The 83,914-nt window shown below is 65.4% G+C and carries 77 protein-coding genes, 1 tRNA gene and 1 pseudogene; 39 read left to right on the top strand and 40 right to left on the bottom strand.

The features are described from left to right. Together AWB92_RS17750 and AWB92_RS17755 are read right to left on the bottom strand one after the other, a co-directional pair. A partial coding sequence (locus AWB92_RS17750; RefSeq protein ID WP_346962954.1) for an FHA domain-containing protein occupies positions 1-375 on the bottom strand: 375 nt, incomplete at its 3' end. Positions 376-455: 80 nt separating this feature from the next. Next, positions 456-953 carry a MarR family transcriptional regulator gene (locus AWB92_RS17755; protein WP_085187960.1) on the bottom strand — a complete coding sequence of 166 codons (498 nt, stop codon included), beginning with the start codon at positions 951-953 and terminating at the stop codon, positions 456-458. Between the two features lie 88 nt (positions 954-1,041). Here AWB92_RS17755 and AWB92_RS17760 point away from each other — a divergent pair, with 88 nt between their 5' ends. Genes AWB92_RS17760 through AWB92_RS17775 form a run of 4 tightly spaced genes read left to right on the top strand, consistent with a single transcriptional unit; the run spans position 1,042 to position 6,245 of the window. Next, on the top strand, positions 1,042-3,129 hold the full coding sequence (locus tag AWB92_RS17760; protein WP_085188105.1) for an ATP-binding cassette domain-containing protein: 2,088 nt from the start codon (positions 1,042-1,044) through the stop codon (positions 3,127-3,129). Beyond that, a complete protein-coding gene (locus AWB92_RS17765; RefSeq protein ID WP_085187963.1) occupies positions 3,126-3,977 on the top strand; it encodes an energy-coupling factor transporter transmembrane protein EcfT in 852 nt (283 codons plus the stop codon). Before AWB92_RS17760 ends, AWB92_RS17765 begins: the two co-directional genes overlap by 4 nt. A gap of 2 nt (positions 3,978-3,979) precedes the next feature. Beyond that, a complete protein-coding gene (locus tag AWB92_RS17770) occupies positions 3,980-4,432 on the top strand; it encodes an SRPBCC family protein (protein ID WP_085187968.1) in 453 nt (150 codons plus the stop codon). Then, positions 4,425-6,245 carry a sulfatase-like hydrolase/transferase gene (locus AWB92_RS17775; protein WP_085187971.1) on the top strand — a complete coding sequence of 607 codons (1,821 nt, stop codon included), beginning with the start codon at positions 4,425-4,427 and terminating at the stop codon, positions 6,243-6,245. Before AWB92_RS17770 ends, AWB92_RS17775 begins: the two co-directional genes overlap by 8 nt. A gap of 37 nt (positions 6,246-6,282) precedes the next feature. Here AWB92_RS17775 and AWB92_RS17780 read toward each other — a convergent pair whose 3' ends face one another. Next, complete coding sequence (locus AWB92_RS17780; protein ID WP_241523502.1) at positions 6,283-6,915, bottom strand: TetR/AcrR family transcriptional regulator; 633 nt, start codon at positions 6,913-6,915, stop codon at positions 6,283-6,285. Between the two features lie 58 nt (positions 6,916-6,973). Between AWB92_RS17780 and AWB92_RS17785 the strand changes: the two genes are divergently transcribed. Then, positions 6,974-8,038 (top strand): saccharopine dehydrogenase NADP-binding domain-containing protein, encoded by a 1,065-nt coding sequence (locus tag AWB92_RS17785; protein WP_085187974.1) that lies wholly within the window; start codon positions 6,974-6,976, stop codon positions 8,036-8,038. After that, positions 8,035-8,982: an alpha/beta hydrolase gene (locus AWB92_RS17790; protein WP_085187976.1), complete on the top strand. Its 948-nt coding sequence runs from the start codon at positions 8,035-8,037 to the stop codon at positions 8,980-8,982. Before AWB92_RS17785 ends, AWB92_RS17790 begins: the two co-directional genes overlap by 4 nt. Here AWB92_RS17790 and AWB92_RS17795 read toward each other — a convergent pair. Continuing rightward, positions 8,960-9,406 carry an Lrp/AsnC family transcriptional regulator gene (locus tag AWB92_RS17795; RefSeq protein ID WP_067156435.1) on the bottom strand — a complete coding sequence of 149 codons (447 nt, stop codon included), beginning with the start codon at positions 9,404-9,406 and terminating at the stop codon, positions 8,960-8,962. The two genes, AWB92_RS17790 and AWB92_RS17795, sit on opposite strands and share 23 nt — an antisense overlap. 111 nt (positions 9,407-9,517) lie before the next feature. On the opposite strand from AWB92_RS17795, the gene ddaH reads away from it, so the two are divergent. Genes ddaH through AWB92_RS17815 form a run of 4 tightly spaced genes read left to right on the top strand, consistent with a single transcriptional unit; the run spans position 9,518 to position 13,927 of the window. After that, positions 9,518-10,360 (top strand): dimethylargininase, encoded by an 843-nt coding sequence (ddaH, locus tag AWB92_RS17800; RefSeq protein WP_085187978.1) that lies wholly within the window; start codon positions 9,518-9,520, stop codon positions 10,358-10,360. After that, positions 10,357-11,592 carry an ornithine--oxo-acid transaminase gene (rocD, locus tag AWB92_RS17805; protein ID WP_085187981.1) on the top strand — a complete coding sequence of 412 codons (1,236 nt, stop codon included), beginning with the start codon at positions 10,357-10,359 and terminating at the stop codon, positions 11,590-11,592. The genes ddaH and rocD overlap by 4 nt, the downstream gene beginning before the upstream one ends. Before the next feature lie 29 nt (positions 11,593-11,621). After that, positions 11,622-13,052 (top strand): amino acid permease, encoded by a 1,431-nt coding sequence (locus AWB92_RS17810; RefSeq protein ID WP_085187983.1) that lies wholly within the window; start codon positions 11,622-11,624, stop codon positions 13,050-13,052. Beyond that, entirely contained in the window at positions 13,049-13,927 is an 879-nt protein-coding gene (locus AWB92_RS17815; protein ID WP_085187985.1) for a universal stress protein, read from the top strand. The genes AWB92_RS17810 and AWB92_RS17815 overlap by 4 nt, the downstream gene beginning before the upstream one ends. A gap of 97 nt (positions 13,928-14,024) precedes the next feature. Here AWB92_RS17815 and AWB92_RS17820 read toward each other — a convergent pair whose 3' ends face one another. From AWB92_RS17820 to AWB92_RS17870, 11 genes are all read right to left on the bottom strand, one after another. Continuing rightward, positions 14,025-14,984 carry an SPFH domain-containing protein gene (locus AWB92_RS17820; RefSeq protein WP_085187987.1) on the bottom strand — a complete coding sequence of 320 codons (960 nt, stop codon included), beginning with the start codon at positions 14,982-14,984 and terminating at the stop codon, positions 14,025-14,027. 89 nt (positions 14,985-15,073) lie between these two features. Further along, positions 15,074-16,414, bottom strand: coding sequence for a sugar ABC transporter substrate-binding protein (locus tag AWB92_RS17825; protein ID WP_085188109.1), 1,341 nt, complete (start codon positions 16,412-16,414; stop codon positions 15,074-15,076). A 79-nt stretch (positions 16,415-16,493) separates the two neighbouring features. Then, positions 16,494-17,318: a carbohydrate ABC transporter permease gene (locus AWB92_RS17830; RefSeq protein ID WP_085187989.1), complete on the bottom strand. Its 825-nt coding sequence runs from the start codon at positions 17,316-17,318 to the stop codon at positions 16,494-16,496. Beyond that, positions 17,305-18,174 carry a sugar ABC transporter permease gene (locus AWB92_RS17835; protein ID WP_142282154.1) on the bottom strand — a complete coding sequence of 290 codons (870 nt, stop codon included), beginning with the start codon at positions 18,172-18,174 and terminating at the stop codon, positions 17,305-17,307. Before AWB92_RS17835 ends, AWB92_RS17830 begins: the two co-directional genes overlap by 14 nt. A 196-nt stretch (positions 18,175-18,370) precedes the next feature. Continuing rightward, complete coding sequence (locus AWB92_RS17840) at positions 18,371-19,105, bottom strand: hypothetical protein (RefSeq protein WP_085187993.1); 735 nt, start codon at positions 19,103-19,105, stop codon at positions 18,371-18,373. 115 nt (positions 19,106-19,220) lie between these two features. Next, entirely contained in the window at positions 19,221-20,213 is a 993-nt protein-coding gene (locus AWB92_RS17845) for an ATP-binding cassette domain-containing protein (protein WP_085187995.1), read from the bottom strand. 2 nt (positions 20,214-20,215) lie between these two features. Then, positions 20,216-21,265, bottom strand: a complete 1,050-nt coding sequence (locus AWB92_RS17850) for an ABC transporter permease (protein ID WP_085187997.1) — start codon at positions 21,263-21,265, stop codon at positions 20,216-20,218. 2 nt (positions 21,266-21,267) lie between these two features. Further along, positions 21,268-21,600: a hypothetical protein gene (locus tag AWB92_RS17855; protein ID WP_085187999.1), complete on the bottom strand. Its 333-nt coding sequence runs from the start codon at positions 21,598-21,600 to the stop codon at positions 21,268-21,270. A 361-nt stretch (positions 21,601-21,961) separates the two neighbouring features. Beyond that, positions 21,962-22,777, bottom strand: coding sequence for a helix-turn-helix transcriptional regulator (locus tag AWB92_RS17860; protein WP_085188001.1), 816 nt, complete (start codon positions 22,775-22,777; stop codon positions 21,962-21,964). Positions 22,778-22,859: 82 nt separating this feature from the next. Next, complete coding sequence (locus tag AWB92_RS17865) at positions 22,860-24,389, bottom strand: wax ester/triacylglycerol synthase family O-acyltransferase (RefSeq protein WP_085188003.1); 1,530 nt, start codon at positions 24,387-24,389, stop codon at positions 22,860-22,862. A 10-nt stretch (positions 24,390-24,399) separates the two neighbouring features. Next, complete coding sequence (locus AWB92_RS17870; protein ID WP_085188005.1) at positions 24,400-25,164, bottom strand: glucose 1-dehydrogenase; 765 nt, start codon at positions 25,162-25,164, stop codon at positions 24,400-24,402. 295 nt (positions 25,165-25,459) lie between these two features. Here AWB92_RS17870 and AWB92_RS17875 point away from each other — a divergent pair, with 295 nt between their 5' ends. The 15 genes from AWB92_RS17875 (at position 25,460) to AWB92_RS17940 (ending at position 40,417) form a co-directional block, all read left to right on the top strand. Beyond that, positions 25,460-26,047 (top strand): QsdR family transcriptional regulator, encoded by a 588-nt coding sequence (locus AWB92_RS17875; protein ID WP_085188007.1) that lies wholly within the window; start codon positions 25,460-25,462, stop codon positions 26,045-26,047. A gap of 256 nt (positions 26,048-26,303) precedes the next feature. Next, positions 26,304-27,524, top strand: a complete 1,221-nt coding sequence (locus AWB92_RS17880) for an acyl-CoA dehydrogenase family protein (protein WP_173817442.1) — start codon at positions 26,304-26,306, stop codon at positions 27,522-27,524. A 13-nt stretch (positions 27,525-27,537) separates the two neighbouring features. Beyond that, positions 27,538-28,779 (top strand): CaiB/BaiF CoA-transferase family protein, encoded by a 1,242-nt coding sequence (locus tag AWB92_RS17885; protein WP_085188009.1) that lies wholly within the window; start codon positions 27,538-27,540, stop codon positions 28,777-28,779. Continuing rightward, positions 28,776-29,558: a crotonase/enoyl-CoA hydratase family protein gene (locus AWB92_RS17890; protein WP_085188010.1), complete on the top strand. Its 783-nt coding sequence runs from the start codon at positions 28,776-28,778 to the stop codon at positions 29,556-29,558. The genes AWB92_RS17885 and AWB92_RS17890 overlap by 4 nt, the downstream gene beginning before the upstream one ends. A gap of 32 nt (positions 29,559-29,590) precedes the next feature. Next, complete coding sequence (locus AWB92_RS17895; protein WP_085188012.1) at positions 29,591-30,550, top strand: 3-hydroxyacyl-CoA dehydrogenase NAD-binding domain-containing protein; 960 nt, start codon at positions 29,591-29,593, stop codon at positions 30,548-30,550. Positions 30,551-30,719: 169 nt separating this feature from the next. Further along, positions 30,720-31,619, top strand: a complete 900-nt coding sequence (locus AWB92_RS17900; protein ID WP_085188013.1) for a 3-hydroxyacyl-CoA dehydrogenase — start codon at positions 30,720-30,722, stop codon at positions 31,617-31,619. Further along, entirely contained in the window at positions 31,616-33,007 is a 1,392-nt protein-coding gene (locus AWB92_RS17905) for an NAD(P)/FAD-dependent oxidoreductase (protein ID WP_085188015.1), read from the top strand. The genes AWB92_RS17900 and AWB92_RS17905 overlap by 4 nt, the downstream gene beginning before the upstream one ends. Before the next feature lie 56 nt (positions 33,008-33,063). Beyond that, entirely contained in the window at positions 33,064-33,912 is an 849-nt protein-coding gene (locus tag AWB92_RS17910) for a 3-hydroxyacyl-CoA dehydrogenase family protein (RefSeq protein ID WP_346962955.1), read from the top strand. Beyond that, positions 33,912-34,655: a hypothetical protein gene (locus AWB92_RS17915; RefSeq protein ID WP_085188019.1), complete on the top strand. Its 744-nt coding sequence runs from the start codon at positions 33,912-33,914 to the stop codon at positions 34,653-34,655. The genes AWB92_RS17910 and AWB92_RS17915 overlap by 1 nt, the downstream gene beginning before the upstream one ends. Before the next feature lie 201 nt (positions 34,656-34,856). Next, the gene (locus tag AWB92_RS31090; RefSeq protein WP_277622308.1) at positions 34,857-34,988 is read left to right on the top strand and encodes a hypothetical protein; all 132 of its coding nucleotides are present in this window, start codon (positions 34,857-34,859) and stop codon (positions 34,986-34,988) included. Beyond that, positions 34,985-35,833, top strand: coding sequence for a TIGR02206 family membrane protein (locus AWB92_RS17920; protein WP_085188021.1), 849 nt, complete (start codon positions 34,985-34,987; stop codon positions 35,831-35,833). Before AWB92_RS31090 ends, AWB92_RS17920 begins: the two co-directional genes overlap by 4 nt. Positions 35,834-35,845: 12 nt before the next feature. Beyond that, positions 35,846-36,352 carry a hypothetical protein gene (locus AWB92_RS17925; protein ID WP_085188023.1) on the top strand — a complete coding sequence of 169 codons (507 nt, stop codon included), beginning with the start codon at positions 35,846-35,848 and terminating at the stop codon, positions 36,350-36,352. A gap of 339 nt (positions 36,353-36,691) precedes the next feature. After that, positions 36,692-38,209: a TldD/PmbA family protein gene (locus AWB92_RS17930; protein ID WP_085188026.1), complete on the top strand. Its 1,518-nt coding sequence runs from the start codon at positions 36,692-36,694 to the stop codon at positions 38,207-38,209. Next, positions 38,206-39,579 carry a TldD/PmbA family protein gene (locus AWB92_RS17935; RefSeq protein WP_085188028.1) on the top strand — a complete coding sequence of 458 codons (1,374 nt, stop codon included), beginning with the start codon at positions 38,206-38,208 and terminating at the stop codon, positions 39,577-39,579. The genes AWB92_RS17930 and AWB92_RS17935 overlap by 4 nt, the downstream gene beginning before the upstream one ends. Before the next feature lie 10 nt (positions 39,580-39,589). Beyond that, positions 39,590-40,417, top strand: coding sequence for a carboxymuconolactone decarboxylase family protein (locus AWB92_RS17940; RefSeq protein ID WP_085188031.1), 828 nt, complete (start codon positions 39,590-39,592; stop codon positions 40,415-40,417). 61 nt (positions 40,418-40,478) lie between these two features. Here the strand turns inward: AWB92_RS17940 and AWB92_RS31095 are convergent, their stop codons facing one another. Further along, positions 40,479-40,613: a hypothetical protein gene (locus AWB92_RS31095; RefSeq protein WP_277622309.1), complete on the bottom strand. Its 135-nt coding sequence runs from the start codon at positions 40,611-40,613 to the stop codon at positions 40,479-40,481. A 904-nt stretch (positions 40,614-41,517) separates the two neighbouring features. On the opposite strand from AWB92_RS31095, the gene AWB92_RS17945 reads away from it, so the two are divergent. Beyond that, positions 41,518-41,591, top strand: a tRNA-Ile gene (locus AWB92_RS17945). Positions 41,592-41,750: 159 nt separating this feature from the next. Here the strand turns inward: AWB92_RS17945 and AWB92_RS17950 are convergent. From AWB92_RS17950 to AWB92_RS17975, 6 genes are all read right to left on the bottom strand, one after another. Then, positions 41,751-42,146 carry a nitroreductase family deazaflavin-dependent oxidoreductase gene (locus AWB92_RS17950; RefSeq protein ID WP_085188033.1) on the bottom strand — a complete coding sequence of 132 codons (396 nt, stop codon included), beginning with the start codon at positions 42,144-42,146 and terminating at the stop codon, positions 41,751-41,753. 43 nt (positions 42,147-42,189) lie between these two features. Further along, positions 42,190-42,603 (bottom strand): limonene-1,2-epoxide hydrolase family protein, encoded by a 414-nt coding sequence (locus tag AWB92_RS17955; RefSeq protein ID WP_085188035.1) that lies wholly within the window; start codon positions 42,601-42,603, stop codon positions 42,190-42,192. Between the two features lie 77 nt (positions 42,604-42,680). Continuing rightward, positions 42,681-43,796, bottom strand: a complete 1,116-nt coding sequence (locus AWB92_RS17960; protein ID WP_085188037.1) for an NDMA-dependent alcohol dehydrogenase — start codon at positions 43,794-43,796, stop codon at positions 42,681-42,683. Then, the gene (locus tag AWB92_RS17965) at positions 43,793-43,993 is read right to left on the bottom strand and encodes a ferredoxin (protein WP_085188040.1); all 201 of its coding nucleotides are present in this window, start codon (positions 43,991-43,993) and stop codon (positions 43,793-43,795) included. The genes AWB92_RS17960 and AWB92_RS17965 overlap by 4 nt, the downstream gene beginning before the upstream one ends. A gap of 3 nt (positions 43,994-43,996) precedes the next feature. Next, positions 43,997-46,345: a CoA transferase gene (locus AWB92_RS17970; protein ID WP_085188042.1), complete on the bottom strand. Its 2,349-nt coding sequence runs from the start codon at positions 46,343-46,345 to the stop codon at positions 43,997-43,999. A gap of 214 nt (positions 46,346-46,559) precedes the next feature. Continuing rightward, the gene (locus tag AWB92_RS17975) at positions 46,560-47,249 is read right to left on the bottom strand and encodes a TetR/AcrR family transcriptional regulator (protein WP_085188045.1); all 690 of its coding nucleotides are present in this window, start codon (positions 47,247-47,249) and stop codon (positions 46,560-46,562) included. A 282-nt stretch (positions 47,250-47,531) separates the two neighbouring features. Here AWB92_RS17975 and AWB92_RS17980 point away from each other — a divergent pair, with 282 nt between their 5' ends. The 4 genes from AWB92_RS17980 (at position 47,532) to AWB92_RS17995 (ending at position 52,765) form a co-directional block, all read left to right on the top strand. Then, a complete protein-coding gene (locus AWB92_RS17980) occupies positions 47,532-48,758 on the top strand; it encodes a cytochrome P450 (protein ID WP_173817443.1) in 1,227 nt (408 codons plus the stop codon). Between the two features lie 63 nt (positions 48,759-48,821). After that, a complete protein-coding gene (locus AWB92_RS17985; RefSeq protein WP_085188047.1) occupies positions 48,822-50,027 on the top strand; it encodes an amidohydrolase family protein in 1,206 nt (401 codons plus the stop codon). Between the two features lie 60 nt (positions 50,028-50,087). After that, the gene (locus AWB92_RS17990; protein ID WP_241523503.1) at positions 50,088-51,575 is read left to right on the top strand and encodes an aldehyde dehydrogenase family protein; all 1,488 of its coding nucleotides are present in this window, start codon (positions 50,088-50,090) and stop codon (positions 51,573-51,575) included. Between the two features lie 17 nt (positions 51,576-51,592). Beyond that, positions 51,593-52,765, top strand: a complete 1,173-nt coding sequence (locus tag AWB92_RS17995) for a CaiB/BaiF CoA-transferase family protein (RefSeq protein ID WP_085188051.1) — start codon at positions 51,593-51,595, stop codon at positions 52,763-52,765. Between the two features lie 83 nt (positions 52,766-52,848). On the opposite strand, the gene AWB92_RS18000 is transcribed toward AWB92_RS17995, so the two are convergent. The 4 genes from AWB92_RS18000 to AWB92_RS18015 form a co-directional block, all read right to left on the bottom strand. Next, positions 52,849-53,115 (bottom strand): UBP-type zinc finger domain-containing protein, encoded by a 267-nt coding sequence (locus AWB92_RS18000; RefSeq protein WP_085188053.1) that lies wholly within the window; start codon positions 53,113-53,115, stop codon positions 52,849-52,851. Positions 53,116-53,245: 130 nt separating this feature from the next. Next, a complete protein-coding gene (locus AWB92_RS18005) occupies positions 53,246-53,758 on the bottom strand; it encodes a general stress protein (RefSeq protein WP_085188055.1) in 513 nt (170 codons plus the stop codon). A gap of 8 nt (positions 53,759-53,766) precedes the next feature. Continuing rightward, positions 53,767-54,216 carry an Hsp20/alpha crystallin family protein gene (locus AWB92_RS18010; RefSeq protein WP_346962956.1) on the bottom strand — a complete coding sequence of 150 codons (450 nt, stop codon included), beginning with the start codon at positions 54,214-54,216 and terminating at the stop codon, positions 53,767-53,769. Between the two features lie 445 nt (positions 54,217-54,661). Further along, positions 54,662-55,297: a DJ-1/PfpI family protein gene (locus AWB92_RS18015; RefSeq protein ID WP_085188059.1), complete on the bottom strand. Its 636-nt coding sequence runs from the start codon at positions 55,295-55,297 to the stop codon at positions 54,662-54,664. 810 nt (positions 55,298-56,107) lie between these two features. Here AWB92_RS18015 and AWB92_RS18020 point away from each other — a divergent pair. The 4 genes from AWB92_RS18020 to AWB92_RS18035 all read left to right on the top strand — a co-directional run bounded on the left by AWB92_RS18020 (position 56,108) and on the right by AWB92_RS18035 (position 61,221). Further along, positions 56,108-57,331, top strand: a complete 1,224-nt coding sequence (locus AWB92_RS18020) for an MFS transporter (RefSeq protein ID WP_085188061.1) — start codon at positions 56,108-56,110, stop codon at positions 57,329-57,331. 273 nt (positions 57,332-57,604) lie between these two features. After that, a complete protein-coding gene (locus tag AWB92_RS18025) occupies positions 57,605-59,266 on the top strand; it encodes a PucR family transcriptional regulator (RefSeq protein WP_085188063.1) in 1,662 nt (553 codons plus the stop codon). Positions 59,267-59,443: 177 nt separating this feature from the next. Continuing rightward, complete coding sequence (locus tag AWB92_RS18030) at positions 59,444-60,592, top strand: zinc-dependent alcohol dehydrogenase (protein ID WP_085188065.1); 1,149 nt, start codon at positions 59,444-59,446, stop codon at positions 60,590-60,592. 17 nt (positions 60,593-60,609) lie between these two features. Continuing rightward, positions 60,610-61,221, top strand: coding sequence for a hypothetical protein (locus AWB92_RS18035; RefSeq protein WP_085188067.1), 612 nt, complete (start codon positions 60,610-60,612; stop codon positions 61,219-61,221). Between the two features lie 188 nt (positions 61,222-61,409). Here the strand turns inward: AWB92_RS18035 and AWB92_RS18040 are convergent, their stop codons facing one another. The 10 genes from AWB92_RS18040 to AWB92_RS18085 all read right to left on the bottom strand — a co-directional run bounded on the left by AWB92_RS18040 (position 61,410) and on the right by AWB92_RS18085 (position 72,395). Next, complete coding sequence (locus AWB92_RS18040) at positions 61,410-62,579, bottom strand: AI-2E family transporter (protein ID WP_085188069.1); 1,170 nt, start codon at positions 62,577-62,579, stop codon at positions 61,410-61,412. 362 nt (positions 62,580-62,941) lie between these two features. Then, a complete protein-coding gene (locus AWB92_RS18045) occupies positions 62,942-64,639 on the bottom strand; it encodes a cyclic nucleotide-binding domain-containing thioredoxin-disulfide reductase (protein WP_085188071.1) in 1,698 nt (565 codons plus the stop codon). Between the two features lie 8 nt (positions 64,640-64,647). Continuing rightward, the gene (locus AWB92_RS18050; RefSeq protein ID WP_085188073.1) at positions 64,648-64,914 is read right to left on the bottom strand and encodes a UBP-type zinc finger domain-containing protein; all 267 of its coding nucleotides are present in this window, start codon (positions 64,912-64,914) and stop codon (positions 64,648-64,650) included. After that, positions 64,911-65,360 (bottom strand): thioredoxin, encoded by a 450-nt coding sequence (gene trxA / locus AWB92_RS18055; protein ID WP_085188075.1) that lies wholly within the window; start codon positions 65,358-65,360, stop codon positions 64,911-64,913. Before trxA ends, AWB92_RS18050 begins: the two co-directional genes overlap by 4 nt. 9 nt (positions 65,361-65,369) lie before the next feature. Continuing rightward, positions 65,370-67,994 (bottom strand): ATP-dependent chaperone ClpB, encoded by a 2,625-nt coding sequence (gene clpB, locus AWB92_RS18060; RefSeq protein ID WP_085188077.1) that lies wholly within the window; start codon positions 67,992-67,994, stop codon positions 65,370-65,372. Next, entirely contained in the window at positions 67,976-68,293 is a 318-nt protein-coding gene (locus AWB92_RS18065) for a chaperone modulator CbpM (RefSeq protein ID WP_085188079.1), read from the bottom strand. The genes clpB and AWB92_RS18065 overlap by 19 nt, the downstream gene beginning before the upstream one ends. Next, a complete protein-coding gene (locus tag AWB92_RS18070; protein WP_085188081.1) occupies positions 68,290-69,219 on the bottom strand; it encodes a DnaJ C-terminal domain-containing protein in 930 nt (309 codons plus the stop codon). The genes AWB92_RS18065 and AWB92_RS18070 overlap by 4 nt, the downstream gene beginning before the upstream one ends. Positions 69,220-69,225: 6 nt before the next feature. Beyond that, complete coding sequence (locus tag AWB92_RS18075; protein ID WP_085188083.1) at positions 69,226-69,750, bottom strand: nucleotide exchange factor GrpE; 525 nt, start codon at positions 69,748-69,750, stop codon at positions 69,226-69,228. 6 nt (positions 69,751-69,756) lie between these two features. After that, positions 69,757-71,640, bottom strand: a complete 1,884-nt coding sequence (gene dnaK, locus AWB92_RS18080) for a molecular chaperone DnaK (protein WP_085188085.1) — start codon at positions 71,638-71,640, stop codon at positions 69,757-69,759. 302 nt (positions 71,641-71,942) lie between these two features. Continuing rightward, positions 71,943-72,395, bottom strand: a complete 453-nt coding sequence (locus AWB92_RS18085; protein ID WP_085188087.1) for a DUF1931 family protein — start codon at positions 72,393-72,395, stop codon at positions 71,943-71,945. 342 nt (positions 72,396-72,737) lie between these two features. Between AWB92_RS18085 and AWB92_RS18090 the strand changes: the two genes are divergently transcribed. From AWB92_RS18090 to AWB92_RS18100, 3 genes and pseudogenes are all read left to right on the top strand, one after another. Further along, a complete protein-coding gene (locus tag AWB92_RS18090; RefSeq protein WP_085188089.1) occupies positions 72,738-73,895 on the top strand; it encodes a low temperature requirement protein A in 1,158 nt (385 codons plus the stop codon). Between the two features lie 102 nt (positions 73,896-73,997). After that, positions 73,998-74,543, top strand: a pseudogene (locus AWB92_RS18095) (type 1 glutamine amidotransferase domain-containing protein); the annotation flags it as partial. Positions 74,544-74,801: 258 nt separating this feature from the next. Further along, positions 74,802-77,348 carry an excinuclease ABC subunit UvrA gene (locus AWB92_RS18100; RefSeq protein WP_085188093.1) on the top strand — a complete coding sequence of 849 codons (2,547 nt, stop codon included), beginning with the start codon at positions 74,802-74,804 and terminating at the stop codon, positions 77,346-77,348. Positions 77,349-77,357: 9 nt separating this feature from the next. On the opposite strand, the gene AWB92_RS18105 is transcribed toward AWB92_RS18100, so the two are convergent. Further along, on the bottom strand, positions 77,358-78,407 hold the full coding sequence (locus tag AWB92_RS18105; RefSeq protein ID WP_085188095.1) for a hypothetical protein: 1,050 nt from the start codon (positions 78,405-78,407) through the stop codon (positions 77,358-77,360). 104 nt (positions 78,408-78,511) lie between these two features. Then, positions 78,512-79,051, bottom strand: a complete 540-nt coding sequence (locus tag AWB92_RS18110; RefSeq protein WP_241523506.1) for an adenylate/guanylate cyclase domain-containing protein — start codon at positions 79,049-79,051, stop codon at positions 78,512-78,514. A 427-nt stretch (positions 79,052-79,478) separates the two neighbouring features. On the opposite strand from AWB92_RS18110, the gene AWB92_RS18115 reads away from it, so the two are divergent. Next, a complete protein-coding gene (locus AWB92_RS18115) occupies positions 79,479-79,877 on the top strand; it encodes a YchJ family metal-binding protein (protein ID WP_085188099.1) in 399 nt (132 codons plus the stop codon). Positions 79,878-79,934: 57 nt separating this feature from the next. Then, positions 79,935-81,080, top strand: a complete 1,146-nt coding sequence (locus AWB92_RS18120) for a zinc-binding dehydrogenase (RefSeq protein ID WP_085188101.1) — start codon at positions 79,935-79,937, stop codon at positions 81,078-81,080. Between the two features lie 5 nt (positions 81,081-81,085). Here AWB92_RS18120 and AWB92_RS18125 read toward each other — a convergent pair whose 3' ends face one another. Together AWB92_RS18125 and AWB92_RS31100 are read right to left on the bottom strand one after the other, a co-directional pair. Then, a complete protein-coding gene (locus AWB92_RS18125; RefSeq protein WP_158090385.1) occupies positions 81,086-81,970 on the bottom strand; it encodes a cutinase family protein in 885 nt (294 codons plus the stop codon). A gap of 123 nt (positions 81,971-82,093) precedes the next feature. Beyond that, positions 82,094-83,914, bottom strand: a 1,821-nt coding sequence (locus AWB92_RS31100; RefSeq protein ID WP_142282153.1) for an alkaline phosphatase family protein, incomplete at its 5' end; no start/stop codon positions are given.

Raw genomic sequence — 83,914 nt, forward strand, 5'->3', positions numbered from 1 at the left:
GGCCGGGCGTGGCGGCGGAGCCGGGGGACGCCGGGGCGGCGGAGCGGGGGGACCGATCTGGAAAACCAGCCGCGGGCCGCGCTGCGGATCGCCGATTGTGATCGCCTGGCCGGAGTGGATGTCGACGGTCGGCAGCCGCGAGCCGTTGACGAACATCCCGCGGGGGCTGTTGTCGATGGCCACCCAGTGGCGGCCGGTGAATCGCAGCACCACGTCGGGGTGGGGCGGCGCCGGGTGGCCGGGTGGCCCCAATGGGATGTCGACTCCCGGGCCGTAGCCCACCAGCACGTCGCGACCGGGCGCGAAGACGTACCTCGTCGGTCCGACCCATACGGTCAACGGGGGGGCCGGGAGGGCGGAAGCCTCGGGCCGCATCACCGCCACCTTTCCATCGCTGGTTAGTCGGAACTTTCAGTGTTTACCCGCCCACGCGGTGCAGCCACCGGACGGCGCCGTCACAGCGTGTGGCGGCGCGGCGTCGCCGACGCGTTCTCGAGCAGCCGCCGCAGGACCTCGACCGCCTGCGTGAGCACCTCGCGGTCGGCCGGCTCGAGCAGGGCCAACTGCGGTTCGATCGCGGCGGCCCGGTCGGCCCGAACGGCGTCGAGCGTGCGTATCCCGTCGGCCGTGATGCGGATGCGTACCGCCCGGGCGTCGCCGGGGTCGACGGTCCGCGTCACCAGGCCGGCGTCCTCCAGGCGGCGCACCTGGGTGGTCATCGTCGGTTGAGAACAGTGGTCGACGCCCGCCAGGTCGCCGATCCGAGCCTCCCCGTGCGCCTCGATGGTGGCCAGCAGCCGGGCCTGCGCCGCGGGCAGCGGCATCTGGATGCGCTGGGTGGCCAGCCGGTTGAGCCGGGCGACCACGGCGAGGAGGTCGGCCCCAAGGCCGGACTGGGGTTCGGTGTTTGCGGCGTCAACGACATCAGTGTGGTTGGCGGCGGATGCGTTCATACATCCATGGTTGCATAGCTTTGCTAAGCGAGACGAGCGCCACACGCGTCGCCGCAAAAACCCAGCTTGCGGGGTGTGGCGCGGGAACATGCCGCCGCGGCCTGGCAGAATCGGTGAGGTGACCGTCCCCCGACCATCCCGATCACGCCACCGGGGTGGACCGCTGCGACCGGTCGAATTGGCGCAGGCCGCCGTCATGGGCGCGCTGTGTGCGGTCATCGCCATCCTCTCGGTGGTCGTCCCGTTCGCCGCGGGACTGGCGTTGCTGGGCACCGTGCCCACCGGGTTGCTCGCCTACCGCTACCGGTTCCGCGTCCTGATGGCCGCGACGGTCGCGGCCGGGATGATCGCCTTCCTGATCGCCGGGTTGGGCGGCCTCATGACCGTCATCCATTGCGTCTACATCGGCGGTCTGACCGGAATCATCAAACGCAAGGGCCGTGGCTTGCCGACGGTGATCGTCTGGTCATTGGTCGCCGGCCTGGCGTTCGGCGCCGCTGACGTCATCGGCCTGACCGTGATGAGCCGACTGCGTCACCTGATCTTCGACGTCATCACCGCGGACGTGAACGGCGTCGCGGCCTTCCTGACGCGCGTGCACATGCACGGCGTTGGCGAGGACCTGAAGCGGTATTTCGCTCTCGGCGTGCAGCATTGGCAGTTGCTGGTGCTGATCTATTACCTCATCGGGATCCTGGTCGTGTCGCTGATCGGCTGGTGGGCGCTGTCTCGTCTGCTGGATCGGATGCGCGGCATCCCCGATGTGCACCAGCTGGACGCGTCGGAGGGAAGCGGCGCCGAGCAGGGCCCCGTCGGGCCGGTGCCGGTCCGGCTGGACAAGGTGCGCTTCCGTTACCCCGGTGCCCGCCAGGACGCGTTGCGTGAGCTCAGCCTGGATCTCCGGGTCGGCGAACACGTCGCGATCACCGGACCCAACGGCTCCGGGAAGACCACGCTGATGCTGATTCTGGCCGGCCGCGAACCGACGTCGGGCACCGTGGAGCGCCCGGGCGCGGTGGGTCTGGGCAAGCTTGGCGGCACCGCGGTGGTGCTGCAGCACCCCGAAAGCCAGGTGCTCGGCACGCGGGTCGCCGACGACGTGGTGTGGGGTCTGCCGCCCGGCACCAAGATTGACGTGGACCGGCTGCTGAGCGAGGTCGGCCTCGACGGGCTCGCGCAACGCGAGACGGGAGGCCTCTCCGGGGGCGAGCTGCAACGCCTCGCGCTCGCCGCGGCGATGGCCCGGGAGCCGGCGTTGCTCATCGCCGACGAGGTGACCACCATGGTCGACCAGCAGGGACGGGATACGTTGCTGCGCGTGCTGTCCGGTCTGACCAAGCGCCACCGCACCGCCCTGGTGCACATCACGCACTACAACAACGAGGCCGATTCCGCCGACCGCACAATCGATCTCAGCGACTCCCCGGATAACGCGGTCATGGTCGAGACGGTGCCCGCGCCGGCCGGAACCCATGGGGCCGCCCCGCTGAACCACCGCACGCAGGCGCCGGTGATCGAACTTGTCGGCGTCGGCCACGAATACGGCAGCGGCACCCCGTGGGCCAAAAGCGCATTGCGCGACGTCAGTTTCACCGTGGAGCAGGGAGACGGGGTGCTGATCCACGGCGGCAACGGCTCGGGCAAGTCGACGCTGGCCTGGATCATGGCCGGGCTCACGGTGCCGACGACCGGTGCCTGCCTCATGGATGGCCGGCCCACCCACGAGCAGGTCGGCGCGGTGGCGTTGTCGTTCCAGGCGGCCCGGCTGCAGCTGATGCGCAGCCGCGTCGAACTGGAAGTGGCCTCGGCAGCGGGCTTTTCGCCGCGAGAGACGGATCGCGTCGCCGAGGCGCTGGCCGTCGTCGGACTCGATCCCGCCTTGGCCAAGCGGCCCATCGACCAGCTCAGCGGCGGTCAGATGCGCCGCGTGGTGCTGGCCGGATTGCTGGCCCGTTCGCCGCGGGCCCTGATCCTCGACGAGCCGCTGGCCGGGTTGGACGCTGCCAGCCAGCGCGGCCTGCTGCGGCTGCTGGAAGACCTGCGCCGCGAGCAGGAACTGACGGTCGTCGTCATCTCGCACGACTTTGTGGGACTGGAGGAGTTGTGCCCGCGCACCCTGCACCTGCGCAACGGCACCCTGGAGCCCGTGTCCGCCACGGCGGGGGGGATGGCATGACCGCAACCTCTGCCCCGGCGCGCGGCTCGACCCGACGCACCCCGCGTCCCGTCGTGCTGCTCGTCCCCGTGCCCGGAACCTCCACCATCCACGAACTGTGGGCAGGCACCAAATTGCTCGTCGTCTTTGGTGTTTCGGCGTTGCTTACGTTCTACCCGGGCTGGGTGACGATCGGGTTGGTGGCGGCGCTGGTCCTGGCGGCGGCCCGGATCGCGCGCATTCCGCGCGGTGCGGTGCCGTCGGTCCCGCGGTGGCTGTGGATCGTCATCGCCCTGGGCGGCATCACCGCCGTGCTCGGCGGCGGCACCCCGAAGTTCTCGATCGGCGGCCTTGAGATCGGACTCGGGGGAGGCTTGCACTTCCTGCGGATCACCGCGCTGTCGATCGTGCTGCTCGCGCTCGGCGCGATGGTGTCCTGGACCACCAATGTCGCCGACATAGGGCCCGCGCTGGCCACTTTGGGCCGACCTTTCAAGCTGCTGCGGATCCCGGTTGACGAATGGGCGGCAGCCCTGGCCCTGGCGCTGCGCGCCTTCCCGATGCTGATCGACGAATTCCAAGTGCTCTACGCGGCCCGCCGGCTGCGGCCCAAACGAATACCGCGGAGCCGCAAGGCCCGTCGCCGCCGCCACGCCCTGGAGCTGATCGACCTGCTGGCCGCCGCCACGACCGTCACCCTGCGGCGCGCCGACGAGATGGGCGACGCGATCACCGCCCGCGGCGGCGCCGGTCAGCTCTCGGCCAACCCGGCGCGGCCCAAGCTGGCCGACTGGGTGACCATCGCGATCACCGTCGCGGTCAGTGCCCTGGCGGTGGTGCTCGAGACGATTTTCCACACGATGCCCTAGGCATGGCCGACGTTCGCCGCAGTCGTAGCATCGCGGCCCGCCCCCAACAGATCTGGGACGTGCTTGCGGACTTCGGTGCGATCAGTTCGTGGGCCGGCAACGTCGACCACTCGTGCATCCTGTTCGCCGGAGCCGACGGGGCGGCCGTCGGCACCGCCCGGCGAGTCCAGGTCAAACGCGATGCCCTCGTCGAACGCATCACCGAGTTCGACCCGCCGCGCGCCCTGGCCTACGACGTCGAGGGCCTGCCCAGCCGCGTGCGCAGGATGACCAACCGCTGGACGCTCGACGCGGCCCCCTCGGGCTCGACCGTCGTGACGCTGACGAGCACGGTCGAAATCGGCGCTCGCCCAGTCCAGAAACTCACCGAAGGTGTCCTGTGTCGGTTTCTCGCGCGACAGTCCGACGTGATGCTGGCCGGGCTCGCGAATCGGTTGGAGAAAGCCCGTGTCTGATCGCCCCGACGGCCGTCCCGATGTCGTCATACTGACGACTGACGAGGAGCGCGCCGTTCCGCCGTACGAGACCCCCGAGGTGTTGGCCTGGCGCGACCGAATACTGAGCGGGCGCAAGTGGTTCGACGATCATGGCGTCAGCTTCGGCCGGCACTACACCGGATCGCTGGCCTGCGTGCCCAGCCGCCCAACCATTTTCACCGGGCACTACCCCGACGTGCACGGGGTCACGCAGACCGATGGTATTGGCAAGACGGCCGACGATTCCCGCATGCGGTGGCTCCCCCAGGGCGAGGTGCCCACCCTGGGCAACTGGTTTCGGGTGGCGGGTTACGACACCCACTACGACGGCAAGTGGCACATCTCGCACGCCGACCTTGTCGATCCCTCGACCGGGCGTTCACTGCTGACCAACGACGACGACGGCGTCGTCGATGCCGCGGCCGTCCAGCGCTACCTCGACGCCGATCCGCTTGGACCGTTTGGCTTTTCGGGATGGGTGGGTCCCGAACCGCATGGCGCGCTGCTGGCCAACGCGGGCATTCGCCGGGATCCGTTGATCGCCGACCGCGTCGTAGCCTGGCTCACCGACCGCTACGCCCGCCGCCGCGCCGGCGACCCCGACGCCCTGCGCCCGTTCCTGTTGGTCGCCAGCTTCGTCAACCCCCACGACATCGTGCTGTTCCCCACCTGGTCGCGCCGAGGCCCGGTCAAGCCGTCACCGCTGGACCCGCCGCCGGTGCCCCCGGCGCCCACCGCCGACGAGGACCTTTCGACCAAGCCGGCCGCCCAAATCGCCTTCCGCGAGGCGTATTACTCCGGCTACGGCCCGGCACCGGCGATCAGCCGAACCTACGAGCGCAACGCCCAGCGCTACCGCGACCTCTATTACCGCCTGCACGCCGAGGTGGACGGGCCCATCGACCGCGTGAGGCGGGCGGTCACCGAGGGTGGTTCGGCCAACGCGGTGCTGGTGCGCACCGCCGATCACGGGGACCTGCTGGGCGCCCACGGCGGGCTGCACCAAAAATGGTTCAACCTGTACGACGAGGCGACCCGCGTTCCGTTCGTGATCGCCCGGATCGGCGAGCGGCCGACCGGACCACGCGTGGTGACCGCGCCCACGTCGCACGTCGACCTTGTGCCGACGCTGCTTTCGGCCGCCGGCATCGACGTGGCCGCCGCCGCGTCCGCTCTCGCCGAGTCGTTCTCGGAAGTCCACGAGCTGCCCGGCCGCGACCTCATGCCGGTCGTCGACGGGGCGCCCGCCGATGACGCGCGGGCCGTCTACCTGATGACCCGCGACAACATGCTCGAGGGCGACACCGGCGCCTCGGGGCTCGCTCGCCGCCTGAAGCGGACCGTCAATCCGCCTGCGCCGCTGCGGATTCGGGTGCCTGCCCACACCGCGTCAAATTTCGAGGGACTCGTGGTGCGCGTCGACGACGCGACGGCGACCGGGGGCGCCGGGCACCTGTGGAAGCTGGTCCGCACCTTCGACGACCCGGCCACCTGGACCGAACCCGGGGTGCGCCACCTCGCGGCCAACGGCCTCGGCGGCGAGGCGTACCGGACATCGCCGGTGGACGACCAGTGGGAGCTGTACGACCTGACCGCCGACCCGATCGAAGCCGACAACCGCTGGACGGGTGCCGACCTGCACGACCTGCGCCAGCACCTGCGCACCCAGCTCAAGCATGTCCGGGCCGCCTCCGTGCCGGAGCGAAACCGCCCGTGGCCCTATGTATCTCGGCGGCCACCGACGCCGTCACCGTCGAGGCTGAGGCGCCTGATTCAGGCCGTGCGAGCCTAACCCCCTGCGAAAAATCGACCGGCATTTCGCAGTGCGGTCAGGCTCGCGCAGCGCGACGATTCGCGGTTTTCCGCGCGGGTCGCGGGCGATGCTCCGGATCGCACGCGTTCAAGGCGGCCTCGACGGTGGCGTCGAGCAGAATGTCGTCGATCGGCCCGATGGCTGGAATCACCGCCCGAAGCAACAACGGGCCGGTCAAAAGGTCGGAAACGACGCTGGGCTGCGCCGGTAGCGGGATCTCACCCCGCTCGGCTGCCCGGCCCAGCATTGCGGCCACGGAGTCGCGCCGCGGCGCCATGAACCGCTCGAACACCACGTCGCTCAGATCGGAGTCGGCGTGCGCGTCGGCGAGCAGACCGGGCAGCGCGATCCGAATGACCGGGTCGTTGAAGAACGCGCGCTGAAGCTCCTGAACGAGCCGCAGATCCTCCTTCAGGTTTCCGCTGTCGGGGGCCGGGTCGACCCCGAAGCGGTTGACCAGTAACCCGACTACGAGCTCGCCGCGCGTCTTTGCCCGGCGGTAAATGGCGGCCCGGGTGGTTCCGGCAACCTTAGCGACACGATCGATGTTTATGGCCGCGTACCCATGCGAAAGCAGCACCGCCTCAGCCGCATTCGCGATTGCGGTGTCCAGGCTGGTGTCGCGCGGGCGACCTCGAAGGACCGACATGTGAACTCCAGCACCATAGCGGTTGACATATTAACGATACACAGTGCATCATAAATCAATGCAAACAGTTTGGGTTGTCGGCGCGACCGGCAAGGGCGGTCGCGCAATCGCTCGTGAACTCGTCGCCAGCGGGGCCGATGTAGTTCGGGTCGGCCGTGATCACAGCAGGTTGACCGTTGTCGCCGACTCAGTGGGCGGGCCGGTGCGCACCCAGGTGGCCTCTGGGCTCGCCGAGTTGATCGAGCTGATCGGCGCCGAAAAGCCGGCGGTGGTGGTGAACACCGTTGGCCCGTTTAGCGTGACCGCCATGCCGGTGGCGCGCGCGAGCATGGCCGCCGGAAGTCACTACGTGGATCTGGCCAATGAGTTGGAGCCGGTGCGGGAGCTACTGGATCTGGATGGCGACGCGCGAACCCAAGGAGTCACGTTGGTTACCGGCGCCGGTTTCGGGGTGCTGGCCACTGAGACGCTGGTCATCGAGCTGCGCGGCGATCGGCCCGCGGAGCGCGCCACGGTCGCCGCGCTGCCCGCCGTGGACGGGATGGGATCGGCCGTTCTGGCCAGTGTGATCGATGGTGTCGCCGACGGCGGGCGGCGCTACCGGGACGGGCAACTGGTGCGTCGACGGCTCGGGGCCGACCACGCACGGATTCCGTTGCCCGACTTGCCCGCAGCGGATGCGCTCGCGGTGCCGACGGGCGAATTGGAGGCGGCACACCGGGCGTCCGGCGCGGGCGATGTGCTCGCGTACTCCAGCGAGGTCCCAAGCGGACGAATGGTGCGGACGCTGCTGCCGGCGGCGTCGGCGCTGCTGGCGGTGCGCCCGATCCGGTCCGGGTTACAGCGGCTCGTCAGCCGAATGCGGCTGAGTCCACCAGTGAAGCCCGGCGACGTGTCCTGGGCGTACGCACGGCTGGAGTGGCCCGACGGCACCCACCGTGAGGCCTGGCTGCGCACCGGCGAGGGCTACCGGTTCACCGCGAAAGTGGCCGCGCACACCGCCGTACGGATCGCCAACGGGGCTGCACGGGCCGGCGCGTTCACACCGGGCGCGTTGTTCGGCACCGAGTTGGCCCGGGACGCGGGTGCAGAGATCATCGCACCGGAGGGGGTGACCCGATGATCGGCCGCGCCGTGCAGCGCCGCGAGCTACGGATCTCGGCCGGCGCCGGCGAGCAGCTTGACGCCTGGGCGTATATGCCCGAGGGGCCCGGTCCGTTCCCGGTCGTAGTGATGGCGCATGGCATCGGCGGTATCAAGGCGGCAGGCTTGGCGCCGTTCGCTGAGCGGTTCGCCTGCAATGGATTCGCGGCGGTCGTGTTCGATTACCGGCACTGGGGGCGTTCCACGAGTCAGCCGCGGGAGTTCCTGTCGATCCGTCGCCAGCTCGAGGACTACCGCACCGCGCTGGGCTGGACGCGCGCGCAGGATGAGGTCGATAGTGCGCGAATCTTCGTGTGGGGCACTTCGTTTGCCGGCATGCACATTGTCGAGCTGGCCGCCAGCGAATACGACCTGGCCGGCGCCATCGCGCAGTGTCCCCTGGTGGACGGGTTGGCGGGGCTGGCCAACGTCCCGCCGACGCGGGGGCTGCGGCTGACTGCTCACGCGGTAGCCGATCTGGCCGGATCGGTACTTGGCCGGGGGCCGCGCTACCTGCCAATCAGCGTGCCGCCCGGGCAATTTGGCGTTATTTCCACGGACGACGCAATGATCGGGTACACCCGGCTCCACCCCGCCGACGAGTCCTGGCCCAACAAGATCACCGCTCGGTCGCTGCTCGACGTGACTGTCCACCGGCCGGTGCGCCGCGCGCGTAAGGCTCGGTGCCCATTGCTGATGGTCGTGGCCGAACATGACACCATGGCTCCTGTCGGACCGGCTTTGACGGTGGCCACCAAGGCACCGTACGGAGAGCTCTACCGAAGTCGCGGTGGACATTACGATGTCTACGCCGGCGGGCTTGATCACGAGAACGTGCTGCGGGTCGAGGTGTCTTTCTTGCGCCGGCATGCCGGAATGTCCGCCGACGAAGGCCGGACCGCTACGTCCGCATCCGGTCGATGAGGTTCGACAGCACGACGATGCTTTCACTGCGTTCGATGTCCGCGCTCGAGCGGATGCGTTCCAGGGCCGCCTCCAGGTGCCGCATGTCGCGGGCCAGCACGTGCAGGATCGCATCCGACGTGCCGGTGACCGTCGCCGCGCTGACCACCTCGGGCATGTCCACCCACGCCGCCCGCAGCCGATCGGGCTCGATCGTGCCGTGGCAGAAAACCTGTACATAGGCCTCCGTCTTCCAGCCGAGCGCGTTGGGGTCGACGACCGTCGTGAAGCCCCTGATCGCCCCGTCGTCGAGCATTCGGTCGACGCGGCGCTTGACCGCCGGGGCCGAAAGATTCACCGTCTGGCCGATCTCCGCGAAGGTGGCCCGCGCATTCCTGGTCAGCTCGGCGAGGATCCGTTCGTCCGTCTCGTCCAGGCGGTCCATCCGTCGCTCCTTAACGAATCGCCGTGACACGCGCTTTGGCGCAACAAATCAATTATAGACACGCAAGAAACGTCATTTGCTTGTTTTGGGCGCCGCAAATACCGTTGATTTATGACGGATTCGTACCTCGCCGCACCCTCGTCCGCGACACGGCGCGAGTCCCGGACCCGCCGCTACGCGATGACCCGGCCCGACTTCTTCGCCGTGGAATACGCGATCAACCCCTGGATGGACGTCGGCACACCCGTCGACGCTCACCTCGCCCGGGCGCAGTGGGACGCCCTGCGCCAGACGTACCTGCGGCTAGGCCACCACGTGGACGTGATCGAACCCGTGCCCGGTCTCCCGGACATGGTCTACGCCGCCAACGGCGGGTTCATCGCCCGCGGCATCGCCGTGGTCGCCAGGTTTCGGTTCGCCGAGCGCGTCGGCGAGTCCCGCGCCTATTCCGACTGGATGTCGTCGCTGGGTTATCGGCCGGTGGCCACCCGCCACGTCAACGAGGGGCAGGGCGACCTGCTGATGGTCGGCGATATGGTGTTGGCGGGCTATGGGTTTCGCACCGACCGGCGCGCGCACCCGGAAATCGCCGCGGCGCTGGGCCTTCCGGTCGTCTCGCTGGAGCTGGTGGACCCGCGCTTCTACCATCTCGACACCGCGCTGGCCGTCCTCGACGACAACACGATCGCGTTCTATCCACCGGCGTTCAGCGCGGCGGCGCAGTATCGGCTGCACACACTGTTTCCCGACGCGATCGTCGTGGGAAGCGCCGACGCCTACGTGCTCGGGCTCAATGTCGTCTCCGACGGCCGGAACGTCGTGCTGCCTTCGGCGGCAACCGGTTTCACCACGCAGCTGCGGGAGGCGGGCTTCGAGCCGGTCGGGGTGGATTTGTCCGAATTGCTCAAGGGCGGCGGCTCCGTCAAGTGCTGCACATTGGAGGTATTCCCATGACGATCCTCGACGCCCGGACCGCGCAGGGAACCGATGCGGCGATCGGGCTGGTCGAAAGGTATGCGGCGCACAACTATTCGCCGCTGCCCGTCGTCGCGGCAAGCGCAGAGGGCGCATGGATCACCGATGTCGACGGCCGTCGCTACCTGGATTTCCTGGCCGCCTACTCGGCGGTCAACTTCGGTCACCGCCACCCCGAGATCACCGAGACCGCCCACGCGCAACTGGACACCGTCACGCTGGTGAGCCGCGCGTTCCACTCCGATACGCTCGGGCCGTTCTGCGCCGCGCTCGCCGGACTCTGCGGCAAGGACATGGTGCTGCCGATGAACTCGGGCGCCGAAGCCGTGGAGAGCGGGCTAAAGGTCGCCCGCAAATGGGGCGCCGAAGTCAAGGGCACCGCCGCGGGACGAGCCAATATCATCGTGGCGGACAACAACTTCCACGGCCGCACGATCAGCATCGTCAGCTTCTCGTCCGACCCGACGGCGCGCGACGGGTTCGGGCCCTTCACCCCGGGATTCCGCTCGGTGCCGTTCGGCGACGCCGCGGCGCTGGCCCGGGCGATCGACGACGACACGGTGGCCGTGCTGCTGGAACCCATCCAGGGCGAGGCGGGCATCGTCGTCCCGCCCGACGACTACCTGCCCACTGTCCGCGCGCTGTGCAGCGAGCACAACGTGCTGATGATCGCCGACGAGATCCAGTCGGGGCTGGCGCGCACCGGCTACACGTTCGCCTGTGACCGGTGGGGCGTCGTGCCGGACGTCTACCTGCTCGGCAAGGCGCTGGGCGGCGGCGTGGTGCCCCTGTCCGCGGTCGTCGCCGACCGCGAGATCCTCGGCGTACTGCGTCCCGGCGAACACGGCTCGACCTTCGGCGGCAACCCACTCGCGGCGGCGATCGGCACCACGGTCGTCTCGATGCTGGCGCGCGGCGAATTCCAGGCCCGGTCGGCCCAATTGGGTGCGCACCTGCACCGCCGGCTGCGGGGGCTGATCGGTGACAGTGTGATCGCGGTGCGCGGCCTCGGGCTGTGGGCCGGTGTCGACATCGAACCCACGCTCGGCACCGGCAAGGAAATGAGCCTGCGGCTGGCCCGGCGCGGCGTCCTGGTGAAGGACACCCACGGCTCGACGCTGCGATTCGCGCCGCCACTGGTGATCACCCGCCAGGAGATCGACTGGGCGATTGACCAGTTCGCTGCGGCGTTGCGGGAGGCTCGCGCATAATCAGCTGATCCACGCAACAGGGGGCGCACGTGCCATCCAGCTCGATCAGCCTGACGGACCAAATGCTGCGGCGCCGTCCCGTCGTCGGCGCCCACGCCGCCCGCGGGGCCGCGGATCACCTCAAGCGCAGCATCGGCACGTTCCAGCTCACCATGTTCGGGGTCGGCTCCACGATCGGCACCGGCATCTTCTTCGTCATGTCCCAGGCGGTGCCCGAGGCCGGCCCCGGCGTGATCGTCTCGTTTCTCATCGCGGGCATCGCCGCCGGGCTGGCGGCCATCTGCTACGCCGAATTGGCCGCGGCGGTGCCGGTTTCGGGGTCGGCCTATTCCTACGCGTACACCACGCTTGGCGAGGCCGTCGCGATGGGCGTCGCGGCGTGCCTACTGCTGGAGTACGGGGTGTCAACGGCCGCCGTCTCGGTCACCTGGAGCGGCTACCTGAACAAGCTGCTGCACAACGTGTTCGGATTCCAACTGCCGCACGCGCTGTCGGCGGCGCCCTGGGACTCGGAACCGGGCGTCGTGAACCTGCCGGCGATCATCCTGATCGTGATGTGCGCGCTGCTGCTGGTCCGCGGTGCCAGCGAGTCGGCCAAGGTCAACACCGTCATGGTGCTCACCAAGCTCGGCGTGCTGATCATGTTCGTCATCCTGGCGTTCACGGCCTTCGACCTCGGCCGGCTCAAGGACTTCGCCCCGTTCGGCGTCGCCGGCATCGGCTCGGCGGCCGGCACCATCTTCTTCTCGTACATCGGCCTCGACGCGGTCTCGACGGCCGGTGACGAGGTGAAGGATCCGCAGAAGACCATGCCGCGCGCCATCCTCGCGGCGCTGGCGACCGTCACCACCGTGTACGTCCTCGTCGCGCTGGCCGCGCTCGGCACCCAGTCGTGGCGCGACTTCGCCGCCCAGCAGGAGGCGGGGCTGGCGACGATCCTCGACAACGTCACCCACGGCCGGTGGGCCAGCACGATTCTGGCCGCTGGCGCCGTAATCTCGATCTTCTCGGTCACGTTGGTGACGATGTACGGCATGACGCGCATCCTGTTCGCCATGGGCCGCGACGGGCTGCTGCCGTCGCGGTTCGCCACGGTGAATGCGCGCACCATGACCCCGGTGAGCAACACGGTGATCGTCGCGGCGGCCGCGGGGTGCCTGGCCGCCTTTGTGCCGCTCGACAAGCTGACCGACATGGTGTCCATCGGCACCCTGACGGCGTTCATCGTCGTCTCCGTCGGGGTGATCATCCTGCGTGTGCGCCAACCCGACCTGCCGCGGGCGTTCAAGGTGCCGGGTTACCCTGTCACGCCGGCACTTTCGGTGCTAGCCTGCGGCTACATCCTGGTGAGCCTGCACTGGTACACCTGGATCGCGTTCTCCGGATGGGTCGCGGTGGCGCTGATCTTTTACTTCGTGTGGGGCCGCCACCATAGTGCCCTCAACGAGGAAACACCGTGACCGTGGTCGCCGGCTACCGGGCCGGTGAAGTCGGGCTGTCGGGGCTGCACCTGGCCGTCCGCGCCGCGCGGACGCTCGGGACGTCGCTCACCGTGGCGACCATCGTGCCCAAGCCGTGGCTGACGCCGTCACTGGCCCGCGTCGACGCCGAATACGAGCAGTGGGCCGAGCATTTGGCGACGGACTCGGCGGAGGAGGCCGCGCGGTTCCTGCACGATCTGTGCGACGGGATCGACGTCAGCTACCTGCATCGCGCGCACCGCTCGGTGTCCGGGGGACTGATCGAGGTGGTCGAGGAGGTGGGCGGCGACGTCGTCGTGCTCGGGTCGCTGCCCAGCGGTGGGCCCGGGCTGGTGGTCATCGGGACGACCGCCGACTGGCTGCTGCACGCGTCGTCCGTGCCGGTGGCCATCAGCCCCCGCGGATATCGTGCGCGCTCAGGCGGATTGACACGGATCACCTGCGCCTACGCGGCCACCCCCGACACGGTCGAGGTGGTGCGGCGCTGCGCCGAGACCGCGCAGCGGTTCGGGGTGCCGCTGCGGGTGATGACGTTCGCCGTTCGCGGCAAGACGATGTATCCACCCGAGGTCGGATTGGGCGTCGAGGACGAGATCCTCGATGCGTGGGCGGCGCAGGCGCGCGAGATCCTGGCGAGCCTGAAGACCGACGGGGTGGTCGGCGAAGACGTTGCGCTGCAAGTGGTTACCGGCAACGACTGGAACGAGGCGCTGGGCAAGGCGGACTGGCACGACGGCGACATCCTGGCGCTCGGGACCCGACCGCGCGACGAAATCCGCCGGGTGTTCCTCGGTTCCCGCAGCGCCAAGATCATCCGCGAGAGCCCGGTGCCGGTGCTGGTGCTGCCCGGCTAGCGCGGCACCTCTCGCCGAGCGTCACGCCAGCGTGACGCCGACGGGCGAGCGTCACGACAGCGTGACGTTCACGCCCGATGTTCTTGCCGGCGCCCCTTCAGCGCGGAACCTGCACCAAAGGCTGACCACCGATCTGGCCCCAGCACCCGGCCGGGTCGCGCCCGTTCTTCACCTGATCGTTGAGGCAGTTGAAGATCGCGATCCGCAGATCCGGCGGGGGCTGATTGGCGCGCTGCTCGGCGGCCAACCGATTCTGCTCCGCGGTCTTGACGTCCTGCTGGGCGTTGATCGTTTCCTGCACCTTCTGGTTGTAGGCGTCGATGCGCTGCTGGGTCGGCTGGTCGTAGAAGATCCGCGGGATGCGCACGTCGAGGATCTCGATCTCGGAGCCCACCGCGTCCTGCAGGTCCTTTTTGACCTGAGCGGCCATCGCCGGCAGATCCGCGCCCTGGGCCGGCGCGGTCATCTGCGCCGACGCGCCCGGCGCATTCGCCGCGGCCGCCAACATGACCTGCGGGTTGAACGTCGCGAACACCTTCGACAACGCCACCTGGGCCTGCCGGTCCACCAACTGCTCCTTGATGGTGTGGAACACGTTGGCGCCGCCGTAATCCTGGAACAGCTTCGGGGCCGCGCCCTCGCGCAGTCGCCAGTTCAGGTTCTCGTCCACGTAGGCGTTGGAGTTGTTGGCCAGCCGCACATTGATCGCGGCGGGGTTGTTGTTGGCGCCCCTGCCCTGGCTGGCGTCGTCGAAACTGTTCGACTCGAACGCCTGCAATTGGATCGCCTCCGACAGCTCACTCACCTTGCGCCACGGCGCATGCCACACGATCCCGGCCCCGTGCACGCCCACCGGCTTGCCGAACTCGGTGATGATGCCGACGTTGCGCGTGTCCACCCGGTCATAGGCGCTGATGAGCGTGAAGAGCACGCCGAACAACGCGGCCGCCGCGGCGATGCCCCACCACGTCTTCCGCTTGTCGAGGAACACACTGGCGACCAAACCCACCGCCGCAACCAGGAAAAACAGGATCGCGATAATCCACCACCCGGGCATGACATCCTCTCCTTGGCCAACCCGCTATTCAGGTCGGGTCAGCGTACCGCCCGTCGACGGGCCTGGGAACGCTTTCGCGGGACCGACGGCTAGCGCTGCGCGGCGGCGTTGGCCGCCGCCTGGGCCTTGCGCAGGGTCACGGCGACATCGCCTCGACCCAAGAACATTTCGTCGAAATAGCTTTGCAGGGCGGTGTAGCCCGCGGCGAAGCCGGCGCCGCCCGGGGCGGGGATGCGGGGACCCTTCAGCACGGAGAAGAACGGCTTGACGTCGATGCCCTCGGTGGCCCAGTGGTCGAAGTAGACCGGCTGAGCCGACAGCACCGCGGGAATGGCCGCACCGTCGCGCCCCAGGTAGGCGTTGCCCTCGCGGCTGCCCATCCATGCCAGCACCTGGCGCACCGCGTCCGGGTGCTTGGTCGCTGAATTACCGGCTGCGGCAATGCCGTTGGTGACGCTCACCCGGCCGGCGGGTCCCGCCGGCATCATCGCCACGCCCCAGCGGAAGCGCGCATCGCGAGCCACGGGTTTGAGGTTGTAGGTGCCGGACTGGAAGAGCGCCATCCGGCCGGCCAGGAACTGATTGCGGGAGAAGTCGCCGTTGTCGTTGGTGTCGGAGGCCGGCGGCGCGACGTGGTCGTCGTTGATCAACCCGACCAGATACCGGAAGGCGGACACCGCCGCGGGGTTGTCGAACCCGAACTCGTCGCCGCGCTGGAACACGCCGCCCGCCGAGCCGATGTAGTTCAGGTAGATGCCCTGGGGGTCGTTGGCCGCGTTGTAGCCCCACTGGCGCACTCGCCCCGGGTCGAAACGCGCTGTGCCCGCAGCGTTTCCGTCGGCGTCGAGCGTCAGCCGGGACAGCAGGGGACGCAACGTGTCGCCGTCGCCGTTGGGGCTCCAGCGCAGGGTGTCGAGTTGGGCGGGATAGACTCCGGCCGCCGCGAGCAGGTCCGCGTTGTAGTACAGCGCGATCCCGCCGTCGGTCAGCTGCGGCACCCCCCACAGCACGCCGCCGCGGGTGAACTGCTCCACCACCGCCGGGTCCCAGTCGGCCGTGGCATCCGGGCCCAGCATCTTGCCGACGTCCAGCAACCGGCCGTCGTCGGCGTAGGCGGCGAGGTAGGCGTTGGACACCCAGAAGATGTCGTCGGCGCTGTCGCCCGCGACGTCGGTCCGCAGCGTGTTGAAGTACGTCGAGTACGCGACGATGTTGGTGCGGACCTCGATATCGCGGTGCGTTCGGTTGAATTCCGCGAACGACTGCTGATACGCCGCGGCGATCTGGTCGGCCCACACCCTCACCTTGATGACGATCTTGCCGCCGTGCGGCTCGGCCGAATAGTCCAACAGCACCGCCATCGCGGCCAGCAGCACCGCCACCAGCGCCAGGGCCCCGGCGACGAGTGTCGATGAGCGGGGCCTGGTCATGATTTGCACCGAGATTGCCGTGGTGGTCGTGAAACCATCAATAAAGCAACCATGGCGGCAATCTCGTCGCTCTGTCCAGTCACTTGAGCCCCGAGACGACGATCGACGCGACGATGTGGCGCTGGAAGCCGACGAAGAGCGTGACCAGCGGCACGATCGCGAGCGTCGTCGCCGCCATCACCAACGTCCACTGGGAGTTGAACCGCGACTGCAGATCCGCCGTCGCCACGGTGAGCACCCGCCATTTGTGCCCGCTGGTTATCACCAGCGGCCACATGAAGTTGTTCCATTGCGACACCACCGTGATCAGCGCCAGCGCGGCCAGTACGGGACGGCTGGACGGGATCACCACGTGCACGATGACGTCCAGGGTGCTGGCCCCGTCGAGGCGCGCGGCGTTGATCAAGTCGTTCGGGATGATGCGAAAGTGCTCGCGCAGCAGGAAAATCGCGTACGGCGAGCCGAACATGAACGGTAGCACCAACGCCCAGAACGTGTTACGCAGCCCCAGCTGGGCCATCATCAGATACATGGGCACCACCGTTACGGTCGCGGGCACCATGAGGGTGGCGATGTAAACCCAGAACAGCGCGTCGCGGCCAGGGAAATGCAAGCGCGCGAACGCGTATCCGGCCAGCACCGAAAAGGTCAGCTGGCCCAACAGGATCACCGCGGTCATCAGCGCGGTCACCGCCGCGGCGCGGCCGAAGCCGGCCCCGCCCAGATCGGCGTAGTTGGCCAGCGTCGGCGGCCGCGGCCACTGCAGCGGCGATCCCGTGGCGAACTGGTGCGCCGAGGTGAAGGAGGTAAGCAAGCCAAGTGCGAACGGCGCCAACGTGATCAGCGCGCCCAGCGCCAGCCCGGCATAGACGACCACGTTGAAGAGGCGGCTAGACGAGGTCATAGCTGATCCGCCGCCGAAAGTAGAGGTGCTGGACGACGGTGACCCCGATCAGGATGACGAACAGCACCACCGCCATCACCGACGCCCGCCCGATCGCCGCTGCCCCGAACGCCTCGGCGTAGATGCGGTGGGCCACCAGGTCCGTGCTGCCGCCCGGCCCTCCACCGGTCAGGGCGTACACCATGTCGAAAACCTGTGCCGTGCTGACGATCCCGGTCACCAGGACGAAGAACGTCGTCGGGCGCAGCATGGGCAGGGTGATGCGCCAGAACCGTTGCCACGCGTTGGCGCCGTCGGTGCGGGCGGCGGCGTGAATGTCATCGGGGATGGCCAACAGGCCCGCCAGGAACGACAGCGAGACGTAGCCGACGTTGGTCCACACCACGACGGCCGACACCAGCGGCAGGGCGAAGCTCGGATCGGAGAGCCACCCGATGCTATGTCCCAATACGGCGCTGACGGCGCCGTCCGTGGGGGCCAGGATCCAGCGCCACAGCACCGCGATCGCCAGCGGCGCGCAGATCCAGGGCAGCACGTAGACGGTGCGAAACAGCCCGGTACCAGGGAGCCGGCGGGCCAGCATGGACGCGGCCAGCAGCCCGAGGATCGTCTGCGCGGGAACCACGATCGCGACGAAGACGGCGGTGACGATCAGCGAGTTGGCGAATCCCGAGTCGGCCAGCACCGAGCGCCAGTTGGCCAGGCCCACATAGCGCAGCGGGCCCAGCAGGTCCCACCGATATAGGCTGAGCCAGACCACCACGAGGATGGGCAGCAACAGAAAGGCGAGCACGCCGAACAGACTCGGTGTCAGCAACGCGTAGCCCAGCGCGGTGGATCGCGGCTGTTTCCTCAGCACAGCGCTGGCCATGCCGCTAATTAAAGCTGGCGTTGTGGCGCGGTCTGCACGCTGGAGCCGCGACACGCAACAGCAAATCGATTCCGGGTGCCCGGTGGGTGGCTACCCAGGCCGGCTCTGACCAGGTCAGATCGTGTTTCTCGGCAACCGATCACTTCGCGGCGACGAGGCGACCCTGACCGTTGATCGCTTCTCAGTTCAGCTCGACGTCGCTTACGTCGATGGAAACCATGAGCTCGTCCGGCAGCACGCGGCCGTCCGCGTCGCAGCGGTATGCCCGGCGCTTCGACGGCAGCTTGATTCCGTCGGCCGCGACGATGTCGTAGACGTATTGAATCGCCGAGAACCCACCTGCGACGTCGACGCGGTAGTCGTGACGCCGCAGCAGATAGTCACTGCCGAAGTAGAACTCCTGCAGCAGGCTGTGGCTGGCGAACTGGTCGGGGAATCGCGCCTGCAGTCCCAACCAGCGCTCGCCGTGGTCCTCGATCGGATCGATTTCGGCGACGGTGAATCCGTCCAGCGTCATGAAGAACGGAGTGGTCAAGTACGTCCACAGGGCGTACCCGTTGAAGTAGGCGCGTTGCAATGGATCCCACGGCGTTGTGAGCTCATGGCCGGTGAACGATTCGCGCGGGTCGAGTCGTTCGGCGACCACCCGGCCGTCTAGCTTTTCGATGGCGACGCGTTGCGGTGTGAAGTCGGTCTTTTGGTCTGGAGCACCGAACGGTTGCACGGAAGCCCATTCGCGTTGCAGCGCAACCGTCATTCTTCGCGGCGACGGATCCTGCGGTTGGCCCTTGATCTCCCAAAGCTTGCCGCCACTGACGATGGTCGCGTCCATCGAGCTGAATCGGTGCCAGCGATCGAGCCCTCCGTGCGCGGCGAGCACGGCCTCAAGCAGGTCAATACCGCCCTCGGTGGACATCGTTCGATCGTAGCTTCAATGGCTTCGCGCCAGTGTTAGGTGACAAGACAACCGCGAAACCACTTTGACGACATCAGGTTGCGTCGCAAGGCTGGCCGAATATGCCGCTGGACAACTAATCCAGGGCCAGCTCGCGCCCCTCGCTGAGCCCCGGTCCGGCCACGGCGCCGAGCCGTTGCCGGAACGCCGGCACGCTGTAGCCGATGACCGCCGCGTCGGTCCGGGCCCTCGCGGTCGCTGAGCGTGGCAGGCCGAACACCGGGCCAACCTCGCCGAAGTAGTCGCCGGCCCTCGCCACCCGTAGCACTTCGTGTCCGCCGCCGGGTCGTTGGCGAATTATCTCGAGCTCGCCCTCAGACACCGTGTAGATCAGATCAGCCAGCGCACCTTGATTGAATAAGACCGTCCCCGCCTTGAGCTGGATCGTTTCGTGCGCGCGATTGACCAACGTCGTCGTCGGCACCATCTCGATCACACGGTCGGCCAGCGGCAACAACCGCGGATCGTGGGTGGCGACGACGACCATATGATCGCCGGACGCGAGGCTGCGGATGAGCTTGAGCATCTCCTCGACCTGAAGGTAATCAAGATGTGCGGTCGGTTCGTCGGCCAGGATCAGCGGGGGATCGAGTGCGATCGCGCGGGCCACGGCGACGCGTTGTTGTTGGCCGCCGCTCAGGTCTCCGGGACGGTGGGTCATCCTGTCCTGCAACCCAACACGGGTCAGCAGGTCCTCGGCGCGCTCACGCGCGGCGCGGCGTGAGACTCCAGCTGCACGCAGCGGCACAAGGACGTTCTCCAGCGCGGTCAGGCTTGGCACCAGGTTGAACGCCTGGAACACGATGCCGACCTTGTGGCGCCTGTACTGTGACATCGCGCGGCGGTTGAGCGAGGTCACGTCCACGTGCCCGACGGTGATTGAGCCCGACGTGGGTGTCAAGAGACCGCCTAGGGACGACAGCAATGTTGTCTTTCCGCAGCCACTAGGGCCGAGCAGGATCGTCAACGAGCCGGCTTCGAGTTCGAGGTTGAGGCCGTCGATCGGGCGGATGGCATTACCGCCGCTGGAGTATTCGACGACGAGGTTCTGGACGCGTACACCGGTCATGATTAGGGACCTCCAAATGCGAGAGCGGGATCGACGGTGGCGGCCCGACGGACCGCCGTGGCGCTGGCGAGCAGACCGACCCCGATGGCGATCACCGCCAAGAGCGGGTAGGCCGCGGCGGGCTCGATGACGTTCATCGGGAACAGCGGTGCAAGCAGGCGTGCAAGTCCGGCGCCGAAGGCGGCCGCAAGGATCGCCACGACGATCGCCTGCAAGACCAGGCCGGCCAGGACTGATCGCGTCGAGACGCCGATCGCCTTGAAGACCGCGAAGTCTCGCATGCGCTCCAGCGCGGACAGATAGACCACGCCGCCCACGATTAGCGCCGCAACGATCCACAGCAGAATGGCGACGATCGTGATCGCCTGGACCGCGATTTTGGTCGGCCGCATCAGATCGTCGACCGCAACGTTGCGGTCGACCACCCGGTAGCCGTCCGGAATCTGCGACAGTGTGCCGCGGATCCCGATCGATGAGATAAGCGGCTGACCGCCGAACTCCGATTGTTGTATACCTTCGGTCGTCACAAAGAGGTTCGGCGTCTTTGCCAGCGAGGTGGAGTTGTTGACGATGCCGACGATCAGCAGCTTGCGTGATCCGACCTCGAGCTGTTCGCCGATTCGGCGGCCAATGGTGCTCGTCACTGCCAGCTCGTCGGGGCTTGATGGGGCCCTGCCCTCGGACATCGCCGGCATACCCGGGCCGCCCGCCGGCGCGCCGAACATGGCCCCGGGGTGCGTCGAGTCGCCGGTTTTGAACGTAGCCCCCTTGTACGCTAGGGGCGCCGCGGCCACCACGCCCGGGGTGGCGGCGACCACTTGTAGTTCTGCCGCCGGGAACGGTGCGGAGCCCAGGAATGGGCCGGTCGCACCGGATTTGATCAGGAACATGTCGACGCCGAGGGAATCGACGGTGCGCTCATCCTCAACGCGGAATCCGTTGGCAAGCCCGGTGAGGACGAGGGTCATCGCGAATACCAATCCGGTGACGACGACCGCGATTACGAAGCGCCAAACGCGCCAACGCATGTCGCGTAATGCAGTGAATAGCATGTTCAGTGCCAACCTTTCTCAACTTGGCCTACGGTCTCGCACGCATGCGTGGGGACGTCGGATCGGCTTGCCCGTCCGCAACCAGTTGCGGCATACAAGGCGATGAACACGCCAACGCCCGCCACAGTCGCGACAGTCGTTGGTAGGACCTGGAGCCACTGAGTGTGGAGCTGCGCGACGCCTCGACCAGTGATGCGCGTCAGAAACGCCAGGACATCAGCGATGTCCGTGAGTGAACGCTTGAGCGCCTTCGTCGCGGTTAGCCGGACGAAGCCCGAACCGACGGCCACCAGCCGATGCAGCCGGTCCGCGCCGGGCATGGTAATCGTGGTCATGGCATCCTCATCGTCCAGTGGTCTTGGTGAGCTCTCGTGGTGTTGCGTCAACGATGACTGCGTGGAGCACGGGGTGGGGAGACCGTATTGATCCCTAGTAGTGACAGGGACAGGATTGCGTTGGCGTGGTTGTCGTCAATCCGCCAGGTAGCGCAATTCCTCTGATACCCGGGCGGACTGACTGCCCGGCTACGCGTGATAGATCAGCATGTACCGCCCACCTATCGCCACTTCCTCGCGGCGCAAACCGGGACGCGTCGCCGTGCCCGGCAACCAACCCGACGTCTTCGGGGCGAGCCTGCTCGCGTCTTGCACGCAGCTAATCACCCAGCGCACGCGTGCGGCCTTAATCGACGAGGCTCTAGCCGGCCGGGGCCGACAGCGACCGCAGTTTCTCCAGCGCGCGGGCGGAGTCGCTGCCGGGCTCGGCGCGATACATCACTAGGTGGTCCCCACCGGGATACGGGGCGTTGAGCCGGTGCCGGTGCAGATATAGCTCGCCGACCAGGGGATGACGGAGGTGGTGGATTCCCAAGCGGTAACCCACCTCCGCGCGGGTCCAGAGTTCGCGGAAACGTGGGCTCGCTGAGGATAATTCAACAACAAGCGCCTGCATGCGAGCATCGTTGGGACAGGGGCCGGCGAGTTCCCGTAGTCCATTCACCGCCATCTCGGTCGCGTCGTCCCAATCGACGTAGAGCTCCCGGGCGGCGGGATCGAGTAGGCGCCAGCGCAAGAAATTCTCTCCCGGTGTGAACCCCGGTGACAGGGCACGGGCGAGCGAATTTGCCGCCAACACATCTTGGTATCTGTTGGCTAGGAATGCCGGCATCGGGAAGTCGTCGATCAATTCGGCTAGGGCATAGGCCCGCGCTTCCGCATCGGATGTATGACCCCCGGGTGGTGCAACCAATTGCTGCAGGTACTGCGTGGCTTTGGCGTCCAGGCGGAGGGCGCGCGCTAGCGCGTCGACAACCTGAGGCGATGGGTGCTTGTCGCGTCCTACCTCCAGGCGCAGGTAGTACTCCGCGCTGATGCCCGCCAACATTGCCAGCTCCTCGCGGCGCAAACCCGCGACGCGCCGCCGCGCGCCAGGAACCAGCCCGACATCCTCGGGCCGTATTTGCTGGCGGCGCGCGCGCAGGAAATCTCCGAGCGCGTTGGCCTCCGTGGCCATCGTTCGAGCTTAAACCCTAAGAGCCGAAGTGCTCCGGATTATGCGGATGTGGGCGGCAGCAAGCTGCACCGGTGTTTGCTGTTCAGCAGATGTCATCGGCCTCGGCGCGTCTGACACGCCCGCGTCGAGGGTGAGGGGGCGGCGGGGGCTGGACCCATTCGGCTCCGCTGGCTTCGAACAGCCGGGCGATCTCGTCGATGTGCATGTCGGCGAGGTCCCACACGTCGGGTACCAGGTCGCGGTCGACGATGAAGCCGAAGTCGAGCCGGTCGAGGTAACTCACCACCGTGATGTTCAGGCCCTGTCCGTCGGTGACGATGGACACCGGGAACTGATGGCACAGTTGCGCGCCCGCGAAATACAAGGGCTGGCGGGGTCCGGGCACGTTGGAGATCACCAGGTTGAACGGTTGGGCGATCCGGTCAGCCAGCCGCAGTCGCGACGCGAGTCGCACGGCCGAGGTCGCCAGGACCGGGGTGGGGAACTGGGTGAGGTCGACGAGCTCGTCGGCCGGCACGAGGTCGAGGGTGCGCTTGGCGTTTCGCATCGACTGGCCGCATCGGGCGACGCGTTCGAGTGGGTCGGCGCTGTCGGTGGGCAACTCCGCGACCAGAGCCGAGACTCGGTTGGTCCAGGGGTCTTCCTCCTCGCCGGTACGGATGGACACCGGCACCATGGCCCGCAGCGGACGATCCGGCAACGCATCATGCGCAAGCAGGTACTGGCGCAGCCCGCCCGCGCAAATCGCCATGACGATGTCGTTGACCGTCCCGCCGGTGGCGTTCTTGAGCGCCTTGATGTTCTCCAAAGAGGTTGTGCGCATGGCGAATCGGCGATGGCCTGTGATTGGCTTGTTCCACGGAGTCGGCGGCGCCTGCGTCGTCGGTAAGGCGATGCGCGGCCCGTCGGAGCGGCCCAGCCGGGCGATGCGCTTGACCGCCGCCCCGGCCTGGCCGGCCGCACCGCTGACGCTGTTGACGCCCGCGGTGTCAGCAACCTTGCGAACCAGCCGCGCCTGAACGCGCAACGCTCTGACGGGATTTAGGGCGAGCCGGGCTGCCGTGCGTCGCAACAGATCTACGGTGCTCGGCAGAGACTCGGCCTCCCATGCGGGGCTCTCGCCAGGCGTTGGGGCGTCGGGGTCGGGATCGGTCATGATCTGCAGCATGAGCTGTCCGGCGGCGCCGTCGATGGTGGCGTGGTGGTACTTGGTGAGCAGCGCCCAGCGTCCGCTGTGGAGGCCGTCGATGACGTAGACCTCCCAGAGCGGACGGGTCCGGTCCATCGGGCGGCCGACAATGCGGGAGACCTGGTCGGCCAGCTGGTCGACCATGCCGGGCTTGGCCAGGTGGATCTCCCGGATATGAAAGTCGAGATCCAAGTTGGCGTCGGCTATCCAGTACGGATGGTCGAGCCCGAAGGGCACGTCGACGAGGCGGCGGCGCAGCGGCTCGAGCTCGCCGACCATCGAGGCGAACTTGGCGTAGACGGCCTGGTACGGGTCGAAGTCCGAACGGGGTCGCTCGAAGATCATCAGACCTGTGACGTGCCCGAAGGTTGTCGGCGTCTCCATATAGAGAAATGTCGCGTCCAGGCCGCTGAGTTGCTTCATGAATGGCTCCCTAGTTGGTCAGCATTCCGCCTTCGACGGGCAGCGTGATTCCGGTGACGTAGCTGCTGGCGTCGCTGGCAAGGAATAAGAGTGCGGCGCTGAGTTCTTCGGGCTCACCCAGACGCCGGCACAGTGTGCGCGGGACGATCATGGAGTCGAAGTACTCAGGCTCAAACTGGTCCGTCATCTCGGATGCGAAATAGCCTGGCGCGATTGCGTTTACGCGGATGCCCCGGCGCCCGGTCCATTGCTGGGCGAGGTCTCGGGTCAACCCGATCAAACCCGCCTTGGAGGACGCGTAGGCGGCCTGCGGCAGACCGGCGGTGGTCAAGCCCAGCACGCTGCTGACATTGATGATCGAGCTGCCGGGCTGCATCACGCGGCCGCACTCCTGCGCCATCCAGTAACAGCCGTTGAGATTGAGATCGATGACCGACCGGAACTGCTCGGGGGTCTCGCGAGTGGCCGGCACCGCCGTTCCGACCCCGGCGTTGTTCACCAGGATGTCCACCTGCCCGAATTCGTCCATCGCGGCACGCACCAGAGCCTGGCAGTCGGCGGGGTCGGTCACATCCGTTCGGACCGCCACGGCTTTTCGGCCCGCGGCCTCGACCAGCGCACGGGTCTGCTCCAAGCGGTCGACGCGCCGGGCGCCGAGCACCACGTTGGCGCCCGCCTCGGCCAGCGCCTGCGCGAACGCGACTCCGAGCCCACTGGACGCGCCGGTGACGACGGCGACGCGGTCGTCGATACGGAAGCGATCAAGCACGGGCATAGCAACACTCCTTTACTCAGGTTAGATCGGGGTCTACGCCCGTTCTCCAACAGTATGCAACGTATCTATAAAATGTTGCATAGTTGCGACTAACAAGAGACCGATCTCACATTGCACTTGGATTAGGGGCAGAGTGGCCTGATCCTGAATTTGTTCTAGTAGAGGTTATTTCGATAATTCGCGATGCATTTGGCGCTGTATCCAGCGGTTTGATGCATGGTTGTCATGCAACGTCTACTAGTATGATGCACAGCATCCGAGGAGGTGCACGATCGCCGAAACGCCGCTATCCCGCATGTTGGCCGAGGAGCGCAAGCCTGACGCGTTGGACGCGTTCCGTCTGGCCCGACGGCGGTTCGTGGCCGGACGCCGCGTCGAGATGCAGGAACTTGCCGCCGACCTGGGTGTAAACCGCGCGACGCTGTTTCGTTGGGTCGGCGGTCGCGACGACCTGCTGGGGGAGATTCTGTGGTCCCTGGCGGAACCGGCCCTCGTCGCCGCCGTCGAGGCTTCCGACGGTAACGGCGCGCAGCGCATCACCGGCGCGATCGGTCGCTTCGCGGCCATGGTCGACCAAGCCGACTTCCTTCGGGAGTTCGTCCGGCGAGAGCCGGAACGTGCGCTGAGAATTCTCACCACGGGCGCGGGCACGGTTCAGGCGCGTCTGGTGGGCGCCATCGAAGCCCTTCTCAGTGACGAGGTATCCCAGAGCGACCTGCGGTCGCCACTTCCGCTGCGCGACCTGGCGTACCTCATCGTCCGGATCGTCGAATCTTTCCTCTACGCCGAGTTCATCACAGGCGAGCGAGCCGACATCGCGATGGCGGAGTTGGCGGTCGGGGCACTCCTCGGACGCCCAGGTTCCGATTCCGGTCCCGGTTAAGACCCACGCGCACAACGCATTTGGCGAATTCGGCGTTGGCTTCCGCGCCGATTAGGCGTCGGGCTACTCCGCGACGCGCCGGCTTTCGCCGCCGCCGCTGAGCCTGTCCCTGCCAGTACCGGGGATAAGCGCGGTATCCCGACCTCGTCCACGGCGGGCTGATGGTGAACGCATGGCCTGGCCGATAGACCAACCGGCGAATCAGCGAGCGGCCGCAAGGGTGAGAACTTGCCCACCACCGAAAAGAGAGGACATCATGACCGTCAAAGTCACGTTGCCGTCAACGCCCCAGCCTTATCTGGACCACGGGCTGCTGCCGGCCGATTTCTACTCCTACGAGGAGTTGCTGTCGGACTCGGAGCGGGAGAAGGTCGCCCGTATCCGCGCCTTCTTCCGCACGGAGGCCGCGCCGATCGTCGAGGAGCATTGGGCGCGGGCGGAGTTCCCGTTCGAGCTCGTCAAGGGATTTGCGAAGCTGGGTCTGCTGGATTGGGCCGATCCCGACTCGTCGGAGCCCGCGCCGAGCAACCTGATGACGGGCATCACCGCGCTGGAGATGGCGCACGCCGATCCGTCGCTCTCGGTGTTCTTCGGGGTGCATTCGGGGCTGGCGATGGGCTCGATCCTGACCTGCGGGTCCGAGGAGCAGAGGCGTCGCTGGCTGCCGGCGATGAGCCGGTTCGAGAAGATCGGCGCGTTCGCGTTGACCGAGCCGCACGGCGGCTCCGATGTGGCGGGTGGCATGGAGACCACCGCGCGTCGCGACGGTGACGAGTGGGTGCTGAGCGGCGCCAAGCGCTGGATCGGCAACGCCACCTTCGCCGACCTGGTGGTGGTGTGGGCTCGCGACGTCGAGACCAACCGCGTGCTGGGCTTCGTGGTCGAGAAGGGCACCCCCGGGTTCACCGCGACCAAGATCGAGAACAAGTTCGCGCTGCGCATCGTGCAGAACGCCGACATCGTGCTCGACGAGTGCCGGGTTCCCGAAGCCAACCGGCTGCAGAATGCGAACTCGTTCCGCGACACCGCGGAGATCCTGCGCCGGACGCGAAGCGGGGTGGCATGGCAGGCGGTGGGCGTCCAGTTCGCCGCCTACGAGCTCGCCCTGCAGTACGCCAAGGAACGCATCCAGTTCGGCCGGCCGATCGGCAAATTCCAGCTGGTTCAGGACCTGCTGGTCAAGATGCTCGGCAACGCCACCGCGTGCGCGGGGATGATGGTGCGCCTGGCCCAGCTGCAGCACGAGGGTGTCTACCGCGACGAGCAGTCGGCGCTGGCTAAGGCCTTCTGCTGCTCGCGGATGCGTGAGACGGTGCACTGGGCGCGGGAGTTGTTCGGCGGCAACGGCATTGTGCTCGACTACAACATCGGCCGCTTCGTTGCCGACTCCGAGGCCCTGTACTCCTACGAGGGCACCCGCGAGATGCAGACGCTGATCGTCGGAAAGTCCGTCACCGGCCTGAGCGCATTCGTTTAAGGAGACGACAACTATGACAACACAATCAACGCAACCCGTGTTTTCCGGCCTGAAGGTCGTTGAGCTGGCCAGCTTTATCGCCGCACCAGCGGCAGCGACGATGCTGTCGGACTTCGGGGCCGACGTCATCAAGGTCGAGGCGCCGGGGATGGGCGACCCCCAGCGGCTGCTGAGCTCGGTCCCACCGAGCCCGGCGGCGCTCGGCAACTACAGCTGGCACTTGGCCAATCGCAACAAACGAGGGATGTCGATCAACCTCAAGTCCGAGGGCGGCACGAAGATCCTCAAGCGCCTCGTCGAATGGGCCGACGTGCTGATCACCAACTTCCCGCACGGCACCCGCGAGGGGCTGCACCTCGGCTATGAGGAGGTTTCGTCCTGGAACCCCCGGATCATCTACGCCGACATCACGGGATTCGGCGATGCGGGCCCGGACGCCAAACTGCCTGGGTTCGACCTGACCGCCTTCTGGTCACGCAGCGGGCTGCTGGCCTCGACCCGCGACGCCGGCGCACCGCCGACGTCGCCACCTTGGGGCAGTGGCGATTACACCACCGCCGTCGCGATTTACGCCGCGATCACCACCGCGCTGTACCACCGCGAACGCACGGGGCGCGGTGCGAACGTCGGCACCTCGCTGCTCGCCACGGGTGTGTGGGCGACGGGAACGTTGGTGTCGGCGGCGTTGGCCGGCGGTAAGCCGTACGAACTGAATGACCGCAACAAGCCGGTGAACGCGCTGACGAATCCGTACGAGTGCGGTGACGGTCGCTGGATCATGCTGGCTGCCAAGCGATCGGCATTCTCGGTATTGGCCAACGCCATCGGGCGGTCGGACCTATTGTCTGATCCGCGCTTCAGTGACGTCGAAGCCCTCAGCACGCACGCCGGCGAATTGGCCACTCTGCTCGACACGGAATTCCGCACCCAACCTCTGACGCATTGGAAAGAGGTCCTCGACAAGGCCCGCATTCCCTACGGCATCATCCAGACGCCTGAGGAAGCGGCCCGGGACCCGCAGCTGCGCGCCGCAGAGATCGTTGTGCCGATCGAGGGTGCGGCGGACCTGGAGTACACCGTCAACAACCCGCTCACCCTTCGCGGAATGGCACGGGTCCCGGCGCGGCGTGCACCCGAGCACGGAGAACACAACGCCGAAATCCTCACACAGCTGGGATTCAGCCCGGAAGACATCAACCAACTCGCAACCGCGGGAGCGATTCCCGTTGCACCGGAACAGGAGACAGCGAAATGACCACAACCGAAGTATCGACGCAACTGGTGCTCACCGAGCGCCGCGACGGCGTCCTGACGATCATCATCAACCGCCCGGCGCAGCGCAACGCCATCAGCCGGGAAGTCGCGATCGAACTGGCGTCCGCGTTGGATCTGCTGGACTCCGATCCGTCGCTGTCGGTGGGGGTCCTCACCGGCGCCGGTGGCACCTTCAGCGCGGGGATGGATCTGAAGGCCTTCGCCAACGGACAGACCCCGATCCTTCCCGGTCGAGGATTCGGCGGGCTCACCCGGGCGAACGTGCAAAAGCCGTTGATCGCCGCGGTGGAAGGATGGGCGCTCGGTGGTGGCTTCGAAATGGCCCTGTCGTGCGATCTGATCGTCGCGGCGCGGGATGCCAAATTCGGTTTGCCCGAGGTGAAACGGGGACTTATCGCCGGCGAGGGCGGCGTCATCCGTCTTCCGCAGCGCATCCCTTACCACGTCGCCGTCAAGGTGTTGCTCACCGGCGAGCCGATCTGGGCGGTCGAAGCCAAGGCGTATGGGCTCGTCAGCGAGCTGACCGAATCCGGGGCCGCATTAGCAGGGGCGCAAGAGCTTGCCCAGCGCATCGCGGTCAACGCCCCGCTCGCGCTGGCCAGAGTCAAGAAGGTGCTGCGCGATACGCAAGGTCTCGCTGACGCCGAGGCGTTCGCCCGCCAAGACAAAGACGCGCACGGGCTGCTCGACACGGAGGACGCCCACGAAGGAGCGCTGGCATTCGCCGAAAAGCGTGCACCCGTCTGGCGCGGGCGCTGACGACCAAACCGAACCAAAAAGGAGCAACGAACATGAGTACACAAAAGCCAGTGCGGCGCATAGCAATCGTAGGTACCGGCACCATCGGTGCGAGTTGGGCGACGCACTACCTCGCCCGCGGCTTCGATGTCACGGCCACCGATCCCGCACCGGGCGCCGAGGCGGCGCTGCGGTCTTACGTCGAGAGTGCATGGGCGGGGGTCAAGACGCTGGGACTGGCGCCGGGTGCCTCACTGGACCGCCTGAAGTTCACCTCCGACCTGTCGGCGGCCCTCGCGGATGCCGACTTCGTTCAGGAAAACGCGCCGGAGCGCCCGGAACTGAAGGTCAAGCTGTTCGCTGAAATCGACGCCGCCACACCGCCGGAGGCGATCATCGCCTCGAGTTCGTCGGGCATCACGATGAGCGTGATGCAGGCCGAGTGCCTTCATCCGGAGCGGACCGTCATCGGACACCCCTTCAACCCTCCGCACGTGATCCCGCTTGTGGAGGTCGTCGGCGGGACGAGGACCGCTCCGGAGACGATCCACGACGCGATGGTGTTCTACGCCTCGATCGGCAAGAAGCCGATTCACCTGAAGAAGGAGCTGCCCGGTCACGTGGCCAACCGCCTGCAGTCGGCGCTGTATCGGGAAGTGGTCTACCTGATCGGTCAGGGAGTGCTCGACGTCGCCGACGCCGACGACGCGGTGTCCTGGGGCCCCGGGTTGCGCTGGGGCGTCATGGGACCCAACCTGCTGTGGCACCTCGGGGGCGGTCAGGGCGGCATCCAGCACTTCATGGATCACCTGATGCCGCGCATGGCCGCCGGCTGGCCGGGGTTGGGTAACCCGGAGTTGACCCTGGAGCTCCAACAAAAGATCGTCGACGGCGTTCTCGAGGAGGCGGACGGCCAATCCATCGACGAGCTTGCTGCACAGCGCGACGAAATGCTGTTCGGGCTGCTCGCCGTGCGGGCCGATTACGGTTCGGCTCCGGCGACTACCGCTTGAATGCCCTGGCTTGTAAGGAGAAAACGATGCTGAGCCTGCTGTACGGGCCCCTGGCACTGATGTCAATCATCCTCGCGCTTGTGGGTTACGCGCTGGCGTTACGGGGCTGACCCCACGCCGGCAGCACGTTTCAATCAGAAGCCATACAACGCAATTGGAAGGACCAGACATGACTCTCACCCCGAAACTGTTCGTCCTTGAAGCCAGCGGTGGCGGACGACTGTTCTCGATCAATCCCGACGGCTCCGACAAGACGGTCCTCGTCACCGGATGCGCCGTGCCCGACGGTGTCGCCGTCGATGTGCAAGGCGGCCATATCTATTGGACCAACATGGGCGTTCCGGCGCGCAACGACGGCTCGATCGAACGAGCGGACCTCGACGGAAACAACCGCATCACGATTGTTCCCAGCGGCGGAACCTATACCCCCAAGCAGCTTCATTTCGACGTCGCGAGCCGAAAGCTGTACTGGTCCGACCGGGAAGGCATGCGCGTGATGCGCTGCGATCTGGACGGGTCCCAGGTGGAAACGCTGGTGCAGGCCGGCCGGGGCGACGAGGACCGGCGCGACGAGACGAACTGGTGCGTTGGGGTCGCCGTCGACCACGTCCGCGGGCACCTCTACTGGACGCAGAAGGGCCCCAGCGACGCGGGCCTCGGCAGGATTCTGCGTGCCGGAATCGACCTTCCCGCCGGTGAGACGGCGTCCAGCCGCAGCGACATAGAGGTGGTGTTCAAGGACCTGCCCGAGCCGATCGACCTGGAAATCGAAGGCAGTTCGCGCACGCTGTACTGGACCGACCGCGGCGACCCGCCATACGGCAATACCGTCAATCGGGCCCAACTGGACACTATCGGTAACAGTGAACCCGAGATAGTCGTGACCCACCTGATGGAAGGCATCGGCATCGCGCTCGACCCCGGGCATGACCGCATGTTCGTCACCGACCTGGGAGGCAACGTGTGGGCGGCCACGCTGGACGGATCCGGCAACCGACCCATCCGGGCATTGCAAGGCAACCTCACCGGTATCGCCTATGCCGAGCTGCCCGACGGGACGCGAACATGAGCATCGTCGCTGTCGCTGCAGAGGAGCATGGGCGGCGGCATCGCGTCGTCGTAATCGGTTCGGGTTTCGGCGGATTGACGGCAACGAAGGCGCTGAAGCATGCGCCGGTCGATGTCACGGTGATTGCCCGGACGCAGCACCACCTGTTCCAGCCGCTGCTCTACCAAGTGGCGACGGGCATCTTGTCCGAGGGCGAGATCGCCACCGCCACCCGACGGATCCTTCGCGATCAGCGCAACGCGGAGGTGCTCCTCGGCGACGTCGTGGAAATCAATCTGCGTGGCCGCTACGTGGTCGCCGAGCTGCTCGGGCAGCGCTACCAGACCGAGTACGACAGCCTGATCGTCGCGGCCGGCGCCGGCCAATCCTATTTTGGCAATGAGCGTTTCGCGGAATTCGCACCCGGCATGAAGACCATCGACGATGCGCTCGAGGTCCGCGGGCGGATTCTCGGCGCGTTCGAGTTGGCCGAACGCTCCGGCGATCCGGCGTCGCGGGAGAAGCTGCTCACGTTCACCGTCGTCGGCGCGGGTCCTACCGGGGTGGAGATGGCCGGCCAGATCGCCGAGCTTGCCAGGCAGACCCTCAAAGGCGAGTTCCGCCATATCGACTCCACGCAGGCACGGGTGATCCTGCTCGACGCCGCACCTGCGGTACTGTCCCCCATGGGTGCCAATTTGGGCGGCAAAGCCCAGGCGCGCCTGCAGAAATTGGGTGTCGAGATACAGCTGGGCGCGGCGGTGGTCGACGTTGATCGCGACGGATTGACGATCAAGGATCCGGACGGCACCACCCGCCGCATCGAATCGGTGTGCAAGATCTGGTCCGCCGGAGTGGCGGCAAGTCCGTTGGGCGCCCAGATCGCCGAACAAGCGGGCGTAGAGGTCGACCGGTCAGGCCGGGTAAACGTGTTGTCCGACTTGACGATCCCGGGGCATCCCAACGTGTTCATTATTGGCGATATGGCCGCGGTGCCGGGGGTACCCGGCATGGCCCAGGGTGCCATTCAGGGCGCGAAGTACGCGACACGCGCCATCAAGGCCGACCTCAAGGTCGCGAACCGCAACGTGAGCGCACCGTTCCACCACGCCGTACGTGACCCGTTTCGCTACGTCGACAAGGGGTCGATGGCCACTATTTCGCGGTTCTCCGCGGTCGCCAAGATTGGCCGACTGGAAATCAGCGGCTTCGCGGCCTGGTTGGCATGGCTGCTACTGCACCTGGTCTACCTCGTCGGGTTCAAAAGCAGGCTCACCACTCTGATTTCGTGGACGGCGACCTTCCCGACCGCCAATCGGGGCCAACTCACGATCACGGAACACCAAGCCATCGGGCGATGGCCCGTCGAACATCCCATCCAACCCGAATCGGCAACCAACGCCGCCTAACGACGCAGGAGCAAAAGATGACTGACATGGTGCCAACCGATTACTCAGGCCGGCCGGTGGCCGTCGTCGGCGCCGGTACGCTGGGCCGGCGAATCGCGCTGATGTTTGCCGCACGTGGTGTCGCGGTAAGGATCTATGACCTCGCCGAAGCGCAACGACACGCCGCGGTCGATTACGTATCGAAGAGCGTTCCGGCGCTCGTCGGGCAGCTCACTGGCGTTGTGCCCGGGACGGTTTCGGCCGAAGCTGACCTCGCCGACGCGGTGCGCGATGCGTGGTTGGTCATCGAGGCGATCCCTGAGCGACTGGAGCTGAAGAAGCAAATGTTCGGACAGCTCGACGAGTTATCGCCCACCGACGCGATCCTCGCGAGCAACTCCTCCTCGTATGCCAGCCGCATGTTTTTGGACAAGGTGCACCGCCCCGAACGTGTGCTGAACATCCACTTCTACATGCCGCCCAAACAAAATGCCGTCGACGTCATGTCGTGCGGCAAGACCGACCCCCGCGTCCTCGACTTCGTGATGACCACGCTGCCGAAGTTTGGTCTGTACCCGTTTGAAGCGCGAAGGGAGAGCACCGGATTCATCTTCAACCGAATCTGGGCCGCGGTCAAACGGGAGTCCCTCGAGGTCGTCGCCGAAGGCGTGTCGACACCGCAGGAGGTCGACCGGATGTTTGAAATCAACACCGGCTCGTCCGCCGGCCCGTTTCGGATGATGGATCAGGTGGGCCTGGACGTGGTCTTGGACATCGAAGAGCATTATTGCGCTGAGCACCCGGAGTACCCCGAGGGCCCGCGTCGGCTGTTACGAAGCTATCTGCAGGCAGGCCGGTTTGGGGTGAAGTCCGGCGCCGGGTTCTACGACGATTACCCACAGCCGGTCCGGCCGGTCGACTCCTAATGATCAACGAGACCGTCGCGTTCGCGGGGCGCATCACGGCGCAAGGCGCATCAGATGTCGTCAACCAACTGCCGCTCTGGCTCCAGGGAATCCAGGCGGTCGCGGCGGTTGCGACGACGGTTGGCGTGCTCATCGCGCTTTATGTCGCTGTGGTCCGGGAGCCCAGGAAGGCAGCTGAAGAACGCAGACGCCACAAAGCGCAGATCGATGCGCTCCGCCGCGTCCGGGGGAAACGTGTTGCGGCTCAGGCCCGAAAGGTGTTTCCCTCCTGCGCGAGAGCACCGATGTTCGGTGATTCTTGGTGGACCGTAAGAATCGACAACGCCAGCGATGCGGTGACAACGATCCTCGCGGTCGACGTTAAAGCCGTAGACACCAAAGGTGTTGAAGTGGCCGACGGTTGCGAGCAGGCCAACAACGCTATGCGGGTTGATCAGGCTTTGGATCGATCCATCCTGGCGGCGCTGTCAACTTTCCATGGTGCATCGGGGCAGCGAGGTGACCTCCCGCCGACTTTCAAACAAGCGTTGCGGGACGCATTGGTTGGACACTTCGCGACTGCGTGGCAGCGCACGCTGTCACCAAATCAGCACGCCGTAATGGTCTACAGAACCACGGAGCCGGACTTCACGCTGCGTGTCACGATTGATTACGAAGACCAAGCCGGTTATCAATGGCGGCGCACCGACTCCGGCCAGCCGGAACGCATAAGCACGGAACCGCGACTGACCCACCAGCGCTGAGGGATCCGACACCGCGGTAGGCGATTGCGGCTTTTCGGTGACCTGATGACCGCCGTGCGTTGGTCAACGTACTAATTCTCCGCAACCGCGATGGTGTCCCTGGCAATACCGGGGGTAAAGGCGGTATCCCCAGCTGACGTCGGCAACGTCGATCGTTGATACAAGGCCCCGGCCGAACAACGAGCGAGAAGAGCTAAAGCGATGACCGCCATCATCCAGATTCGCCCCCAAGTATGGGCGGTCAGTCACAACGGACACGTGCTGCGTCAGCACTACTTCACATTGAAGACAGCGCAGATGGCGGCACAACAATTGAGGAGTTACCAGCGATGACCATCACGACTACGCTGCCCGCGGCTTCGGCACCGATCGCAGCGACGCGACAATTCTCCGCCTACGGCCCGTCGCACTTGACGGTGCTGGCGGTCTTCGCGATCGGGGCTGCCGCGCTGGTTTGGCTGGGACGCCGGCATAGCGAAGCGCACTCTCGGCGCCTCGGCCGGATCCTGGCGGCAGCAACCGTGGCAGTATTCAGCGTGGCTTTGCTGTACAAGCTGCTTCAGCCAAGCATTGACCATTCGGTGCCGCTGCAACTGTGTGATCTCGCTGAGCTCACGGCAGCCTACGCTTTGTGGTCGCAGCGGACATGGGCGTCCTCGCTGGTCTACTACTGGGGTCTTCCGCTGAGTTCGCAGGCGTTGATCACGCCGGATCTCAACGCGCCAGACTTTCCTGGCCACGAGTTCCTGACCTTCTTTTCGTTGCATCTGCTCGTTGTATGGGCTGCCATCTATCTGATTTGGGGGTGTGGGATAAGGCCGGGTTGGCGTAACTACCGCTTCGCGGTCATCACGACCCTGACGTGGGGGGCGTTCACCTTCGTCTTCAACACAATCGCGGGAAGCGACTACGGCTTCCTCAATCGGAAACCCGTCAATGCCTCGCTGCTGAATGTCCTAGGACCTTGGCCCTTCTATGTGGTGGCAGAGGTCGCCATCGTCGGCGCCGTCTGGGCGCTCATGACGTGGCCCTGGGAGCGGAAGCCGAGCACCGCGATCGGCGCCACTCCCGGGGACAAGCTCTCAACCCCCTCGTCGCGCAAAGCGGTTCGCTTCACCCGTGTCCGGACTGTCCGCGGTGGCTTGCGGCGGGCAGAAATCCAAACAACCTCAATTTAGGAGACGACTGCCGTGACTGCCGCACCGAACGAGACCACCCACACGCTCGACAACCAGGCGCCACATCTGGACTACTACCCCCACTGGCTGGACAACCTCGCCGACGACGTCATCCTGCAAGGCGCGGTGTTCAACGGTGAATTGCGTGGCGCGCAACAGATCGGAAAGATGCTGAGCTTCGCCCGAAGCTTGTACGCGTTCCAGGACTTCCGGTTCTACGGCATGCGCGGCGATCTCTGGTTGGAGGACTACCGCTCCCGCATCCGCGGCAGTGAGGCCTACCATCCGGGCGGAGTCGAGATCTACAACTTCGTCGTCGTGTACTTCAACGACGCCGGCCAGACCAGTCAATTGGTCATGAATCACCGGCCCCAGTCTGCCGCCTTGCTGTTCTCGTCGTTGTTGGCCAAGCATTTCGGTGATGATTTCGACCCGACGCTCTTCCATGACGGCGATGTGAGCGCGCGCCTGCTCGATCGAGACCTATCCCGCGGCTTGTGGCTGCCCTCGTCCCGCTGACCGATGGCCACCTCGACGCCACTTGGGATCACCTCCAAGTCGACATCGCGACGCGGTCGCAGCGCGCTTGATGGATCGATTACCAACTGCTGGTCGGACCGTAGGAGACCGGCGTGCCCGACCGCGACGGGCCGCGTCTAATGCGGCAACCGGTCGGCGGTGGACGGGCAGTCCGATGTGCTCGGTCTGTAGTGTTTGCCGCGTGCGGAGTGCTGAAGACTGCTTTGGGTACGGTGTGTGGCTGCGGGCAGATATTCGGTGCGGCCAGTCAGATCAAGTAGCGGTGTTCCGCGGGCAGATGGGTGGTGCGCTCTTCGGCGTCAATGGGGGTAAGGCGCGGTGACATTGAACCGGGGGATCGATCCCGACTTCCTGGCCCTGCCGCGCCACGAGCTCGCCGAAGCCGCGTTGTCGGCGGCCAAGGCGGCCGGGGCCAGCCACGCCGACCTGCGGCTTCACCGCCTGAGCAGCGAGATCATCCAGCTGCGCGACGGGGAACTGGAGACCGCCGTCCTCAGCCGCGAGGTGGGCCTGGCGGTGCGGGTGATCGTCGACGGGACCTGGGGATTCGCCTCGCACGCGGAGTTGGCGCCCGCCGTCGCGGCCGAGACCGCGCGCCGCGCCGTGCACGTGGCCACCACGCTGGCGATGCTGAACAAAGAGCGGGTCGAGCTCGCCGAGGAGCCCGTGTACACCGATGCCACCTGGGTGTCGAACTACCGGATCGACCCGTTCGAGATCCCCGGCCCCGACAAGATCGCCGTGCTCGAGGAGTACTCCGGGCGCCTGCTGGGCGCCGACGGCATCGACCACGTGTCGGCGGGCCTGACCGCCGTCAAGGAGCAGACGTTCTACGCCGATACCTTCGGATCGTCGATCACCCAGCAGCGGGTGCGGGTGCTGCCATCGCTGGAGGCGGTGACCGTCGACCCCGCGGCCGGCAGCTTCGACTCGATGCGCACGCTGGCCCCGCCGATGGGGCGCGGCTGGGAAGCGCTGGCCGGCGACGAGGTGTGGAACTGGACCGACGAACTCGCGCAGCTGCCGTCACTGCTGGCCGAGAAGGTCAAGTCGCCCAGCGTGGTGGCCGGGCCGACGGATTTGGTGATCGACCCGACCAACCTGTGGCTGACCATCCACGAATCCATCGGCCACGCAACCGAATACGACCGTGCCATCGGCTACGAGGCCGCCTACGCCGGGACGTCGTTCGCCACCCCCGACAAGCTCGGCACCATGCGCTACGGCTCACCGGTGATGAACGTGACCGCCGATCGCACCGTCGAACACGGCCTGGCCAGCATCGGCTACGACGACGAGGGGGTGGCCGCGCAAAGCTGGGACCTGGTGCGCGACGGCATCTTCGTCGGCTATCAGCTCGACCGGGTGTTCGCGCCGAGGCTGGGGCAGCCGCGTTCCAACGGGTGCTCGTATGCCGACTCACCGCATCATGTGCCCATCCAGCGGATGGCCAACGTGTCGCTGCGGCCCGCTCACGAGGACATCAGCACCGCCGATCTGATCGGCCGCGTCGAGGACGGTATTTACATCGTCGGCGACAAGTCGTGGTCAATCGACATGCAGCGCTACAACTTTCAGTTCACCGGCCAGCGGTTCTTCCGCATCCGCAACGGGCGCCTAGACGGCCAGCTGCGCGACGTCGCCTACCAGGCGACCACCACCGATTTCTGGAATTCGCTGGAAGCCGTGGGTGGTGCGTCGACCTGGCGGATGGGTGGCGCGTTCAACTGCGGCAAGGCGCAGCCGGGGCAGGTCGCCCCGGTCAGCCACGGCTGTCCGTCGGCGCTGTTCCGCGGCGTGAACGTGCTCAACACCGTCAGCGAGGGTGCCCGATGATCACCCCGCAGCACGTCGTCAACATCGTTCTGGACGAGGCGGCCAAACTTGGCGGCGCCAGCGAGACCATGGTGCTGGTCACCGACAGGGTCGAGGCCACGCTGCGCTGGGCGGGCAATTCCATGACCACCAACGGGGTTTCGCTCAGCCGCAGCATCGCCGTGATTTCCATTGTGCGGCAAGGCGACAGCGCACACATCGGCACGGTGGTCTCCGCCGAGGTCGATCCGCGGGTGATTCCGGGGCTGGTGGCCGCGTCCCAGGAGGCGGCCCGCTCGGCTCCGGAGGCCGGCGATGCCGCGCCGCTGCTGGCCGATAGCGGGGTGCCCGCCGATTGGGACGCGCCGGTGCCGGGCACCGGCCCCCTGGTGTTCTCCGACGTCGCCGACTCGCTGAGCCGGGGCTTCCTCGGCGCCGATCGATTGTATGGCTTTGCGCACCACAGTGTTTCGACGACATTTCTCGCGTCGTCGACCGGCCTGCGCCGGCGCTACACCCAGCCCACCGGCGCGCTGGAGATCAACGCCAAACGCGGCGACGCCAGCGCCTGGGCGGGCATTGGCACCGCCGACTTCGTCGACCTGCCCACCGATTCGCTGCTCGAGCAACTCTCGACGAGGCTCGATTGGGCCAAGCGCAGCGTCGCCCTGCCCGCCGGCCGCTACGAGACGATCATGCCGCCGTCGACGGTGGCCGACATGATGATCTACCTGGCCTGGTCGATGGCCGGGCGCGGCGCGCAGGAGGGGCGCACGGCGCTATCCGCGCCCGGCGGCGGGACGCGGGTGGGGGAGCGGCTCACCGAGCTGCCGCTCACGCTGTTCTCCGACCCGATGGCACCGGGGCTGGCGTGCACCCCGTTCGTCGCGGTGAGCGCCTCCTCGGAGACGATGTCGGTGTTCGACAACGGCATGGAGATCGCCCAGGTGGACTGGATCCGCGACGGGGTCATCAATGCGCTCGCCTATCCGCGGGCCACGGCCGAGAAATTCGACGCCACGGTGGCGGTCGCCGCCGACAACCTGGTGATGACCGGCGGGTCGGCCGAGCCCGCCGACATGATCGCGGCCACCGAGCGCGGCCTGCTGTTGACCACGCTGTGGTACATCCGCGAGGTCGACCCCACCACGCTGCTGCTCACCGGCCTGACCCGCGACGGCGTCTACCTGATCGAGGACGGCGAGGTGACCGCGGCCGTCAACAACTTCCGGTTCAACGAGAGCCCGCTGGACCTGTTGCGGCGGGCCACCGAGGCGGGCGTGAGCGAAAAAACGCTGCCGCGGGAGTGGGGCGACTGGGCCACCCGGGCGGCCATGCCGTCGCTGCGGATACCGGATTTCTATATGTCGTCGGTGAGCCAGGCGCAGTAGCGTGTGACGAATGCTGACGCAATTGGTCTCGTTATCGCCGGGTGATGGGCGTGTTGCGGGCCTGGTCCGGCGGGTGTGTGCGCAGACGATGTCGCTGCCGCCGCTGCCCTCCGCGGTCGAGGTTTCCGAGCCCGCGTCGGAGGCGGAGGCCGTCGTCGCCGAGTTCGCCGAGCAGTTCAGCGCCGACGTCTCGGCGATCACCGGCGAGCAGCGGTCCCGATTGTGGAAACAGCTGGGGGATAGCACCTTCAGCGTGGTGACGCAGATGTACATCGCGGACTTCGTGCCGCGGGTGCGGGCCGGGCTGGAGGCGCTGGGCGTCGGCTCCGAGCACCTCGGCTGGGTGAGCGGGCCGGTCGAGTGGGACAACACCACCGAGCCCTCGCACGTGGTGTTCAACGAGTTTCTGCCCGCGGTGGCGCGGATGCGCGCGCTGGACCCGGTCACCGCCGAGCTGGTCCGGCTGCGCGGCGCCGCGCAGCACAACTGCCGGCTGTGCAAATCGCTGCGCGAGACCACCGCGCTCGACGCCGGGGGATCCGAGTCGCTGTACGGCGACATCGAAGGGTACGAGGACTCAAGTCAGTTAACCCGCCGCGCTAAAGCAGCGCTGCGTTACACCGATGGGTTAATTTGGACGCCTGCGCACCTCGTCGCCGACGTTGCCGCCGAGGTGCGCTCGGGGTTTTCCGAGGCCGAGGCCGTCGAGCTCACCTTCGATGTCATGCGCAATGCGAGCAATAAGGTCGCCGTGTCACTGGGCGCCGACGCCCCGCGGGTCGAGCAGGGAACCGAGCGTTACCTGCTCGACGCCGACGGGCAGACGGTTTTCGCCTGATGGCGGCATGCGATCGAGGCGCCGTGGCGTGCACGGCACCTCGATCGGCTGCAGCTGCGGTCTAGCCGCCGCCTCCGCCGCCCGCGCCGGCGTCGCCAACGTTGTAGTAGTAGTCGACGTCGTTGGGCTCGGCGCTGACCGTGGCCTTGGCCGGGTGCGTTGCCTCGGCGATCGCTACCACGGGTGCCGCAGCCATGGCTGCGATGGCGAGCGCCGCAAAGGCGGTTCGCGCGCCAAGGCGTCGAGGACAATCGGCCGTAGTTCTACTCATTCGCTATTTCCTCTCAGGCTTCTTTGACTGTTAGTAATGCGCGCATTAATCGGAGTGTGCGCCCCGGAATCACCACCGACGGCCCAACAAGGTAACGGGAAAGTAAATGAAAAATACTCTTTTGTTTCAGCGGGGTTGGCCGGGGGGTGAATCGTTATTGGCTTACCGGGCGACGCATTAGACGGGGCATTGGAACGTAACTCGTTGGGATGCAATACAACCCGCAGGCACGGCCTCGCCGGGGCGAATTCAGGGGCCGCCATCCGGCGGCCGCGAGTCCCTGCGAAGTGCAATCGCCTCCGACCTGCGTGAAGGCGCCGCAGCATCGACAGAACTTTGCGGCTGCGGCATCGCGTTAAGTTCGCGTTAGCATGACAAAAACCGCGGTTGAGCAGTTCTTACAACTAGACTGGTAAATTGCTTCTGGCCGCGAACAGGCCGTCTGATCCGCAATTCACACGTCCAGAGCCGCTGAAACACAAGCCGATTACGGGCTGTGGTAAGGAGAACCCGCGGTTGGCGGTCGACGCGTGATGGTTATCGACAGCGGCGCGGCGCCTACAGGTGCGATTCGTGGTCACGTGTAAACGCTTTTGCTGCGGCCGGGCCCGGTCCGGACGCGCACCTTCTTTGTGCAAACTGGCCGGGGCTCACCTGGCTAACCGCCCTGTTGTGAGGGCGCCGAAACAATCCGCAACATTTGATCGGGCCTCGATGGCGGTTCGCCGGCGACGCCGCCAGCGCTCGCGGGCGCGTCGGCGCGTGAGGCACCATGCCGCCGCTGGCCAACGAGGAGCGCTAGGGTGATGCTCGCACGTTAACCAGACCGGGGGCGGTAGCTCAGTTGGTTAGAGCCGCGGACTCATAATCCGTTGGTCGCGGGTTCGAGCCCCGCCCGCCCCACTCAGTACGCGTGACCTCGGCTGATGCGTGACAGTTCGTCTTCGGCTGATGCGTGACAGTGGTTTCGGTTGATCCGCGACGCTCCTGGCGAGCCGCTTGGAGCTGCTGCGTTCGCGTCGGTATTGGGGCACCGCGGACTGGGTAGTCGTGACCCCGAAGTCACTGCGTGGAATCGACCTTGGTCAACACCATCGCCGCTTCGTTGTACGGAAACAGGCGGTAGAACATCCCCGATGGCCCCGAGACAATCGCTGCGCCCTCGGCCTTACTCACAAGACGAGGATTGACCAGCGCGATACTCCTGCCGCGCCTGTGCAATACCGCCTGTCCGCCGGCCAAAACGTTCTTCACCCAGTCCGAATGCAGCCCGTACCCGATGAGGACGAGGAAGCCGTCGGGGGTGGGAAAGACCAACAACGGCGTGCGATAACGCCTGCCTGATGTGCGTCCGACATGTTCGAGCGTCCCTTGGCACGGAAGCCACGGCGTGATCGACCGAGCCGCTGGATTGGTGACTCGACGATTGAATTTGGCGACGGCCCTTGGCACCCGCATGGTTCCCCATCCTCAGCTAAGTTCACACGATCGACGTGATGACTCATGCGGTGGCGGGCACCAGGGCGCTGATGTCCTCGCCTTGAAGCAGCTTGATCGTCAGATTCAGGTCAAAGTAGTCGGTCCAGCGTGTGATCCTCCCGTCGCCATCGACGACGAAGGTCCCCATTACGGGGATGGCCGCCTTGCGTCCATCGGGAGTCTGGATGTAGTCCAGGCGTTCGGTGAGCACCACGGAACCCTCGCTGGCGAGGTTCACGATCTCGAATGCGTAGGCGTCCGGGAACATAGCGAACTGGGCGGCCATGTTCTCCACGATGGCGTCCGGTCCGGTGAAGGGAGGCATTCCCACGTTCTGATAAACGGCCCCTTCGGCGAGGAGGGGACGTAACGCTTCGGCGTCCCGATTCTCCATCAAAGCGCAGAACTGCCGGACGACGTCGGCGGGCGAAGACATGAAATGTATCCCTTCACTGCGAGTAGGTGAATCAACTGCGCGCGCTGGAAGATGATGCGGATCTGCCTCTGGACACATCAGTGCTCGTGGATGATCACCCCGCGGATGTTGCGCCCGGCGAGCATGTCGTCGTAGGCCTCGTTGATGTCGTCGAGTTTGTACTCGGCGGTGACGGTTTCGTCGAGCAACAGCTTGCCGCTTCGATAGAGGCTGATGAGTCGAGGGATGTCGGCCCGAGGGTTGGCTTCGCCGTACAGGCTGCCCAGGAGCCGCTTTTGGAACAGCGTGAACAACGTCAGCGGCAGGGTCGGCGTCACGTCGGACATCGACGCCAGGGCGGTGGCCACCACGGCGCCGCCCTTGCGCACCACGTTGAGCGCGTCGTTGATCATCGCGCCCTCGAGCACGCCTGGCGTGAGGATGGCCGAGTCGGCCATGACCCCGCGCGTGATCTCGCCAACTAACTGGGTCGCTTCCTCCATCGAGGTCGCAAAGTGCGTGGCCCCGAACTGAAACGCTTTGTCGCGCTTGCCCGGCTCGATATCGACCACCACGATTTGCTCCGCCCCCGCCAGGCGCGCGCCCTGAATGGCGCCGCTGCCGATCCCGCCACAGCCGACAACAACGACCACGTCGCCGGGGCTGACGTTCGCGGTGTTGACGGCCGAACCCCAACCGGTGGTAACGCCGCAGCCGAGCAGACACACGCGCGACAACGGCACATCGTTGTCGATCTTGACCACAGAGGCCTCCGACAACACGCCCCACTTCGCGAAACTGCCGACTCCGGAAAGTGCTCCGATGCCCTGGCCGCGGGCTCGCCGCCGGAAGGTGCCGTCGGCTTGCACTCCCGCAAGGATGGTCGCTCCGAAGTCACAAAGGTTTTGACGGCCCGTCGCGCACCAGCGGCAGCGACCGCAGGCCGGCAGAAATGACGTGACGACATGGTCTCCCACCGCCACATCGCGCACTTCCGGACCGACCTCGCGAACGATGCCGGCCCCTTCATGCCCACCGATCAAGGGAAAGCTCACCCCAAACATGTCACCGGTGCGGATGTGATGATCGGAGTGGCACAAGCCGGTGGCTTCGAATTCGACCAGTAGTTCACCGGATTGCGGCGGATCGAGTTCGATCTCTTCCACCGACCACTTCTCGTTCAGCCCCCACAGAACTGCTCCGTTGGTCTTCATGGCGACTCCCTGACGATATGTATGGCACGCTCCGGACAATTCGCGATCGCATGGTGCGCCCGATCTTCCCACTCCGGCGGTATGTCAGTGACGGTGACGAAGGCGATCCCGTCGTCGTCGATATCGAACATCTCCGGATATGTTGCGTAACAACGGCTGTGGCCCTGGCACATTTCCGCGTCGACACGAAGCTTCACCGTTCAGTCCAATCCGCCCGGTCGGGTCCCGATGACGCCCTGCTCTTTCAGCGCCGCTATTGACGAGGCGTCGAGGCCTAGGAGGTCACCGAGGATAGCCGCGTTGTGCTGTCCCAGGGTCGGTGCCGCCGACCGATACCACTGTTGAACGCTGCGGTACTTGAAGGGAATCGCCGGCACGTTATGCCGTCCCACGACGGGATGGTCGAGACTTTCGAAGAAGCCGCGCGCAGCAAGTTGTGGGTGCCTCGAACCGACCCTGGCGTCTGCCAACTCCGCAGCGGGGACGCCGTATTCGATAAGCAACTCGGCGGCGGCCGACGCATCTTGCCGGCCTGCCCATTGCTCGAGATGCTTGTCGATCACATCATGTGCCTCCGCGCGCCCCTGGTGGGTGTCCAGCGCGGGATCGTCTGCCCAATCCGGGTTGCCCAGCGCGGACTTCAGTAGGCGCCACTGCTCGTCGGTCGCGACCGAAATGGCCAGCCATCGCTCCGTTCCCGCGCACTCGTAGAGCCCTTGTGGGGCGGCGTCACGGCTGCGATTCCCTTGGCGCGATATGAGATTTCCGTAGGCGGTGAATTCGACGACCTGCTCGGCGGCTGCGTTGAGCGCGGCCTCCACCATCGACACTTCGATGAACGAGCCACGTCCGGTTAGATCACGATGCCGGAGGCCGGCGAGCATGGCGAATGCGGAGTGCATTCCCGCCAGGGGATCGCACGGGCCGCGGGGGATTCGCGGCTGGTCGTACTCATGGCCGGTCACCCACGCCATCCCAGTCATCTGTTCCATCGTCTGCGCGAAGCCCACGTTATTGCGCCATGGACCGTCGAGCCCGAACGCGGGCATTCGAACCATAAGTATTCGAGGGTTGAGCTCGCTGATGCTCTCCCACGTGATGCCGAAATTGTCGAAGACGCGTGGCGAGAAGTTTTCGACAAGGATGTCGGAGCACTTGACGAGTCGGAAGAAGATCTCCCGCCCTTGCTCAGAGGCAAGGTCAAGGGTGAGTCCGCGCTTGTTGGCGTTGGTCGACAGGTACATCCCCGATCGCTCCCACCACTGGTCCTGCTCGGCAAACGCGGCGGCCGCCATGCGTGCGCCGTCAGGGTGAGCCGTCGACTCCAGGTGAATGACCTCGGCCCCTAGTGCGGCGAGCATGTGGGTGGAGGAGGGGCCGGCCCACCACGCGGTAGCGTCGAGAATTCGCACGCCATCCAGCGGAAGTCCCGGTGCACGGTCGGCGGCAGTCGCAATCCTGCTGTGGGAGGGTGGATTTGCCATTTCGCCGAGCGCCGGAGCGCCGGAGGTGGGAGCGGGTCGCTGACCATTTATCCGGTACGGCGCCAACGGGTGCATGAAGCAGCCGTCGGCGTAGGTGCCCCACACGCCGCGCGCCGCGAACTGTGGGTGCTCCAACACGGTCTGGCCATTGTTGACTGGTGAGACGGGAATCCGCAGATCGGAGGCCAACGCGACGATCTCGTCCGTGGAATGTTGCGTCGTCCATTCCCGCACAATCCGATTCCACTCCTCCCGCCGTTCCCAGCGCGTCGTTGCGAGTGCCCACGCCGGGTCATCGTCGAGAAGGTCCAATCGGCCGATCATCGCGAGGAACGACTCGAATTGCTGGCGCGTGTTGGTGTTGAAGCCCACCCACCCGTCCGCGGTCGGTTCGATGGAAGGGATTTCAACCTGTCGGGCGGGAAGAGTCAAAGGGGGGCGACCGGCCAGCTCGTGGTAGACGTCAGCGAATCCGCTGGCGCTGAGGTGGCAAGCCTCCAACAACGAGCAGTCAACGATTTCACCGGTTCCGCCGAGTTGAACCCGCCGCAATGCAGCCAGCGCCCCGACGGCGGCATAACTGGCCATCACCCATTCGAAGACTCGACCCCCGGCTTGAATGGGCGGCTGGTCCGGGCGACCTCGCAGCGCCAGGGTTCCGCTCTCGGCCTGGATCGTGAATTCCGTCGAGGGCCGGTCTCGATATGGTCCGGTCAACCCGTACGCAGACAACGCCACGATCACCAGGTGTGGCGCACGCCGCAGGAGGGCCTCGCGGTCGAGAGCACCCGGGCCTAGAGAATCGACGAACACATCGGCGGAAACGATCCAAGCCTCCACGTCGGGCAGCGCAGTGCCGACGACCGAACGCTTGCCGGCATTCAAGAATTTGAACAGCGCGTCGGCACCGATTCGATCGCCAAACGTCCTGCGGCGGAACGGATCCCCGTCCGGAGCTTCTAACTTTATGACCTCCGCTCCGAGGTCGGCGAACAACTTGGTGCAGTACGGGCCGGTGATTTCCGTCGCCCACTCGACAACACGAACCCCACGAAGCGCGTTCATCGCCGGGCAGCTTTCCGCGTCATCGCTTTCGGGAGCGAGTTACTCGCACCGATGAGTGCACACGCCACCCACTGTCCTCACGCTCGTGCCGATCGAGCAGGGTGCTCTGCATCCGCTTGGCTGCGGCCCGGCTGGCAACGACGCTAGCGACGGGAAAGCTCGGCTGTCAAGTGTGACTCGATAACCGTGTCCGGAGTTGAGTTCGTGGGAGCTTTCAGTCGGCCCCGCGCACCTTCGCGGACCGTCGTGTCCGCCCGCCTCGCTTGGTCGTCGACTTGCCCTCCGATGTGCTTACGCCTTTGGCGAGAATGCGCGAACCCAGTTCGATCTGTGCGCGAATGTCCGGCTCGCCGGTACCGAACCAGCGTGGGCCGAGGCTCGTCGTGAAGATAATGAAGTTAGCCAGCAGCTCGGCGAACAAGTCGGCGTCGACGTCGGCCCCGATCTGCCCCGCGGCTTGATAGTGGCGAACGCCTTCGGCAATAACGGCTGTACGACGTGCGTGGTTTGGCTGCAGCACACGCAGCGAGAAGTCCGGGTCCGACAACGCCCGACCGGAAATGTCCCAGCCGGGAACACCGCTGTCCCGGTCATCGATTCGTAGTCTGGCAAAGAAAAGCTGCTCGATATAGTCCTCGAAGCGTGCGGGCAGGTTCGCCACGACTTGCTCTTCTGCCTCAGTGACGAGGTCGGCGATCTGGCGAGAAACAACTTGCTCGAAGATGCCCCGCTTGTCCCCGAAGTAGTGGAAAAGCATCGCCTCCGAGCAGGCAGCGCGACGGGCGATCTCCTTTGTCGCCGCGGCCGCGTATCCCGCTTCGGCGAAGACCTCGGCAGCCGCTTCAAGGAGGGCTCGTTGTTTGCCGTCCTTGTCGCGAACTCGCCGCCGTGCGCCTGCAGTCATCACACATACCTTAGCGAGCAGCACTCGACCGGGAAGAAGCTTGCTCACGCGTCGCCCGCGGTATCGCCCGCTTCCCTTGGGTCCACCCTTCCGGCCCGCGACGTTATCGAGTGCCACTTGACTCTGCGTAACGGACGACTTACTGTGCTGCGAAAGCAAGTTTCGGCGTGTGCGAGAAATCCGAGGGCCGGCGCAGATGGCACATGGACGGTGGCGCGACCACGGTGTCGCCAGCACGTTGACGCCCCGCATGCCTAGTTCCGGCGTCGAAAAGGACTGCACATGGTGAGCAAATCGCCGGAGGAACACGCTCGGAACCTCGATCTTCGTCATGAGGATTTCAACGACCAAGAATTCCTCTACGAGGTCTACGGAGTGATGCGGGAGACGGGACCGTTCAGCCACCAGGATGTCCCATTCCTGGGCCCGACGCCGGGGGGCGCGTGGGTCGCCACCCGCTACAACGAGTGCTACGAGATTTTGCGGGATTGGCGCAGCTTCTCCAGCAAGCCCCTTGGGCTGGGGGGCAACCCGATGTCGTTCGGCGACATCGTGATCACCTTGGATCCGCCACGGCAGCAGCATCTTCGCAAAGTCCTCAACCCGTATTTCTCTCCTGGCCGCATGAAGGATTTGGAGCCGCAGGTGCGCGCGGTCACCGACGGGCTGATCGACAACTTCATCGAATTGGGCCGCGGCGATCTCGCCGACGTCGCCTGGCAGCAACCTGGGATCGTGTTCTTCCGGTATCTGCTCGGTATGCCCGTTGAAGACGTGCCGCTCTACATCGAGACGGCCGACCTCGCGATCAATGGCGAGAGCGAAGAGATCCGAAACGGATCGATGACGAATCTCTACCTCCGCGTACGCGACGAGATCGACAAACGTCGCGGTGAACCGCAGCGCGACGACCTCATCGATGTCCTGCTCTCCGCCGAGATTGAAGGCGAGAAATTGAGCTTCGACGACGTGGTCGCGAATGTGATGCTGCTGGTGCAAGCGGGGCTCGAAACAACCTCTAGTGCAATGTCGTTCGCCTTCTTCTATCTCGGCACCCATGCTTCGGAGCGCGACCGGCTGGTACACGAAGTGGGGCTGATGCCCATGGCAATAGAGGAATTCATCCGGTTCGCCGGTTCGGTCCACGGATTGCATCGCTCAGTCGCGGAAGAGGTTGAACTGAGCGGGCAGAACTTTTGCCCGGGGGAGACGGTCGTGGTGAATTATGCGGCCGCCAACCGCGACGCGCGCGAGTTCGACGAGCCAGACAAGTGCATTCTCGACCGACAGACAAACCGGCACCTCGGGTTCGGGGCCGGTGTCCATCGCTGCCTAGGTTCTAATCTCGCCCGGCTCGAGTTTCGGGTGGGGGTTGAGCAGACCCTCAAACGGATACCCGACTACGCCATTCCGCCAGGGGCGAAAGTTGATTTTCACGGGAACTCGGTGACGCGGGGCTACCGCTCGCTACCCGTCGTCTTCACGCCCGGCGTCCGCGTCGGCCAGTGAAGGACGCAGTCAACGCAATAGCGAATTGACAAAGTGATGGCATAAAAGTTCAGGGAGGAACCCATGGACAAGCAAGATCTGCAATGGATGATCTCCGTCGATGACCACATCATCGAGCCGCCGAACCTGTGGGTCGACCGCGCATCGGCCGCCGACCTTGATCGGGTGCCACACGTCGAGCGCATCGACGGCGTCGATACGTGGATCTACGACCAAGCGCGGGCGTCGGTGCTGGGCATCCTGGTCGCGGCTCACCAAAGGCCGGCCGAATACTCCCCGCTGCCAGTGAATTACGACGAGATGCCCCGCGCATACTTCGACCCGGTGGCCCGCATCCCCGACATGGACGAGGATCATGTGATCGCGGGACTGAACTTTCCGTTCTTCCCCCGGTTCTGTGGCCAGATGTTCGCCCACCTCGGTGACCGCGACCTCGGTCTCAAGTGCGTGCGCGCCTACAATGACTTCGTCATCGACGAGTGGTGCGCGGCGGCGCCCGGTCGCTACATCCCCATGGTCATCATTCCGTTGTGGGACACCCGACTAGCCGTCGAGGAGACGCTACGGTGCGCCGACAAGGGCGCCAAAGCCATTGCCTTCTCGGAGAACCTGCACCCTCTCGGATTTCCGTCCATCCACTCGGGGGCATGGGACGATTTTTTCGCGGTGGTGAACGAGACGAAGATGCCGCTGTGCACCCACATCGGCTCGTCCTCGGTCAGCCCGACCACATCCCCCGACGCCCCGTTCGGGGTTCAGGCGGTCAACATCAACCTCAACCTGGCGAACTCAACCACCGACTGGCTGTTCTCGGGCAAGCTGCAGAAGTACCCCGACCTGAAGATCGTGCTGGCCGAGGGCGGCATCGGCTGGATCCCCTACCTCATCGAGCGTGCCGAACATGTTGCCGCCGATTACCAATACCTGCGCGCCAACAACTGGGCGGTTGACCCGGCCACGATGCGCCTGACCCCTGTACCCACCGACCCCGACATCTTCCCTGAGTCCCCGCGCCAGCTCTTCCGCGACCACATGTACGGCTGCTTCATCGAGGATGACTTCGGGGCGGCTAACCTCGACTCCATCGGCGTCGACAATGTGATGATTGAAACGGATTATCCGCACACCGACAGCCTGTGGCCCAATTCCCTTCAGGCCGCTCACAAGGCACTCGACGGCCGGTCCGACCTCGACAAGTACAAAGTACTGCAGGGGAATGCCCGCCGGGTCTTCGACTTTGAGCCCGCTCCGTACCCGGCGGCGAAGTAGTCGGCACCCGACGGAATTCGTTCGATGCGAGAGTACCAGAGCTTTATCGACGGTAGGTGGTTGAGCGACAACGCCATCGGTACCATCGATGTTATCGATCCGGCCACCGAGGAGTTGATCGGCCGAGTCGTCGACGGTGGACCCAAGCAGGCGGCCATGGCGATCGAGGCCGCCCGGCGGGCTTTCGACGACGGGCCGTGGCCGTGGATGTCCGTCCGGGAGCGGGCAAAGATCATCAAGCGATTCGCCGAAATACTCGACGAGCGCAAAGCGGAGCTTCGGGAGCTAGTCGTCGCCGAGATCGGCTCGACCGGCTTTATCACCGACCTGATTCAGGTTGGCGGCGCCATTGAGGCCGCCCACTACTACGGCGAGTTCGTCGAACACGATGTGACGTGGGTGGAAACACCGGGCGGGCCAAGGGTTTCGGCGACCGGCCTGGGCGGCGTGACGGTGGTCCGGGAACCGGTCGGGGTGGTCGGCGTCATTACCCCGTTCAACTTTCCATTCTCGATCAACATTCAGAAGTGCTTGGCCGCGTTAGCCGTCGGCTGCACTGTGGTGCTCAAGCCCCACCCGTGGACTCCGATGAACGCCCTGGAGCTGGCCAAGATTGGTGAGGAAGCCGGCCTCCCGCCCGGAGTGTTCAACGTCGTTGTGGGCGGTGCCGACGTGGGGGAGGAGCTGTGTACCCACCCAGGCGTCGACATGATTGGGTTCACCGGTTCGACCGCGACCGGCCGACGCATCCGTGAACTATCGGCGGCCACCATGAAACGCGCACAGCTGGAACTCGGTGGGAAAAGCGCGCACATCGTTCTTGACGATGTCACCGAAAGTGATGTAGCGGGAATAGGGTTCGGGCAAGTCCTGATGCATGCCGGACAGGCGTGCACGGTCACATCGCGACTTCTGTTGCCCGAGGGGCTGCTCGACGCGTACGTCGATGGCTTGAAAGCGATGGCGCCGATGATTACCGTCGGGGATCCGCGTGATCCCGCCACTGTCGTCGGTCCGCTTATCAGGGACCAACAGCGCCGGCGAGTCGAATCCTTCGTCGAGTCGGGGCTGCAGGAAGGCGCGTTGTTGGTGGTGGGCGGCAAGCGTCCCGAACACCTCGAACGCGGCTTCTACTACGAACCGACGGCGTTTGTACACTGCCGCAACGAAATGCGCCTGTGTCGAGAAGAGGTGTTCGGCCCTGTTCTGGCGGTGATGACCTATCGCTCGGAAGACGAAGCCATCCGCATCGCGAACGACTCCATCTACGGTCTGGCAGGTCTGGTGATGACCCGCAACGCCGCAAAGGGTTTCAACGTCGCGCGACAGGTCAGAACAGGCACCATCATGGTGCAGACCGTCGCACCCGGTGCCGACCTCGGGGCCAATCCGGGTGACGGGCAGGGTCCCGGCTGGTCTTTGCCGGCGCGTGGCATGTTCAACGGCGGGGGGCCGTTCGGCGGCTTCAAACAAAGTGGACTCGGCCGAGAGCAGGGGCGTTGGGGCTTCGAGGAATACACCGAGCTGAAATCGATCACCATGATGTAGCGGGGAAAGGTCGCGTGATGGAGCTTCTCAGGGACGTCCGAGTCCTCGAAGTGTCATTGTTCTCCGCGGATGCACTAGGCGGCCATCTCGCCGACCTCGGCGCAGAAGTGATCAAGGTGGAGCCGCCTGGCGGCGGTGGTTTCCGCGGTTCGGTGGTTGCCGGCGGCGAGCTGCAGGACTCTCATTGGAACCGCGGCAAGAAGAGTGTCGCGATAAACCTGAAAACGACTGAGGGGCAAGACGCGTTTCGCCGCCTGGCCGCGAAGTCGGCGGTGGTGGTCGACGGTCTGCGTTACGGGACGGCTCATCGGCTCGGCTTCGGCTACGACGACATCGTCGCTGTCAATCCGACGGTTGTCTACTGCGTCCTCAATGGCATGGGCAGCTATGGCCCCTACACCCGATTACCCACGCACGGGCTGTCCTTCGACTGTTTCGCCGGCTTGAGCCCGCCGATAATCGATGCGGATGGAACGCCACGGCTTTCGGGTGCGGCGACAGGGACGACGGGTGTTCTCGCCGGACCTCTGTACGCAGCAATGGGCGTACTCGCCGCGCTGCACGCCGCCGGGCGCGATCGCAAGGCGCAGTACGTCGAAGTAGCGCAGGTCGATGCGGCGATCAACTGGAACTTTCAACACCTCACGGCGCTGGCAAACGGTCGACCGACCTACGGCGAGGGAATCCGCGCTTCGCTTCGCTACCAGTACTACCGAACAAGCGACGACAACTACGTGGTGTTCAACGCCTTGGAGGACAAGTTCTGGCTCAGATTCTGCGAGTCGCTCGACCGGATGGATCTCTACGAACCGGGGCGCCGGAAACAAGGAGAGGATGTCGAGCAAGAGACCCGGCTGCGCCACGAATTAACGGCAATATTCAAAGAACGCACGCGCAAGGAATGGACCGAGTTCTTCATCGCGACCGACATCGCGGGAGCACCAGCATTTTTGGGAGCAGATCTGTTCGACGACGACCACACGAAGGCTCGTCAACTCGCATACCAGCAGGCTCAGCCGGACGGGACGTCGCAGCAATTGATTGGGACGTGCATCAAGACAAAACCCGACGAACGATTTGCACCGCCAGCCGCGCCGCGCGTTGGGCAGCATACGGAAGAGTTGCTCGGCGCCCTGGCGGGCTACAACGCGGCCGGAATGGAGCGCCTTCGTTCGTCAGGTGCAATCTGAACACCAGCGCATCCCCCGCTCACGGCCCTTTGATGTCTGGCGTCTCCGCCTGCTGCGGAGCACCCTGTGCGACGTCGGGGGCGCTAGACATAGTTCTCATGGACGTAGCACCAGCGCCACGTTTCTCCGGACTCCATGGACTGCACGATCGGGTGATCAGTGGCACGGAAGTGCGCATTTGCGTGCCGCATCGGTGACGAATCGCAACAGCCGACGTATCCACAGGTGAGGCATATCCGCAAATGCACCCACTGCGTAGCGAGCCGCAGGCACTCTTGGCAGCCCTTGTGGGTGCGCGGGCTCACTGGGTTGATGGTGACGACATCGGGATCCGTGTGCATCAAAGTCATTGACAGGCCTCCTTGAGCGTTTGTTCTGCGAGTGATGTGTCGAACCATTTTGCTTGCGCCGCAACGGAAGCAAACAGTGAAGCGCTGGGAGGTGGGCGGCGCCTCGTCCACGCGTCGACTTCGACCATTTTCAGCGTGGCGGCGCGTCCCGGTTGCTGTCCTGGAGGAGTTGCAGGGCGCGTCCGGCCACCTCTACGTCGACCACGATGTCGAAATGTCTCGGCTCGAGCGTGGTGACGGTGGAGAAATCGTGTCGGCCGTCTCGCATCGCATACAGCAGCACGCCGATCAGCGCTCCCAACGCGGCACCGAAGACAAGGCCGTAGAACGCCAGGATGAAGCCGGCGATCAGCGGCTGAATCCAGGCGAAAATGCCGAAGATCCAGCCGATCAGCGCTCCGACCAGACCTCCTGAGGCCGCGCCGCGCAGCGCTGCCGTCCCGTAGTTCATCTCCCCGGTGATGCGCTCAACCAATTGCAAATCTCGACCGACGATCGCCAGTCGGTTTGCCTCGAAGTGGCGGTCGACAAGGTAGTCGACCGCTCGCTCGGCGTCGTCGTAATTATCGAAGGTGGCGATGACCTGGCGGGCCGGCTCCTCCGGCCGGACCGCCGAGGCCACCGCGGTGGGATCGTGTGCCATCGTGAAACCTATGCGTCAACCGTCTCGCGTGGCTCCGAACCCGTTTGAACGGCATGCTGTCCGCCGTTGGAGTGCCCGATCTGGACCTTGCGTGGCTTGCTCGCCTCTGAGACCGGGATCGTCAGGGTCAGCACACCCCGGTCGCATGCGGCGCTGAGGTTGTCGGGATCGAGATTCTCACCAAGGAACAGCTGCCTGCGGAACTCACCCTGCGGCCTTTCGTCCACGATGACTTCGTCGCCTTCCTGCCGGATGGGTCGGCGCTGTGCGGTGATCTCGACGACGTTGCGTTCGACGGTCACGTCGATGTCGTCGGGGTCGCTGCCCGGAACGTCGATAGCCACGATGAACTGGTCGCCGCGTCGCAGCGCCTCCATCGGCAACGTTTGCGCGGAGCGCGCTCCGGTCAGAGCTTGGTCGGCCAGTCGGTCGAGTTCGCGGAAAGGGTCAAATCGCATCAGTGTCATGGTTTCTCCTCGGTTGCGGTGTTCGCTGCGCGGAGCCCCGGGGCGGTGGATGTCGTATCGCACCTGGTGAGCTCCGGAACCCACTCTGCCAACGTTGCGTCGGCAGCGCGTGCGCCCAGCGGGTGGAAATTGTTGGCCCCAATTTGTTGCGCCAGCACGACTATTCGGATCGGGACCCGTGTTTCTTTTGAATGCGTTCGTTGCGCACTGCTGCGGCAGCTGTGTGCGCGTGCTCTGGCCGAGACGTGCCAGCGCTTGCGGGCAGCATTCCTGAGGCGCTGAACGAACGGGTCAGGCAGCGGCACAAGTACAGTAGGGTTAGGGCGCTGGGCGAGTTAGGCTTCCGTTCTTCTGCACACCAATGCGTTCCGAGAGAACGCCTTCCGAAATCGGGCACTTTTGCCGGCACCGGCGGAACGTGCCGGGTGGCCACTGCTTACGAGCCGGCCACTTCCATTGCAGCGCCGTCCCTCTCGCGTCGCCGCTGTGCTTCGGACACAGCCAGAAGAGCGCGGGCATCTTCGACCTCTTCACTCGGCGCGGGCGCAAACTGTCGTAAGAGGCGAGCGAATTCTTCGACAATGGTGCTGTAGAACGCGCGCAGCGCGTGCGGCGAAGCCGGTTCGCCGTCCAGTATGGAGGCGCCAGTCTGTTGCAAGGACCGGATCGTCAGATAGGAAGGCAGACTTCGGCCCCGGGCCACACCCGCCTCAAGGAGGGTCCAAGTGCCGCGGCAGACAACCCCCACCGGCTTCCCCAAACTAATGAAGTCACCCACGAACGAGACCACGCTGTCGTGGCTGGAAAGCTGGTGGGATCTCACCATCCCGGGCAGCAGTAACAACGCCTCGTACTCGTCCGCCGACGCGTCGGCCACCGCCCGGTCGACGGTGTACACGCGGCCTGGGTCGAGGTCTTCGTTGAGCGATTCGATCTGCCCCGTACGCACTGACAGCAACTGAGTCTGCGCACCCGCTTGTCGCACCGCATCGCCCGACCCGTCCAGTTCGGTCTGGCCGACGCCGTCCGCCGCAAGCAGTGCGATCCTCGAACCTTGGAGGCGTTCGGCCATGTCGGACTCCAGTCGGCAATGGGGTGTAAACGGGACTTCTAGCGACAAGCATCTGCCTTGCAGACGTCGATATCATGGTCCCGCCCGCGCGAATATGTCAGTCGTTGTTCGCCCCGTTATGACAGGACCGCGGGATCACCCCAAATTGCGTCCCCTTCTGGCAGTCATGTACCGCACGACTTCACTCCGCGTCAGCCCCATATAGGCACCCTTTTCGAGAATTTCCTCCACCGAGAAACCCTGGCTCTGCAGGGCTTGAACGAACTTGATCCTGTTCGACGGGTACTTCTGCACCCTCGGCTTGCGGAACACGCCTTTCGGAACATCGAATCGGGCATGCTGGCGTTCTCGCCTCACCACAACGGGATCACGTCGGTACCTGCCTTCCCTCATGTCCCGAAGGGCTCGTTGCCCGGCCTCGCCCCGGAGGATGACATACTCGGCATTCGTCTTATGCTGAGCAATCTCCGCCACCAGTAGGCCCGCGGCATTGGCACGAACACACGCACGCTTGGTGCAGTACGTGAACCCCAATTCTGTTCGCTCTGGGAGAATTTCGTCTCCGCAGGTCACACATCTCATTTGTCGTCCTTCGTCCATCGCGCGCCAACGAAGAGATCGGCGCCCATAGGACAACGATCGGCTACGCCAGCTAGTTCCTGCTCAACTGTGGCGACACCGTCGGGGTAAAACGGAAAAGCCACCCGCACAGCGTAATTCGGTCGTGTCTCTCTCTCCCGGGGTCTCGTCTGCCCCGCGGGTCTGGGGAGTGGTGCGGCGGCCACGCCAACGTGGCGGAACAATCGAGGGATGTCGCGTGAGTACCCATCGGCGCCGACGGTGTCGAAGCGAGACCGGGTCGCCCTGTATGCGGTGAACTTCTTCATGGCCGACATGGAGGCCGGCATGGGTCCGTTCCTGGGCGTGCTACTGCAGAGCCGTGGCTGGAGCACCGGCACCATCGGAACGGTCATCACTGTGGGCGCTGTTGTCGGCATGCTTGCTGTCACGCCGGCGGGTGCGCTGGTCGACGCCACCAGCCACAAGCGCGCCTGCGTCATCGTCGCCGGTCTTGGTGCCGTGGCGGGCGCCGCAGTCATCCTGACGTCGCATCACTTCTGGGTGATCGCCGGGGCTCAGGCGCTGATGTGCATTTCGGGGGCAACGATCGCACCGGCGATGATCGGCATCACCCTTGGCGTCGCGGGGCAAGCGAGGTTCACCGGTCAGAACGGCCGCAACCAGGCCTTCAATCACGCCGGCAACATGACTGGAGCGGCCATCGCCGGGCTGCTGGGCTGGCACTTCGGATACGCCGCGGTGTTCTGGCTGGCGGCAGGGTTTGCGGCTCTCACTGTCGTCGCCGTGCTGGCGATCCCGGCTGGTCACATCGACCATCACCTCGCCCGCGGGGAGGCGCTCGCCACCGACCAGTCGCGTATCAAGTCGCTGCGGGTCCTCCTCCGGTGCCGGCCGCTGCTGGCGGTAGCGGCAGCGGTGATGCTTTTCCACCTGGGCAACGCCGCGATGCTGCCGCTCTATGGGTTGGCAGTGGTGGCGAGAAACGGCAACCCGTTCATCACCGTGGCCGGCACCGTCGTCATCGCCCAGGCCGTGATGGTTCCCGCGTCGCTGGCCGCCACGAGAATCGCCGAAGTCCGTGGCTACTGGCCGGCGATTTTGATCGCGTTCGCCGCGCTGCCGGCGCGCGCCCTCATCGCCAGCCATGTCATCACCAGCTGGGGTGTGATACCGGTGCAAGTCCTCGATGGCGTCGGTGCAGGCATCCTGTCGGTCGCGGTGCCGGGACTGGTAGCCCGCATACTCAACGGCACCGGCCGCATCAACGCCGGTCAGGGCGCCGTGATGGCTGCGCAAGGGCTTGGTGGTGCGCTGAGCCCGGTGCTTGGCGGATTTGCTGCCCAGACAATGGGATTCGCAACCGCATTCGCCATGCTCGGCGGCATTTCGCTGGGATCATTGATTATCTGGCTGGGTTCCGCCTCGATGCTGCGCCGCGCCGGCGCCAGTTAGCGTGGTAGCCGGGTAGCTACCCGGGGCCGCCGGTTTGTCAGGACCCAACATGTCCGGGCGGAACGTTACAAAAATGGGGTTTGGGCAGCAACAGATGCGGGTACGCACGCCACTTACGGCTTCGCCGGAATGGGCCTCGAGTCGTTCGAAACCAGGGCGCCCCGGTGGCTTACTGGCGCGGGGAGGTGCGCGGCAGGCGACTGGATCCTTTTCACCGCCATCCCGGTGTTAATTCAATCGGGATATCTGTGAGGAGGCCTTCGGGCGTCGCACATGGTGATGAACGCCAATTCGAATATCGCTGACGACCTCGAGCCAAACGGCGCCCCGGTAGGCCTGGCGGCGCTGACCCGAATTATCTTCCATTCGTTGGATCCCGAGGACATCATCGCGGTAGCCACTGAAGGCGCCGCGGTCCTCTGCTCATGCCGAGTCGAGGCGAGCTACTGCGCCCTCGACGAGGAAATGAAGCTGTGCCCACCCTCTCAAACTGAGCGCCCGGAGCTGACAGACGCACTTCAGCGATCGAGCTGGGAGGGCAGGATCGAGCTCCCCCGCGGAGATTGGGGGTGGGCATTTCCTCTATCTCATCGGGATGCTTTACACGGGTGCCTTGTGATCGGCGCCAGTGCCGAGCCCATACCCGATCACTTTCTGCTGCTGCAGCTGCTCGCACTCAGGGCCGGTGCCGCGCTGGCGTGCGCCGAGCTGCAGCAGCGGGAAGTTGGACGGGCCAGCCAACTCGCGGAAGCGAATGAGATCCTCGCCAAAGCGGTGCATCGGCTGGAGGCCCGGACGCAAGCGCATGAGCTTCTGGAGGCGGCGTTGGCCGCCGGCGAGGGCCTGCAAGGCATAGTCGACGCACTTCATCGATTGACGGGACGTTCGGTCTGCGTCGAAGACAGGTTCGGCAACCTCAACGCGTGGGCCGGCCCCGGACGGCCACTCCAGTACCCGAAGCCGAAGCCCGGCCAGCGTGACCAGTTCTTGCGTTCGATCTCTACGCGGGCTGGTCCGGTGCGCTACGGGGATCGCCTATGCGTCCTGATAAAGCCGCGCACGGAAATCCTCGGTGTCGTCGCGCTCGTTGACCGCGTCGACGAGGTCGACGAGGACATGTTGTTCGCCCTCAGGTACTGCAGCAATGTGCTGGGACTCGAGTTATCCCATCAACGCAACCTGGGGGAGCTGCAACTGAATCTGCGCCGTGAACTGGTCGATGACCTGCTGGCGGGTACCGACGAGCACGGGGCCTACGCGCGCGCGGAGGCGCTGACTCATGACTTGCGCCGGCCGCACTATGTTGTGGTGATTCACAGCGGGCGCGGCGCCGACAACGCCAGCATCGCCGCCGTGGGCCGTGCCGCGGCCAACCTCAACCTGAACTACCTGGCGGGCCGCCAAGGAAGTCTGGTCGTCTTACTCGTCGACAGCCATCCGGTTCCCGATGCACTGCACCGCGAGGTCAGCAGACAGCTTGGCGGCTCGACGAGTGCAATTGGCATCGGATCGCGCTGTGATATGCCGGCCGATTTTCCACAGTCTTTACTGAGAGCCCGGCGCGCGCTCAGTGTCCGGCTGAACTCGGCAAATCCCCGCGGAGCGTCTGACTATTTCGAGCTGGGGTTCTACCACTTGATCGATGCGGCCCACGCCGCCGGCGTCGTCGACGAATACGTCCGCCAATGGCTGGGGGCGCTGATCGATTACGACGCCGCGAAAAGCGCTGATCTGGTACACACCTTGAGCCACTATCTCGAGTGCGGTGGTAATTACGACGAATCGGCTGCTGAATTGCACATTCACCGGAGCACGTTGCGGTATCGGCTCGGTCGCATCGCGGACCTGACGGGTCTCGACCTTCGCGATGTTGATACTCGCTTCAACCTGCATGCGGCTACGCGAGTGTGGCGCTTCCTTACCTCGGGTACGTGATCGCTCGGCGGTCGAAGCCATTGCGTTGCTTAACTATTCAGCGAGCGGTCCGGTGGCGCCGCTCCTGTTCCGCAAGGGCGAATTCGGCGCTCGGTTTCAGGCCTCCGGGGCCAGTTTTCGGTCGCGTGGCGCGGGTAATCCAGGACGGATCATCACCGACGTCCAGTGAGGAGCTTTATGCGCGCGATGACGTACCGCGGTCCCTACAAGGTCCGGGTCGAAGAGAAGGCGATCCCGGCGATCGAGCATCCCAACGACGCGATTGTCAGGGTGCAGTTGGCCGCGATCTGCGGTTCCGATCTGCACCTCTACCACGGAATGATGCCCGACACCCGGGTCGGCCATACGTTCGGACACGAGTTCATTGGCGCGGTTGAGGACGTGGGCTCCTCGGTCGAGACCTTTAAGCGCGGTGACCGGGTGATGGTGCCGTTCAACATCTTCTGCGGGTCGTGCTATTTCTGTGCACGGGGGCTGTATTCGAACTGCCACAATGTCAATCCGAACGCCACCGCGGTGGGCGGAATCTACGGTTACTCCCACACGTGCGGGGGATACGACGGCGGGCAGGCCGAGTACGTGCGGGTCCCCTTCGCCGACGTCGGCCCCTCCCCGATTCCCGACTGGATGGACGATACGGACGCGCTGCTGTGCACTGACGCGCTGGCCACCGGATACTTCGGGGCCCAACTCGGGGACATCGTCGAGGGCGATACCGTCGTCGTCTTCGGCGCCGGGCCGGTGGGCCTGTTTGCCGCGAAATCGTCGTGGTTGATGGGGGCCGCCCGCGTGATCGTGATCGACCATCTCGAGTACCGGCTGGAAAAGGCCCGCAGCTTCGCTCACGCCGAGACGTACAACTTCGCCGACTGCGACGACATCGTGGTCGAGATGAAGAAGGCGACCGACTTTCTCGGAGCGGACGTGGCCATCGACGCTGTGGGGGCAGAGGCCGACGGAAACCTGCTGCAACACGTCTCGGCGGCGAAGTTCAAGTTGCAGGGCGGCTCCCCGGTCGCCTTGAACTGGGCCATCGATTCGGTTCGCAAGGGCGGAACGATCTCCGTCATGGGCGCCTACGGGCCGATGTTCAGCGCCATCAAGTTCGGCGACGCAATGAACAAGGGCCTGACCATTCACACCAATCAATGCCCGGTCAAAAGGCAGTGGCCCCGCCTGTTCTCCCACATCAAGAACGGCTATCTCAAGCCGAGTGAGATTGTGACGCATCGGATCCCGCTTGAGCACATCGCAGAGGGGTATCACATCTTTTCATCCAAGCTTGACGACTGCATCAAGCCGGTCGTACTTCCGCAGGCAAGCTGAACAGACAGGAGCAGCGCATGACTCAGACACAACGGCTACCTGCCTACACCGAAGCACATCCGCCGACGCCGAGCAGCGACGAGTTGCGGGCACAGATTCCCGGTTGGGGTGCCGACCTTGACCCGAAGGACCGGCCCTCAAATCCAAAGCTGCGGCAGGATTTACCCACCGAAACGCACTGGGACTTCCCGGAGCGGCAACCCGAAAAGTGGCCACGGGAGCGGTCTGTAGAACACCGGTTCCTCACACCGGTGTTCGGCACGGCGCAGCCGCCCAGCGGAATCTCCGGCAGGTTGCGCAAATACGCCTACAAATTCAGCGAGGGCCGTGCGGCCCACTGGCTGATTCTGCTCTATGCGGATCGGGTGGACGCGGCCGAGCATCATGTCCGTTCGTTTTTGACCACGCGTCCCGATAATCCTATTACGGAGACGGGAATCAAAAGCGAAGTGACGCATCACGGTATCCAGTCACGGATGCGCCGGAAGCGGTCCGACCTGGCCCACATCTGGATGGATCCGTTCATCGTGGCGGGCCCGTGGATCCTCGGTGGCCAGGCGATCGCCACCGTGGCGAGAAAAGCCGTGAAGGCTATGGGCGGGAACGGCGGCCGCGTCGGTAGGCACTAGCAGACAATCGTTGGAGCCCACAGCCTCGGCTGGGGCTCCAACGATGTTGCGGCTACCAATCGTTACGGGCGCTTGCGACTCGCAACACCGTGTCGGATTACTGCTGAGCGCTTGGAGTGCTCCCCGCACGACTCAGCATTTGCCGGACCGTCATGTCGCCCTCCGGTTCGAACCTCCGACGGCCTCGCTCACAGTTTGTCGAGCGTGGGGAATAGTAGTTCCCGGACGGCCAGTTGAATGGCTGCCGCTATCGGGATGGCAACGAGCGCACCGACTATCCCGAGCAGCGCCCCGCCGACGAGCACGGCCAACAACGTGGCGACCGCCGGCACGTTGACCGCGCGCCCGATGATCTTGGGTACCAACAGATAGTCCTCGGCGAAGCGAAACAACGTGTAGAACAAAAGAGTTCCGATGGCTACCGGAACGGAGACGGTGAGTGCGACCGCGGCGACGATCACACCGGCGACGCTCGACCCGAACGGGATGAGGTCCAGCAAAGCCACGAATATGCCGAGCAGCAGCGGGTAGGGCACATCGAAGATGACGAGCCACACGAAGGTGGCCACCCCGGCGATGGCCGAAATGACCAGGTTGCCGAGCACGTATGCGCCAACTTTCGCGTACACCTGATCCCCGATGAGGATCGCGCGAGGCCGGCGGGAGTGCGGCACGAAGCGGTATAAGGTCGCGCGGATCCGGGGGAAATCGACCAGAAAGTAGACCGTCAGCACGGCGACGACCACGACGTCGGCTACGGCCCCAAAGACCGCCTTTCCCGCCTCGACGGCCTGCCCGACGACCGCATGTCCGGAGCCGTTGACTGTCTCGGTGATTCGTTGTTGAAGGTGGAAGCGGTCGTTGAGCCGGCCGATCCACGACGAATGGTCACCGATGTGCTGGATGTAATGGGGTGCCTGGTCGGTGAACTCCCGCGCCTGCTGAACCAGCGGGGGAATGGCAGCGGCCAGCGATCCGCCCACCACCGCGATCACTGCGAATAGCACCGCGGCGACCGCCGCCCAGCGCGGCACCTTCTTCCCGACCAACCATGACACCGCCGGCGCGAGTCCCAAGGCTATAAAGAAAGCTACGCCAATCAAGAGAAGCACCGACGACGCCGCCGCAAGACCGCGTACCGCGCCGTATGTGACCGCGACACCGGCCGATGCGGTCAGGCCGACGAAGAACGGTGAGTGCCAGTCGAATCGGCGCCCGGGAGGCCCCACGGGCTGCTCTGGTGTACTGAGCTGCGCCGCAACATCTTCGGCGTCAGCGATGGGCCCTCCGTCCGTGGCGCGGGGCTCGCGAGTAAAGCTGCCGTTTGCAGCCGCGCTCAGCGCCGTCCTGTTGCTCATCGCGTAGTTGCCTTTCGCAGTCGACGAGTCGGGTGGCCAATTCCCGCAACGGGGTATCGGTCTGACATCCTCGCTGTACCCGGGACGGCGCCGATTCGAAACAGCAGGGGGGCGACGGCGGACCTTTCTAATAGCCGTTGCTGGACAATCGATCTGATGTGATTTCAAGCGCGATTCGGCCCGCCGCTGCTAATTGCCGTCGCTAATTTGGGCCTCGGAGGGCGAAAATCTGGCGGGATGGCGGTGCCAGGTCGGCCCACGCCGTCCGGCTACGGTACGAACCTTTGAAATGGCAAAATTTTGGCAAGGCAAAAGGTTGGGATACCGGCGGCCGGTGGTCACCCCGTGGCGACCTCCGCCGATCAGATCCCGAAGTACTCGTGGATTTGGCGGATTGCCATAGCCCCTTCGCCGACCGCGGATGCCACTCGCTTCACCGACCCGCTGCGCACGTCTCCGGCGGCGAAGACACCGGGCACGCTGGTTTCCAAAAAGACCGGGCGGCGGACCGTGGTGAGCCCGTCCGCGCCGGCAACGTGATTCGCCGCGGCCTGACCAGTTTCGATGAAACCGTGGCGGTCGAGCGCGACCGTGCCGGCCAACCACTCGGTGTTCGGGTCCGCCCCAATGAACACGAAAAGTGCGCGCGCCTTGATAGATTCCCGCTCACCGGTCTGATTATTCTCGGCCACAACGCAATTCAACACCTTGTCGCCGTGTACTTCGCGGACTTCGGTGTGGAGACAGACCTTCACTCGCGGCTGCTGAACTATCTGGTCGACGAGGTAGCGTGACATGCTCTTGCCGAGGTCGTCCCCTCGCACCAGCAGATATACGCGCGGCACCTGAGCCGCCAGGAACACGGTCGCCTGTCCGGCGGAGTTACCGGCCCCTACGATGACGACCGGACCGTCACCGCACAGCAGCGCTTCCTGATAGGTTGCGGCGTAATACACGCCGTCGCCATGGAACGCATCGATCCCCGGGACGTCCAGGCGGCGATAACGTGCTCCGGTCGCCAGCACCGCGGAGCGGCCGACGGCCACGGTGTCGTCGGCGAACGTGATCTGGAGCTGCCCACCGTCGGACTCGAGCCGGGTGGCCTCGGCGGACACGGAAATGCGCGCGCCGAACTTATCGGCTTGCAGGAATGCACGTTCGGCGAGGTCGGACCCGGATATTCCGGCCGGGAAGCCCAGGTAGTTCTCAATGCGCGACGACGTCCCGGCCTGGCCGCCGACGGCGATTCGCTCTATCGCCGAGGTCCGCAACCCGTCTGAAGCGCCGTACACGGCAGCACCCAGACCGGCCGGACCTGCGCCGACTACTATCACGTCGCGTTCGTCGGTGATTACGTCGGGCACGCTGAGGCCCACCACCCGGGCAAGCTCGACATTGCTGGGATTGCGCAGCACCCGGGTTCCCCAGATCACGACAGGCGTGTCCTCGGGCGGAATGCCGAAACGGTGCAGCAGCCGCTCAGCGTTGGGGTCACGTTCCAGGTCCAGCCATCGGTGCGGTAATCGGTTGCGGGCGGCGAACTCTCGCAATCGGGGGGTGTCGGGCGAGAAGCACGAGCCGATAATCCGGAACCCGACGCGCTGCCCGATCAACAGGGAACGGCGGACCAGATATGCACGCAAAATCAGGTCGCTCAGAACTTGGTCGTGGGCGACCAGAGCACGCACGCGATTGGTGGGAATCGCCAACACCTCGCCCTCGACCACCACGATCGCGGTGTAAAACGCTGGCTGGCCTTCGAGATCACCGAGCTCCCCGAGAAATCTACCGGCTCCGTGTACGCGCAGCACCTGCCGCCGACCCGAATCGTCGTCGGTCACGATTGCGACTTTGCCCGACAACACCACAAACAACTCGTGGGATCGCATCCCTTCGCGAACCAGGACCTCGTCAATTCCGACCCGCCGCCTGCTGCCGCCGGGAAGCAGCTTCGCGATCTGGTCCTCGGTCAATCGTGGGTATGCACCGAACAGGTCCGGGGTCTCCTCCCACTCCTGTGCGGCCGGGGCCGACGATTCCACGGACGTTGCGTCAGACATCAGCCACCTCAGACGTAGTTTTCGTGGACATAACACCAACGCCACGATTCACCGGGCTCGAAAGATTGCACGATGGGATGGCCCACCGCGTGGGCGTGTTGACGGGCGTGGCGCATCGGAGACGAATCGCAACACCCGACGTGCCCGCAGCTCAGACACAGCCGAAGATGCACCCACGGGCTGTGCAGACGCAAACATTCCTCGCAGCCTTCGGGAGTTCTGGGAGTGACCCGGCGGATGGCCGCCAGGTCGGGGTCGATGAATGTCGACGTCATGATTGCGCCTCCTTGGTTGTCGTTGACAGTGTCTGGTCAAGCCAATTGCGCAGCGCCGCGACGGGAGCGGCACCCGCTTGCCGCGCCAGTACTTGGCCGTGGTCAAGGAGCAGTAGTGTCGGTACCGCCTGCACCGTGAACCGCCGCGAAATCGCCGGCGCCTTGTCCACATCGACCTTGACCAGTTTGAGTTTTCCGGCGCGTTCGCTGGCCAGCTGCTCCAACGCCGGACTTACCATGCGGCACGGCCCACACCAGGTTGCCCAGAGGTCGACAAGTACTGGAACCGAGGGCTTTTCGGCAACCTCGGCGAAGTCAAGGTCACCGGCCGCAGCGATCCACGGCAGCCACTGGTGACAATTGGCGCACCGGGGCTTCCCCGCGGCTGCCGCGGGTACGCGGTTGCGTTTTCCGCAGTGCGGGCATGTCACGATGTCTGTTTCCATGGTTCTCCGTCAGGCCGCCAGGGCCGGTTCCGAATACGCTACGGCGAGTTCGCCGTTGTCCACGGTAACGCGGATCGTGCCACCGCCCGCGACGTCGCCGCGTAGCAACGCCCGGCCGATCTTGGTCTCCACCTCGTGGGCGATGTAGCGGCGCAGCGGCCGCGCCCCGTACACCGGGTCGTAGCCGTGTTCGGCGATCATCCGGCGAGCGTCCGGGGCGATATCAAGCTCGATTTGCCTTTCCGCCAACCGATCCCGCAGCTCGGCCAGCTGCAGCTCGACGATCCGTTCGAGCTGCGCCATCGACAGCGGGGTAAACAACACGATGTCGTCGATGCGGTTGAGGAACTCGGGCCGGAAGTGTCCGCGCAGCTCGGCCATCACCCGGTCGCGCGCGTCGGGCTTGATCTCGCCGTCCGCGGTGACGCCGTCAAGCAGGTAGTGCGACCCGATGTTGGAGGTCATGATGACCACCGTGTTGCGGAAGTCGACCTGACGGCCCTGTGCATCGGTGAGCCGGCCGTCGTCGAGCACCTGCAGCAGGGTGTTGAACACATCGGCGTGCGCCTTTTCGATCTCGTCGAGCAGCACCACCGAGTAGGGCTTGCGACGTACCGCTTCGGTCAGCTGGCCGCCCTCCTCATAGCCGACGTATCCGGGTGGCGCACCGACCAATCGGCTCACCGTGTGCCGCTCCTGGTACTCGCTCATGTCAAGCCGGACCATGTTGTCCTCGCTGTCGAACAACGCGGCGGCCAGCGTCTTCGCGAGTTCGGTCTTACCGACCCCGGTGGGTCCGAGGAAGACGAACGAGCCGATCGGGCGGCGCGGGTCCCGGATTCCGGAGCGGGCCCGAATCACGGCATCGGCGACCAGCTGGACCGCCTCGTCCTGGCCGATTACCCGCTCGTGCAGTATTTCGTCGAGCCGCAGCAGCTTTTCCCGTTCGCCCTCCTGCAATCGTGCGACCGGGATGCCGGTCCATGCGGACACGATTTCGGCGATCTCGTCCTCGGTGACGGCCTCGCGCAGCAATCGCTTTTCGCCCTGCTTGGACGTCAGCTGTTCTTCGGCCGCTTGCAATCTGCGTTCCAGTTCGGTGATCTGGCCGTAGCGCAACTCAGCCGCCCGGTTGAGGTCATAGTTGCGTTCGGCTTCTTCGGCCTCGTGCCGGAGCTGCTCGAGTTGCCCGCGCAGTTCCTGTACCCGCCGGATCGCCTGCCGTTCGGCATCCCATTGGGCTTGCCGGGCATCGGCCTCGGCTCGCAGATCGGCCAATTCTTTGCGAAGTTCCTCCAGCCTGGACTTGCTGGCCGCGTCAGTCTCCTTGGCCAGCGCCGCCTCCTCGATCTCGAGGCGGGTGACCCGACGGGTGATCTCATCCAACTCGGCTGGCATCGAGTCGATTTCGGTGCGCAGCCGCGCACACGCCTCGTCCACCAGGTCGATCGCCTTGTCGGGCAGGAAGCGATCGGTGATGTAGCGGTGCGACAGGGTTGCCGCCGCCACCAGCGCGGCATCCTGAATCTTCACCCCGTGGAACACCTCGAGGCGTTCGCGCAGCCCGCGCAGGATCGAAACGGTGTCCTCGACGTCAGGTTCGTCGACCAGCACGGTCTGGAACCGGCGCTCCAGCGCGGCGTCCTTTTCGATGTGCTTGCGGTATTCGTCGAGGGTGGTGGCACCGATCATGTGCAGCTCACCGCGGGCCAGCATCGGCTTGAGCATGTTGCCCGCGTCCAGCGACCCCTCGGTCGCGCCGGCGCCGACCACGGTATGCAACTCGTCGACGAACAGTAAAATTCGACCCTCGCCCGCCTTCACCTCTGACAGCACCGCCTGCAGCCGTTCCTCGAACTCACCCCGATACTTCGCACCTGCCACCAACGAACCCATGTCGAGGGAGAAAACGGTTTTGTCCCGCAACCCTTCCGGAACATCGGCGCGAACGATCCGCTGGGCCAGGCCCTCCACGATCGCGGTCTTTCCGACGCCCGGGTCGCCGATGAGCACCGGATTGTTCTTCGTCTTGCGGCTGAGGATCTGAATCACCCTGCGGATCTCGGCGTCTCGGCCGATCACCGGGTCCAGCTTGCCGGCGCGGCCCTCGGCGACCAGGTCGCGGCCGTACTTTTCCAACGCCTCGTAGGCCCCCTCCGGGGACGCTGACGTGACCCGCTGGTTGCCGCGGACCTTGGTCAGCGCGCCGAGGAACGATTCCCGCGTAACACCATGGGAGGCCAGAATCCGTCCGGCGGCACTCGCAGAACCCTCCTCGGCGAGGGCGATGACGAGGTGCTCCACCGACACGTATTCATCCTTGAGCCGCTTGGCTTCTCGCTCGGCGGCCGCCAACAGCGTCGCGAGGCGCCGGGTGACAGACACCTGACCCGGCGCGGCGCCCGGGCCGCTCACCTTCGGCCGACGATTCAGCTCGCGTTCCAGGTCCGCGCGCAGGGCCGCTGTATCGGCGCCTGTCTGATCCAGCAGCCGCGGCACGAGACCCTCGGGCTGGTCGATCAGCGCCATCAACAGATGTTCGCCGTCGACCTCGATATGACCCATTCGGGTCGCGATGCTCTGCGCTTCGGCCAACGCCTCCTGTGACTTCTGCGTCAGCTTGTTGATGTCCAAGGTGAGGGCCTCCTTCGGCGAGAAGCGGATTCCAGCTCTTCGATGTGGTCCAGCAGATCGAGCACCAGCCCGATCGCCGCGTAGTTCAGTCCCAGACCGGTCCTCAACCGCTGGATGCGGGCGACCGTCGCCAGAGCAGACGGTTCGAACCAGAGATCCCCGCGGGCATCCTGCTGGCAGGCGACGAGGCCGAGCGCCACGAGCCGGCGCACCATGTCGGGATGCAACGCGCAGCGTGTTGCGAAGACGTCGAGTTGAATTCCGGGCCGCCGCGCCAGGGCATAGCGTGGCGCGGTCATCGCCCCCTCCTCGGGTCGAACGTGGACTCCGCCGCCAGTTGCTCGAACAGCTCGCGTTCCCGCGCCGTGGGTTTCGGCGGCACCATCACCTTGATCTCCGCGTACAGGTCGCCGTCGGCACCGCGCGGGTTGGGCATGCCTTCGCCGCGCAGCCGCAACCGTCGACCGGTCGACGACCCCTGCGGCACTTTGACTTTCGCTTCGCCGCCGGGAGTTCGAATAGCGGCCGTGGTTCCCAGCACCGCCTCCCACGGCGACACCGGCAGATCGACGGTGACGTCGCGCCCGTCGAGCCGGAATCGCGGATGCGGCATGATGCGCACCCGCAGGTACAGATCTCCGGCCGGTCCATCGCCGCTACCTCGGCCGCCCTCTCCCGCCAGCCGTATCCGCTGACCGTCGATGACACCGGCGGGAATGTTCACCCCGTAGTTGCGGCCATCCAGTGAGATCTGCCGTTTGCCGCCCCGATAGGCCTCCTCGACGGTCAGCTCCAACACCGCTTCCTGGTCGGCGCCCGGAATCGGCCCGAATCCGCCACTGCCGCCGAACATGTCGCCGAAAAGGTCTTCGATATTGATGCCGCCGGCGCCACCGAAGCCCTGGCCGTACCGCACCCGCGCGCCAGAAGGCCCGGGCCCTCCGCCCTGGAAGCCACCGAAGCCACCCGCACCGGCGCCCACCCGCTCCTCCCAATCCTCGGGAACCTTGCGGAAGTCTTCGCCGAATCGGTCGTAGCGCTTGCGGGTTTCAGGATCCGACAGCACGTGGTAAGCCTCGTTGACCTCCTTGAACCGCTCTTCGGCCGCTGGGTCCTTGTTGACGTCGGGATGATACTTGCGGGCCAAGGTGCGGAACGCCCCCTGAATCTGATCGGCTGTCGCGTCCCGCGACACCCCGAGCACTTCGTAGTAGTCGCGGGCCACGAAGCGTCACTCCCCGCGTCGGCTGACCACCACAGCCGCGGGCCGCAGTTGCCTCGAACCTTCGCCGTACCCCGGACGAAGCACCTCGAGAACCGTCCCGGGCGCGCTGTCCGGCTGGTCCACCACACCCACTACCTCGTGACGCTCCGGGTTGAAGGGCACTCCCGCCTCTGCGTCACGCGGATAGCCGAGCTGCTCCAGAATCTGTAGCGCATGCTCGAGAATGCTTCGTAGACCGTCGAGGACCGCGTCAGATCGGTCACCGGCATGACTGATCGCCCGCTCCAGGTTGTCCACGACGGGCAGCCACGCACCCGCCACCCTGGATCGTTCCGCTGATCGTTCGCGGTCCAGTTCGCGCGCATACCGCTTGCGCGCGTTGTCCAGATCGGCGACGGCGCGCCGCCAGCGGTCCTCGAGTCGGGCGCGCTCCTGGTCTGAATCAGATTGAGACGCAACCGCTTCTGGCGGACTTTCGTCGATGCGGCCACCGTCCTCTTCGGTCTTGGATTGCTCTGCGGGGCTGACCATTACGGCTCAGCCCCGATCGAACTCGGCGTCGACCACGTCGTCGTCACGCACTGGAGAGCCCTGGCCGTCGCCTGTCGGGTGCCCGTTGCCGCCACCGGACGGCATGGGTTGCAGACCGTAAAGCACTTGCTGCAGTTCGGATGTCAGCGACTGCACCCGGTCCATCGGTGCATCTTCCTTGACGGCTTGGCGAGCGTCGGCGACCAGCATCTCGGCCCGTGCGCGGTCGTGCGGCGCCGCCGCATCGCCCAGTTCGGCAAGCCGGCGCTCCACCTGGTAAGCCGCCGAGTCGAGCGCGTTGCGTGCCTCGACAGCCTTGCGCAGTTGCTCGTCCTCGCGGCGGTTGGCGTCGGCCTCGGCGAGCATCCGCTCCACCTCGCTCTTATCGAGGTTCGACTGCTCGCTAATGGTGATGCCTTGCTCGGCCCCGGTGTCCTTATCGCGCGCTGTGACGTGCAGGATGCCGTTGGCGTCGATATCGAAAATGACCTCGATCTGCGGCTCACCCCTGGGGGCCGGGCGGATATTCTCCAACTTGAATCGACCGAGTACGCGGTCGTCCCGGGCCAGCTCCCGTTCACCCTGTAGGACAACCACATCCACGGCCGGCTGGTTATCCGCGGCGGTGGTGAAAACCTCGCTGCGCCGTGCCGGGATGGTGGTGTTGCGTTCGATGATCTTGGTCATCAGCCCTCCAGCGGTCTCCACCCCGAGCGACAAGGGGGTGACGTCGAGCAGCAGGACGTCGGAGACCTCGCCCTTGAGGACACCGGCCTGGATCGCGGCGCCGAGCGCAACGACCTCGTCGGGGTTCACGCTCATGTTGGGGTCTTTGCCGCCGGTGAGCCGGCGGACCAAAGCCTGGACTGCGGGGATACGGGTGGAACCGCCCACCAGGATCACCTCGTCGATGTCGTTCGCGCTCACCTTGGCGTCGCTCATCGCCTGCTTGACCGGTCCCATCGTTCGCTCAACCAGGTCCGCGGTGAGGTCGTCGAACTTCGAGCGCATGATCGCGGTGGTCAAATGCTTCGGTCCGCTGGCGTCGGCGGTGATGAACGGCAGATTGATCTGGGTCTGCGCCACCGACGACAGTTCGACCTTGGCCTTCTCGGCCGCCTCGAACAGTCGCTGCAGCGCCTGCGGATCCTTCCGCAGATCGATGTTGTTCTCACGCTGGAACTCATCGGCGAGGTAGTCGACGAGCCGACGGTCGAAGTCATCGCCACCCAGGTGCGAATCACCGGCGGTGGCGCGGACCTCGACCACCCCATCACCCACGTCGAGCAGGCTGACGTCGAACGTGCCCCCGCCGAGGTCGAACACGAGTACCGTCTCGTGCCCCTTCTTGTCCAGCCCGTAGGCCAAGGCCGCGGCCGTGGGCTCGTTGATGATGCGCAGCACGTCGAGGCCGGCGATCCGGCCGGCATCCTTGGTGGCATTGCGCTGGGCGTCGTTGAAATAGGCCGGGACGGTGATCACCGCCTCCTTGACCCGCTCACCGAGGAACTTGCTGGCATCGTCGACGAGTTTGCGCAGCACCTGTGCGCTGATCTCCTCGGGCGCATACTGCTTGCCGCGCACGTCGAACCGCGCGGCGCCACCCTCACCCTCGACGACGTCGAAGCTGACCGCCTTGGCTTCCTCCGATATTTCATCGAAGCGGCGGCCGATGAATCGCTTCGCCGAATAGATGGTGCCCTTTGGATTCATGATCGACTGGCGCCTGGCAAGTTGCCCGACCAGGCGCTCGCCGCTTTCCGTGAACGCCACCACCGAGGGCGTGGTGCGCGCTCCTTCGGCATTGGCGATCACGATCGGTTCCCCGCCCTGCCAGGCGGCGATCACCGAGTTTGTGGTCCCGAGATCAATGCCTACCGCTGTTGCCATCGTCTATCCTCCGTCGGTTGTCGCTAGTGAGGTCGTGCAGCGCGCAGTCGGGCTACCTCAACGCCGGCGGCGACGACACACGTCAAAGCCGTCGCTTCTCCTCCGTCGAAAGGTTTTCGGAGGCGCGGGCAAGGGCTAGTCGTAGCGCATGCGCCGAAACGCGCGTCGTAATTCACTCCCACTCCAGGAGTCTGGCAATCCGCGGCGAATGTCGCGGGGGCCTGGACAGCCCAAATTTCCGGGTGGGATTCGTCCTGGCAGCACCACTAAGGGAACACGACAGGTGAGGTACTCCCGAGACATCAGAACACCAGCCGAAATATCGCAAACACCTGATTCCAATGCTCAGTGGACGGGTTGGACACCGTCGCGTCCACGACGCGGAATGAACGTGCCAGCGCGATACTCAACCCGCCGAACAGCTCTGGCAGCAGCCGCTCGGCGTCCTCAGCGAACGTGACCTCCCCAGGTGGTTGTCGCACCACCTGGCTCAGGAGTTCGCGGATTTCCTCGGCCTCCTCTAGCTTGTCGAATTCACGCATTCTCTCCTGGATGCCCTTGGTGATCGGAAGGTCCTGCGCCACAATGACGTCACGCCCGTTGGACTTTGCCGAGTTGCGCCCCGCGATGGCGATGTCATCGATCTGCTCGTCGACGAACTCCCGGAAGCGACGTACGTCGTTGCGGTCGATCTTGATACTTGCAACTGAGCGAAAGAACCGTTCGAACACCGGGATACCCGACGGATGGGTCACTCGATACCTCCGTTCAAAACTCACGACCGGCCAATCAGGCCAACGCTCAACGTTGGCAGTGTCACCGGTGGCACGAACCGGACCCGCAGGCCCAACTTCGCCAGGAAGTTTCGGCCTGACAGGTCAGAGGCACGAGGAAACATGCGTCGGACGATGTGGCCGGCGGAACCAATCGGTGACGGCTGGCGCGTTTTCGGATTGACCCGGATTTTTCGGGTTATTCCGGGTGAGGGCGCTGAGCGGTGTGGACGGAGCGGCTCGACGTCTGGTCGTGCGCCCAGCGATCCCCAGCGATCCAAAGAATGCTCGGGGTGCGTTGATGCACGAAGGGGGAGTGACGCGATGGGTGACGACGATGAGGAGTCGGGTCAGCACGCGGGCCCACGGTCCGAGGGCCACCTTGAGCTGTTCTTTGATCTGGTGTTCACCTTCGCCATGGCACAGGTGACGCAGCTAGCGCTGCATGACCTTTCGCCGACGGGTTTCGGCCGGGCCGCACTGGCGTTGCTTGCAGTGTGGTGGGCCTGGGTGGGATACACCTGGCTCATCAACACGTTCGACGCGCCCGACGTGTGGCACCAAGCGGTGGTCATCGCTGCGATGGCCGCGATGCTTGTTGCCGCAGCGGCGCTTCCGGCAGCGTTCGGGTCGGGCGCGCTGGTCTTCGCGATCGCCCTGCTGGTGGTTCGGTTGATCCACGTAGTGAAGTTCGTCGCCCTTTCCTCACACGAGGACACCGCGTTGCGGCAGGGCACCCGTCGGATAGCGCCGGCGTTCGTCGCCGCGCCGGCCTGCATCGTCGCCGCCGCCTTTATTGGCTCGCCCGGCCGCGAACTGCTGTGGGTAGCGGCGGCGGTGATCGACTACGGCGCACCGGGCGTGCTCGGCCTCGGCGGATTCCGCGTCTCACCGTCCTACTTCGTCTCGCGCCACGGCTCGATCATCATCATCGCGCTTGGCGAGGTAGTAGTCGAATTGGGAGGAGCCGCAAGGGATCTCGGCCGATGGGAGGTAATTGCTGCGCTGGTGCTAGGCGTGGCCGTCATGGCCACATTCTGGTGGACCTACTTCGGTGTGACCTCCGGAGCCCGACAGCGGCTGGAGCGGGCCATCGGTACGGAACGCGCCCACCTTGCCCGCGACGCCTACAGCTACCTGCATCTGCCACTTGTCGCCGGCATCATGTTGTTCGCCGTCGGAGCGCACGCCGCCATCGAACACACCACTCACCCCCTGCCGCTGCTGCCCGCCGTCGCACTGGCCGGCGGCATGGCGTTGTTCTACTTCGCGGATGTCGTCTACCGGTGGCGCGACCATCGGCAGGCCCCGGTTGACCGCACCCTTACCGGTGTGGCCGCGGCGGCGACTCTGCCAGCACTGTTGCACATGCCGGCCCTCGCAGCGCTCGGCCTTCTCGCTGGCATCGGGGTTTGCCGTTTGCTCTGGGAATTGCGGCAACGGCCACGGATCGGTCCGGCCCTAGCAGGACAGGCGCGTTGACGGGCGCTGACGCGAGCGAACACACTCGCGGTCGGTTGAGCAGCCAGCCGGCGGCAGGTGGTAACTCGGCGCTTCGAGCGCCGTAACCGACAGGAGATCACGATGTCACAGGCACGACGCCTTTCAGGGCGAAAAATCGCAGCTTTGGCGGCCGACGGCTTCGAGAAGGTGGAACTGGTAGTTCCGTTGCGTGCGTTGCAATTGGCCGGAGCGAAGGTGGATGTCGTGTCGCTGCGCCACGGCCGAATCCGCGGGGTCAATTTGCACATGCCGGCCAGCCGGGTCGGTGTGGACAAGGTCGTCACCGATGCCGAACCCGGCGCCTACGACGGACTGCTGCTTCCAGGCGGCTTCATCAACCCCGACCTACTGCGGCAGTCGGCGGCGGCCCGGGAGTTTGTTCGCGCGTTCGACCACGCTGGCAAGCCAATCGCCACGTTGTGTCACGGGCCGTGGGTGCTTGCGTCGGCAGGATTGCTCGATGGGCGGACCCTGACCTCGTGGCCGGGCATCCGCGATGACCTGGTGAACGCTGGCGCCACCTGGCTTGACCGCGAGGTCGTGCGTGACCGCAACCTGGTCACGAGCCGGGGCCCACAGGACATGAGGGCGTTCTTGCCGGCGACGCTCGACATCTTCGCCGAGTCGACGGATCAATCGCAGACGGTCACGAACCATAACGGCTCGGATCCACAGCTCGACAAGCCCCTTGGCTGGGCGGTATCCGCCCTGCGCTGGTCACCGAAGCCCTCGGCGGCGGCACTGACCAGCGTTGCCGCGGCGGCGCTGGCGTCCCCTCTGCGGAGACGGGTTTCCATCAAAGAGTAGAGAAGCACATACTGCTGCGAGATCGAACAGCAAACTACATGCTTGCGCGGCTGCGGCGCGGGTACTCGCCTGAGCACGATGACAGGAATGTCCGAGCGACGCACGGACGACATCGATCCTTGTGTGCGCGTTTACGGGACGCGGGTTCACAATCTGCGGGGTGTCGATGTCGTCGCGCCACGTGACGCGCTGGTCGCGTTCACTGGGATCTCTGGGTCCGGCAAGTCGTCGTTGGCCTTCGGGACCATTTATGCCGAGGCCCAGCGCCGCTATTTCGAGTCGGTTGCACCGTACGCGCGTCGGCTGCTTTTGCCGGCCGGTGCGCCGAAGGTGGATGACATCACCGGGCTACCGCCCGCCGTCGCATTGCAGCAGCGCCGGGGTTCGGCGACGTCGCGGTCGACGGTCGGCACCGTCACCACCCTGTCGAATCTGCTGAGGATGCTGTTCTCGCGCGCCGGAACCTACCCGCCGGGCGCCACGGAACGGCTGGACTCCGACGCGTTCTCGCCGAACACCGCCGTTGGGGCGTGCCCCGAATGCCACGGGTTGGGACGGATCCATCGGGTGAGCGAGGAGACCCTGGTGCCAGACCCGTCGCTGACCATTCGCGAAGGCGCCGTTGCCGCATGGCCGGGGGCTTGGCAGGGCCAAAACCTCCGTGACATCCTGGTCACACTGGGGTACGACATCGACAAGCCATGGCGGAAACTGCCTAAGCGGCAACGCAATTGGATCCTGTTCACCGATGAGCAACCGACGGTCGAAATCGATCCGAGCCAGCACCCCGTGCAGGCGGACTACTACTACAACGGGACGTTCTCCAGCGCCGAGCGCCACGTGCGCCACACGTTGGCCAACTCGCACAGCGCGATGATGCGCCGCCGCGTGTTGCAATTCGTCGACAGCGTCGAATGCCCGGTATGCGGCGGTTCAGGGCTGCGGCCGGAGGCGCTGAAGGTGACATTTGCCGGGCGCACCATTGCCGATTACGTGGGGATGCCGTTGGCTGATCTCGCTGAAACGTTGCGCCCCACGGCTTCTCGGACCGACGCCGCCGCCGCGTACGAGTCAACGGAGTCCGGTGAGCTGACGGAGGTGGCGACAATGATCGCCGCCGACCTCGTCGCACGCCTGGAGGTACTCATCGATCTCGGCCTCGGCTATCTCACGCTGAGTCGCCGCACTCCGACCGTGTCACCCGGGGAGTTGCAGCGGTTGCGGCTGGCCACCCAGCTGCGTGCCGGCTTGTTCGGCGTGCTTTACGTGCTCGACGAGCCGTCGGCCGGACTGCACCCCGCGGACGCCGAACCGCTGCTCGACGTGCTCGATCGCCTACGGCGGGCCGGCAATTCGTTATTCGTGGTCGAACACGACATGGATGTGGTACGCCGCGCCGATTGGGTCGTCGACGTCGGACCCGGGGCAGGGGAGCTAGGCGGGAGTGTGCTCTACAGCGGGCCGGTACCGGGTCTCGCCGACATCGAGCAATCCGTCACTCGCAGCTACCTTTTCGACGGGGCCAGTCCGCCAACTCGTCAACCGCGCACGCATTCCGGACAGCTGCGGTTGGGCGGGATCTGCTTCCACAATTTGCGAGACCTCGACGTGGATCTGCCACTTGGTGTGTATACCGCGGTCACCGGAGTGTCCGGCTCCGGCAAGTCGACGCTGGTCGTCAAAGTCCTCGGCGACGTCGTGAACAGCCATCTCGGCGCGGGACGCGCAGGCGAGCCGGCCGCATCCGATGACGACGAAAACGACAGCGAGATCGTCGATCTCGATCACGACGCGAGCGTCGGTGTGACGGCAAAAGGGGTCGAGGAGATCAATAGGCTGGTATCAGTCGACCAGCGCCCGATCGGACGCACGCCGCGCTCGACACTGGCGACCTACACCGGTTTGTTCGACGCCGTGCGCCAGGAATTCGCCGCGACTCCGAAGGCGCGGCGCCGCGGTTGGACAGCGGGCAGGTTTTCGTTCAACGTGGCCGAAGGTCGCTGCCCCACCTGTCAGGGCGAGGGGTTCGTCTCGGTCGAATTGTTATTTCTGCCAGGGACATACGCCACATGCCCGGCGTGTCAAGGAGCGCGTTACTCCGACGAGACACTCGAGGTGCGATACCGCGACCGCAACATCGCCGACGTGCTCGCGATGACCGTCGATGAGGCCTCGGAATTTCTTGCCGACGTTACCAAGGCGGCGCGGAGCCTGACCACGTTGCAAGAGGTCGGACTGGGATACCTCCGGCTTGGGCAGCCCGCGACCGAGTTGTCAGGCGGTGAGGCGCAGCGGATCAAGCTCGCCTCCGAACTCCAGCGACCCCGCCGCGGGCATACCCTCTACGTCCTCGACGAGCCGACCACCGGGCTTCACCCCGCCGATGTGGACCTGCTCGACCGCCAATTGCACCGGCTGGTCGACGCAGGCAATACCGTGGTGGTGGCCGAACATGACATGCGGATGGTCGCTGGCGCGGACTGGGTGATCGATCTGGGACCGGGCGCCGGCAACGACGGCGGTCGCGTTGTTGCGGCGGGCCCGCCCACGGAGGTGGCACGCGCGAAAAACAGCCGCACGGCGCCGTATCTGGCGAAACGGTTGGCGCCGTTTGTTACTCGATGAAAAGTCGAGTCATTCTTCTGTGCGTGAGCTCGCTTGGTCGAATCGCTGGCGTTGGCGAACCCCATATGCCGCCGCCTTTACGGCGTCGTCGTCCTCCATCCCCGATCCCAGGGCACCGCCCAACGTGGCGACCGCGGCCACCAGCCAGGACATCAACAACAAGGTTGCGAGGTTGACAGGATGGCCGATGTTTTTAGCGACCAGTTCCGGAGGCAGCGTCCACCAGGCTGTCACCAGCAGCAGGAGAAACAACGCAGCGTGGAAAATCACGACACCGATTAGCAGAGTGATGACGGTAGAAGCGTTGTACAACACCGCGCGTTCACGTTCGCCGGTGGAATGCGGGCGTTCCCACAGTTTGTGTTCGATGATGAGCCAGGCGATCAGCGCTGCGGTCGCCAAGATCGTTGCCGTACTCAATCGCCAGGGGCCCATCGTGACGGACAGCTGCCACATCGTCGGATACGCGAGGCTTACGGCCCCTGTGGCGAACGCCGCCATCATCACCTTTGACATGCCAGTCACCAACCGCCACGGGCGATTTGCGTAAACCATTCCTGACAGCAGACGTAGCCGTGACCAAGCTGTCGGCGCGACATAGCGGACAACGTCGTCGTCCGCTATGCGCCTCAGGCGCTTCACCGACGGACTGTGCTTTTCCGGCTGGTCCATAATCTCGGCCACAACGGTCCGCGCCAAGTTCCTCACTCGGCGATCGATAAAAACACCGCCGGCGCCGGGAATGGAGATCACGCCGAGTCCTCCAGCGACGCTGATATCGGCTATCACCGGCGTCGTGCCCTGACGTCGCGGCAAGTCCGTGAGGTAGATGACAATGTCGTGGGGTTCGCCGCCCGGGTCGATGATCTCAACCACGTCGGCGACTTCGGCGTGTTCATCGATCAGGTAGGCGTGAAGACGCACGGACACGTCCCACTTGTCGCCAGTCGAAGCGCGGTCGGTGAGCGCGGTTGGTAGCGAACCAGACAGGCGTTCGGCAATCGCGGCGGGAGCTCCGGGATCAGCGATAAGCAGGATCGATGATGGTTCGCCTTGCATCGGCACCGCCTACCCGCGTCGCCAGCGGCCAAACTTCACCGGAGCCCGAGCGAAAATGTGAGCTGGAAGCGCCGGCCGGCTCGCACCCCGGCGTCCGTGTCCGTTCAGCTCGCGATGGTGATCCGGCGGGCTGTCACGGGTTCGGCCTTGCCCTTGAGGTCGAGGGTGACGGCCTCACCCTCGTCGACGGATGCGATGCGCGCTACGGCGTCGGACATGACGATCTCCCCGCCCGCTGCGACGCTTTGCAGCCGCGACGCGGTGTTCACGACGTCGCCGATCGCGGTGAAGTCGCGGATCTCGGCTTCACCGACGATCCCTACATACGCCGGGCCGACGTCGAGACCGATGCCCACCTCCAGCTGCGGCCCCGCGCGAGTGCCGTAGCCCTGGGCTCGCAATATCGCGCGAGCGTCGCTCACCATCGAATTGACATAGCGCCCGTCGGGCGTCAGCGGCGCGAAGTAGAGGCCCATTACCGCATCGCCGATGAGTTTGTCGACGATGCCGTGCTGGACGATCACCTGCGTCAGTTTCGAGTAGAAGCGATTCAGAATCGCGACCATTTCGCCGGGTGGCAACGTCTCCGCCAGCGCGGTCGAGTTGCGCACGTCGGCGAAGAGCACCCCGATCTGCAGTGTCACACCGCCCGTGGGCGATTTCTCGAAACAGGCCTCACACCAGCGGGGGTTCTTCCGCGACGGGGTTTTGCCCGCGCGTCGCATCAGCCAGCCGCCGAATCCCGTATATGGGCTGCCACAGGCCTCACACCGCGGGGCAGACGGGAGCCTCGAGAGCATTCGTATACCTCGACGCACCCTGGCGTGCCCGAAGTAATCGAAAAAGCGCGCCCATTCCTCCGCGTCGGCCTGCGCGCCATCGGGGCGGGGCGGCGTGCGCTCGTGCGGCATCCCTCATTTTCGCATCGGCTGGCACTGATGCTCGACAGTTACTTGCGCTGATCCTTGACAGGCGGCGCAAATGCAATCGGCGCCGGCGGCAATGGCGGGGCCACCGACGTGCTGACACCCCACCGCACGACACGATGTCGAGACCCCGCAAGCTGTTGAGATGGACGAGCTTCTCGGGCCGCCGTGTCCGTGCGGCAGTGACGATGGTTATCGCGCTTGTTGCGGGCCGCTTCACTGTGGAGAGTTGCAGGCCCGATCGGCCGAGGAACTGATGAGGTCGAGGTATTCGGCATTCGCCTACGGTGACGCCGATTATCTGTTCCGCACGTGGCACCCGCGTACGAGGCCGGTCGAGGTGAGCGTTGACCCGACCGTCGCCTGGACCGGTCTGGAGGTGGTCGACACCGTCGCGGGTGGCCCGGACGACGATTCTGGCGAAGTGGAATTCACGGCCCGATTCGAGTCCGTGGGCCGCGCCGGCAGCTTGCATGAGCGCAGTCGCTTCGAACGCCGAGCCGGCCGGTGGTTCTACCTCGACGCAGTCAGGGAAGATTCGTAGCCGCGTTTCGTGTTCAGAAGCTGAAGGCACACCCCCGACAGGAACGAGGAACCACGCATGGCCGGAGATTTGCCTGATAACGCCCTAGAGCTGCGTTCACTGGTCACGTCTGGGGGCACGCTGGAACTCTCGCTGGAGGAGGTTCCGGTTCCTGCCCCCGGCGCCAACGAGGTGCTGGTACGCGTGGAAGCCTCGCCGATCAACCCGTCAGACCTAGGACTTCTCGTTGCCAGCGCGGACATGAGCACGGCGACGGTCGCGGGCACGCCCGAGCGTCCCGTGGTCACCGCCCAACTCGGCGAGGCCGCCCTAAAAGGGCTGTCGGCCCGACTCGACCAGTCGCTTCCGGTGGGTAACGAGGGCGCAGGCACCGTGGTGGCGGCGGGGGAGTCGCCAGCGGCCCAGGCCCTCGTCGGAAAAACTGTCGCGATTGCGGGCGGCGCGATGTACTCGCAATACCGAGCGATCGACGCTTCCGCATGTTTGGTCCTGCCCGAGGGTGCCACGGCCCGCGACGGGGCGTCGTCTTTTGTCAATCCGCTGACGGCCCTCGGAATGACCGAAACCATGCGCCGCGAAGGACATTCCGCCCTCGTGCACACCGCCGCGGCGTCGAATCTCGGGCAAATGCTGGTCAAGCTCTGCCAGGAGGACGGGATACCGCTGGTCAACATCGTCCGCAAGCCGGAGCAAGAGAAGCTGCTGAGGTCGCTCGGCGCAACCTACGTCCTCAACTCGGCATCGCCGTCGTTCTCCACCGACCTCGTCGAGGCCCTCAAAGCCACATCCGCGACGCTCGCGTTCGACGCCACGGGCGGTGGAACGCTCGCGAGCCAGATCCTCAACGGCATGGAGCAGGCGGCCAACGCGACCGCGGCGGCATACTCGCGCTACGGATCGAGCGTCCACAAGCAGGTGTACATCTACGGCGCGCTCGACACCAGTCCGACGGTGCTCACGAGGAACTTCGGGATGGCTTGGGGCGTCGGAGGGTGGCTGCTGACCCCATTTCTTCAGAGCATTGACGCCGCGACCTTCGGTCGGCTGCGCGCCCGGGTGGCCGCCGAGCTCACCACGACGTTCGCGAGTCGCTACACCAGGGAGGTGTCACTTGCCGGCATGCTCAAACCCGACGCGTTCAACGAATACGTCAAGCGAGCGACGGGAGAGAAGTTTCTCGTGACGCCACACGCCCTCGCCTAGTCTCGTCAAACCTGGCTGGTGGAAAACGGTTGCGTCTCTTGGCCCGCCAAGGCGATGAAGTTATAGATCGGCGTCGTGTCGTAGGTGTAGTGAGACGCGTTGGGGCCGGCCGCTAAGAACATTCCGCCGTTGTAGATTGCCTCGGTGATGGAGATGATTTCTTCAACCGATGTGGTTGGGTTGACCAGCTTTAATGCGTCGCGCAGGATCGCGAAAATGTTTGGGCTATTGGCGTTCTGGACGATGTTGTAGATTTGGGTCTCGATCACTCCCGGACCCGCCTCGGCCGTCCACGGGTCGGGACCGACGGGGGCGTCCGTGTAGATGTCGTTACCGACACCGATGGTGTTGACGAAATCGCCCCAGAAATGTCTGACCGGCGTGAGTAGGTGGGGTGCGACATCCTCCGGCCTCATGCACGCCGGACCCGATACGCCGCCGGTGACAACACCGTCTACATTGGCGGGCATCGGCCATCCTGCGAACTGGTTGCCTGAGGCGAATCCCGGCAGTCTGAGGGGATTTCCCCAAACACCCACCGCGACAATGCGGTTCGCGATCTGCGGATTCAGCCACGCTATCGTGTGCAGGAATTGACAAACGACGATAGCGCCCTGGGAGTATCCCAGCAGGATGATGGAGCTTTCTGGATACGACGGCGCGCCATCCGGCGGATTGATTTGTGTGCAAAGCCTATTCAGCTCGGCGACGCCGGCGTCCACGCTCGGACCCATGGGGAACGCGCTGGCGGGATAGTTACCGACGGGCTGCCAGTAGAACAGGTCGGGGAACGCGGCCGCCAGTGCGGCGGCGACGCCGGCGGGCTGCGGTGGCGCGGTGTTCCACATGTCGACACCGGTCCCGGATACGGTCATCACTATGTGCGGCATCATGCACCTCTCAGCTGAAATGTGAACCAGCGCTCAAAGGTGGAGTGCCCCGTCCCCGGCAATCCGACACTCCCGCAGGAGTTCAGGATTTCCGTGTCCGGTCACGCCTGCCGCAGCCGGCTTTTACTTCCAGAATTCGTTCATGGGCTGGGCGTACATGTCGTTGGCGGTGAGAGGTCCCAGCGCTCCCGGCGACGGACTCAAGGCGTCTTCGATGGTGGCCATCAAGCTGTACTGGTCGTAGTGGCTGGTGGCGATGAAGTGGCCGGATTGCATCGCCCCGGTCGCGGCGTTGACGGCGCCCGCGTTGGGGATGACGATCATCGGTACGTTGTTGCCCTGGTTACCGATGCCCAGCGACAGGTTGTTGTAGTCCTCGTCGAATGTGATGATGATCGCGTCGTGCTGAGTCGGGTCGGTCCACGTGTTCGAGCCCATAATGGTGGACACCTGTTGCTGGACGAACTGGTCGCCAGCAGCGATGTTGTATTGGTGCGTCGTGAGCTGGCTGCCGAGGAAGTTCAGCGCGCCACCAGGGAAATTGACGGGGCCTTCCATGTTGTTCGACTCGTTGGCGGCTATCCACGTGAATTTCGGTGCGGTGCTTGGGTTTTGCAGGTCGGTGCTCAAATTCCCCAGCGGGAGCAGGTGAGTGGTCAGGTAGTTTGGGTTGGGGTTGGCGTAGACGTAGTTGAACATCGCGAAGGGTAGTTGGTCGACGGCGTAGTCACCCGAGTCGACGATGGTGCCGGGGGCCGGCATGCTCTGCGCGTAACCGGCCCAGCTGACGCCCGACGCATCCATCTTCGCCATGAGGTTGTTGTTTCCGTAGATGACGTTCGGCGGCGGGTTGACGTCGATGCCGTAGTCCGTTCCGCCGAGGATCCGGAAGTAGTTGGGGTCGCTGGGGTGGCCGAGCGCGTAGTAGTTGTTCGCGTATCCGTAGCTGTTGATCAGGGCATTGATGTACGGCGCGTTGGGGCTGCCGAGGATGTCGCCGACGCCGTGGTTCTCCATGTAGATGAGGAAAACGTGGTCCAGGTGGCCGACGTTGGACGTCGGCACCGTGAGCGTGGGCTGGGTGAGGTTCGGATCGCCGACGGTGAACGACAGGTTGTCGCCGAAGGCGTTGTTGTAGTTGCCGAGGACCGGGTTGTGGTCGGCGAAGGTCGCGGTCACCACGGCTTTGGTGGTGCCAACCGGGATCGTCCCGGAGACGTCGCGTCCCTGGAACCCGGTGATTCCCAAGCGATCCAGCGACGTGACCGACGTGGTCGTGCCGGTGCCCAGAACAGCCCCGCTGCTGTTGAGGAACGTGACTTTCAGTGACGCCGACGACGGGTCCCCCAGGTAGCCGCCGAGCATTCCGCTCAGCGTGTACGGCGTTGTGCCGGTGTTGATCCTGCCGGCCGCGGCGCTCAGGTCGACGACTTGACTGATGGTCGAGGTGGCCACGGGTCCGCCGCCGGCGAAATTGCTGCCGCCGCCCGGGGGCGCGCTGCCGGGGAAACCCAGGAAGCCCGGCAGGTCCGGGATGGAGAAGGGTCCCGGGTAGCCGCGCGGGGTGCCGTAGGTGATGATCGTCGGGGTGCCGCTCACCGTCCAGCCCGGAATGGTTACGCCGCTGTAGCCCGACCCGGACGGGTCGGCGATTTCGAAGCCGGGGTTGACCAACAGGTTCGGGCTCATCGGTAACCCGGGGATCCCGTTTCGGCCGAGCAGCAGTCCACCGGACCCCACGGTGCCGGGGCCGCCCAATAGCCCGACGCCGGCGTTGCCACCGTTGCCGCCGTTGCCGCCGACGCCGACCAGCATGGAACTGCCGCCGCTGCCGCCGTCGCCACCGCTGAAGGTCGAGGCCAGGGCGACGTCCGCGCCGGCCGCGCCGGGACCGCCGTTGCCCACCAGCGACCCGCCGTTCCCGCCGTGGCCGCCGTTCCCGCC

Origin of the sequence: Mycobacterium sp. IEC1808, from assembly GCF_002101935.1 — a bacterium.
GTDB lineage: Bacteria > Actinomycetota > Actinomycetes > Mycobacteriales > Mycobacteriaceae > Mycobacterium.

Bases quoted from the DNA above. Each gene is read 5' to 3' on its own strand.
- AWB92_RS17755 (WP_085187960.1), bottom strand. From the start codon at position 953: ATGAACGCATCCGCCGCCAACCACACTGATGTCGTTGACGCCGCAAAC.
- AWB92_RS17760 (WP_085188105.1), top strand. From the start codon at position 1,042: ATGCCGCCGCGGCCTGGCAGAATCGGTGAGGTGACCGTCCCCCGACCA.
- AWB92_RS17765 (WP_085187963.1), top strand. From the start codon at position 3,126: ATGACCGCAACCTCTGCCCCGGCGCGCGGCTCGACCCGACGCACCCCG.
- AWB92_RS17770 (WP_085187968.1), top strand. From the start codon at position 3,980: ATGGCCGACGTTCGCCGCAGTCGTAGCATCGCGGCCCGCCCCCAACAG.
- AWB92_RS17780 (WP_241523502.1), bottom strand. From the start codon at position 6,915: ATGTCGGTCCTTCGAGGTCGCCCGCGCGACACCAGCCTGGACACCGCA.
- AWB92_RS17785 (WP_085187974.1), top strand. From the start codon at position 6,974: ATGCAAACAGTTTGGGTTGTCGGCGCGACCGGCAAGGGCGGTCGCGCA.
- AWB92_RS17790 (WP_085187976.1), top strand. From the start codon at position 8,035: ATGATCGGCCGCGCCGTGCAGCGCCGCGAGCTACGGATCTCGGCCGGC.
- AWB92_RS17795 (WP_067156435.1), bottom strand. From the start codon at position 9,406: ATGGACCGCCTGGACGAGACGGACGAACGGATCCTCGCCGAGCTGACC.
- ddaH (WP_085187978.1), top strand. From the start codon at position 9,518: ATGACGGATTCGTACCTCGCCGCACCCTCGTCCGCGACACGGCGCGAG.
- rocD (WP_085187981.1), top strand. From the start codon at position 10,357: ATGACGATCCTCGACGCCCGGACCGCGCAGGGAACCGATGCGGCGATC.
- AWB92_RS17820 (WP_085187987.1), bottom strand. From the start codon at position 14,984: ATGCCCGGGTGGTGGATTATCGCGATCCTGTTTTTCCTGGTTGCGGCG.
- AWB92_RS17825 (WP_085188109.1), bottom strand. From the start codon at position 16,414: ATGACCAGGCCCCGCTCATCGACACTCGTCGCCGGGGCCCTGGCGCTG.
- AWB92_RS17830 (WP_085187989.1), bottom strand. From the start codon at position 17,318: ATGACCTCGTCTAGCCGCCTCTTCAACGTGGTCGTCTATGCCGGGCTG.
- AWB92_RS17840 (WP_085187993.1), bottom strand. From the start codon at position 19,105: ATGTCCACCGAGGGCGGTATTGACCTGCTTGAGGCCGTGCTCGCCGCG.
- AWB92_RS17845 (WP_085187995.1), bottom strand. From the start codon at position 20,213: ATGACCGGTGTACGCGTCCAGAACCTCGTCGTCGAATACTCCAGCGGC.
- AWB92_RS17850 (WP_085187997.1), bottom strand. From the start codon at position 21,265: ATGCTATTCACTGCATTACGCGACATGCGTTGGCGCGTTTGGCGCTTC.
- AWB92_RS17855 (WP_085187999.1), bottom strand. From the start codon at position 21,600: ATGACCACGATTACCATGCCCGGCGCGGACCGGCTGCATCGGCTGGTG.
- AWB92_RS17860 (WP_085188001.1), bottom strand. From the start codon at position 22,777: ATGGCCACGGAGGCCAACGCGCTCGGAGATTTCCTGCGCGCGCGCCGC.
- AWB92_RS17865 (WP_085188003.1), bottom strand. From the start codon at position 24,389: ATGAAGCAACTCAGCGGCCTGGACGCGACATTTCTCTATATGGAGACG.
- AWB92_RS17870 (WP_085188005.1), bottom strand. From the start codon at position 25,164: ATGCCCGTGCTTGATCGCTTCCGTATCGACGACCGCGTCGCCGTCGTC.
- AWB92_RS17875 (WP_085188007.1), top strand. From the start codon at position 25,460: ATGTTGGCCGAGGAGCGCAAGCCTGACGCGTTGGACGCGTTCCGTCTG.
- AWB92_RS17880 (WP_173817442.1), top strand. From the start codon at position 26,304: ATGACCGTCAAAGTCACGTTGCCGTCAACGCCCCAGCCTTATCTGGAC.
- AWB92_RS17885 (WP_085188009.1), top strand. From the start codon at position 27,538: ATGACAACACAATCAACGCAACCCGTGTTTTCCGGCCTGAAGGTCGTT.
- AWB92_RS17890 (WP_085188010.1), top strand. From the start codon at position 28,776: ATGACCACAACCGAAGTATCGACGCAACTGGTGCTCACCGAGCGCCGC.
- AWB92_RS17895 (WP_085188012.1), top strand. From the start codon at position 29,591: ATGAGTACACAAAAGCCAGTGCGGCGCATAGCAATCGTAGGTACCGGC.
- AWB92_RS17900 (WP_085188013.1), top strand. From the start codon at position 30,720: ATGACTCTCACCCCGAAACTGTTCGTCCTTGAAGCCAGCGGTGGCGGA.
- AWB92_RS17905 (WP_085188015.1), top strand. From the start codon at position 31,616: ATGAGCATCGTCGCTGTCGCTGCAGAGGAGCATGGGCGGCGGCATCGC.
- AWB92_RS17915 (WP_085188019.1), top strand. From the start codon at position 33,912: ATGATCAACGAGACCGTCGCGTTCGCGGGGCGCATCACGGCGCAAGGC.
- AWB92_RS31090 (WP_277622308.1), top strand. From the start codon at position 34,857: ATGACCGCCATCATCCAGATTCGCCCCCAAGTATGGGCGGTCAGTCAC.
- AWB92_RS17920 (WP_085188021.1), top strand. From the start codon at position 34,985: ATGACCATCACGACTACGCTGCCCGCGGCTTCGGCACCGATCGCAGCG.
- AWB92_RS17935 (WP_085188028.1), top strand. From the start codon at position 38,206: ATGATCACCCCGCAGCACGTCGTCAACATCGTTCTGGACGAGGCGGCC.
- AWB92_RS17940 (WP_085188031.1), top strand. From the start codon at position 39,590: ATGCTGACGCAATTGGTCTCGTTATCGCCGGGTGATGGGCGTGTTGCG.
- AWB92_RS31095 (WP_277622309.1), bottom strand. From the start codon at position 40,613: ATGGCTGCGGCACCCGTGGTAGCGATCGCCGAGGCAACGCACCCGGCC.
- AWB92_RS17950 (WP_085188033.1), bottom strand. From the start codon at position 42,146: ATGCGGGTGCCAAGGGCCGTCGCCAAATTCAATCGTCGAGTCACCAAT.
- AWB92_RS17955 (WP_085188035.1), bottom strand. From the start codon at position 42,603: ATGTCTTCGCCCGCCGACGTCGTCCGGCAGTTCTGCGCTTTGATGGAG.
- AWB92_RS17960 (WP_085188037.1), bottom strand. From the start codon at position 43,796: ATGAAGACCAACGGAGCAGTTCTGTGGGGGCTGAACGAGAAGTGGTCG.
- AWB92_RS17970 (WP_085188042.1), bottom strand. From the start codon at position 46,345: ATGAACGCGCTTCGTGGGGTTCGTGTTGTCGAGTGGGCGACGGAAATC.
- AWB92_RS17975 (WP_085188045.1), bottom strand. From the start codon at position 47,249: ATGACTGCAGGCGCACGGCGGCGAGTTCGCGACAAGGACGGCAAACAA.
- AWB92_RS17980 (WP_173817443.1), top strand. From the start codon at position 47,532: ATGGTGAGCAAATCGCCGGAGGAACACGCTCGGAACCTCGATCTTCGT.
- AWB92_RS17985 (WP_085188047.1), top strand. From the start codon at position 48,822: ATGGACAAGCAAGATCTGCAATGGATGATCTCCGTCGATGACCACATC.
- AWB92_RS17995 (WP_085188051.1), top strand. From the start codon at position 51,593: ATGGAGCTTCTCAGGGACGTCCGAGTCCTCGAAGTGTCATTGTTCTCC.
- AWB92_RS18000 (WP_085188053.1), bottom strand. From the start codon at position 53,115: ATGACTTTGATGCACACGGATCCCGATGTCGTCACCATCAACCCAGTG.
- AWB92_RS18005 (WP_085188055.1), bottom strand. From the start codon at position 53,758: ATGGCACACGATCCCACCGCGGTGGCCTCGGCGGTCCGGCCGGAGGAG.
- AWB92_RS18010 (WP_346962956.1), bottom strand. From the start codon at position 54,216: ATGCGATTTGACCCTTTCCGCGAACTCGACCGACTGGCCGACCAAGCT.
- AWB92_RS18015 (WP_085188059.1), bottom strand. From the start codon at position 55,297: ATGGCCGAACGCCTCCAAGGTTCGAGGATCGCACTGCTTGCGGCGGAC.
- AWB92_RS18020 (WP_085188061.1), top strand. From the start codon at position 56,108: ATGTCGCGTGAGTACCCATCGGCGCCGACGGTGTCGAAGCGAGACCGG.
- AWB92_RS18025 (WP_085188063.1), top strand. From the start codon at position 57,605: ATGGTGATGAACGCCAATTCGAATATCGCTGACGACCTCGAGCCAAAC.
- AWB92_RS18030 (WP_085188065.1), top strand. From the start codon at position 59,444: ATGCGCGCGATGACGTACCGCGGTCCCTACAAGGTCCGGGTCGAAGAG.
- AWB92_RS18035 (WP_085188067.1), top strand. From the start codon at position 60,610: ATGACTCAGACACAACGGCTACCTGCCTACACCGAAGCACATCCGCCG.
- AWB92_RS18040 (WP_085188069.1), bottom strand. From the start codon at position 62,579: ATGAGCAACAGGACGGCGCTGAGCGCGGCTGCAAACGGCAGCTTTACT.
- AWB92_RS18045 (WP_085188071.1), bottom strand. From the start codon at position 64,639: ATGTCTGACGCAACGTCCGTGGAATCGTCGGCCCCGGCCGCACAGGAG.
- AWB92_RS18050 (WP_085188073.1), bottom strand. From the start codon at position 64,914: ATGACGTCGACATTCATCGACCCCGACCTGGCGGCCATCCGCCGGGTC.
- trxA (WP_085188075.1), bottom strand. From the start codon at position 65,360: ATGGAAACAGACATCGTGACATGCCCGCACTGCGGAAAACGCAACCGC.
- AWB92_RS18065 (WP_085188079.1), bottom strand. From the start codon at position 68,293: ATGACCGCGCCACGCTATGCCCTGGCGCGGCGGCCCGGAATTCAACTC.
- AWB92_RS18075 (WP_085188083.1), bottom strand. From the start codon at position 69,750: ATGGTCAGCCCCGCAGAGCAATCCAAGACCGAAGAGGACGGTGGCCGC.
- dnaK (WP_085188085.1), bottom strand. From the start codon at position 71,640: ATGGCAACAGCGGTAGGCATTGATCTCGGGACCACAAACTCGGTGATC.
- AWB92_RS18090 (WP_085188089.1), top strand. From the start codon at position 72,738: ATGGGTGACGACGATGAGGAGTCGGGTCAGCACGCGGGCCCACGGTCC.
- AWB92_RS18100 (WP_085188093.1), top strand. From the start codon at position 74,802: ATGACAGGAATGTCCGAGCGACGCACGGACGACATCGATCCTTGTGTG.
- AWB92_RS18105 (WP_085188095.1), bottom strand. From the start codon at position 78,407: ATGCAAGGCGAACCATCATCGATCCTGCTTATCGCTGATCCCGGAGCT.
- AWB92_RS18115 (WP_085188099.1), top strand. From the start codon at position 79,479: ATGGACGAGCTTCTCGGGCCGCCGTGTCCGTGCGGCAGTGACGATGGT.
- AWB92_RS18120 (WP_085188101.1), top strand. From the start codon at position 79,935: ATGGCCGGAGATTTGCCTGATAACGCCCTAGAGCTGCGTTCACTGGTC.
- AWB92_RS18125 (WP_158090385.1), bottom strand. From the start codon at position 81,970: ATGCCGCACATAGTGATGACCGTATCCGGGACCGGTGTCGACATGTGG.